The 113,924-nt window shown below is 73.5% G+C and carries 97 protein-coding genes, 1 tRNA gene and 2 pseudogenes (1 of these 100 running past the window's edge); 41 read left to right on the plus strand and 59 right to left on the minus strand.

Annotated elements, in window-relative coordinates:
- The 4 genes from ACZ63H_RS09545 to ACZ63H_RS09560 form a co-directional block, all read right to left on the minus strand.
- Positions 1–985 (minus strand): PTS sugar transporter subunit IIA (locus ACZ63H_RS09545; protein WP_469863243.1); only part of this gene is annotated, 985 nt, incomplete at its 3' end.
- 192 nt (positions 986–1,177) lie between these two features.
- Entirely contained in the window at positions 1,178–2,125 is a 948-nt protein-coding gene (gene pfkB, locus ACZ63H_RS09550; protein WP_469863244.1) for a 1-phosphofructokinase, read from the minus strand.
- Positions 2,122–2,883 carry a DeoR/GlpR family DNA-binding transcription regulator gene (locus tag ACZ63H_RS09555; RefSeq protein WP_469863245.1) on the minus strand — a complete coding sequence of 254 codons (762 nt, stop codon included), beginning with the start codon at positions 2,881–2,883 and terminating at the stop codon, positions 2,122–2,124. Before ACZ63H_RS09555 ends, pfkB begins: the two co-directional genes overlap by 4 nt.
- Before the next feature lie 198 nt (positions 2,884–3,081).
- Positions 3,082–4,593 carry an MFS transporter gene (locus tag ACZ63H_RS09560; RefSeq protein ID WP_469863246.1) on the minus strand — a complete coding sequence of 504 codons (1,512 nt, stop codon included), beginning with the start codon at positions 4,591–4,593 and terminating at the stop codon, positions 3,082–3,084.
- A gap of 62 nt (positions 4,594–4,655) precedes the next feature.
- Between ACZ63H_RS09560 and ACZ63H_RS09565 the strand changes: the two genes are divergently transcribed.
- Complete coding sequence (locus ACZ63H_RS09565) at positions 4,656–5,654, plus strand: helix-turn-helix transcriptional regulator (RefSeq protein ID WP_469863247.1); 999 nt, start codon at positions 4,656–4,658, stop codon at positions 5,652–5,654.
- 222 nt (positions 5,655–5,876) lie between these two features.
- On the opposite strand, the gene ACZ63H_RS09570 is transcribed toward ACZ63H_RS09565, so the two are convergent.
- Together ACZ63H_RS09570 and ACZ63H_RS09575 are read right to left on the minus strand one after the other, a co-directional pair.
- Positions 5,877–6,587: a TetR/AcrR family transcriptional regulator gene (locus tag ACZ63H_RS09570; protein WP_469863248.1), complete on the minus strand. Its 711-nt coding sequence runs from the start codon at positions 6,585–6,587 to the stop codon at positions 5,877–5,879.
- A gap of 431 nt (positions 6,588–7,018) precedes the next feature.
- Positions 7,019–8,017 carry a sigma-70 family RNA polymerase sigma factor gene (locus ACZ63H_RS09575; protein WP_469863249.1) on the minus strand — a complete coding sequence of 333 codons (999 nt, stop codon included), beginning with the start codon at positions 8,015–8,017 and terminating at the stop codon, positions 7,019–7,021.
- Between the two features lie 194 nt (positions 8,018–8,211).
- Between ACZ63H_RS09575 and ACZ63H_RS09580 the strand changes: the two genes are divergently transcribed.
- Positions 8,212–8,730, plus strand: a complete 519-nt coding sequence (locus ACZ63H_RS09580; RefSeq protein ID WP_469863250.1) for a GNAT family N-acetyltransferase — start codon at positions 8,212–8,214, stop codon at positions 8,728–8,730.
- A gap of 9 nt (positions 8,731–8,739) precedes the next feature.
- Here the strand turns inward: ACZ63H_RS09580 and ACZ63H_RS09585 are convergent, their stop codons facing one another.
- Positions 8,740–9,531 carry a dioxygenase family protein gene (locus tag ACZ63H_RS09585; RefSeq protein WP_469863251.1) on the minus strand — a complete coding sequence of 264 codons (792 nt, stop codon included), beginning with the start codon at positions 9,529–9,531 and terminating at the stop codon, positions 8,740–8,742.
- A 106-nt stretch (positions 9,532–9,637) separates the two neighbouring features.
- Here ACZ63H_RS09585 and ACZ63H_RS09590 point away from each other — a divergent pair, with 106 nt between their 5' ends.
- Complete coding sequence (locus ACZ63H_RS09590; protein ID WP_469863252.1) at positions 9,638–10,147, plus strand: MarR family winged helix-turn-helix transcriptional regulator; 510 nt, start codon at positions 9,638–9,640, stop codon at positions 10,145–10,147.
- 37 nt (positions 10,148–10,184) lie between these two features.
- Here the strand turns inward: ACZ63H_RS09590 and ACZ63H_RS09595 are convergent, their stop codons facing one another.
- Both ACZ63H_RS09595 and ACZ63H_RS09600 read right to left on the minus strand, forming a co-directional pair.
- The gene (locus tag ACZ63H_RS09595; RefSeq protein ID WP_469863253.1) at positions 10,185–11,723 is read right to left on the minus strand and encodes an MFS transporter; all 1,539 of its coding nucleotides are present in this window, start codon (positions 11,721–11,723) and stop codon (positions 10,185–10,187) included.
- Positions 11,724–11,893: 170 nt separating this feature from the next.
- Entirely contained in the window at positions 11,894–12,541 is a 648-nt protein-coding gene (locus ACZ63H_RS09600) for a TetR/AcrR family transcriptional regulator (RefSeq protein ID WP_469863254.1), read from the minus strand.
- Positions 12,542–12,817: 276 nt separating this feature from the next.
- Between ACZ63H_RS09600 and ACZ63H_RS09605 the strand changes: the two genes are divergently transcribed.
- Both ACZ63H_RS09605 and ACZ63H_RS09610 read left to right on the plus strand, forming a co-directional pair.
- Positions 12,818–14,122, plus strand: a complete 1,305-nt coding sequence (locus ACZ63H_RS09605) for a M6 family metalloprotease domain-containing protein (protein WP_469863255.1) — start codon at positions 12,818–12,820, stop codon at positions 14,120–14,122.
- A 215-nt stretch (positions 14,123–14,337) separates the two neighbouring features.
- Positions 14,338–16,083: an IclR family transcriptional regulator domain-containing protein gene (locus tag ACZ63H_RS09610; protein WP_469863256.1), complete on the plus strand. Its 1,746-nt coding sequence runs from the start codon at positions 14,338–14,340 to the stop codon at positions 16,081–16,083.
- Positions 16,084–16,190: 107 nt separating this feature from the next.
- Here ACZ63H_RS09610 and ACZ63H_RS09615 read toward each other — a convergent pair whose 3' ends face one another.
- The gene (locus tag ACZ63H_RS09615; protein ID WP_469863257.1) at positions 16,191–16,664 is read right to left on the minus strand and encodes a MarR family winged helix-turn-helix transcriptional regulator; all 474 of its coding nucleotides are present in this window, start codon (positions 16,662–16,664) and stop codon (positions 16,191–16,193) included.
- A 132-nt stretch (positions 16,665–16,796) separates the two neighbouring features.
- On the opposite strand from ACZ63H_RS09615, the gene ACZ63H_RS09620 reads away from it, so the two are divergent.
- From ACZ63H_RS09620 to ACZ63H_RS09630, 3 genes are all read left to right on the plus strand, one after another.
- The gene (locus ACZ63H_RS09620) at positions 16,797–17,864 is read left to right on the plus strand and encodes an alkene reductase (RefSeq protein ID WP_469863258.1); all 1,068 of its coding nucleotides are present in this window, start codon (positions 16,797–16,799) and stop codon (positions 17,862–17,864) included.
- Between the two features lie 117 nt (positions 17,865–17,981).
- A tRNA-Arg gene (locus ACZ63H_RS09625) sits at positions 17,982–18,054 on the plus strand.
- A gap of 291 nt (positions 18,055–18,345) precedes the next feature.
- Complete coding sequence (locus ACZ63H_RS09630; RefSeq protein ID WP_030615846.1) at positions 18,346–18,567, plus strand: hypothetical protein; 222 nt, start codon at positions 18,346–18,348, stop codon at positions 18,565–18,567.
- Between the two features lie 219 nt (positions 18,568–18,786).
- Here ACZ63H_RS09630 and ACZ63H_RS09635 read toward each other — a convergent pair whose 3' ends face one another.
- The 4 genes from ACZ63H_RS09635 to ACZ63H_RS09650 are packed head-to-tail and all read right to left on the minus strand — an operon-like array spanning position 18,787 to position 20,313.
- A complete protein-coding gene (locus ACZ63H_RS09635; protein WP_469863259.1) occupies positions 18,787–19,302 on the minus strand; it encodes a hypothetical protein in 516 nt (171 codons plus the stop codon).
- Positions 19,299–19,640 carry a hypothetical protein gene (locus ACZ63H_RS09640; protein WP_469863260.1) on the minus strand — a complete coding sequence of 114 codons (342 nt, stop codon included), beginning with the start codon at positions 19,638–19,640 and terminating at the stop codon, positions 19,299–19,301. Before ACZ63H_RS09640 ends, ACZ63H_RS09635 begins: the two co-directional genes overlap by 4 nt.
- Positions 19,637–20,044, minus strand: a complete 408-nt coding sequence (locus ACZ63H_RS09645) for an ATP-binding protein (protein WP_469863261.1) — start codon at positions 20,042–20,044, stop codon at positions 19,637–19,639. Before ACZ63H_RS09645 ends, ACZ63H_RS09640 begins: the two co-directional genes overlap by 4 nt.
- Before the next feature lie 5 nt (positions 20,045–20,049).
- Positions 20,050–20,313 carry a hypothetical protein gene (locus ACZ63H_RS09650; RefSeq protein ID WP_469863262.1) on the minus strand — a complete coding sequence of 88 codons (264 nt, stop codon included), beginning with the start codon at positions 20,311–20,313 and terminating at the stop codon, positions 20,050–20,052.
- Between the two features lie 80 nt (positions 20,314–20,393).
- Between ACZ63H_RS09650 and ACZ63H_RS09655 the strand changes: the two genes are divergently transcribed.
- On the plus strand, positions 20,394–20,837 hold the full coding sequence (locus ACZ63H_RS09655) for a hypothetical protein (RefSeq protein ID WP_469863263.1): 444 nt from the start codon (positions 20,394–20,396) through the stop codon (positions 20,835–20,837).
- A gap of 25 nt (positions 20,838–20,862) precedes the next feature.
- Positions 20,863–22,206, plus strand: coding sequence for a hypothetical protein (locus ACZ63H_RS09660; RefSeq protein ID WP_469863264.1), 1,344 nt, complete (start codon positions 20,863–20,865; stop codon positions 22,204–22,206).
- A 459-nt stretch (positions 22,207–22,665) separates the two neighbouring features.
- Here ACZ63H_RS09660 and ACZ63H_RS09665 read toward each other — a convergent pair whose 3' ends face one another.
- Positions 22,666–23,925 carry an MFS transporter gene (locus tag ACZ63H_RS09665; RefSeq protein ID WP_469863265.1) on the minus strand — a complete coding sequence of 420 codons (1,260 nt, stop codon included), beginning with the start codon at positions 23,923–23,925 and terminating at the stop codon, positions 22,666–22,668.
- A gap of 119 nt (positions 23,926–24,044) precedes the next feature.
- Between ACZ63H_RS09665 and ACZ63H_RS09670 the strand changes: the two genes are divergently transcribed.
- Positions 24,045–25,088, plus strand: a complete 1,044-nt coding sequence (locus tag ACZ63H_RS09670) for an ArsR/SmtB family transcription factor (protein WP_469863266.1) — start codon at positions 24,045–24,047, stop codon at positions 25,086–25,088.
- A gap of 10 nt (positions 25,089–25,098) precedes the next feature.
- On the plus strand, positions 25,099–25,605 hold the full coding sequence (locus ACZ63H_RS09675) for a glutathione peroxidase (protein WP_469863267.1): 507 nt from the start codon (positions 25,099–25,101) through the stop codon (positions 25,603–25,605).
- A 162-nt stretch (positions 25,606–25,767) separates the two neighbouring features.
- On the opposite strand, the gene ACZ63H_RS09680 is transcribed toward ACZ63H_RS09675, so the two are convergent.
- From ACZ63H_RS09680 to ACZ63H_RS09690, 3 genes are all read right to left on the minus strand, one after another.
- Positions 25,768–25,959 (minus strand): DUF397 domain-containing protein, encoded by a 192-nt coding sequence (locus ACZ63H_RS09680; protein WP_469863268.1) that lies wholly within the window; start codon positions 25,957–25,959, stop codon positions 25,768–25,770.
- A gap of 180 nt (positions 25,960–26,139) precedes the next feature.
- Positions 26,140–26,997 (minus strand): helix-turn-helix domain-containing protein, encoded by an 858-nt coding sequence (locus tag ACZ63H_RS09685; protein ID WP_469863269.1) that lies wholly within the window; start codon positions 26,995–26,997, stop codon positions 26,140–26,142.
- A gap of 258 nt (positions 26,998–27,255) precedes the next feature.
- A complete protein-coding gene (locus ACZ63H_RS09690) occupies positions 27,256–28,011 on the minus strand; it encodes a GOLPH3/VPS74 family protein (protein WP_469863270.1) in 756 nt (251 codons plus the stop codon).
- A 337-nt stretch (positions 28,012–28,348) separates the two neighbouring features.
- Here ACZ63H_RS09690 and ACZ63H_RS09695 point away from each other — a divergent pair, with 337 nt between their 5' ends.
- The 3 genes from ACZ63H_RS09695 (at position 28,349) to ACZ63H_RS09705 (ending at position 34,685) form a co-directional block, all read left to right on the plus strand.
- On the plus strand, positions 28,349–30,883 hold the full coding sequence (locus ACZ63H_RS09695; RefSeq protein WP_469863271.1) for a D-alanyl-D-alanine carboxypeptidase: 2,535 nt from the start codon (positions 28,349–28,351) through the stop codon (positions 30,881–30,883).
- 343 nt (positions 30,884–31,226) lie between these two features.
- Positions 31,227–32,924, plus strand: coding sequence for an MFS transporter (locus ACZ63H_RS09700; RefSeq protein WP_469863272.1), 1,698 nt, complete (start codon positions 31,227–31,229; stop codon positions 32,922–32,924).
- A gap of 201 nt (positions 32,925–33,125) precedes the next feature.
- The gene (locus ACZ63H_RS09705) at positions 33,126–34,685 is read left to right on the plus strand and encodes a sodium:solute symporter family protein (protein WP_469863273.1); all 1,560 of its coding nucleotides are present in this window, start codon (positions 33,126–33,128) and stop codon (positions 34,683–34,685) included.
- 6 nt (positions 34,686–34,691) lie between these two features.
- Here the strand turns inward: ACZ63H_RS09705 and ACZ63H_RS09710 are convergent, their stop codons facing one another.
- Entirely contained in the window at positions 34,692–35,807 is a 1,116-nt protein-coding gene (locus ACZ63H_RS09710; RefSeq protein WP_469863274.1) for an ADP-ribosylglycohydrolase family protein, read from the minus strand.
- A gap of 203 nt (positions 35,808–36,010) precedes the next feature.
- Between ACZ63H_RS09710 and ACZ63H_RS09715 the strand changes: the two genes are divergently transcribed.
- Positions 36,011–36,529: a DUF2165 domain-containing protein gene (locus tag ACZ63H_RS09715; protein ID WP_469863275.1), complete on the plus strand. Its 519-nt coding sequence runs from the start codon at positions 36,011–36,013 to the stop codon at positions 36,527–36,529.
- On the opposite strand, the gene ACZ63H_RS09720 is transcribed toward ACZ63H_RS09715, so the two are convergent.
- Both ACZ63H_RS09720 and ACZ63H_RS09725 read right to left on the minus strand, forming a co-directional pair.
- Positions 36,522–37,085 (minus strand): hypothetical protein, encoded by a 564-nt coding sequence (locus ACZ63H_RS09720; protein ID WP_469863276.1) that lies wholly within the window; start codon positions 37,083–37,085, stop codon positions 36,522–36,524. The two genes, ACZ63H_RS09715 and ACZ63H_RS09720, sit on opposite strands and share 8 nt — an antisense overlap.
- A gap of 58 nt (positions 37,086–37,143) precedes the next feature.
- Complete coding sequence (locus ACZ63H_RS09725; RefSeq protein ID WP_469863277.1) at positions 37,144–39,729, minus strand: bifunctional FO biosynthesis protein CofGH; 2,586 nt, start codon at positions 39,727–39,729, stop codon at positions 37,144–37,146.
- Between the two features lie 132 nt (positions 39,730–39,861).
- On the opposite strand from ACZ63H_RS09725, the gene ACZ63H_RS09730 reads away from it, so the two are divergent.
- From ACZ63H_RS09730 to afsS, 3 genes and pseudogenes are all read left to right on the plus strand, one after another.
- Entirely contained in the window at positions 39,862–41,280 is a 1,419-nt protein-coding gene (locus ACZ63H_RS09730) for a CehA/McbA family metallohydrolase (RefSeq protein WP_469863278.1), read from the plus strand.
- Positions 41,281–41,468: 188 nt separating this feature from the next.
- Positions 41,469–44,431, plus strand: a pseudogene (afsR, locus tag ACZ63H_RS09735) (SARP-family global regulator AfsR).
- 210 nt (positions 44,432–44,641) lie between these two features.
- Positions 44,642–44,833: a regulatory protein AfsS gene (gene afsS / locus ACZ63H_RS09740; protein ID WP_469863279.1), complete on the plus strand. Its 192-nt coding sequence runs from the start codon at positions 44,642–44,644 to the stop codon at positions 44,831–44,833.
- A gap of 188 nt (positions 44,834–45,021) precedes the next feature.
- On the opposite strand, the gene afsK is transcribed toward afsS, so the two are convergent.
- Positions 45,022–47,433: a protein serine/threonine kinase AfsK gene (afsK, locus tag ACZ63H_RS09745; protein WP_469863280.1), complete on the minus strand. Its 2,412-nt coding sequence runs from the start codon at positions 47,431–47,433 to the stop codon at positions 45,022–45,024.
- A gap of 178 nt (positions 47,434–47,611) precedes the next feature.
- Positions 47,612–48,346 carry an AfsK-binding protein KbpA gene (gene kbpA / locus ACZ63H_RS09750; protein WP_469863281.1) on the minus strand — a complete coding sequence of 245 codons (735 nt, stop codon included), beginning with the start codon at positions 48,344–48,346 and terminating at the stop codon, positions 47,612–47,614.
- Between the two features lie 134 nt (positions 48,347–48,480).
- Here kbpA and ACZ63H_RS09755 point away from each other — a divergent pair, with 134 nt between their 5' ends.
- Positions 48,481–49,116 (plus strand): TetR family transcriptional regulator, encoded by a 636-nt coding sequence (locus ACZ63H_RS09755; protein ID WP_469863475.1) that lies wholly within the window; start codon positions 48,481–48,483, stop codon positions 49,114–49,116.
- A gap of 75 nt (positions 49,117–49,191) precedes the next feature.
- Here the strand turns inward: ACZ63H_RS09755 and ACZ63H_RS09760 are convergent, their stop codons facing one another.
- On the minus strand, positions 49,192–49,644 hold the full coding sequence (locus tag ACZ63H_RS09760; RefSeq protein WP_467934421.1) for an Lrp/AsnC family transcriptional regulator: 453 nt from the start codon (positions 49,642–49,644) through the stop codon (positions 49,192–49,194).
- Positions 49,645–49,726: 82 nt separating this feature from the next.
- Between ACZ63H_RS09760 and ACZ63H_RS09765 the strand changes: the two genes are divergently transcribed.
- From ACZ63H_RS09765 to ACZ63H_RS09780, 4 genes are all read left to right on the plus strand, one after another.
- A complete protein-coding gene (locus ACZ63H_RS09765) occupies positions 49,727–50,392 on the plus strand; it encodes a LysE family translocator (RefSeq protein WP_469863282.1) in 666 nt (221 codons plus the stop codon).
- A gap of 606 nt (positions 50,393–50,998) precedes the next feature.
- The gene (locus ACZ63H_RS09770) at positions 50,999–51,667 is read left to right on the plus strand and encodes a pyridoxine/pyridoxamine 5'-phosphate oxidase (protein ID WP_469863283.1); all 669 of its coding nucleotides are present in this window, start codon (positions 50,999–51,001) and stop codon (positions 51,665–51,667) included.
- A gap of 85 nt (positions 51,668–51,752) precedes the next feature.
- A complete protein-coding gene (locus ACZ63H_RS09775) occupies positions 51,753–52,259 on the plus strand; it encodes a carboxymuconolactone decarboxylase family protein (protein WP_469863284.1) in 507 nt (168 codons plus the stop codon).
- 112 nt (positions 52,260–52,371) lie between these two features.
- On the plus strand, positions 52,372–53,622 hold the full coding sequence (locus ACZ63H_RS09780) for a flavin-containing monooxygenase (RefSeq protein WP_469863285.1): 1,251 nt from the start codon (positions 52,372–52,374) through the stop codon (positions 53,620–53,622).
- A gap of 37 nt (positions 53,623–53,659) precedes the next feature.
- Here ACZ63H_RS09780 and ACZ63H_RS09785 read toward each other — a convergent pair whose 3' ends face one another.
- On the minus strand, positions 53,660–54,967 hold the full coding sequence (locus tag ACZ63H_RS09785; RefSeq protein WP_469863286.1) for an MFS transporter: 1,308 nt from the start codon (positions 54,965–54,967) through the stop codon (positions 53,660–53,662).
- 71 nt (positions 54,968–55,038) lie between these two features.
- Here ACZ63H_RS09785 and ACZ63H_RS09790 point away from each other — a divergent pair, with 71 nt between their 5' ends.
- Positions 55,039–56,067 carry a GlxA family transcriptional regulator gene (locus ACZ63H_RS09790; RefSeq protein ID WP_469863287.1) on the plus strand — a complete coding sequence of 343 codons (1,029 nt, stop codon included), beginning with the start codon at positions 55,039–55,041 and terminating at the stop codon, positions 56,065–56,067.
- On the opposite strand, the gene ACZ63H_RS09795 is transcribed toward ACZ63H_RS09790, so the two are convergent.
- Both ACZ63H_RS09795 and ACZ63H_RS09800 read right to left on the minus strand, forming a co-directional pair.
- Positions 55,966–57,231 carry an MFS transporter gene (locus tag ACZ63H_RS09795; RefSeq protein WP_469863288.1) on the minus strand — a complete coding sequence of 422 codons (1,266 nt, stop codon included), beginning with the start codon at positions 57,229–57,231 and terminating at the stop codon, positions 55,966–55,968. The genes ACZ63H_RS09790 and ACZ63H_RS09795 overlap by 102 nt on opposite strands.
- Positions 57,232–57,725: 494 nt before the next feature.
- On the minus strand, positions 57,726–58,235 hold the full coding sequence (locus ACZ63H_RS09800; RefSeq protein ID WP_469863477.1) for an ATP-binding protein: 510 nt from the start codon (positions 58,233–58,235) through the stop codon (positions 57,726–57,728).
- Between the two features lie 741 nt (positions 58,236–58,976).
- Here ACZ63H_RS09800 and ACZ63H_RS09805 point away from each other — a divergent pair.
- Positions 58,977–60,560 (plus strand): alpha/beta hydrolase, encoded by a 1,584-nt coding sequence (locus ACZ63H_RS09805; protein WP_469863289.1) that lies wholly within the window; start codon positions 58,977–58,979, stop codon positions 60,558–60,560.
- A gap of 30 nt (positions 60,561–60,590) precedes the next feature.
- Here the strand turns inward: ACZ63H_RS09805 and ACZ63H_RS09810 are convergent, their stop codons facing one another.
- Together ACZ63H_RS09810 and ACZ63H_RS09815 are read right to left on the minus strand one after the other, a co-directional pair.
- Entirely contained in the window at positions 60,591–62,009 is a 1,419-nt protein-coding gene (locus ACZ63H_RS09810) for a zf-HC2 domain-containing protein (protein ID WP_469863290.1), read from the minus strand.
- Positions 62,006–62,524 carry a sigma-70 family RNA polymerase sigma factor gene (locus tag ACZ63H_RS09815; RefSeq protein WP_469863479.1) on the minus strand — a complete coding sequence of 173 codons (519 nt, stop codon included), beginning with the start codon at positions 62,522–62,524 and terminating at the stop codon, positions 62,006–62,008. Before ACZ63H_RS09815 ends, ACZ63H_RS09810 begins: the two co-directional genes overlap by 4 nt.
- 379 nt (positions 62,525–62,903) lie before the next feature.
- Here ACZ63H_RS09815 and ACZ63H_RS09820 point away from each other — a divergent pair, with 379 nt between their 5' ends.
- Both ACZ63H_RS09820 and ACZ63H_RS09825 read left to right on the plus strand, forming a co-directional pair.
- Complete coding sequence (locus ACZ63H_RS09820; protein ID WP_318202867.1) at positions 62,904–63,278, plus strand: STAS domain-containing protein; 375 nt, start codon at positions 62,904–62,906, stop codon at positions 63,276–63,278.
- A 198-nt stretch (positions 63,279–63,476) separates the two neighbouring features.
- Positions 63,477–63,995 (plus strand): EF-hand domain-containing protein, encoded by a 519-nt coding sequence (locus tag ACZ63H_RS09825; protein WP_469863291.1) that lies wholly within the window; start codon positions 63,477–63,479, stop codon positions 63,993–63,995.
- Positions 63,996–64,017: 22 nt separating this feature from the next.
- Here ACZ63H_RS09825 and purU read toward each other — a convergent pair whose 3' ends face one another.
- Both purU and ACZ63H_RS09835 read right to left on the minus strand, forming a co-directional pair.
- On the minus strand, positions 64,018–64,899 hold the full coding sequence (gene purU / locus ACZ63H_RS09830) for a formyltetrahydrofolate deformylase (RefSeq protein WP_469863292.1): 882 nt from the start codon (positions 64,897–64,899) through the stop codon (positions 64,018–64,020).
- Positions 64,900–64,945: 46 nt separating this feature from the next.
- Positions 64,946–65,446, minus strand: coding sequence for an SCO4402 family protein (locus ACZ63H_RS09835; protein WP_467934438.1), 501 nt, complete (start codon positions 65,444–65,446; stop codon positions 64,946–64,948).
- 117 nt (positions 65,447–65,563) lie between these two features.
- Here ACZ63H_RS09835 and ACZ63H_RS09840 point away from each other — a divergent pair, with 117 nt between their 5' ends.
- On the plus strand, positions 65,564–66,895 hold the full coding sequence (locus tag ACZ63H_RS09840; RefSeq protein ID WP_469863293.1) for an ABC transporter substrate-binding protein: 1,332 nt from the start codon (positions 65,564–65,566) through the stop codon (positions 66,893–66,895).
- Positions 66,896–66,926: 31 nt separating this feature from the next.
- Here ACZ63H_RS09840 and ACZ63H_RS09845 read toward each other — a convergent pair whose 3' ends face one another.
- Together ACZ63H_RS09845 and ACZ63H_RS09850 are read right to left on the minus strand one after the other, a co-directional pair.
- Complete coding sequence (locus ACZ63H_RS09845) at positions 66,927–68,675, minus strand: hypothetical protein (protein ID WP_469863294.1); 1,749 nt, start codon at positions 68,673–68,675, stop codon at positions 66,927–66,929.
- A gap of 153 nt (positions 68,676–68,828) precedes the next feature.
- A complete protein-coding gene (locus ACZ63H_RS09850; protein ID WP_469863295.1) occupies positions 68,829–70,214 on the minus strand; it encodes a transcriptional regulator in 1,386 nt (461 codons plus the stop codon).
- A gap of 305 nt (positions 70,215–70,519) precedes the next feature.
- Between ACZ63H_RS09850 and ACZ63H_RS09855 the strand changes: the two genes are divergently transcribed.
- Positions 70,520–71,185 carry a bifunctional DNA primase/polymerase gene (locus ACZ63H_RS09855; protein ID WP_469863296.1) on the plus strand — a complete coding sequence of 222 codons (666 nt, stop codon included), beginning with the start codon at positions 70,520–70,522 and terminating at the stop codon, positions 71,183–71,185.
- 251 nt (positions 71,186–71,436) lie between these two features.
- Here ACZ63H_RS09855 and ACZ63H_RS09860 read toward each other — a convergent pair whose 3' ends face one another.
- Positions 71,437–72,129 (minus strand): metal-dependent transcriptional regulator, encoded by a 693-nt coding sequence (locus ACZ63H_RS09860; protein WP_030611974.1) that lies wholly within the window; start codon positions 72,127–72,129, stop codon positions 71,437–71,439.
- 315 nt (positions 72,130–72,444) lie between these two features.
- Between ACZ63H_RS09860 and ACZ63H_RS09865 the strand changes: the two genes are divergently transcribed.
- Positions 72,445–73,200, plus strand: coding sequence for an SIS domain-containing protein (locus tag ACZ63H_RS09865; protein ID WP_467943967.1), 756 nt, complete (start codon positions 72,445–72,447; stop codon positions 73,198–73,200).
- 15 nt (positions 73,201–73,215) lie between these two features.
- Here ACZ63H_RS09865 and ACZ63H_RS09870 read toward each other — a convergent pair whose 3' ends face one another.
- Together ACZ63H_RS09870 and pdxH are read right to left on the minus strand one after the other, a co-directional pair.
- Positions 73,216–74,607, minus strand: coding sequence for a PAS domain-containing protein (locus ACZ63H_RS09870; RefSeq protein ID WP_469863297.1), 1,392 nt, complete (start codon positions 74,605–74,607; stop codon positions 73,216–73,218).
- 416 nt (positions 74,608–75,023) lie between these two features.
- On the minus strand, positions 75,024–75,710 hold the full coding sequence (pdxH, locus tag ACZ63H_RS09875) for a pyridoxamine 5'-phosphate oxidase (RefSeq protein WP_469863299.1): 687 nt from the start codon (positions 75,708–75,710) through the stop codon (positions 75,024–75,026).
- A gap of 175 nt (positions 75,711–75,885) precedes the next feature.
- On the opposite strand from pdxH, the gene ACZ63H_RS09880 reads away from it, so the two are divergent.
- Positions 75,886–76,986: a citrate synthase 2 gene (locus tag ACZ63H_RS09880; RefSeq protein ID WP_469863301.1), complete on the plus strand. Its 1,101-nt coding sequence runs from the start codon at positions 75,886–75,888 to the stop codon at positions 76,984–76,986.
- Between the two features lie 42 nt (positions 76,987–77,028).
- Here the strand turns inward: ACZ63H_RS09880 and ACZ63H_RS09885 are convergent, their stop codons facing one another.
- The 12 genes from ACZ63H_RS09885 to ACZ63H_RS09940 form a co-directional block, all read right to left on the minus strand.
- Positions 77,029–78,054: an isopenicillin N synthase family dioxygenase gene (locus tag ACZ63H_RS09885; protein ID WP_469863303.1), complete on the minus strand. Its 1,026-nt coding sequence runs from the start codon at positions 78,052–78,054 to the stop codon at positions 77,029–77,031.
- A 227-nt stretch (positions 78,055–78,281) separates the two neighbouring features.
- A complete protein-coding gene (locus ACZ63H_RS09890) occupies positions 78,282–78,887 on the minus strand; it encodes a TetR/AcrR family transcriptional regulator (protein ID WP_469863305.1) in 606 nt (201 codons plus the stop codon).
- Entirely contained in the window at positions 78,875–79,651 is a 777-nt protein-coding gene (locus ACZ63H_RS09895) for an enoyl-CoA hydratase family protein (protein WP_469863307.1), read from the minus strand. The genes ACZ63H_RS09890 and ACZ63H_RS09895 overlap by 13 nt, the downstream gene beginning before the upstream one ends.
- On the minus strand, positions 79,648–81,216 hold the full coding sequence (locus ACZ63H_RS09900) for a 4-coumarate--CoA ligase family protein (protein WP_469863309.1): 1,569 nt from the start codon (positions 81,214–81,216) through the stop codon (positions 79,648–79,650). The genes ACZ63H_RS09895 and ACZ63H_RS09900 overlap by 4 nt, the downstream gene beginning before the upstream one ends.
- Before the next feature lie 22 nt (positions 81,217–81,238).
- Positions 81,239–82,399 carry an acyl-CoA dehydrogenase family protein gene (locus ACZ63H_RS09905; RefSeq protein WP_469863311.1) on the minus strand — a complete coding sequence of 387 codons (1,161 nt, stop codon included), beginning with the start codon at positions 82,397–82,399 and terminating at the stop codon, positions 81,239–81,241.
- 7 nt (positions 82,400–82,406) lie between these two features.
- On the minus strand, positions 82,407–84,260 hold the full coding sequence (locus ACZ63H_RS09910) for an acetyl/propionyl/methylcrotonyl-CoA carboxylase subunit alpha (protein ID WP_469863313.1): 1,854 nt from the start codon (positions 84,258–84,260) through the stop codon (positions 82,407–82,409).
- 8 nt (positions 84,261–84,268) lie between these two features.
- Positions 84,269–85,867 (minus strand): acyl-CoA carboxylase subunit beta, encoded by a 1,599-nt coding sequence (locus tag ACZ63H_RS09915; protein ID WP_469863315.1) that lies wholly within the window; start codon positions 85,865–85,867, stop codon positions 84,269–84,271.
- Positions 85,864–87,540: an acyclic terpene utilization AtuA family protein gene (locus ACZ63H_RS09920; RefSeq protein WP_469863317.1), complete on the minus strand. Its 1,677-nt coding sequence runs from the start codon at positions 87,538–87,540 to the stop codon at positions 85,864–85,866. Before ACZ63H_RS09920 ends, ACZ63H_RS09915 begins: the two co-directional genes overlap by 4 nt.
- Complete coding sequence (locus ACZ63H_RS09925; protein ID WP_469863319.1) at positions 87,537–88,373, minus strand: TIGR03084 family metal-binding protein; 837 nt, start codon at positions 88,371–88,373, stop codon at positions 87,537–87,539. The genes ACZ63H_RS09920 and ACZ63H_RS09925 overlap by 4 nt, the downstream gene beginning before the upstream one ends.
- Before the next feature lie 59 nt (positions 88,374–88,432).
- Positions 88,433–90,112 (minus strand): NAD-dependent malic enzyme, encoded by a 1,680-nt coding sequence (locus ACZ63H_RS09930; RefSeq protein ID WP_469863321.1) that lies wholly within the window; start codon positions 90,110–90,112, stop codon positions 88,433–88,435.
- A gap of 80 nt (positions 90,113–90,192) precedes the next feature.
- Entirely contained in the window at positions 90,193–91,149 is a 957-nt protein-coding gene (locus tag ACZ63H_RS09935) for an EamA family transporter (protein ID WP_469863323.1), read from the minus strand.
- 206 nt (positions 91,150–91,355) lie between these two features.
- Positions 91,356–94,469 carry an FAD-binding and (Fe-S)-binding domain-containing protein gene (locus tag ACZ63H_RS09940; RefSeq protein WP_469863325.1) on the minus strand — a complete coding sequence of 1,038 codons (3,114 nt, stop codon included), beginning with the start codon at positions 94,467–94,469 and terminating at the stop codon, positions 91,356–91,358.
- A 156-nt stretch (positions 94,470–94,625) separates the two neighbouring features.
- Between ACZ63H_RS09940 and serC the strand changes: the two genes are divergently transcribed.
- Complete coding sequence (gene serC, locus ACZ63H_RS09945; RefSeq protein WP_469863327.1) at positions 94,626–95,744, plus strand: phosphoserine transaminase; 1,119 nt, start codon at positions 94,626–94,628, stop codon at positions 95,742–95,744.
- Positions 95,745–95,948: 204 nt separating this feature from the next.
- Here serC and ACZ63H_RS09950 read toward each other — a convergent pair whose 3' ends face one another.
- Both ACZ63H_RS09950 and ACZ63H_RS09955 read right to left on the minus strand, forming a co-directional pair.
- Positions 95,949–96,797 carry a helix-turn-helix domain-containing protein gene (locus ACZ63H_RS09950; RefSeq protein ID WP_469863329.1) on the minus strand — a complete coding sequence of 283 codons (849 nt, stop codon included), beginning with the start codon at positions 96,795–96,797 and terminating at the stop codon, positions 95,949–95,951.
- Positions 96,798–96,815: 18 nt separating this feature from the next.
- Positions 96,816–97,568, minus strand: coding sequence for a DUF6879 family protein (locus ACZ63H_RS09955; RefSeq protein ID WP_469863331.1), 753 nt, complete (start codon positions 97,566–97,568; stop codon positions 96,816–96,818).
- A 191-nt stretch (positions 97,569–97,759) separates the two neighbouring features.
- On the opposite strand from ACZ63H_RS09955, the gene ACZ63H_RS09960 reads away from it, so the two are divergent.
- Positions 97,760–97,993 (plus strand): DUF397 domain-containing protein, encoded by a 234-nt coding sequence (locus ACZ63H_RS09960; RefSeq protein ID WP_469863333.1) that lies wholly within the window; start codon positions 97,760–97,762, stop codon positions 97,991–97,993.
- A gap of 84 nt (positions 97,994–98,077) precedes the next feature.
- Positions 98,078–98,549, plus strand: a pseudogene (locus ACZ63H_RS09965) (hypothetical protein).
- A 36-nt stretch (positions 98,550–98,585) separates the two neighbouring features.
- Here ACZ63H_RS09965 and ACZ63H_RS09970 read toward each other — a convergent pair.
- Both ACZ63H_RS09970 and ACZ63H_RS09975 read right to left on the minus strand, forming a co-directional pair.
- Complete coding sequence (locus ACZ63H_RS09970) at positions 98,586–100,115, minus strand: cellulase family glycosylhydrolase (RefSeq protein ID WP_469863335.1); 1,530 nt, start codon at positions 100,113–100,115, stop codon at positions 98,586–98,588.
- Positions 100,116–100,329: 214 nt separating this feature from the next.
- Positions 100,330–101,307, minus strand: coding sequence for a YncE family protein (locus ACZ63H_RS09975; protein ID WP_469863337.1), 978 nt, complete (start codon positions 101,305–101,307; stop codon positions 100,330–100,332).
- A gap of 99 nt (positions 101,308–101,406) precedes the next feature.
- Between ACZ63H_RS09975 and ACZ63H_RS09980 the strand changes: the two genes are divergently transcribed.
- The 3 genes from ACZ63H_RS09980 to ACZ63H_RS09990 all read left to right on the plus strand — a co-directional run bounded on the left by ACZ63H_RS09980 (position 101,407) and on the right by ACZ63H_RS09990 (position 103,831).
- The gene (locus ACZ63H_RS09980) at positions 101,407–102,081 is read left to right on the plus strand and encodes an SGNH/GDSL hydrolase family protein (protein ID WP_469863339.1); all 675 of its coding nucleotides are present in this window, start codon (positions 101,407–101,409) and stop codon (positions 102,079–102,081) included.
- Positions 102,082–102,204: 123 nt separating this feature from the next.
- The gene (locus ACZ63H_RS09985; protein WP_469863341.1) at positions 102,205–102,765 is read left to right on the plus strand and encodes a Uma2 family endonuclease; all 561 of its coding nucleotides are present in this window, start codon (positions 102,205–102,207) and stop codon (positions 102,763–102,765) included.
- Positions 102,766–102,835: 70 nt separating this feature from the next.
- Positions 102,836–103,831 (plus strand): aldo/keto reductase, encoded by a 996-nt coding sequence (locus ACZ63H_RS09990; protein ID WP_469863343.1) that lies wholly within the window; start codon positions 102,836–102,838, stop codon positions 103,829–103,831.
- Positions 103,832–104,013: 182 nt separating this feature from the next.
- Here ACZ63H_RS09990 and thpR read toward each other — a convergent pair whose 3' ends face one another.
- Positions 104,014–104,586: an RNA 2',3'-cyclic phosphodiesterase gene (thpR, locus tag ACZ63H_RS09995; RefSeq protein WP_469863345.1), complete on the minus strand. Its 573-nt coding sequence runs from the start codon at positions 104,584–104,586 to the stop codon at positions 104,014–104,016.
- 40 nt (positions 104,587–104,626) lie between these two features.
- On the opposite strand from thpR, the gene ACZ63H_RS10000 reads away from it, so the two are divergent.
- Entirely contained in the window at positions 104,627–105,148 is a 522-nt protein-coding gene (locus ACZ63H_RS10000) for a GNAT family N-acetyltransferase (protein WP_469863347.1), read from the plus strand.
- A gap of 47 nt (positions 105,149–105,195) precedes the next feature.
- Here the strand turns inward: ACZ63H_RS10000 and ACZ63H_RS10005 are convergent, their stop codons facing one another.
- The 3 genes from ACZ63H_RS10005 to ACZ63H_RS10015 form a co-directional block, all read right to left on the minus strand.
- Entirely contained in the window at positions 105,196–106,545 is a 1,350-nt protein-coding gene (locus tag ACZ63H_RS10005) for an MFS transporter (RefSeq protein ID WP_469863349.1), read from the minus strand.
- A 45-nt stretch (positions 106,546–106,590) separates the two neighbouring features.
- On the minus strand, positions 106,591–107,028 hold the full coding sequence (locus ACZ63H_RS10010) for a MarR family winged helix-turn-helix transcriptional regulator (protein ID WP_362189498.1): 438 nt from the start codon (positions 107,026–107,028) through the stop codon (positions 106,591–106,593).
- Between the two features lie 146 nt (positions 107,029–107,174).
- The gene (locus ACZ63H_RS10015) at positions 107,175–108,626 is read right to left on the minus strand and encodes an NCS2 family permease (RefSeq protein ID WP_469863351.1); all 1,452 of its coding nucleotides are present in this window, start codon (positions 108,624–108,626) and stop codon (positions 107,175–107,177) included.
- 150 nt (positions 108,627–108,776) lie between these two features.
- Between ACZ63H_RS10015 and ACZ63H_RS10020 the strand changes: the two genes are divergently transcribed.
- A complete protein-coding gene (locus ACZ63H_RS10020) occupies positions 108,777–109,043 on the plus strand; it encodes a DUF2530 domain-containing protein (protein WP_469863353.1) in 267 nt (88 codons plus the stop codon).
- A 111-nt stretch (positions 109,044–109,154) separates the two neighbouring features.
- Positions 109,155–111,572: an HAD-IC family P-type ATPase gene (locus tag ACZ63H_RS10025; RefSeq protein WP_469863355.1), complete on the plus strand. Its 2,418-nt coding sequence runs from the start codon at positions 109,155–109,157 to the stop codon at positions 111,570–111,572.
- 42 nt (positions 111,573–111,614) lie between these two features.
- Here ACZ63H_RS10025 and ACZ63H_RS10030 read toward each other — a convergent pair whose 3' ends face one another.
- From ACZ63H_RS10030 to ACZ63H_RS10040, 3 genes are all read right to left on the minus strand, one after another.
- Complete coding sequence (locus tag ACZ63H_RS10030; protein ID WP_469863357.1) at positions 111,615–112,397, minus strand: hypothetical protein; 783 nt, start codon at positions 112,395–112,397, stop codon at positions 111,615–111,617.
- A gap of 215 nt (positions 112,398–112,612) precedes the next feature.
- Positions 112,613–113,494 carry a hypothetical protein gene (locus ACZ63H_RS10035; protein WP_469863359.1) on the minus strand — a complete coding sequence of 294 codons (882 nt, stop codon included), beginning with the start codon at positions 113,492–113,494 and terminating at the stop codon, positions 112,613–112,615.
- A gap of 39 nt (positions 113,495–113,533) precedes the next feature.
- Positions 113,534–113,924 carry the 3' portion of a calcium-binding protein gene (locus ACZ63H_RS10040; RefSeq protein WP_469863361.1) on the minus strand. The gene runs 371 nt beyond the window's last position, so the window shows 391 of its 762 coding nt (coding positions 372–762); its start codon lies off the right edge, out of view; its stop codon occupies positions 113,534–113,536.

Below are 113,924 nucleotides of genomic sequence, written 5' to 3' on the forward strand. Positions count from 1 at the left end.
TGGTCGGGGGGGGGAGGGAGTGGACGGCGACGACGAGGGGGTTCGGTTGGGGGGGGGGGGGGGGGGGAGAGGGGGCCCCCCCCCCTCCCCCCCCCCCCTCCCCCCCCCCCCCCCCCCCCCCCGCTGCGGCTCCGGCGGAGGCCGCCGCCGGAACCGCAGCGGTGTCTTCAGGGGCGCCCGGGGGGCTTCCGAGGGGACTCGTGGGGCCGTCGGGGCGGCTCCGGCCGCCTCCGGCGATGGCCGGGGCTTCCTCGGGGGCGCCCGCAGGGCCTTCGGGGGCGCGCGCGGCGCCCTCGGGGCCGTGCGAGGCGGCTCCGGGCAGCCTCCGGCCGCCCTCGGGACCGCCCGGGGCCGCTTCCGGGGCGCTCGGGCTCTCTTCGGGCGCGCTCGGGGCGTCTCCGGAGCGCCCCCGGGTTCCTTCGGGGGCGCCCGCGGTGGCCACGGGGGCGCCAGCGGTGACCCCAGGGGCGCCGGTGACGGCGTTCCGCTCCCCCGCCCACGTCTCCGTCCCCGCCCCCGCCCCCGTCTCCGTCTCTGTCGGCGTCGCGTCGCCGCGGATCAGGGCCGCCGCCGTCTCCGCGTCGCCCAGGGCCCGCAGCGCGGCCGTGAAGCCGGGGTCCATCAGGCGGCGGGCGAGGGAGGAGAGGATCGTGAGGTGGGCGTCGTCGGCGCCGGCCGGTGCGGCGATCAGGAAGATCAGGTCGGCCGGGCCGTCCGGGGCGCCGAAGTCGATGCCGGCGGCGCTGCGGCCGAACGCGAGGGTCGGCTCGGTGACATGGGCGCTGCGGCAGTGCGGGATGCCGATGCCGCCGTCGAGCCCGGTCGGCATCTGGGCCTCGCGCGCGGCCACGTCGGCGAGGAAGCCCTCCAGGTCGGTCACCCGGCCCCGGGCCGCCATGCGCTCGGCGAGGGCGCGGGCCGCCGCCTCCTTGGTGTCGGCGGACAGGTCGAGGTCGACCAGGTCCGCGCTGATCATGTCGCTCATCGCGGGCTCCTTCGCGCGCGGGCCGCCCGGGGGCTGGGGTGGGCGGGAGGGGGGACGGGGGTGCGGTGAGGGGGCGGGGCGGTACGGGGGCCGGGGCCGGCCTGGCCGCCCGGCCGGCGAAAGTCCGGGCGGATGCCGTGCCGGGCGAGCGGGGTCATGCGCCGGGCTCCGCCGGTGCGCGGTCGTGCGGGGTCACGAGACCGGCTCCGTCAGTGCGCGGTCGTGCGGGACGTCCGCCGTGACGGTCACCGCGGCCGGATCCAGGTCGGCGGGCGTCGGCATCACGCTGCCGGGGAGCCGGACGGCGGCGGCGCCATGGGCGACGGCGGAAGCGAGCGCCTCGGGGCCGGTGCCGCCGGCGATGAGGAAGCCGGCCAGGGAGGCGTCCCCGGCACCGACGTTGCTGCGGACGGCGGGCACCCGCGCGCCGCCGAACCAGGCACCGCCGTCCGCCACCAGGAGCTGTCCGTCGGCGCCCAGGCTCGCCAGGACGGCGCGCGCGCCCATCGCGCGCACCTCCTCGGCCGCCTTGAACGCGTCGCCCACGGTCGCCAGGGGCCGGCCGACGGCCTCCGCCAGCTCCTCGGCGTTGGGCTTCACCACGTCGGGCCGCGCGCGCAGCGCCTCCAGCAGGGCGCGCCCGGAGGCGTCCAGCGCGATCCGGGCGCCGGCGGCGTGCGCCCGCGTGACGAGGTCGGCGTACCAGGAGGGCGCGAGCCCCCGGGGCAGGCTGCCGCAGCACGCGATCCAGTCGGCGGCGCGGGAGTGCGACCGCACGGTGTCCAGGAGGAGTTCCTGTTCGGCCGCCGACAGTTCCGGGCCCGGGGCGTTGATCTTCGTGAGCACGCCGTCGGCTTCGGCGAGCGCGATGTTGGAGCGGGTGGCGCCGGCGACCGGGACCGGCGCGACCTCGATGCCCTGCGCGTCCAGCAGCTCGGCGACGAGCGCGCCCGGCGCGCCGCCCAGGGGCAGGACGGCGACCGTGCGCCGGCCGGCGGCGGCGACCGCCCGGGAGACGTTCACGCCCTTGCCGCCGGGGTCCACGCGCTCGCCGTCGGCGCGGATGACCTCGCCGCGCTCCAGGGCGGGGACCTCGTAGGTGCGGTCCAGGGACGGGTTGGGGGTGACGGTGAGGATCATGCGCGCACCACTTCCGTGCCGCCGCGCTCGAAGCCGGCGGCGTCGTCCGGGCTCAGCCCGCTGTCGGTGATCAGCAGGTCCACATCGCCCAGGCCGCCGAAGCGGGCGAAGTGCTCCTTGCCGTGCTTGCCGGAGTCGGCCAGCAGCACCACCCGCCGGGCGGCGCCGACCGCGGCCCGCTTGACCGCGGCCTCGGCGAGGTCCGGGGTGGTCAGGCCGTGCTCGGCGGAGAAGCCGTTGGCGGCGACGAACGCCACGTCGGCGCGGATCTCGCCGTACGCGCGCAGCGCCCAGGCGTCCACGGCGGCGCGCGTACGGTGCCGTACCCGGCCCCCGACCAGGTGGAGCTGGATGCCCGGGTGGTCGGCCAGCCGGGCGGCGATGGGCAGGCTGTGCGTGACGACGGTGAGGGACGCCTCCAGCGGGATCGCCGCGGCGAGGCGGGCCACCGTCGTGCCGGCGTCGAGGATCACCGTGCCCTCGGCCGGGAGTTCGGCGAGGGCCGCCTTGGCGATGCGGTCCTTCTGGCCGGCGGCGGTGGACTCGCGCTCGGCGAGGTCCGGCTCGAAGTCGAGGCGGCCGACCGGGATGGCACCGCCGTGCACCCGGCGGACGAGTCCGGCGCGGTCGAGGGCCTTCAGGTCGCGGCGGATCGTCTCCGCGGTGACCTGGAACTCCTCGGCCAGCGACAGCACGTCGACCCGGCCGCCGTCCCGGGCGAGCCGGAGGATCTCCTGCTGCCGCTCCGGTGCGTACATGTCCGTTCGCCTCCAACCTCGTGCCCGAACGTGTGGTTTCACGGGGAGGCTACGTCCGGATTCCCGGAAAGTAAACAGATCCAGACCTCACCCGGGCATGAACGGACTTCCGGCCGGGTTCCCCGGCCCGGTCCGGAGGGCCACACGACGCGGGGCCCGGCACCTGGACGGTGCCGGGCCCCGCGTCGTCGTACCGGGTCAGTGCACGAGCTGCGGCTCGGGCTCCGGTTCACCCGCCGGCGTCTCCTGCGCCGCGCCCTCCACGTGCTGGGCCGGGCGCTTCGGCAGGGCGGACATCAGCAGGAAGATCGCGCCCATGATCCCGGCGACGTACCACAGCGCGTGCTGGAAGGCGTCCACGAAGGCCGGCCCGATCCGGTCCGCGGCCAGCCGGTCGCCGATCCGCCCGAAGAAGACGACCGACACCAGCCCGAGCCCCAGCGCGTTGCCCATCTGCTGCACGGTGTTGATCAGCCCGGACGCGGAACCGGCGTGCTCGCGCGGCACCTCGGAGAGCACCGCGTCGGTCAGCGGGGCCACGATCAGCCCCATGCCGAGACCCATCACGACCAGCGGCAGGGCCATCTGCCAGGAGGCGATGGCGAGGCCGTAGTGGCCGGCCTCCCACAGGTAGAGCAGGACACCCGCGCCCATCACCAGCGCGCCGGCCTGGAGCACCTTGCGGCCGAACCGCGGGACCAGCTGCTGCACCGACAGCCCGGCCGCCGTGGACACCGCGAGCGAGAACGGCACCCCGGTCAGTCCGGCCCGAAGCGGGCTCCAGCCCAGGCCCAGCTGCATGTACAGCGTCCAGACCAGGAAGAAGATGCCGAGCGCGATCCCGAACACGGTCTGCACGGCGATACCGGCGGCGAAGCTCTTCACCCGGAACAGCGACAGCTCGACCAGCGGGGACCCGTCCCGCGCCGCCTTGCGCCGCTCGTACGCCACCAGCCCCGCGAAGACGACGAGGGCGCCGGCCATCGAGCCGTACCCCCACAGCGGCCAGCCCAGCTCGCGCCCGCGGATCAGCGGGTACAGCAGCATCAGCAGGCCCAGCGTGACCAGGGCGACCCCGACGAGGTCCAGCTTCAGCGCCTTGGGGGCGCGGGACTCGGTGATGAACCGGCGGCCCAGCAGCCAGGCGAGGACGCCGACGGGCAGGTTGATGAGGAAGATGGGCCGCCATTCGAGGCCGAACAGGTTTCCTTCCGTCAGCAGCGCGCCGAGCAGCGGGCCGGAGACCGCTCCGAGGCCGACGATCGCGCCGAACAGGCCGAAGACCTTGCCGCGTTCGTGGGCGGGGAAGGTGGCGTGCACGATCGACAGCACCTGCGGCACCATCAGCGCGGCCATGCCGCCCTGGAGGAAGCGGGAGGCGACGAGCATCTCCGGGTTGACCGCGAAGCCGCACAGGGCGGAGGCGACGGTGAAGCCGCCGATGCCGAGGAGGAACAGCCGCTTGCGGCCGTGGATGTCGCCGAGCCGGCCGCCGGTGATCAGGCCGGCGGCGAAGGCGAGGGCGTAGCCGGCGGTTATCCACTGGATCTGGCCGACCGAGGCGTGTTCGCTGCGCTGGATGGACGGGATGGCGATGTTGACGATCGTCACGTCCACGAGGTCCATGAAGGCCGCGGTCATGACGATGGCCAGGGCCAGCCAGCGGGATCGGTCGGGAGGAGCGGGAAGCGCCGTCGGAGTCGAGGTCATGAGGAGAACGTAGGTCGGCGATAGGTCAGGTCGTGGCCTATATCCACGGCATCCTCGTTTCCATGACGACCGACACGCCGGCCCGGCTGCTTCAGTTGCTGTCCTTGCTCCAGACGCCTCGCGAGTGGCCCGGGGGCGAGCTGGCCGACCGGCTGCGGGTGTCCCGGCGGACCGTGCGGCGGGACGTCGACCGGCTGCGCGAGCTGGGGTATCCGGTGCAGGCCACGCGGGGCGCGGACGGCGGGTACCGGCTGGTCGCGGGCAAGGCGATGCCGCCGCTGGTGCTGGACGACGAGGAGGCCGTGGCCATCGCGGTGGGGCTGCGGGCCGGTGCCGGGCACGCCGTCGAGGGGGTGGACGAGGCGTCCGTGCGGGCCCTGGCCAAGCTGGAGCAGGTGCTGCCGTCCCGGTTGCGGCACCGGGTCTCCACCCTCCAGGCCGCGACGACCCCGCTGACCCACGGCGACGGGCCGAGCATCGCGCCGGAGACGCTGACCGTGATGGCGTCGACGGTGGCGGGGCACGAACGGCTGCGGTTCGCCTACCGCGACAAGGACGGCAGCGCTTCGCGCCGGCTGACCGAGCCGCACCGGCTGGTGTCGACGGGACGGCGCTGGTACCTCGTCGCCTACGACGTCGACCGGGCGGACTGGCGGACGTTCCGGGTCGACCGGGTCAGCGAGCCGTTCGCGACCGGCGTCCGGTTCGCGCCGCGCGAGCTGCCGACGGGCAGCGCCGCCGAGTACCTGCGGCAGTCCATCCACCGGCGGCAGGAGACGTACGCCTTCGAGGTCCGCTTCGCCGCGCCGGCGGACCGTCTCGCCACGCGGATCCCGGCCTGGCTCGGCGAACCCGAGGACGACGGCGCGGGCGGCTGCGTCCTGCGGGGCACCACGGGCGACCCCGTGGAGTGGCTGGCGGTACGGCTGGCGATGGCGGGCACGGATTTCACGGTTCGCGGACCCGCGGAACTGGTGGAGTGCGCACGGCGCCTGGGAGACCGCCTGAGCCGAGCCGCGGGCCCCGGCACGGAGGAGGGGGCGGGCACCTCGGGCCCGTAGGGGACCTCGGGCCCGTAGGGGACCTCAGGCCCGTAAGGGACCTCAACCTCTAAGGGGCCTCGGACCCGTAAGGGGGCCTCGGACCCGTAAGGGGGCCTCGGGCTCGTAGGTGACCTCAAGCCCGTAAGGGACCTCGGACCCGCAGAAGACCTCCGACCCGCAGAAGACCTCCGACCCGCAGGTGACCTCCGACCCGCAGGCGCGGCGGACCCGTCGGGGGCCTCAGGCTCCTGCGGCGTCGCCCCATGCGAAGTCCCGTAGGGCGCGCAGGTTGCGCACGGCCAGGGACGCGGGGCCCTCGGGGCCGGTGGAGCGGGCGGTCGTGGCGGCCCAGGACTCCACGGCGACCCGTACGGCGGCCCCCGCCACGGCCGCCGCGAACCGCAGGTGCGGGCCGGGACGCGCCGGACCCGGGGTCTCGCGGGGCTCCGGTGCCGGCCGGCCGCCGCCCGCCCGGGCCGCGAGGATCTCCGCCAGCGCGCCCTCCGACGCCTGGCACACCTCCGCCCAGACCTTGCGCAGGGCGGGGCTGGTGTCGGCCAAGCGGACCAGGGTGCGCAGCCACTCCCAGGACGCGGCCGACACGCCGAGGCCGGGGGTGAGGGTGTGGCGGACGGCGTGTTCCAGTGCCTGCGGGACGGGCAGGTCGGCCGGGGCCGTGCGGACCGCCTCGATCCAGCGCTGGGCGCCGGCGGCGTAAAGCGGGGCGACCGCCTCTTCCTTGGTGGCGAAGTAGCGGTAGAACGTGCGCGGGGCGATGCCCGCGGCCTGGGCGATGTCCTCGGCGCGGGTCGCCCGCAGGCCCTGCCGGACGAAGAGGGCCGCCGCCGCCCGGGCGATCTCCATCCGTGTCTCGGCCTTTCGGCGTTCGGTGAGGGACACCGGCGCGGAGGCGGAAAACGGCTGGTGGGCGGCGCTGGGGGTGGTGCTCATGCCCGGCAGGCTATGCCCGTGTGGCAGAATCTGCCATCCGGCGGTCCACCCCGGGGTTCAGGTACGGGGTGGGCCGCCGTTCCAGCTTTCGCGCGCGTCCGCGCCTCCTCCCGCCCCTTCGAAGCTCCCCCGCGCACGACGAGGCCGGGCTCCGGCGCCTGGGGGGGTAGGCGCCGGAGCCCGGCTGGGAAGGTCCCGGCGCCGGGGGGGGATCGCGTCGGGACGTGGTTCGCGCGGGCCGGCCGGCTGGGTGGCCTGCCGGGTGGTGCGGTGTGGGGGTGGTGGGGAGTGCCGGCCCCGGGCCCTTTCGGGCCCGGAAGGGTTGTTCCCTGGGGCGCGGCGGTTGAAGCGATGGGACCGCGCCATGTTTGCGCCGTCTTTCGCCACCCGCGCCCCCGGCGTGCGCACCGCGCCGCGCGGTGCGCCGTACGTCACGCCGCCGCGTCGAAGCCGGTGTCGCGGGCCAGCTTCTTCAGCTCCAGCAGGGCGTGCTTCTCGATCTGCCGGATCCGCTCCCGGGTGAGGCCGTGCTCCTTGCCGACCTCGGTCAGGGTGCGCTCGCGGCCGTCCTCGATGCCGTAGCGCATCTTGATGATGGAGGCCGTGCGCTGGTCCAGGCGGCCGATCAGGTCGTCCAGCTCCTCGCTGCGCAGCAGGGTGAGGACCGACTGCTCCGGGGAGACCGCCGAGGTGTCCTCCAGCAGGTCGCCGAACTGGGTCTCGCCCTGGTCGTCCACCGACATGTTCAGCGAGACCGGGTCGCGGGCCCAGTCCAGGACGTCGGTGACGCGCTCCGGCGTCGAGCCCAGCTCCGCGGCGACCTCCGCGGGCTCCGGGTCGCGGCCGTGCTCGCGGTTGAACTCGCGCTGGACGCGGCGGATGCGGCCCAGCTCCTCCACCAGGTGGACGGGGAGCCGGATCGTGCGGGACTGGTCGGCGATGGAGCGGGTGATGGCCTGCCGGATCCACCAGGTGGCGTACGTCGAGAACTTGAAGCCCTTGCGGTAGTCGAACTTCTCCACGGCGCGCACCAGGCCGGCGTTGCCCTCCTGGATCAGGTCCAGCAGGGGCAGGCCGCTGCGCGGGTAGCGCCGGGCCACCGCGACGACCAGGCGGAGGTTGGAGCGGATGAAGACGTCCTTGGCGCGCTCACCGGCCTCGACCAGCGCCTGGAGCTCCTCGCGGCTGGCGTCCGACCGGGTCTCCTCCTCGCCGTCGAGTACCTGCTGCGCGAACACACCCGCCTCGATGGTCTGGGACAGCTCGACTTCCTTTGCGGCGTCCAGAAGCGGTGTGCGCGCTATCTCGTCGAGGTACATGCCGACCAGGTCGCGGTCTGCGATCTCGCCGCCATGAGCGCGAACACTGCTTGCCGAGTCGGCCGTCTCGCCGGTGGCGGACTGACGACGGGCGACGGCACGGGTTGCCATGCGTGCTCCCTTGCGATGGTGGGCTGGCGGGTGGTCCTGGTGAACGCGCGGGCACCGAAGGGGACTGTCTCCGGCACTCTCTCCGAGTGCCCTGCATCCGAGGGAAACAACGACTGGAATCCGGACAGAATTCCCAACCCGCCCCGCGAATTTTCTGATCATGCAGTACCCTGTCCGCCACACGGGGAGGCGAGATGCCGTCGGAGCGGGCCGAGGTGCAGGTCAGACCGGGGATCGAGGCAGACCTCGGCGCCCTCACGGCGATCTACAACCACTACGTCCGTGAGACGGCCATCACCTTCGACACCGCCGTCTTCACTCCCGAGGAGCGCCGTCCGTGGCTGCTCTCCCACCCGGAAGACGGCCCGCACCGGCTGATGGTTGCCACCGGGGCGGACACGCGGCGCGTCCTGGGATACGCCACCTCCGGCCCGCACCGGCCGAAGCCCGCGTACGGGACGTCCGTGGAGACCTCGGTGTACGTGGCCCCGGACGCCGGCCGGCGCGGCATCGGCACGCTGCTCTACGACGCCCTGTTCACGGCCCTGGCCGAGGAGGACGTCCACCGCGCCTACGCCGGGATCGCCCGCCCGAACGAGGCGTCCGAGCGGCTGCACGCCCGCTTCGGCTTCCGGCACGTCGGCACGTTCCACGAGGTCGGCCGCAAGTTCGACCGCTACTGGGACGTGGCGTGGTACGAGAAGGCGCTCTGACGGCGCCTCCTATCCGAACTGCACGGACCGCTTCGCCATTCCCATCCAGAACCCGTCGATCACGGACTTCTGCGCGTCCGTCCCGCCGCCGGCCTCCGCCGCACCCAGGGTGACGAAGAGCGGGGCGAAGTGCTCGGTGCGCGGGTGGGCGTAGCGGCCGGCCGGGGCCTTGTCGGCGAAGTCGAGCAGGGCGTCCCAGTCGCGGGCCTCCAGGGCGCGCCGCCCCCAGTCGTCGAACTCGGCCGACCAGCTCGGCACGCCCGGCCCGGTGTGCCGCAGGGCGGCCAGGTTGTGGGTGAAGAAGCCGGAGCCGACGATCAGCACGCCCTCGTCGCGCAGCGGGGCGAGCCTGCGGCCGAGGTCCATCAGACGGACCGGGTCGAGGGTGGGCAGGGAGATCTGCAGGACGGGGATGTCGGCGTCCGGGTACATCTCGACGAGCGGGACGTAGGCGCCGTGGTCGAGACCCCGGTCGGGGAAGTCCTGTACGGGGAGCCCGGGGGCGCGCAGCAGCTTGCGGACGGAGTCGGCGAGCGCGGGGGCGCCGGGAGCGGCGTAGCGGACCCGGTAGTAGTGCTCGGGGAAGCCCCAGAAGTCGTAGACGAGCGGGACGGTGTCGACGGCGCCGAGGGCGAGCGGGGCCTCCTCCCAGTGGGCGGAGACCATGAGGATCGCCCGGGGGCGGGGCAGGGCGGCGGACCAGGCGGCCAGCTGGCCGGGCCAGACCGGGTCGTCGGCGAGCGGCGGGGCGCCGTGGCTGAGGTACAGGGCGGGCATGCGCTCCTGGGTGGTGGCGGACATCGCGGCGGCTCCCGGTGCTCTGACAGGCGCTTTAATTCTCAACTTTCTAGTGGAACTCTACCAAGAGTGATTCAAGTTTCAAGAAGTCGCCTCGTAGACTGGACATATGAACAAGGCACCGGACCCCGCCGTACGGCCCCGCTGGCTGACCGACGAGGAACAGCACGTCTGGCGCGCCTATCTGCACGCCACCACCCTGCTGGAGGACCACCTCGACCGGCAGCTCCAGCGCGACGCGGGTATGCCTCACGTCTACTACGGCCTGCTCGTGGGCCTCGCCGAGGCCCCGCGCCGCCGGCTGCGGATGACCCAGCTGGCGATGCAGGCGAAGATCACCCGGTCCCGGCTCTCGCACGCCGTCGCCCGGCTGGAGAAGAACGGCTGGGTCCGCCGGGAGGACTGCCCCGCCGACAAGCGCGGCCAGTTCGCCGTGCTCACCGACGCGGGCTTCGAGGTGCTGCGGCGCACCGCGCCCGGCCATGTGGACGCCGTACGGCAGGCCCTCTTCGACCGGCTGAACCCGGAACAGCAGAAGGCCCTCGGCGAGATCATGGAGATCGTCGCCGAGGGCCTCCAGCCCAAGGAAGCGGGTGCGGACCTGCCCTGGCTCCGCTAGTCCGCCACGCCCACGCGGTGGCTCACCGTCCGGCCCGTCAGTGGGCCACCACCGGCACCGGCACCTCGTCCTCGACGCCGTCACCGGTCGTCACGGTGGCGGTGTCCGGACGGCCGGCGTTGACGAAGGTGAAGGCGATCAGCGAGGCGAGCGCCAGGATGCCGACGGCGACCCAGATCGCGGCGCTGTAGCCGTGCACCATGCCCTGGAGGCCGACCAGCTGCTGCTGCGGCTTGCCGGTGGCACCGGCGATGTGGTCCTTGACGTACGAGGTGGTCGCCGAGGAGGCGATGGTGTTCAGCAGGGCGGTGCCGATCGCGCCGCCCACCTGCTGCGAGGTGTTGACCATCGCGGAGGCGACACCGGCGTCCCGGGGCTCGACACCCTGGGTGGCCAGCGACATCGCCGGCATGAACGCCGTACCCATGCCGAGGCCGAGCAGCAGCATGGCGGGCAGCAGCAGCGCCGGGTACGAGGAGTCGATCTCCAGCTGGGTCAGCAGCAGCATGCCGACGCCCGCGACCAGGAAGCCGGGACCCATCAGCAGCCGGGCCGGCAGCCGGGTCATCAGCCGGGTGCCGATCTGGGTGGAGCCGGTGATCATGCCGACCACCATCGGCAGGAAGGCGAAACCGGTCTTGACCGGCGAGTAGCCCTTCACGATCTGCAGGTAGTAGGTCAGGAAGAGGAACAGGCCGAACATGCCGATGATCGCGAGGCCCAGCGAGAGGTAGATGCCGCCGCGGTTGCGGTCGGTCACCACACGCAGCGGCAGCAGCGGGGCCTTGACCTTGGCCTCGACCACCACGAACGCGAGCAGCAGCACGACGGACGCGACGAACATCGACACGGTCACCGTGTCGCCCCAGCCGTCGGACTCGGCGCGCGTGAAGCCGTAGACCAGCGCGACCAGGCCGAGGGTGGAGAGCAGGACGCCCGGGATGTCGAGCGGGTTGCGGTTGCGGCCGCCCTCCGGCTCGCGGATGACGAAGTAGGCGCCGGCCGCGGCGACCACGGCGAACGGGACGTTCACGAAGAAGGTCCAGCGCCAGTTCAGGTACTCGGTGAGGAAGCCGCCGAGGATCAGGCCGACGGCACCGCCGCCGCCCGCGATGGCGCCGTAGATGCCGAACGCCTTGGCGCGCTCCCTGGCGTCCGTGAACATGACGGCGAGCAGGGACAGCGCGGCCGGCGCGAGCAGCGCGCCGAAGACACCCTGGAGGGCGCGGGCGCCGAACATCAGGGTGCCGGTGGTGGCGGCACCGCCGAGCGCGGACGCGGCGGCGAAGCCGGCGAGGCCGAGCACGAAGGTGCGCTTGCGGCCCCACAGGTCGGCGACCCGGCCGCCGAACAGCAGCAGACCGCCGAAGGCGAGCGCGTAGGCCGTGATCACCCACTGCTTGTTGCCGTCGGATATGCCCAGGTCCTCCTGGGCGGCGGGCAGGGCGATGTTCACGATGGTGGCGTCGAGGACGACCATCAGCTGGGCGAGCGCGATGAAGACGAGCGCCTTCCAGCGGTTCTCGTCACCGTGCGGGACGGCGACGCCGGCAGCCTTGCGGGCTGTTTCGGACATGGGGATACCCACTTCGGGACTTCGGAGCTTGGGAACTCAGGGCTCGGTGACGGACTGCGTGGTGAAAAATGACGAGAAAACGGAGTAAGGCGGAACGGTGAACAGGAAGGGATCGGCCGTACGAACCGCCGTACTGTCGGTGGACTGGGCGCGGGAGCTGAACTGATCGGTCAGGAGGCGCGCAGCTCCCTGATGCTGATGGCCTCACCCGGCAGGGCGGAGCGGGCGGGCGCCCGCAGGCCGTCGAGGAACAACTGCAGCAGGCGGTGGACGAAGCGGTCGCCGCTCGGGCAGTCCGTACCGGCCGGGGGCCGGCTCAACTGGCCCATGGCTACGGTCAGATCACCCACGCCGACGTCCGGCCGGAGCTGCCCGGCCGCCTTGGCCCGGCCCATGACCTCCTCGATGAGCCGCTCGACGCGCTCACGGGAGGCCTCCAGGTCGGGGTGGTGCCGGTCGAACGTGCTGGACACCATGGGGCACAGCGCACCGATCCGCTCGTCGGCGGCGGCGTGCACGAAGTGCTCCAGGGCGGTGAAGGCGTCCCCGGTCTCCGCGAGGGCCAGCTCGGCCGCGCGGGCCGTGCGGTCCATGACGGAGCAGACGACCTCGCGGACGAGGGCGTCCCGGTCGGGGAAGTTGCGGTACACCGTGGCGTTGCCGACGCCGGCCCGGCGGGCGATCTCGTCGATCGGCACCTCGGGGCCGTGCTCGACGATCATCTCCCGGGCGGCGGCGACGATCCGCTCCCGGTTGCGCAGGGCGTCGGCGCGCGGCCGGGTCACCTTGCGCTCGGCGGGGGCGGTGGCGGCGGGCACGGCGTACTCCTCGGGTCGAGGGGGCGATCCGGGGACTGGCTCCCCGTTTCGCTCGGACACAGGGCTAAACGGGGAGAGCGTCCCCGGTTATTTCCGGCTTCCCGAAGAAACGCTGTGACCTGAGACACAATCGCCGTCCGTCGGGTTTCACCCGTCCGCCGACTCCGTTTCCCACCATCGGTCTCCTCCAGCGCGCGCCCACCGCACCGCCGCCCCAGGGTGAGCGCAAGGGTGCAGCCGGTGACCAGCGGCTGCCGTGGCGCGAAAGGTCCCTGCATGCAGCCGCAGCCCCGCCACCGCATACGCCCGCGCCGGGTGGCCGCCCTGACCGTGGTGACCGCGCTGACCCTCGCGGTCGGCACCTCGGCCGGGACCGGACACCTGACGGCGCCCACCACCGGCGGGCCCACGGGCCTGGCCCGCTCCTCCGCACTGCTCCCCTGCATGATCCGCAGCGGTCTGGACGTGCAGATGACCGAGGGTCTGCCCACCCCGGCCGGCTACTCCCGCTCCACGGGCACGGTCCACGCCCTGACCCTGATGGTCGACTTCCCCGACGCGCCCGGCGAGGGCGCCGCGATGGACCGCTTCCACGAGTTCTTCCCGCGCACCCAGGACTGGTTCCACACCTCCTCGTACGGCCGTCTCGACTACCGCCCCGAGACCCCCGTCACCGGCTGGCTGCGCATGCCGAAGCCGTTCCGGGAGTACGGCATAGAGCGCGGCGCTCCCTTCGACCCCGGCTACCGCAGCCTGGTGCAGGACCTCGTGGCCGCCGCCGACCCGACGGTGGACTTCCGCGCGTACGACCTGCTGAACGTGCTCGTCACCCCGAACGCCGGGCCGTCCGCGCTGGACACCGTGCTGTCCGTGACCTTCGCCGGCAACGACGACGCCCCGGTCGCCGACGGCGTGCGCGTCTCCAACGCCTCCTTCGTCTACTCCCGCCAGGACGACGGTTCGGGCACCTACGACCGCACCGGCTACCGGGTGCTGCCGCACGAGAACGGCCACACCTTCGGCCTGCCCGACCTGTACACGCAGGACGGCGGGGGCGCGGTCGGGCACTGGGACATCATGAGCGAGGACTGGGGGGCCAACAACGACCTGCTCGGCTGGCACAAGTGGAAGCTGGGCTGGCTGGACGGCGGCCAGGTCGGCTGCGCGGCGGGCCCCGGCAGCGTCGAGTTCACCCTCTCCCCGCTGTACCAGCAGGGCGGCGGCAAGCTGGTCCTCATACCGGTCACCGCACGCACCGCCTACGCGCTGGAGGTGCGCGCGCAGGGCGGCAACGACGAGGCGGTGTGCCGTCCCGGCGTCCTCGTCTACAAGATCGACGCGGCGGTCGACACCGGGCGCGGCCCGGTCACCGTCTTCGACAGCCACCGGGGCAGCGGCGGCTGCACCCGCAGCCCCAACGTCCACGCGGAACTCTCCGACGCCCCGTTCGCCGCCGGCGAGACCTTCAAGGACCCACGGCACGGGATCGACGTGCGGGTGCTGTCGACGGACGCGGACGGCAACTACCGGATCCGGGTGAGCCGGGGCGGAGGGGTGGTGCGGGTGGCGGACGAGTCCTGAGGGGGAGGGCACGAGGGCGGGGATGGCGGGGGTGACGGGGATGGCGGGGTTGCAGGATGACGGGATGGCGGGGATGCCCGCGGGACCGCTGGTCGCCGCGCGGCCCCGGGTCCGTAGGTCCGTAGGTCCGTAGGTCCGTAGGTCCGTAGGGGAAGGGTGGCCCGTCCCCTACAGGGTTACCGTAGGCGTGCCCCGATGCCGTACCGAAAGAGACGATGCCCGCGATGACCGCAGTGGATGCCGACACCCGCGCCGGGGACGGGGCCGGAGTGCCGGCGGAGGCGGTCGGGCCGTTGGTGCGCGGCGTCGCGGTGCTGCGCCGGCTGGCCGAGGCGGGCGGCACGCTGAGCCCGAGCGCGCTGGAACGGGCCACCGGTCTCGCCCGCTCCACGGTGGACCGGATCACCGCGACCCTGGCCCGCATGGGCTACGTACGCCTCGACGGCCGGGACGTCGTCCTCACCCCGGGCGTGATGGAGCTGGGCAACGCCTACCTCGCCGCCCTGCGCCTGCCCGCGCTGCTCGGTGAGCGCGCCGACGCCCTCGCCGACGCACTGGACGAGTCGGTGTCGCTGGCGGTCCCCGACCGCGACGGCATCCGCTTCATCCACCAGGCCACCCGCCGCCGCGCGCTGTCCGTCAGCTTCCGCATCGGCGACCTGCTGCCGGCCGAACGCACCGCTCCGGGCGCGCTGTTCGCCACGGAGTGGACGGAGCGGGACTGGAGCCGGTGGCGGGCGCGCCGCGCCGGGGATCCGCAGGACACCACGTTCCCGGCCGTGCCCCCGCGCCCGGAACGCTCCCTCGCCCCGGCCCGTGCCGAGACCGCTGCCGTCGCGGCGGACACCGCCGATGCCGCCGGCGCGTACACCGCCGATGCCGCCGGTGCCGTCGATGCCGTCGATGCCGTCGATGCCGTCGAGGCGGCCTTCGCGGACCGGGTGCGGGCGGCCCGCCGGGACGGCTGGGCGCTGGACGACCAGCTGATCGAGCCGGGCCTGGTCGCGGTGTCCGCCCCGGTGCACGACCCCCGCACCGGCCGCCTGGCCTGCGTGGCGAGCGTGGTCAGCCACACCAGCCGGCACCCGGCTCGCGAGCTGCCCGCCACCCTGCTGCCCCGGCTGCGTAGGGCGGTGGAGGCGATGGAGGCCGACCTGCGGACCGCGCCCCCGCCCGCGCCGGGACCCGCGCCCGCCGGCCTCGCGACCTGGACGACGGCGTCCAAGCAGGAACTGGGCCGGGACTTCGTGGAGTCGCTGGCCCGGGGGCTGACGGTGCTGACGGCCTTCGGCGAGGGCCGCCCGGCGCTGTCCCTGGCGGACGTGGCCCGGGCTACCGGCCTGTCCCGGGCGACCGCCCGCCGGGCGCTGCTCACCCACGAGCACCTGGGCCTGGTGGCCGCCGCCGCGCACGACGAACGCGCCTTCACGCTCACCCCGCGCGTCCTGGACCTCGGCTTCCCGCCGCTGTCCCGCACCTCGCTCCCCCGCCTGGCGCAACCGCTGCTGCGGGCGCTGGCGGACCGGGTGGGCGAGGCGGCGGCACTGGCGGTGCTGACGCCCGACGGCACGGAGGTCCAGTACACGGCGGGCGCGGGCACGGGCCGGGTCCTGACCGTGCGCATACCGGTGGGCGCGCGGCTGCCCGCCGCCGCGACCTCGCTGGGCCGGGTCCTCCTGGCGGACGCCGACGGCCCCCTGTCCCCGGAACTGGCCGGGATCAGGGCCCAGGGGTACGCCCTGGCCGACGAGGAACTGGAGTCCGGCCTGCGGTCGGTCGCCGTACCGGTACGGGACCGGTCGGGCCGCGCGGTCGCCGCCGTGAACGTGGCCACGCACACGGCCCGCCGCACCCTGGAGGACTGCGTCCGACACCTCCTCCCGGCACTCCGCGCGACGGCCGACGCCATCCAACGGGACCTCCACACGGCGTCCCGCTTCACCCACGTGCCCCTGTCCTGAGCCGGGGCGGCCACCGACGGCGGACCCGGGGGCGGTGACGGGGCGGCCCTGCCTCGCCGGGCGACAGGGCGGTCCTGCCGTCAGCCGGCGACAGGGCGGCCCCGCCGTCAGCCGGTGGCGAGGTTGCGCTCCAGGGCGGCGAGGAGCCGCGCCAGGTCCTCCCGCTCGCCTTCGCCGAGCCCCGCCAGCGTGCGTTCCTCCAACTCCTGCCACACCCGCCCGACACCCTGACGCAGCGCCTCGCCGGCCTCCGTGGTCGCGACGAGGACGGCCCGGCGGTCGTCGGGGTCGGTGCCGCGGCTGACGAACCCGGCCTGCTCCAGGCGCTGCACCATGCGGGTGACCGTGGACGGGTCGAGGTCCAGCTCCTTGATGAGGACCGACTGGCGCTGCGGTCCGGACTCCCACAGCCGCATCAACAGCAGCTCCTGCCCCGGGTACAGGCCCAGCCGGCGCAGCAGTTGACCGGCGGTGGCCCGGTGGGCGCGGGCGACGCGGGAGATCGTGTGGCTGATCTCGCCGCCCGCGTCGACGGGGCGGGGGGTGGTGTCGTCGGGGCTGCTCGACGGGGTGCGCGGCATGGGCGGAGACCTCCTGGGGGAATACGTACACCTCATTATGTTGGCCAACCAAACACATGCGCTACAGTGACTCACGGCAAAACAATTGGCCAGCCAAGTAATTAATCCGAGCAATCGCTTGAGGAGTTACCCGTGCCCACCGCGTTCGAGCCCGTCGTCATCGGCGGAACCCACCAGCTCGCCAACCGCATCGTGATGGCCCCCATGACCCGCAGCCGCGCCTACGGCGGCCTGGTCTCGGAACTGACCGCGGAGTACTACGCCCAGCGCGCCTCCGCGGGCCTGATCATCACCGAGGGCACGCAGCCCTCCGTCGTCGGCCAGGGCTACCCCTTCACCCCGGGCCTGCACAGCGCCGAGCAGGTGGCGGCCTGGCGCAAGGTCACCGACGCCGTGCACGCCAAGGGCGGGAAGATCTTCGCGCAGCTGATGCACACGGGCCGGATCGGCCACCCGGTACTGCTTCCGGACGGCCTGGTGCCGGTCGGCCCCTCGCCCGTCGCGGCGCAGGGCCAGTGCTTCACCCCGGACGGACCGAAGGACTTCGTCACGCCGCGGGAACTGACCGGGGACGAGATCGCGCAGACCATCGCCGACCATGTGGCGGCGGCCCGCAACGCGGTCGACGCCGGCTTCGACGGCGTGGAGCTGCACGGCGCCAACGGCTACCTGATCCAGCAGTTCCTGGCCCCCAACAGCAACCGGCGCACCGACGAGTGGGGCGGCTCCACCGAGGGCCGCGTCCGCTTCGCCGTCGAGGTGGTCTCCGCGGTGGCCACCGCGATCGGCGCGCACCGCACCGGCCTGCGCGTGTCCCCCGGCTCGTCGCTCAACGACATAGCCGAACCGGACCCGCGCCCCACCTACGAGGCACTCGTGCGGCACATCGCCCCGCTCGGCCTGGCCTACCTCCACGTCATGGAGGCCGGGGACCGCGAACTGACGCTCGCGCTGCGCCGCCTCTTCCCGGGCGCCCTCATCCTCAACCCGCAGACCGGAACGCGCCCCACCGGCCCCGGGGAACTGCCCCTGATCGAGGACGGCACCGCCGACCTGATCTCCTTCGGCCGGCTCTTCGTCGCCAACCCCGACCTCCCCCAGCGCCTCGCGACGGGCGGCCCCTTCACCCCCGCCGACCCGTCCACCTTCTACGGCGGCGACGCCACCGGCTACACGGACTACCCGCCCCTGCCGGCCTGACGCCCACCGGCACCACCCGGGCACCCCCACCCGCTACACTGTCGGCGGCGGCCCGCACCCACCAGTAGGCCACCACCCTTGTCGGCGACACACCGCACCACGTCCCGACAGATCCCGGCCTTCGTAGCTCAGGGGATAGAGCACCGCTCTCCTAAAGCGGGTGTCGCAGGTTCGAATCCTGCCGGGGGCACAACGCGTCACCACTCTGACCTGGGGCTTTCCTCCCAGGTCAGGGAGGCTCCCACTCGGCCTCGGACTCCTCGTCCGGGGCCGTTCGCGTGAGCTGACGGGAAGTCGATCTCCCGTATACCGCGCCCTGCGGATCAGCATCGGTCGCTGGTCAGTGATTGGGGGCCTACGGTGAAGTTTCGACCTCGCCAGATCTCGAAATCACAGGTCAGTGGCATGCAGCGGTCGTTCCCGTCCCGATCTGTGCCGATGGCCACAGCGAACCGGGACACACGTAGGCTCATACTGAGTCATGACAAAGCCTGCCGCGCCGAAGCGCCATCTGCCTACCAGTCCCTTCAAGGCTCCGGTCACACCGGCTCCCAAGCACTTCGCCGTGGGCGACCAGGTCACACACGACATGTACGGCCTCGGTCGAGTCATCGGCATCGAGGACGGAATCGCGGCGCTCGTGGATTTCGGCTCGGCGCAAATGCGGATCTTGAGCCCGTACGGCAAGATGACCAGACTGTAGGACCGCTGTGCCCGGTCACGGCACACCAGGCCCTTTCGGGGGCCTGTCACGAAAGAGAGTCCTCTCATCGATCTGACGTCGCTGTTCTCCGCCCTGGAAGGGCAACCCCGTCGCTCCGCTGCGGCATCGCCGCCTCCGGCGACGACCAACCTCTTCCAGGCCCCCGACTTCGGGGAAGACGAGACCTTTCCACTCGACGCACAGGAGCCCGCCCCGGGCCTACGCGCGGCGCGGCCCGAGGCAGCCTAGGTCCACGAACGACGGCGGCTCCGGCGCCTTTGCGGTCAGGCACCGGAGGTGCGCGTACCCGGCGTTGAAGCGGGTGGTGCCCTCCCAGCGCAGGGGTGCGACCGGTTGTGTCGGCAGCAGCGGGGCGGGGCAGGCGAGGCACTCGGGTGTCTTGCCGATGGCCTGTGCGGTCCGCTCGTGCAGGAGGCGGTGTCCGTGGCCGGCGTAGCAGGTCCGGGACTGTTGGCAGGCGGTGCAGGCCGTGAAGTGTGTGTGCCAGTCCGCCCAGGTGAGGTACCAGGCGAGCCGGGCCGTGTAGCAGCGCGGGCAGGCCAGGCGGGGACGGGTCGCTGAGGGGGCCAGTTCCACGGTGGTGGCGTCCCGAGGGCTGGTGCACCAGACGCATGCCTCGCCGGCCACGGCCGGCGCGGGCAATCGCCGGGGGACCTCGTACCAGGAGACGCACTCGTGCACGTCGTAGAGCACCTCTGGAATCTGCACGGTCATCGGGGCAGCTCCAGGACCAGGGTCCGCAGCGCCTGCATGACCGGGCAGGGCTTCAGGTCGTAGACGCACTGCCGGCAGGGGCCGGGGTGGGTGAGGTAGGCCCGGACCGCTGCCCGCAGGGTGCACGGGTGACAGCCCCGAGGGAACAGGGTGATGCCGCCCGGACCCGGGCGCTCACCGAGGTCCACGGCGGTCGCGACCGACAGCCGCTTCCCACACCAGGCGCACTCGGCCCCGCGCGCCTTGGCATCGGGCAGGCCGTCCAGGGATGGCAGGGAGAGCAGCGGGCGAAGGTCGGCGGGGATGCGGGACAGTGTCCTGGTCGAAGTGGCGGTCATACCCGGTCCTCCGTGGGAGCTTCCAGGTCGGCCCACACGCGCTTCTCCCAGGGCCAGCGGGTGCAGCCCCATCCCTTGGTGACGGCATCCACCAGCGCCAGGCCGCGCCCGCCGCTGTCGAGAGGGCTCGCGGACTGGAGAACGGCCCAGAGTTCAGGGCTCTTGTCGATGACGATGAGCCGTACGGCGTCCGGCGGCATCCGGCGCACGACGATCCGGACGGTCGGCGTCCGGGTGTGCCGGACCGCGTTGGTCACCAGCTCGGTCACGACCAGCGCGGCATCGTCCAGAACGCTGGTCAGGCCCCAGTCCGTGAGGACGCCGACCACGAAATGCCGCGCGGCGGGCGAGGAGCACAACTGCCGGGGCAGTACGCGGACCTGCGGCAGATGCCTGCCTTCCATCGCCATCACCACGATTGCTCGGGGATGCTCACGCAGGGCAGCCCAAGCGGATAAGCGACCCGGACGACGGTGGCCGGTTCGTCTCCGTGATCGCCGATCTTGTAGCCGCAATCAGCGAGGTATCGGCCACCGGGCGCCTTGAGTGCCGCACTGGCGCGGGGTTGCAGCGGGCCCGTCACGCTTACGGTGCCGTCGTCCCGGTTCGGCACGGCCGGCCCGCGCGCGGTGGGCTGGTCGACCAAAATGGCCGAGGAGGTCATCACATCCATGGCCCCGATCTCATCGCAGGGCGCGCGGCCAGGGGAGCTGACACCTTATGACACGGAGTTGATCAATGCCTCTAGCTGCGGTGATCACCGGCACGCGGGAAACCGGGCACCGGGAACTCACCTGGTTCAGCGACCTGTTTCTGACCTACCTCGCGCCATGGGCGGCCGACGGCGCGCACTTCTACATCGGTGGCGCGAAGGGGATCGACAGCCTCACCCTGCTGTGGCTTGCCGCGCATTCGCGGAGCCGGATCACGATCGTCGTGCCCGGCACGGTCGGACAGCAGCCGGCCGAGGCGCGGCAGGCGGTCGACCGGTGCCGCGACCGAGTCGCCGAGGTTGTCGAACTCGGCGCCGCCGAACTGCGCACCCCCGCGTATCACGCTCGGAACAGGTACATGGTCGACCGGGCGCAGATGGTGCTCGGGTTCCCGCTCGAAGGGCCCGCGGGCGCCTCGGGTACGTGGCAGACGATCGACTACGCGGCCTCACAGGGGAAACCACGACTGATCGTGCCCGTATGAGCGGCACAGCGTGCATCATGAGGGCATGAGCGCGCACGACAGCCTCGTCGGCGCCGCCGCACTCAAGCGGTTACGGCTCGCCCGCGGCTGGTCCCTCTCTGGCCTCGCCCGAGCACTTGTCGCCAAGGCTTCCGAGCTGGGGCAGCCACTGGACGCCGGCGTCGCGAGTGTGCAGCGGTCAGTCGCACGGTGGGAATCCAACAAGGCGCCCGTCCTGCCCGGGGAGCGGTATCAACTGCTGCTCGCGCACCTGTACGCCCACGGCGCCGACGGGCAGACCTCGCTCGGCGCCGGATCCGACTTCGGGGAGCTGCTGGACGCCCTCGCGCACCTCGGCGAGAGCGAGCGCCGCCTCGGCGAGCTGCGCGCGCTGCTCGTGCGCATCGCGACCGATGACGGCGGCGGGCTGCTCGCTCTGCTCGGCCCGTCGACGCGACTCGCACTGTCGTCGGCCCTCACCGACCCGTCGCGGTTCGACGCGGGGCTGCTCGCCGGTTTGCGCACGGCCGTCGGCAACGTGAACGGGCAAGTCGGCAGTGTGCCGTTCGTGCGGGTGCAGCTCTTGCTCGCGCCGGTCGTCGAGGCGTGCCGTCGGCTGCTCGACGCGGGGGTGCCCGAGCCACTGCTGCCGGGGTTGCGGGCGATCGCCGCGCAGGCTCTCACGCTCGCTGGCCGGGTGGCCTTCGAGACGCGCGACGACGCCTCGGCGCGGGCACTGTACGCCGAGGCGACCGCCGCGGCCGGCGGCACCGGCTCATCGTGGCGGCGTGCCGTCGTCCACATGAGTCACGCCCTGGTCACCTTGTACTCAACGCCGGGTATCGAGGCGGCGCGGCGGCTCGTCGACGCCGCAGTGCGCGACGCCCGCGCGGGTGAGAGCGTGACGGTCCGAGCGCGAGCACACGCCCTGCAGGCGGAGATCGCGGCGCGCGCGGGTGCCGAGCGACACGCGCGGGCGGCGCTCGCACTCGCCTGGTACGACATGGACAGTGACCGCGACGGCGACCCGGCGACGGCGTTGTTCTCGGCCGGACACCTGCGCGGGTTCGAGGGCGTCACCTCGCTGTACGTCGGCGACCCCGCCGAGGCGCACGACTACTTCGCGCGGTCCGTCGAGGCATTGCAGGCACCACGCGAGCAGGTGCAGCGGGCGATCGTCGCGACAGATCAGGCCCTCGCCCGTATTCGCCTGGACGAGCCCGCGTCGGCGGCCGAGTTGCTGCACGGCTGTATTGAGGCCGCTTCGTCAACCGGCGGTCGTGTCGCCTCCATCCGGCTGCGCCGCGCCCGAAGCCACCTGCGCCCGTGGCGGCGTGAGGACTGGTTCGCCGACCTCGACGATCACTTGATCGACTCACTCGGCGCGTAGCACCAGGACGCGCGAAAGCACCGCTGCCTGGCCGTGAGACCAGATCCTCCCCTCAGCTCCCCAAGCTGATGCCGGCCATGTGCGCCCGCGTGCACCCGGCAAATCGGCACGCGCCTTCCCTGTCCGGCGAGCGCTGAGCCACGGTTCCTGGAGCTTCACGTACCGCGTGACGAGACCGGAGGGAGAAGCACGTGGCAAAGTGTGGCGCCCCGACCAAGGCCGGGAGTCGGTGTCGGCGAGCTGTGGTGACCGGCACGTCCCGGTGCCCCGTCCATCAAGGGCCTTGGTCCGCGTACGGCGTTGCCCAGCGCAAGGAGAAGGAAGCCAAGGAGAAGAAGCGCAAGATTCGCAAGAAGCGCTAGCTCCGGCTGCCGTCCTCGGGTGACAGCAGCGAGGGACGCCGGCGCCCGTGCACGCGCGTCAGCTCGCCACCGCGGGAACGTTCACCAGCGCTCCCCGTCAGGCATCGTGTCCAGGAGCCGACCCTGACGACCCTGGGACCCGGTGATCAGACGATAGGGGGTTTCGGATCGAGGGGAGCGGGCTTTCCCGTTGCCGGTCCGCGGTGCGCCGGGCGGCCCCGGCCAGGGTCAGGGTGGTGCAGAGCGAGGCCGCCGCCATCGCCGTCATCGCCGCCGCGGGCGAGGTGAACTGGGCCAGCGTTCCCGCCGCCGCCGCGCCGACGCCCTGGAGGGTCAGCATGCCCGCCGAGTGCAGTCCCAGCGCCTGGCCGGCCAGGGTGTCGGGGGTCAGCCGCATCAGCTGCTCCTGCTGCACGAGGCCCGCGCCGAAACCGGCGGACGCCACGGTCACGCACGCCGCCGCCACCGGCACCGGCGGGTGCGCGCAGAAGATCAGGAACGGGGCCGCCAGCAGGAGCAGCAGCGGGGTGGCCAGGCGGGTGCGGACGGCGGCGGGGAGCAGCCGGCCGACCGTCACGTCCCCGGTGAGCATGCCGAGCGCCCCGCACGCGAAGAGGGTGCCGGCGGCGTGCGGGGCGTACGACACGTACAGCGACTCGCAGCCGACGACCATGCCGCCCGGCAGCCACAGGCCCAGGTACGTCAGGCGGCGCGGCCGGGACGACCACAGGGCGGCGTTCGCACGCCGGGTCGCCGACGCGGAGGGGCGGCCCGCGGCGCGGGGCGGGCGCGCGGACAGGCCGAGCCGCTGGACGAGCGCGGCCGTCAGGTACAGGGCCGCCGCCAGAAGCAGGCAGAGGCGCGGGGAGAGTACGGCGAGCAGGGCGCCGCCGGTGGCGAAGCCGGCGACCTGCGCCAGCCCGCTCACCATGTTGAACAGCGAACGCCCGATCACGTAACCGTCCTTGGGGAGGATCTCGTTCAGCAGGCCCCAGCGGACCCCGCCGCCGAGCGAGGCGACCAGGCCCAGCAGCAGGACGACGGTGAAGAGGGCGCCGACCGGCAGTCCGGGCAGCGCCTGGGCCGCCGTGCCGGCCGCGAAGACGAGGGTGATCGCCGACAGCGCCGTACGCGGGGGCAGCCGGTCGGCGCCGGACAGCAGGACGGTGGCGCCCAGCACCTGGGCCAGCGTGTGACCGAACATGCTCACCGCCGACAGCAGCGGGGAGCCGGTCGCCCGGAAGACCAGTGTGCCCAGGGCGAGGCCGCCGACGGTCTGGGCGGCGGTCTGCGCGGCCGTGCCGAGGAAGAGCGGGGTGAACTCCGGGGTGCGGAACAGGGATCGGTAGCCCGTCATGGTCCGGAGTCTCGAACGGGGCGACGAGGGCCCGTTATTGTTTCGCCCTCGCGCGAAAGCCCGTACGGCGCACAGCCCTGCGGGTCCTACGGCACGAGTCCTACGGGGAGGGGCGGCACATGGGGTGGTGGCAGCTCGACGCCGACACGTTGGCCCGGAGCCGGTTCGTCGTCTCTCCGCTCGCCGAGACCTTCGGCTGCCTGAAGCTGCTGCACGCCGGGCAGGGCACGCATCCCGGGGAGCATGCCTGGCTGGGCGCCCACCTGCCCGCCTACCGGGCCCGGCTCGCGGCCGACCCCGTGACGGCGCGGCTGGTGCGGGCGGGGCTGGGCCGGGAGTGGATCGCCGACTTCCTGACGCCCACGCCGCGCCCCGGGCAGGACTTCGCCACGGAGGTCGGCCGCGTGCGCGCGGTCGGGCCCGGTGCCGCCCGCGCCCATCTGCGGCGCTCGCTCGCCGGTCCGCTGCCCGCCTTGCTCGACCGGGACGACCTGCCCGAGCGGGCGGCCCGGCTGCTGGAGTGGGTGTGGGAGGAGACCGTACGGCCCTCCTGGGAGCGGCGCCGGCGGGTGCTGGAGGCGGACGTGCTGGCGCGGACCGCGCAGGCGGGCCGGGGCGGCTGGGCGGGTGTGCTGGACGGGCTGCGGCCGGGCGGGACGCGCTGGCTCGGGGAGAACCGGTTCCAGGTCAACCTGCACGAGTATCCGCCGCGCGAGATCTCCGGCGCGGAGCTGCTCTTCGTGCCGGTGACCCCGCAGCGGCTGGGCTGGGTGTCCTGGGTGGACGAGGAGCGGTACGCCGTGGTCTACCCCTGCGCCGGTGCGCTGGCCGGGGACGGCGGGCCCGCGGTGCCGGCGGGGCTGGGCGCCCTGCTGGGTCCGGCCCGGGCCCGGGTGCTCGTCCTGCTCGGCTCGCCGCTGAGCACGACCCAGCTGACCGCCGTGACCGGGCAGGCCCTCGGCTCGGTCGGACGCCATCTGAAGGTGCTGCGGGAGGCGGGGCTCGTGGAGCGGCGCAGGGCCGGGCGAACGGTGCTGTACGTGCGCACGGCGGCCGGGGACGTCCTGGCCGAGGCGAGCGGGGGTGGGACGTGGGGCGCAGGCCGAGGGGGGCGTGGGGCGGCGGGGCCCGTGGCGCGGGGGCGGGGTTGTGGTGGGGGCTAGCATCCGGTGCATGACGACTACTGAGCACAGCGGGTCTCCGCTGGACGTCGAGATCGGTGCCCTCCAGGGCGGCCCCGCGGAGCTGTCGCGGTTCGCGGGCAAGGCCGTCCTCATCGTGAACGTGGCCTCCAAGTGCGGCCTGACCCCGCAGTACGCGGGCCTGGAGGAGCTGCAGAAGCGGTACGCGGAGCGCGGCTTCACCGTGCTGGGCGTGCCCTGCAACCAGTTCCTCGGGCAGGAGCCGGGGTCCGCCGAGGAGATCGCGCAGTTCTGCTCGGCGACCTACGGCGTGACCTTCCCGCTGACCGAGAAGGTGGAGGTGAACGGCCCGGACCGGCACCCGCTGTACGAGCGGCTCGTCGGGTTCGCCGACGCCGAGGGGCACAGCGGGGACATCCGCTGGAACTTCGAGAAGTTCCTCGTCGGCCGGGACGGGAGCGTGGTCGCCCGGTTCTCGCCGCAGACCACGCCGGACTCGTCCGAGGTCGTCACCGCGATCGAGGGCCAGCTCGGCTGAGCCCGGTCGCCCGTACGGCGACGCGCTCGCCCCTCGGTCCGGACCGCGTGCGCGGAGCCGGGGCAAGGGGCGAGCCCCCTCGGCAAGGACGGCGACTCGTCGAGAGGGCTCTTCGGTGGTGCTGGTGCGGTTGTCGTGCCGGGTGGGGTCCGGAAGGACTCCTTACGCCTTGACGGAGGCCACGAAGGCGTTCCAGGCGTCGGCCGGGAAGGCCAGGACCGGGCCCTCGACGTCCTTGGAGTCGCGGACGGCGAGTTCGGCGCCGGTCGGCGACTTGACCTCGACGCAAGCGCCGTTGCCCCCGGAGTACGACGACTTCATCCACGTTTCCGAAGCGCCCTGAATCAGTGCCATGTCCACTCCTGTGCGGTAGTCCGGTTCGCGCCAACCGTGTCGACCGATCGGCTTGATCGACGCTAGCGGGCAACTTCGCCGGGTGGAGGGCCCGTTCACTCGACCGGATGGCTTATCCCGGGCGAGCCTTCCACTGGAGCGGACCGGCGGTGTACGATCCCGCGCCCCGAGCCTCTCCCCTCAGTCGGCGAACCTTTTCGCCGCCTCGGCGATGAACTGCCGGGACACGTCCACGTTGTGCGACTGCGCCCGCAGGTGCTCGTACATCACGGCGTACTTCTGCACGTCCTGCGCCTTCTCCAGGTACAGGTCGCTGGTGACGCCCTCCAGGTACACCACGCTGGAGTCGGCCGCGTCGGCGAACTCCAGGATGGCGTACTGGCCGTTGATGCCCGGGTGCGCGCCCACCTCGAACGGCAGCACCTGCACGGTGACGTGCGGCAGCTCGGACAGCTCGATGAGGTGCTCCAGCTGCTCCCGCATCACCAGCCTGCTGCCCACCACGCGGTGCAGCGCGGCCTCGTCCAGGACCACCCACAGCCGCAGCGGGTTGCGGTCGGTGGTGATGCGCTCCTGCCGCCGGATCCGCACCTCGACCCGCTTCTCGATCTCCTCCGCCGAGGTCTCCGGCAGCGCGCCGCGCACCAGCGCCTCGGCGTAGCGGCGGGTCTGCAACAGGCCCGTGACGATCTGGGGTTCGTACACCCGCAGCGACTCCGCGTCGGTCTCCAGGCCGATGTACACGCTGTACGGGATGTCCCCGAAGGTGTGCCACCAGCCCTGCTGCCGCGAGTCGCGGGCCATCTCCATCAGCGAGTCGACGATCCGCTTGTCCTCGACCTCGTACACCCCGCACAGGTCGCGCACATCGCGCTGGCTGATGCTCCTGCGGCCGTTCTCCAGCCTGCTGATCTTCGACTGCGACACCAGCAGCCGTTCCGCCACCTCTTCGGCCGTCATGCCCTTGAGCTCGCGAAGTCTGCGCAGCTCCTGGCCCAGCCGGCGCCGCCTGACGGTGGGATTGACATTGGACGCCACGGGACGTGCACCTCCGGCTGCCTGCCTGTGACTCGGCACTTTCCGTATCTGCTGTTGAGCAGACTGCCACCAAGGTGCTCGCCGCCGCTGGGAAACGGGGGATACGCGACGCCCTCGGGTGGACGCAGTCGAGCGGGACGGCGGGACCACGGCTGTGGTCCCACCGCCCCGCTGCGACCAGCGGCTCCCGAACCGGGTCCGTGCGGGCCGGGGCGCGCGGCCGTGTGCACGGCGGCGCCCCCGGCCCGGGTGTACGGCTCAGTGGGCCACGGCACGGGCCATGGACCCGCGGTGCGGCTGCATCGGAACCCCGCGTGCGGGTTCCGCCGCGACCCTGGCACCGGGCGCGGCCTGCCGGCCCGCGGGTGCCGAACCACGGCGCGGCTGGGCGGCCGCGCCGTTCTGCACGTCCATGACGGCGTGCGCGACGAGCCCGCCCATGGGGTCGTGCCGGATCAGGTCCCGCAGCCGGGAGCGGGACGAGCGTCCCTCGTTCCCCGGATACAGGTGCTTGCCGAGCCCGACGGCGTGCGCCAGGGCGGCGAGCGCCGCGGTCCGCGGGTCCGGTGGTACGCCGGTGCGGATCGCGGAGTCCAGCCGGGAACGGATCTCCCGGCTGATGGCGGTGTCGGTCGCCTGGTAACGCGTCGTCGGCAGCACCCCGCACATCTGGCCGGCTACGGCGGCGACCATGCCGCACCGCTCCAGATGCGAGAGGTAGGTCTGCCTGAGCCCCAGCCGGGGCCCGCCGATCCAATGGACGGCACGCACCGGAGCGCCACGCCTTCGCAGCAACTCCAACGCGCAGTCCAGAGTCGGATCTCCTGTCGGCCGTGGCACCACCACGGCGATACGATCCCCGTCTGGGGCTATCCGTCCGGCCAGCGCCAGCTCCACTAGCTGTGCACCGGCCAGACCGAGGTCGAGCGACTGCGGCTGCGCAGTGGTACCCGTGGCCGGGTCCAGTGCCAGCAGCAGAAGCTCCTCCGGAAGTGTTCTGCGGCTCCTGCCCATCCATGCCTCCCCGCGTGGATGAATGACAGGGTGACCCCTCTCACATTGGTCTGTCGAGAGCGCGTGACCGGTTCGTAAGGGAACCGGTAGGTATGTCGTTCTCGTCTACCGCAGGGGCCAAGCCCTCACACAGGACACTGGTACATGGTTCGGACAGGGCGCGCGCGTAGGCGTGCGGCGCATGGAGGAGGCATCGGTGGCGGGCGAGTCCCCCGACAGGTCGAAGCAGCGCGAGTCGTCGGCGGAACCGACGCCGCGGAGCGCGGATCCGGTTCCCGAGGCCGATCCGCGGCTGACGGCGGCCCGCGGGAAGGATTCCCCGGCCGGCGGTGGGGACATGGCGACCCGGGTCCTGACGGTACGGTCCGAAACCCCGGCCGGGTCCGGGCCGTCGGACGCGGAGGACTCCGGGCCGGGCGACGGGGAGACGGCCCTGCGCGCCGCCGTCTCGGCGTGGATCCGCGAGCCGGGAACCGACGCGACTGCAAAGCGGGCCGGTGCGGCGGGGAAGACTGCCGGGAAGTCGTCCGACGGGCAGGGCGAGGGTCCGGCCGACGGGAAGTCCGGGGCACGGGCCGGGAGTTCCTCCGGCGCGGCGGCCGGTGCCGGTGCCGAGGGCCCGTCCGACGGGAAGCCGAAGGACGGAGCGGCGTCCGACTCCGGCGCGGAGAAGGCGTCTGAGGGTGCGTCGGACACCGGCGCGGACAGCGCCGGGGAGGCCCCGCAGGAGGCTTCGGCGGAGGCGGCGGGAACCGGGGAGAAGGAAGAGGCGGAGGCCGGGGCCGAGGACCGCGTCGGCGCCCGGACCGGCGAGGACTCCGACACCGGCGCCCGGGCCGCCGGCGGCGCCGAGGACGGACCCGGGGGCGAGTCCGGCGCGGGCGCCGACGCCGAGGACCGGCCGGAGGCCGGCAACACCGCGAAGGGCGAGGCCACCGCCAAGACCGACGCCGACGGGAAGTCGGGCACCGATGCCGGCGCCCGGGCCGACGTCGACACCGACGCCGACGGGAAGTCGGGCACCGATGCCGACGCCGAGGACGAGCCCGAGGACGAGCCCGAGGCCGGGTCCGCGACGGACGGGGCCGGCGCGGAGTCCGGGACGGCCGCCAAGGCCGGCATAGACGCCGGCACGGACGCGGACGCAAAGTCCGACGCCGACACCGACGCCGACACCGACGCCGAGCCCGACGCCGAGCCCGACGCGAACGCGAAGAAAGACGCGGACGCCGACGCCGACCCCGAGCCCGACGCCACCCCCGAGCCCGGCACCGACCGCAAGCCCGGCGCCCCCGCCGCGGGTGTCGATCAGCCGACCACCGTCTTCAAGGCCGTCCAGCCCGGGAAGCCCGCCGTCGACCAGCCCACGACCATGCTCAAGGTCGGCGACACCGGCAAGCCCAAGCCCGGGCCCGTCGAGTCCGACGCCGAGCGCACGAGCAAGTTCGTCGCGCTGAAGGACGACATGCGCGCGGCCGGCAAGGCCACCGCGCCGAAGGACGACGCGCGCCCGGCCGGCAGGGCCGCCGTGGCGGACGCCACCGCCCCCGTCCCCCAGATCGGCCCCGAGCGCACCACCCAGCAGCCGCTGCCGCCCAAGCCGCCGCTGGACCTGCTGGCGGAGCTGACGAACACGCCGCCGCCCCCGGAGACCCCGGTCCGCACCCTCGTGCGCCGGGTCAAGATCTGGACGCCGCTGGTCCTGCTGCTGGCGATCGTCTTCGCGGTCGTGCAGACGTTCCGTCCGCTGCCGACGCCCACCCTCGCGCTCACCACGGAGGACACCCACACCTTCGACGGCGGCACGACCCGGCTGCCGTGGCCCGGCGAGGGCCAGGGCTGGGTGGACGTGGACGGCATCGGCACGATGGGCGACTTCGGGAAGCAGAAGCCCGCGGCCATCGGCTCGGTCGCCAAGACCATGACCGCGTACGTCATCCTGCGCGACCACCCGCTGAAGCCGGGCCAGGAGGGCCCGAAGATCAAGATCGACGAGAAGGCGGAGAAGGAGGCCGGCTACAACACCGCCGGCGAGTCCACGCTCACCACCGTCAAGGCCGGCCAGTACCTCACCGAGAAGCAGGCCCTGTCCGCCGTCATGATCCCCTCGGCCAACAACATCGCGCGGCTGCTCGCGCGCTGGGACGCGGGCTCGGAGGCGGCGTTCGTCAAGAAGATGAACGCCACCGCCAAGGAGCTGGGGATGTCCGGCACGACGTACACCGACCCCTCGGGCCTGAAGGAGACCACCGTCTCCACGGCCGAGGACCAGGTGAAGCTCGGCCGGGCGGTCGTGAAGGTCCCGGCGCTGGTCGCCATCACCAGCGTCGCCAGCTGGACGGACCCCTCCGGTCACTTCTGGCCGAACACGAACGAGCTGCCGTACCGCATCGGCGCGATCGGCATCAAGACCGGCAGCACCACCGCGGCCGGCGGCAATCTGCTCTTCGCCTCCCGCAAGAAGGTGGGCGGGCAGACGGTGACGGTCGTCGGCGCGATCCTCGGCCAGCACAAGCCGGACATCCTGGACACCGCCAACAAGGTCAGCAAGACCGCGCTGCTCGCCGCCGAGGACGCGCTGACCTCGTCGAAGGTCCTGAAGAAGGGTGACGTGGTCGGATATGTGGACGACCGGCTCGGCGGTCACACCCCGGTCGTGGTCACGCAGGACGTCACGGCGGTCGGCTGGGCCGGCCTGAAGGTGAAACTGACCTTCGCCTCGGGGACGGTCCCGCACACCGCGAAGGCCGGCACCCGGGTCGGCACGCTCACCGTGGGCGACGGTTCGGCCGCCGCGGTCAAGGTTCCGGTCGCCCTCCAGAAGGATCTGGCCGAACCCGGATTCGGCGCCAAGCTGACCCGTCTGGGCTGATCACCGGCCACCCCGGCCCGCACCCGCACCCCGTCGCCGGGGCCCCGCCCCGGAGCCCCGGCGGCGGGGTGCGTGCTAGCGTCACGAATCGGGGCAGGTCGCCGGTCGCGCGAGACAGGACCGCGAACTGGAAGAAAACGGAAAGCGGCCGGGTACACCGTGGAAGCGGCCGAGAACAGAAGACGGGACACGGGGAGTGCCTTCAGTGGCCACAGCGGAGCCGACACACGCCGACGACGCCGCACCGGACCCGGGAGCCGGTGCGCGAATACGTCCGACCACGACCGGCGCGGACGGCCGCGCCCGCGAGACGCCCTCCGCCGGGCCCGCGGAGCCGCTCACCGTGCCCGGAAGGCTCCGGAGACGGCTGCTGCGGCACCCCGTGCTGTCGGTCACGGCCCTCGCGGGCGTGCTGCACATCGTCTGGTTCTTCACCTTCGCGAACAGCGGTGGCGATCTCGCCGCGCAGGACGCGTGGGCGGAGTTCGTCGGCCGGCACCCGGACTCGGCGTACAACCTCGCCTGGTACGGGGGCATGCACCCGGTGTCGTACAGCGTGGTGTCGCCGTATCTGATGTCGGTGCTCGGCGTCCGCACGACGATGATGGTCGCCGGCACGGCGTCGGCGGGCCTGCTGACCCTGGTGCTGATCCGCAGCCGGGTGGTGCGGAACCCGCTGTGGGCCTCGCTCGCCGGCGTCTTCGCGCTCCTGTGCAACGCGATCTCCGGGCGGGTGACCTTCGGGCTCGGCACCATGTTCGCGCTCGGCGCGGTCGCGGCGGTGTTCTGCTGGCCGCACCGCTGGCGGACCAAGCGCTGGGCGAAGGCCCTGGTCACCGCCCCGCTGGCGGCGCTCGCCACGATGGCCTCGCCGGTCGCGGGGCTGTTCGTGGGCCTGGTCGCGGTCGCCCTGTTCCTCCAGAAGCGGCGGCCCGGCGCCTGGGCGCTGGGGCTCGCGCCGTCGGCGGTGGTCGCGGTGTCGGCCTGGCTGTTCCCGTTCTCCGGCACCCAGCCGATGGGGTTCGGCTCGGTGGTCATGCCGCTGCTGTACGGCCTGCTGTGCCTGTTCCTGGTGCCCAGGCGGTGGGTGACCGTCCGGCTGACGGCGGCCGTCTACAGCGTCGCCGTGGTGCTGGTGTGGCTGATCAGCTCGCAGATCGGGTCGAACATCTCGCGGCTGCCCATGATGTTCGCGGGCGCGGCCCTGATCGCGGCGCTGCCGTACACGGTGCCGAAGTCCCGCAAGTGGTACCTGACGGTGCTGGCCTTCCTCGGCTTCGTCGGCTGGCTCGGCTACAAGTCGGTGGACGACATCATCCACACCACCCCGGCCGCCTCCTGGGCGCGGGAGCTGGCCCCGCTGGTGAACGAGTTGCAGAAGGGCGGCGCCGAGAAGGGCCGCGTCGAGGTGGTCCCGGCCCGCTCGCACCGCGAGGCCTCCGCGCTCGCGCCGTACGTCAACCTGGCCCGCGGCTGGAACCGGCAGGCCGACATGGAGCGCAACCCGCTCTTCTACGACGACACGCTGAACTCGGCGAACTACCACGAGTGGCTGAAGCGCTGGGCCGTGCACTACGTGGTGCTGCCCAAGGACGACCTGGACGGGTCCGGCGGCCAGCGCGAGCGGGAGCTGCTGCGGCGCGGGATGCCGTACCTGAAGCAGGTGTGGGGCGACGCGAACTGGCAGCTGTTCAAGGTGACGGACCCGGCGCCGCTCGCCGAGCCGAACGCGGTGGTGGACCGCGCCGACCAGGTCGAGATGACCCTGCGGGTGCGCAAGTCCGGCCGGGTCCTGGTGCGGATCCCGTACTCGCCGTGGCTGAGCGTGGTCGACGAGCACGGCAAGAGCCTGAAGCCGCCGCAGGAGACCTCCGGTACGCCGAAGACCTACCGGAACGTCAACGGATGCCTCACGCAGACGCCGGAGGACGCGAACGGGGACCGGTGGACGGTGCTGGTGGCGCCGAGGCCCGGGACGTACCGGCTGGCCGCGCCGTACCAGCTGCCGCGCGGCACGCCGTGCCCCGACGAGCTGAAGTGACCGGGCCAAAGTGACGGCGGCGGCGGTCCGCCGCGCCGCTCGATGACGCAGGCGCCCGTGCCCGGGATCACCGGGCACGGGCGCCTGACACGTTCGCGTATTCAAGAGTGTGAACCAAGGTCATCACAACGAACGATTTTGCCGCGACTTGACTTTCCCGTTGCTTGTCGCGTTCATGTAGACGGACCCACGATCGGGCCCATGAACGCTCTCGACTGGGCCGTGCTCATCGGCTACTTCGGTGTGATGGTCGCGATCGGCGTCTGGTCGCACAAGCGCGTGGACAACGTCTCCGACTTCTTCACGGCCGGCGGCAAGATGCCCTGGTGGCTCTCCGGCATCTCGCACCACATGTCGGGCTACAGCGCCGTGATGTTCACCGGGTACGCGGGCATCGCCTACACCTACGGCGTCACCTCCTTCATCACCTGGTCCTTCCCCATCGCGCTCGGCATAGCCATCGGGTCGAAGCTGTTCGCGCCGCGCATCAACCGGCTGCGCTCACGGCTCAACGTGGCCTCCCCGCTGGAGTACCTGAAGAACCGCTACAACCTGCCGACCCAGCAGGCGCTGGCCTGGTCCGGCATGCTGCTGAAGATCGTGGACGTCGGCGCCAAGTGGGCCGCGATCGCCACGCTGCTGTCGGTGTTCACCGGCGTCTCGCTGAACCAGGGCATCCTCATCACCGGAGCGATCACCGCCGTCTACTGCACGATCGGCGGCCTGTGGGCGGACGCGCTGACCGAACTCGGCCAGTTCGTCATCCAGCTGCTGGCCGGGCTGTCCATGTTCGTCGCGGTCGTCATGAAGCTGAACGACAAGGGCATCGGCTTCCTCGGGGCCTGGGACGAGCCCGCGCTGCACGGCCACGGCAAGCCGCTGGTCGGCCCGTACAGCACGGTGTTCCTGCTGGCGTTCCTGTTCATCAAGCTCTTCGAGTACAACGGCGGCATGCTGAACCAGGCCCAGCGCTACATGGCCACCGGCAGCGCCCACCAGGCCGAGCGGTCGGCCCGCCTGTCGGCGATCCTGTGGCTCCTGTGGCCGGTCGTCCTGTTCTTCCCGATGTGGATGTCCCCGCTGCTGGTGCACGCGCAGAAGCCGGACGGCTCCGACTCCTACGCGCTGATGACCGAGCAGCTGCTGCCGCACGGGCTGCTGGGCCTGGTCATCGTCGGGTTCTTCTCCCACACCATGGCGATGTGCTCCTCCGACGCGAACGCGATCGCGGCGGTCTTCACCCGGGACCTCGCGCCGGTGCTGTCGGCCCGGGCGCGGGGCTGGGGCGAGCGTTCGGGGCTGATCGCGGCCCGGGTCACCACGGTGGTCTTCCTCGGCCTGTCCATGGCGGTCGCCACCCAGGTCAACTCCCCCGCGTTCAAGGACATCATCACGGTCGTCATCAAGTGGGTGGCCGGTCTGATGGGGCCGATCGCGATCCCGATGATGCTCGGCCTGCTGCGGTCCTTCCGCCGCTCCGGCCCGACGGCCGCGCTCACCAGCTGGGCGGCCGGGCTGCTGGCCTTCTGGCTGGTCAACTACCCCGTCAACTGGAACGTGGACGGCGGTGTACCGCTCCAGTACCAGGTCTCGGTGCCGCTCGCGGTGTCGCTGGTCCTGTACGTCCTGATCGGCTACCTGAAGCCGGAGGACACCCCGGAGCGGCTGGCCGTCATCGAGAAGGTCAACACCGACGGCGACGGGGCGGCGGCGGTTCCCGCGCCGGCCAGGGCGGGCGACGACGTGGTGGGGGCGCCGTAGCGGGCCTCATGCCCTCGGGTACCGCGCCAGCCACCCCGGTGACGCGCCGGCGGGGCCGTGCAGGGCGGGGCCCTGGGTCATCTCCATCGCGAAGTCGTCGGCGAGTTCGAGGAGCGTCGGACGGCCCTCCAGCTCGGCCAGCCAGGCCGGGGGCAGGGCCGTCTCGCCGTGCAGGGCGCCGAGGAGGCCGCCGGTGAGGGCGCCGGCCGCCGCCGACGGGCCGCCCTGGTTGACCGCGAGGCACAGCCCGTGCCGTACGTCCTCCCCCACCAGCGCGCAGTACACGGACGCGGCCAGCAGCCCGTCCGCCGTGCCGTCGCCGGCCAGCTCCTCCACCCGGGCCGGGGCCGGTATCCCCCGGCGCACCGCGTCGAGCGCGTGCCGCAGGGCGTCCGAGACCGGCTGGTGGCCGGGGCGGGCGGCGAGCAGGGCGAGCGCCCGCCGCACGGCGCCGTCGAGGCTGTCGCCCCGGGCCACGGCGTGCACGATCACGGCGTACGCGCCCGCCGAGAGGCAGGCGACGGGATGGCCGTGGGACTGGGCGGCGCATTCGACGGCCAGTTGCACGACGAGCTGCGGCTCCCAGCCGACGAGCAGCCCGAAGGGTGCCGAGCGGGCGACCGCCTCGGGGCCCGGCTCGTCGGGGTTCTTGGGGGACTCCAGCGTGCCCATGGTCCGGTCGCCGAACCCGATGAGCAGCGCGCGGGTGGGGTCGCGGCGGGCGTAGAGCCACTCCTCGCGGGCCAGCCAGCCGTCCTCCGCGCGGCGTTCGTCGGGGCCCCAGTCGCGCTGGGTCGCCGCCCAGCGCAGATAGGCCCGGTGCAGGTCGGTCGGCGGGTGCCAGACCCCGGTGTCCCGCCGCACCTGGGCGCGTATCAGCCCGTCGACGGTGAACAGGGTCAGCTGGGTGTGGTGGGTGACGCTGCCGCGCCGGCCGTGCCCGACGGCCAGGTCGACCAGCCCCTCGCCGCCGTACGCGGCCCGGATCTCCTCCAGGGACAGCGGGTCGGCGGGCGCGCCGAGCGCGTCGCCCACCGCGACCCCGAGCAGCGTGCCGCGCACCCTGCTGCGGTAGTCCTGCTGTTCGGCACGGCCCCAGACGGCACCGGTCGTCACCCCCACCAGACCTCCCCTGGCACCGCCCGCCTGTACGACGCGCAGCACTGTAATCGACCGGGAACGGCGCGTTCAGTGGGACAAAACCGCCCTCACGGGTCGTTGTCCGGCCGACCGGCCCCGTTCCCCCCGGCGAACCCCCGGGTTCACCGGGCCTCTGGCTCAATACCCCCGGGCCGGGCCGGTGTTGGCCGCGAGAGAATCCAGCCATGACCACCACTCCCACCCGCCCCAACAGCCTCCGGCTCGCCGCCGGGGTGCTCACCGGCATACTCGCCCTGTACATCGCCCTGGTCGCGCTCGGGAACATCACCGACTTCGGGACCAACCAGAGTTACGTCCGGCACGTGCTGTCGATGGACACGACGTTCAAGGACGACGAACTGATGTGGCGGGCGGTGACGAGCACGGCCCTGGAGGACACCGCCTACGTGCTGATCATCGCGTGGGAGAGCGTGGCCGCCGTGCTGCTCGTGCGGGGGACGTGGCTGTGGGCACGCGGCCGGGACGAGGCCGCGCGGCGCTGGTCCACCTACGGGCTGCTGATGCTGATGCTGCTGTTCGGCGGCGGGTTCATCGCCATCGGCGGCGAGTGGTTCGCCATGTGGCAGTCGAAGTCGTGGAACGGACTGGACGCGGCGACCCGGATCTTCCTCGTCAGCGGGGTCGCGCTGATCGTCAACCAGCTTCCCGCCCGGCAGCCGCGGACGGGGACGGACGCTAGTTGACGACCGCCACCCGGGTGCCCTGGTCGCCGAAGGACCACAGCGCGGCCCCGTCCTCCTTGTGCAGGCGGATGCCGCCCAGCTTCTGGCCGTTCGCGGGGGGCGGGGAGGAGCCGTCCAGCGCGTTGGAGAAGGCGACGTTCACGCCGTCCGCCTTGGTGAAGTACATGACGTGCTCGATCTCCACGCCGTCCGAGCCCTTGAGGGACTGGGTGCGCAGGGTGATCGAGTAGCGGCCGGGCCGCGGGTCGACCGTGCCCGGCCACACCGGGAACGTGTGGATCGGCTTGCCCGTCGCGTCGACCAGCCACACCCGCTTCGCGCCCAGCGAGTAGACGATCCGGCGGCCGTCGCCGGAGTCCTCCGGCAGCGCCGGATCCCGCGGGGCGGGCGCCGGCGCGGACGCGTGCGCGCTCGCGGACGCCGACGGGCCGGGCCGGGCCGCGGCGGCCCTGGGATGCGGCCCGGCGTCCGCCTGCACGGCGAGGGCGACGACGACCGCGGTCGCCCCCGCCGTCAGACCGGTGACCCAGGCCCACGAGGGCAGTCGGGCAGCCACGGCACGCATCTCCTCCGCTACGGGTCCCCGTCCAGCATCGGGGGTCGGATCATCGTACTCAGTCCAGGACCGGCAGCAGGTCCGGCAGGTGCCCGTCCGACGCCTCGGCGACCCGCCGCCGCTCCTCGGGGACCTCGCCGTAGAGGGTGGTGCGCGGCCGGGCCGGGCGGCCTGCCGCCTCGGCCACCGCGACCAGGTCGCGGATCGACTTGTACGAGCCGTAGGAGGAGCCCGCCATGCGGGAGATCGTCTCCTCCATCAGGGTGCCGCCGAGGTCGTTCGCCCCGGAGCGGAGCATCTCCGCCGCCCCCTCCGTGCCCAGTTTGACCCAGCTCGTCTGGATGTTGGGGATCCAGGGGTGGAGCAGCAGCCGGGCCATCGCCGTCACCGCGCGGTTGTCCCGCAGGGTCGGGCCCGGGCGGGCGATCCCCGCCAGGTACACCGGCGCGTTGGTGTGGATGAACGGCAGGGTCACGAACTCGGTGAAGCCGCCCGTCTCCCGCTGGATGCCGGCCAGCGTGCGCAGGTGGCCGAGCCAGTGCCGGGGCTGGTCCACGTGGCCGTACATCATCGTGGACGAGGAGCGGATGCCCAGCTCGTGCGCGGTCCGGATCACCTCGATCCAGGTGGCCGCCGGCAGCTTGCCCTTGGTGAGCACCCAGCGGACCTCGTCGTCCAGGATCTCCGCCGCCGTGCCGGGGACGGAGTCCAGGCCGGCCTCCTTCGCGGCGGTCAGCCACTCCCGGATCGACATCCCGGTGCGGGTCGCGCCGTTCACCACCTCCATCGGGGAGAAGGCGTGCACGTGCATCCCCGGCACGCGCTCCTTCACCGCGCGGGCGATGTCGAAGTACGCCGTCCCGGGCAGGTCCGGGTGGATGCCGCCCTGCATGCACACCTCGACCGCGCCGACCTCCCACGCCTGCTGGGCGCGGTCCGCCACCTGCCCCAGCGACAGCGTGTACGCGTCGGCGTCGGTGCGGCGCTGGGCGAAGGCGCAGAACCGGCAGCCCGTGTAGCAGACGTTGGTGAAGTTGATGTTGCGGGTGACGATGTAGGTGACGTCGTCGCCGACCGCCGACCTGCGCACGTCGTCGGCCACCCGGCACAGCGCGTCCAGCGCCGGGCCGTCCGCGTGCAGCAGGGCCAGGGCCTCGGCGTCGCTGAGCCGGGTCGGGTCGTCGGCGGCCGTGCGCAGCGCCTCGCGCACGTCGGCGTCGATGCGCTCCGGGACCATCCCGGGGGCCGCCGCCTCGCGCAGCGCCTCCCAGTCGCCGTAGACCTCGTCGAAGTCGGCGCGCCGGTCGCCGGTGCGGCCCTCGGTGTCGACGGCCGTGTGCAGGTCGGTGCGGCCGGTGGCGGTGAACACCTCCTCCGGCTCCTGCCAGGGCCGCCCCTCGACGACCGCGTCCGGCAGGGCGAGGCCGGTCTCCGGGTCGGCGAGGGCGAAGACGTGCGGGCGCAGCCGCGGGTCCAGCCAGGGCTCGCCCCGGCGGACGAACTCCGGGTAGACGCACAGGCGCTCGCGCAGCTCGAAGCCGGCCGCCCGGGACCGCTCGGCCAGCTCCTCGATCTGCGGCCAGGGGCGCTCGGGGTTGACGTGGTCGATGGTCAGCGGGGAGACGCCGCCCCAGTCGTCGATGCCGGCGCCGATCAGCCGCTCGTACTCGGCGTCGACCAGGTTCGGCGGGGCCTGGAGGCAGGCGCTCGGACCCATGATGAGCCGGGCGACGGCCACCGTGGCGACCAGGTCGTCCAGTTCGGCGTCCGGCATGCCGCGCATCGCCGTGTCCGGCTTGGCGCGGAAGTTCTGGATGATCAGTTCCTGGATGCCGTGGTAGGCGCGGGCGACCTTGCGCAGCGCGAACAGCGACTGCGCCCGCTCCTCGTACGTCTCGCCGATGCCGATCAGCAGGCCGGAGGTGAACGGCACGGAGGAGCGGCCGGCGTCCTCCAGGACCCGCAGCCGCACGGCCGGCTCCTTGTCCGGGGAGCCGTGGTGCGGGCCGCCGGGCTCGGACCACAGCCGGGTGGCGGTCGTCTCCAGCATCATGCCCATGCTCGGCGCGACCGGCTTCAGCCGCTGGAAGTCCGTCCACGTCATGACGCCCGGGTTGAGGTGGGGCAGCAGGCCGGTCTCCTCCAGGATGCGGACGGAGACGGCGCGGACGTAGGCGATGGTGTCGTCGTAGCCGTGCGCGTCGAGCCACTCGCGCGCCTCGGGCCAGCGGTCCTCCGGCTTGTCGCCGAGGGTGATCAGGGCTTCCTTGCAGCCGAGGGCGGCACCCTTGCGGGCGACGTCCAGCACCTCGTCGGGAGACATGAACATGCCGTGACCGGCGCGGCGGAGCCTGCCGGGGACGGTGGCGAAGGTGCAGTAGTGGCACTTGTCCCGGCACAGCCGGGTCAGGGGGATGAAGACGCTCTTGGAGTACGTGATGACGCCGGGCCGGCCCGCCGCCTCCAGGCCCGCGTCCCGCACCCGCGCGGCACAGGCGGCGAGGTCCGTCAGGTCCGCACCCCGCGCCTGGAGGAGGACCGCCGCCTCGGCGACGTCGAGGGCGACGCCGTCCCGGGCACGTTTGAGGGCGCGACGCAGGGAGTTCTCGGTGGGGCCGGTTCCGGAGGTCGCGGAAGTCGTCATTCTTCGAGCATACGGTCGCGGTGATCAACACCGGCGCTCACGGGGAGGGGCGCCCGTCGCGGCCACGCGCGGGCTCGTGCGTGGCTTGTCACGCCGTTCCCCGCGCCCCCCGGACCGGCTTACGTTGACGGTGTGACGACGTTGCGCGGCACCTTCGCACCCGGCTCCCCCGACTTCGCGTACCTGCCCTTCGAGGTCCCGCCCGGAACCGGCGAGTTGAGAGTCTCCTACACCTACGACAAGCCCGCCGTGCCGCCCGGCACCCCCGGCAACGCCCTCGACATCGGCCTGTTCGACCCGCGCGGGACCGAGGTGGGCGGGCGGGGCTTCAGGGGCTGGTCGGGCGGGGCGCGCAGCGAGTTCTTCGTGCGGGCCGACGCGGCGACCCCCGGCTACCTCCCGGGGCCGCTCACCCCCGGCACCTGGCACATCGCCCTCGGCCCCTACACCGTGGCCCCGCGGGGGCTGGCCTACGAGGTGACCGTCACGGCGGTTGCGGGCGCGGCCGGCGTCACCCCGGAGCCGGTGTACCCGCCCGGCCGGGCCCGGGGGCGGGGCCGGGACTGGTACCGGGGCGACTGCCACCTGCACTCCTGGCACTCCGACGGCCGCCGCACCCCCGCCGAGATCGCGGCGCTGGCCCGCGCCGCCGGGCTGGACTTCCTCAACAGCTCCGACCACAACACCAACGCCTCGCACCCGCACTGGGCCGACGCGGCCGGCGACGACCTGCTGGTGCTGCTCGGCGAGGAGGTCACCACCCGCAACGGGCACGTACTCGCGCTCGGCACCGACCCGGGCACCTTCGTGGACTGGCGCTACCGGGCCCGCGACGGCCGCTGGGCGCACTTCGCGCGGGCGATCCGGCGCCGCGGCGGCCTCGTCGTGCCGGCCCATCCGCACGGCGACTGCGTGGGCTGCTCCTGGCGGTTCGGGTTCGCGGAGGCGGACGCCGTGGAGGTGTGGAACGGGGTGTGGACGCCCGACGACGAGACGGCGCTGGCGGGCTGGGACGCGCGGCTGGTGGCGGCGGCGCGGGGCGAGCGGGCGTGGCTGCCCGCCATGGGCAACAGCGACGCCCACCGCGATCCGGACGTGGTCGGCCATCCCCAGACGGTCGTCCTCGCCGACGACCTGACCCGGGAGGCCGTCCAGGAGGGGCTGCGGACCGGACGCTCCTACGTGGCCGAGTCGAGCCAGGTCTCGCTGGCCTTCTCCGTCACGGCCGGGGACGGCCGGCGGGCCGGGATCGGGGAACGGCTGGCGGTGGCCGCGGACACCCCGGTGACCGTGCGGCTGGAGGTGTCCGGCGCGCCGCGCTGCGCGGTGCGGCTCCTCACCGACCAGGGCCTGGTGTTCACGGGCGAGCCGCTGCCGGTGTCCGGCACGGGTGCCGTGGAGTGGCACACCTCCCCCGCCCGCGCGGCCTACGTCCGGGCCGAGGTGCGGCACGAGACGGCACTGGGACCGGTGCCGGGCGCGATGGCCGCGCTGACCAACCCGGTCTTCCTCGGGCCGGCCGGCGGCGGGCCGCCCGGCGGGGCGCGGTGATCGCGGCGACCGCCTCGGCCGGCGCCCTCCCGGGAGCGCGCGAAGGGGGTGTGAGGACCCTGTGGAACGCGTGAGGGCCTTGTGTCCCGGGGGCGCCGCCTTGTGATCGGCGTCTCGCACGGCTGACGCAACCGCCCCGAACAAGGCAAACTGACGGGGTTGTTCGTGACGCCGAGGGGGACGAACGCATGGACGGTGGGCCGCGAGTACCCGAGCAGCGGCGCGCCGGCTCCGCGGCCACCGCGGAGACCGGCACGCTGCGCTTCGGCGTGCTCGGTCCGGTGCGGGCCTGGCGCGGCGAGGAGGCGCTCGGCACGGGCTCCCCGCAGCAGCGCGCCCTGCTGGCCGCACTGCTGCTGCGGGAGGGCCGCACGGCCACGGCGGCCGAGCTGATCGACGCGCTGTGGGGGTCCGAGCCGCCGCCCCAGGCGCTGGCGGCGGTGCGCACCTACGCGTCCCGGCTGCGCAAGATCCTGGACCCCGGGGTCCTGGTCAGCGAGTCCGGCGGGTACGCCGTGCGCGGGCTGCGCGAGGGCGCGCTGGACGTGTCGGTGGCGCAGGACCTGGCGGCGGAGGCGGAGAAGGCGCGGGGCGCCGGTGATCTGGGCCGGGCCCGCGGGCTGCTGAACCGGGTGCTGGCGCTGTGGGACGGCGAGCCGCTGGCCGGGGTGCCCGGGCCGTACGCCGAGGCGCAGCGGGCCCGCCTGGAGGAATGGCGGCTCGGCCTGCTGGAGGCCCGGCTGGACCTGGACCTGGAGCAGGGCTGCCACGCCGAGGCGGTCTCGGAACTGACCGCCCTGACGGCGGCGCACCCCCTGCGCGAGCGCCTGCGCGAACTCCTCATGCTCGCGCTGTACCGCAGCGGGCGGCAGGCGGAGGCGCTGGCGGTCTACGCGGACACGCGCCGCCTGCTCGCCGAGGAACTCGGCGTCGACCCGCGCCCCGGGCTCAGCGACCTCCAGCAGCGCATCCTGCGCGCCGACCCGGCGCTGGCCGAGCCCTCGGCACCGGCGTCCGAACCGGCGGCGACGCCCGTCCGCCCGGCCCAGCTGCCCGCGACGGTCCCCGACTTCACGGGCCGGGCGTCCTTCGTGGACGAACTCGGCTCCGTGCTCTCCTCCGCGTCGGAGACCGAGGGCCGGGTGATGGCGGTGTCCGCGCTGGCCGGCATCGGCGGGGTCGGCAAGACCACGCTGGCGGTGCACGTGGCCCACAGCGCGCGGGCCGCCTTCCCCGACGGGCAGCTGTACGTCGACCTCCAGGGCGCGGGCCGCGCCCGGCGGAGCCGGAGACGGTGCTCGGCTCCTTCCTGCGGGCCCTGGGCACGGCGGACACGGCGATCCCGGACTCCCTGGAGGAGCGCTCGGCCCTCTACCGCTCCGTCCTGGACGGCCGCCGGGTCCTCGTCCTGCTGGACAACGCCAAGGACGCGGCGCAGGTACGGCCGCTGCTGCCCGGCACCGAGGGCTGCGCGGCCCTGGTGACCTCCCGGGTCCGCATGCTGGACCTCGCGGGCGCCCATCTGGTCGACCTCGACGTGATGTCACCCGACGAGGCCCTGTGCCTCTTCACCAAGATCGTGGGCGAGGAGCGGGTGGCGGCGGAGCGGGAGGCCGCGCTCGACGTCGTGGCGGCCTGCGGCTTCCTCCCCCTGGCGATCCGCATCGCCGCGTCCCGTCTGGCGGCCCGCCGCACGTGGACGGTGTCGGTGCTGGCGGCCAAGCTCGCCGACGAACGGCGCCGCCTGGACGAACTCCAGGCGGGCGACCTCGCGGTCAAGGCCACCTTCGAACTCGGCTACGGCCAGCTGGAGCCGGCCCAGGCCCGCGCCTTCCGCCTCCTCGGCCTGGCCGACGGCCCCGACATCTCCCTGGCCGCGGCGTCGGCGGTCCTCGACCTGCCCCCGGAGGACACCGAGGAACTCCTGGAGTCCCTGGTCGACACCTCCCTCCTCGAATCCGCGGCCCCCAACCGCTACCGCTTCCACGACCTGGTCCGGCTCTACGCCCGCGCCTGCGCCGAACGCGACGAGGACTCCCCGAGCGAACGGGAGGCGGCGATGTCGCGGCTGCTGGACTTCTATCTGGCGACGACGGCGGGGGTCTACGCGATCGAGCAGCCCGGGGACCGGCTCATCGACAACCTGGAGACCACGCGGTATCCGGGGCTGCGGTTCAGCGAGGGCCCGGCGGCCCTCGACTGGCTGTACACGGAGGCGGCATCGCTGCTGGCCTGCGTGCGGCAGGCGGCGGGGACACCGAGGCTGCGGCGGGCCGTCGATCTGCTGTGGGTGGCCAAGGACCTGACGGAGTCGGGTGCCAGTTCCTACCAGTACGAGATGACGGCGAGGGCCGCCTGCGCGGCCACCCACGCCATGGGCGACGCGTGGGCCGAGGGCAGGGCGCGCACGGTGCTCAGCGACGTCCTCCTGGTCTCCGGCCGCATCCGGCAGTCGGAGGAGGAGGCCCGTGTCGCCATGGAGCTGGCCGAGAGCGTGCGGGACGCCACCACCGTCAGCTGGGTGGCCAACAACCGGGGACTCATCTGCCTGCACGAGGGCCGCTCCGCCGACGGCAAGGCCTTCTTCGACCAAGCGCTGGAGGGCCTGCGGGCCGCGGGGAACCGGCCGTTCGAAGCCACCGTTCTCGGCAACCTGTCACGGGCCTACCTGGGCATGGGCGAGACGCGGAAGGCCGTCGAGATCGCACGGCACGGCCTCGCCACGCACAGCGAGATCGGCCGGTCGGTACGCCTGGCCAACAGCCATTTCGCGCTGGGCGTCGCCCTGACCCAGGCAGGCCGCCACTCCGAGGCGCTCGACGAGTTCTCCCACGCCATGGGCATCTTCCACGACCACCGGCAACGGCTGTGGGAGGGAGTGACCAACTTCCGGATCGCCCAGGTGCACCTCGCCACGCACCACCCGACACAGGCCGCGCAACACGCGGAACAGGCACTCAACCTCGGGTGCATCGGCGGTGACCGGATGCGCGGGAACGTCCTGACCCTCCTGGGCCGGGCGCTGGGCCGGCTCGGGCAGGTGGACCGGGCCCAGGCATGCTGGCACGAGGCCCTGAACCTCTACGAACAAAGCGGCGCCCCCGAGGCCGACGACGTACGCGCGCTCGTCACGGCGGCGTCCGAGAGGTGATCGGCTCCCGTCCCGGGGCCCGTGCGCGTTCAGCGTTTGTTTATCGCTACCCGGCATGGTCTTAGTGGGCAGACCGTCGCGTCGGGGGGCAGACGGTTTGGCCGGGAGCCGGCCAGCTAGTGTGCGGCTCCGGACACCCGTCCGGCGGCAAACGGGGGAGCTACCGGACGGGTGTTCCCCACTCGTCACCAAGCAGAGGAACTCAGTCCCATGAGCGAGCAGAAGAAGGACGCGACCGTCACTGCGCAGAACAACGCGATGCCCGCGCCGCCTGCCACGGACGAGTCGATCACCACACTCAACAACGCCATGCCCGGCGAGCCGGTCGGCGAAGAGACGATCACGACCTTCAACAACGCCATGCCGTCACCGCCGCCCGCCCTGGACCTGAACCGCAAGTAGGGCCCCAGCACTTTCATTCCGACGGGGATCGGCCGCGGCGGCGCGGAGGGGGAGCCGCCGCGGCCGAGGCGTGTCCGGGAGCGGGTCAGGGGAAGCCCCGCTCCCGGACCCGCCGCCGCGCCGTGTCCGGGGTCCGCCGGCCGGGAGGCGGCGGGGGTTCCGGGCGCGCCGGCGGGCGCCCGGGGGCGTCACGCGGTCCGTGCCGTGCCCGTGCCCTTCTCCGCGTCCAGCGCGTACACGCACCGGTCCTTGCTGCACGCGTACACCACACCGTCCTTGACCACCGGGGAGCCGGTGATCTCGCCGCCGGTCGCGAGCTTCCAGCGCAGCCGGCCGTCGTCGGCCTTCAGGGTGTACAGGAGGTGGTCGGTGGAGCCGAAGTGGATGCGGCCCTCGGCCACGGCGGGCGCGCCCACCACGTCGCCGCCCGCCTGGAAGCGCCACTTGGGGGTGCCGGTGACCGCGTCCAGGGTGTACAGCCCCTTGCCGCTGCCGACGTGCACGTGCCCGGCGGCCACCAGCACCGGTTCGACGGAGGAGCGGGCCTCGGTGGCGATGCGCCAGCGGTCGCGGCCGTCGGTGGCGTCGAGGGCGTAGACCGTGCCGAGGTAGTCGGCGAGGTAGACCCCGCCGCCGGTGACGGCCGGACCGGGGGCGAAGGCCGGCGGGCACAGGAAGACCGCCGGGGCCTCGAAGTGCCAGCGGACCCGGCCGCTCACCGCCTCGACGGCGAGGACGCGGGTGCCGGCCGAAATGTAGACGTACCCGTCGGGCGCCGGGGTCAGGCGCACCGGGACCCCGCCGCAGGAGGCCGCGTCGCCGATGGGGTACGACCAGCGCTCCTCGCCGGTACGGGCGTGCAGCGCGCGCAGCCGGGCGTCCTGCCAGACGTAGACGGTGCCGTCGTGCACGACCGGGCCCGCCTCGGGGGACTCGAAGTCGGTCTGGCAGCCGGTGATCTCCCACAGCTTCTGCCCGCTCGACGCCTCCCACGCCTGGACGCCGCCGCCGCGGGTGCCGGTGACGACCGTGCCCCGGTCGGCCTTGAGGCAGTACACCCAGGCGTCCGTGGACAGCCGCCACAGGTCGGTGCCCTCGCGGGCGTCCAGCGCGTACAGGGTGGGGCCGTCGGAGGCGTGGATGCGGCCGTCCGCCACCGCCATGGACCAGGCGACGTCGCGCGTCTTGAAGCGGCGGCGGCCGGTGGCCACGTCCAGCGCGTGCACCTCGAAGGAGGTGACGTAGACCAGGTCGCCGGCCACGGCCGGGGTGCCCCACACGTCGTTCGACATGCGGAACCGCCAGGGCCGCCAGCCGCTCGCCGGCTCCGGGGGCACCGGCGGGACGGGCGGTACGGCCGGGTCGGCGACGGCCACGCCGGGGCGGGGCCGGGACCAGCTGGCCACCAGGCCGGCCTCGGGCGGCGGCGCCTTGACGGCGGCGGCGCGGGCGTCGGCGACCCGGGGGCCGGGACCGATGGGCACCGGGGCGCCGGCCAGCCGGACCGGACCGGTGTCCGGGGCACCGGCCGGGACCGGCCCGGCAGGCGGGGGCGTCACCGGCAGGGGCGCGGGGCCCGGCAGGGACAGGGGCGCCGAGGGCGGTACGGGCACCGGCGGGTCGTACGGCGGGGGCGGGGGCACCGTCTGCCGGACGGCGCCGCGCGGGCCACCGGTCGGGGCCGCGGCGGGCTGGGCGGCGAGGCGCCCGCCGCGGCGGGTCTCGATCAGGGCGACGGCCTTCTCCGGCAGCCAGGCGGAGGCGGTGCCGCTGTCGTCGGAGCCGGAGCCGAACAGGTGCGGGGCGAGCTGGGCCTGGAGGTCGGCGGGGGTGGGCCGGGCGGTGGCCTCCATCTGCATGCACGCCTCGATCAGCGGGCGCAGTTCGTCCGGCAGGCCGGTGAGGTCCGGGCCCTCGCGCAGCAGCATGAAGACGGTCTCGACCGGGTTGGCGCCGTGGAAGGGCGGATGGCCGGTGGCCGCGAAGACGAGGGTGGAGCCGAGGGAGAAGACATCGCTGGCGCCGGTGACGCTGCGGGAGTCCTTGGCCTGCTCCGGGGACATGTAGGCGGGGGTGCCGACGGCGACGTTCGTCATGGTCAGCCGGGTGTTGGAGACCCCGGAGGCGATGCCGAAGTCGATCACCCGGGGGCCGTCCTCGACCACGAGCACGTTGGAGGGCTTCAGGTCCCGGTGGACCAGCCCGGCGCCGTGGATGGACTGGAGTGCCTCGGCCACCCCCGCCGCGAGCCAGCGCACGGCCTGCGCCGGCAGCGGCCCGCACTCGTTCACTATCTCTTCCAGCGAGGGCGCGGGGACGTAGGCGGTGGCCAGCCAGGGCACGGCGGCGCGCGGATCGGCGTCGACCACGGCCGCGGTGTAGAAACCGGAGACCGCGCGGGCCGCCTCCACCTCACGGGTGAAGCGGACCCGGAAGAGCTGGTCCTCGGCCAGTTCGGTGCGCACCGTCTTGATCGCCACGCGCCGGCCGGACGCCGAGCGCGCGAGATAGACCAGCCCCATGCCGCCGGCCCCCAGCCGGCCCAGCACCTCGAACGGCCCGATCCGCCGCGGATCGTGCTGCGTCAGCTGATCCACCACTTGCCTGCCACCTCCCCGTACGAGCCGCGCCACCCCATATGTACGCGACCGAAGTGCAGCGTCTCACCACCGCACCGCCATGGCGGCACGCACCCCGATTCTTCCTGGCCGGGCGGCTGGTTGCGAACCCGGTGACAGTCGGGGTGTCTCACATCAATTCATCCCAAAAACGGATGGATCACCGCTGGAGCAGCGCGAAGGACGCCCCCTGATTGTCGGTGACGACGGCCACCCGGCCGTAGGACGTCCCGAAGGGCGGCGCCTGCACCCGGCCGCCGAGCCGCCGGACCGTTTCGAGGGCGTCGTCCAGGGCGGTGACCCGGAAGTGGGCGACGAAGTGCGGGGGCATCTCGGCCGGGAACACCTCGGTCACCTCGGCGCGGCCGAAGTCGGGCTCGGCGCCGGAGCCGAACAGGGCGTCGTGGAAGAGGTCGCCGTAGAAGGCGTTGGCGGCGGCCGTGTCCCGGGTGTACAGCTCCGCCCAGACGAAGGTGCCCGGCGCGCGCCGCCGCCCGAAGCCGCGGTGGGTGCCCGGCTGCCAGAGGCCGAACACGGCCCCCTCGGGGTCGGTGGCCAGGGCGGCGGTGCCGAGGCCGTCGGCCGGGTACGGATCGGTGATCATCCGTCCGCCGGCCGCCGTGATCCGCCGGGCGAGGGCGCCGGCGTCCGGGGTGGCGAAGGAGACCGTCCAGACGGTGGGCATACGGCCGTCCGTCTTGGGGGCCAGCGCCGCGACCCGGTCCTCGCCCAGCAGGGCCCACACCGAGGAGCCGTACGCCTCCTGGAAGGTCCATCCGAAAAGCTCACCGTAGAACCGCTTTCCCGCCTCGACGTCGGGGAGCTGCGCGTCGACCCAGCAGGGGACGCCCTCCCCGTATGTCTCTTCGTTCGCGGATGCCCTGTTTTCGGCCATGCCGCAAAAGTAACCGGGCGGCGCGCACCCCGCAGACCAGGCACACCTTCCCCGATCCCCCCGCGCACCCCATTTGCAGTCGGCCGAATCGCGCTCCCATCACCCCTCGGTAAGCTGACGACATGACAGGACAAGTGCGTACCGTCGACGGCCGCGTGGCCGGCCGGCGTGGGCAGGCGACCCGGCAGAAGCTGCTCGACTGCCTCAGCGAGATGCTCAGCTCCTCCCCCTACCGGGACGTCAAGGTCATCGATGTCGCGCGGAAGGCGGGAACGTCGCCCGCGACCTTCTACCAGTACTTCCCCGATGTCGAAGGCGCCGTCCTGGAGATCGCCGAGCGGATGGCGGCCGAGGGGGCCGGGCTGACCGAACTGCTCGAAGGGCGCACCTGGACCGGCAAGTCGGGCTGGCAGACCGCACAGGAACTCGTGGACGGGTTCCTGGACTTCTGGCGCCGCAACGACGCGATCCTGCGGGTGGTGGACCTCGGCGCGGCCGAGGGGGACAAACGGTTCTACAAGATCCGCATGAAGATCCTGAACTCGGTCAACAACTCCCTGGCGGACTCCATCGCGGAGCTCCAGTCGAAGGGCCGGGTGGACAAGGACGTGAACCCGGCGGCGGTGGCCGGTTCGCTGGTCGCGATGCTCGCGGCGGTGGCCGCCCACCAGAAGGGCTTCACCTCCTGGGGAGTGAAGCAGGCCGAACTGAAGCCGAACCTGGCGCTGTTGGTGCACCTGGGCGTGACCGGCAAGAAGCCGTCCAGGTAGGCGCCGCGTCTTTTACCAAGATCCAAGTCCTGTCTCGCGGGCGGTGGTTCAGCTACTGAACCACCGCCCGTTCGCCTATGCGGGCAGCGGCCGGTCCCGCACCACGTGCTTCATCACCAGCGTCGACGTCAGGCGCTGCACCCCCGGCAGGGTCGCCAGCCGCTCGTCGTACAGCCGCTGGAAGGCGGCCAGGTCGGCGGTGGCCACCCGGAGCAGGTAGTCCGGCTCCCCGAACAGCCGCTGGGCGTCCAGCACATGGTCCAGTTCGCCGACCGCCCGCTCGAACTCGGCGACCGTCTCCCGGTCCTCCTGGCGCATGGACACGAAGACCAGCGCCTCGAAGTTCAGCCCGAGCGAGCCCGGGTCCACCACCGCGCGGTAGCCCCGGATGGCACCGGCCCGCTCCAGCTCGCGCAGCCGCCGGTGGCAGGGGGAGACGCTGAGCCGCACCCGGGCGGCCAGCTCGGTCACGGTCAGCCGCCCGTCCTGCTGGAGCTCGGCAAGGATTTTCCGGTCCACGTCGTCCATGAAGAAGATATTTGCGCAGAAGTCGCGATCATGAGCAAACTTCGGAAACACTTTCGGGTAATTCGCGCCTAATGTGCCCCGCATGGACTCGGGACTCCTCTTCTCCTTCCTCGCCGTGGACCTGCTGCTGGTGTGCGTACCGGGCGCCGACTGGGCGTACGTCGTCACGACCGCCCTGCGCGGCGGCCGGGTACCACGCGCGGTGGCGGGCCTGGTCTGCGGCTACGCCCTCCACACCGCCCTGGCGACGGCGGGCCTGGCGGTCCTGGTGGCGGGCTCCCCCGGCCTGCTGACGGCCGTGACGGTGGCGGGCGCGGGGTACCTGCTGTGGCTGGGCTGGGGGGTGCTGCGCCGGCCGGCGGTGCCGGGGACGACGGGCACGGCGGTGCCGGGGGCCGCGGGCCCGGTGGCTTCGCGGGCGGATGCCGTGCCGGCGGACGGCGGCCGGCCCTTCCTCCGCGGGGCGACGATCAGCGGCCTGAACCCCAAGGGACTGCTCCTCTACCTCTCCGTGCTCCCGCAGTTCCTCACCCTGCGCGGCGCGCACCTCCCCGTGCCCGCGCAGACGGCGGTCCTCGGCCTCCTCCACATGGCGTGCTGCGCGGCCGTCTACCTCACCGTCGGCGTCCTCGCCCGCGCCCTGCTCGCGGCCCGCCCGGCGGCGGCCCGCGCGGTGACCCGCACCTCGGGCGCGGCGATGCTCGGCATCGGAGCGTTCCTCCTGGTGGAACGCCTGGCCACGCTCTAGGGTTCCCGCGCCCGGCCCCCGCCGGGCACGGCCGGAAGAGGCGGACCGTCACCGGGATGTCCCGCCCTGCCGGTCGGCCGCCGCCTCCGGGTGGGCGAGCGGGCCGGGGCCGGGCGGGAGGCCCGGTGCCGGACGCGGCCGGGAGCCGGGTACGGCCGTCCTCCGGCGGTGCCGGTGCGGCGGGATCCGGCGGGACGGCCGGGGAGCGGCGGGCACGGTCCCGAGCAGCGGCGGCTGGTTCCGCTCCCCAGGGGGCGGTGGTGCCGGGGAGGGAACGAGCACGGGCCCGGTCGTCACGGCGGCGCGCGGACGTGGCTGCTGTCGGGCCCCGGCAGCAGCCACGCCGGTTGGCCGCCGCGTCCGGGTGGGTGAGCGGGCCGGAGGGCCGGTGCCGGACGCGGCCGGGAGCCGGGTACGGCCGTCCTCCGGCGGTGCCGGTGCGGCGGGGTCCGGCGGGACGGCCGGGGAGCGGCGGGCACGGGCCCGGTCGCCCCGCCCCGGCCGGGCGCGGTCCCGGGCACCGGCGGCTGCTTCCGCTCCCCACAGCGGACGGCCCGACACGGGCGCGGCGGGAGTGAGCGCGGGCTCAGCGGTGATACTCGCCCCATGGCACAGGACGATCTTCACGAACTGCTCCGCTCGCTGCGGGTCTGGGACCCCGACGTCACCCGGCTGCCGCCCTTCGACCCGGACACCGCCCCGCCCACCCCGCTCGCCCTGTTCACGGGCTGGTTCGCGGAGGCGGTGGCGGCGGGGCAGCAGGAGCCGCACACCATGTCGCTGGCGACCGCCGACGAGGAGGGCCTGCCGGACGTGCGGATCGTGATGCTGCACGGCGCCGACGCGGACGGCTGGTCCTTCGCCACGCACGCCACGAGCCGCAAGGGCCGCGCGCTGGCCGCCCGGCCGCAGGCGGCCCTCGCCTTCTACTGGCCGGTGCTGGGCCGCCAGGTGCGGCTGCGGGGGCCGGTCGTTCCCGCGCCGCCCGAGGAGGGCCAGGCCGACCTGCACGCGCGGTCCACCGGCGCGCTGGCCGCCGCGCTGACCGGCCGGCAGAGCGAGGAGCTGGACTCCCTGGCGGAACTGCGCCGGGCCTCGGAGGCCGCCTGGGAGCGGGCCCGGGAGAACCCGGCGGAGCCGTCGCCGACCTGGACGCTGTACCGGCTGCGCCCCGAGACGGTGGAGTTCTTCCAGGGGGACCCGGCGCGGCGGCACGTGCGCCTGGAGTACCGCAGTACCGGATTCGGCTGGAGCAGGACGCTGTTGTGGCCGTGAGCGGTCCGTCCCCGCCGACCGTCACACTCGGGCGCCGCCGTCCGTCAGGGAGGTGACAGCGACGGAACGGCCCGAGGAGACGGCGATGGAGAAGCGTTCGATCACGGCGGAGGTCCCGATGGTGCCGCGCATGCCCGAGGACCCCGCGCGGCTCGTGCCCGAACTGGCGGAGGTGTCGGCGGCGTTGTGGCGGGTGACCGGCAACGGTTCGGTGCCGCGTGCCACCATCGGCCTGGTCCAGCTGCGCGCCGGCCAGATCGTCGGCAGCACCTACCTGACCGTGCTGCACACCGGTTTCCTGCGCAAGGCGGGGGAGCCGGAGGAGCGGATCGCCTCGGTGGCGTCCTGGTGGGACTCGCCGTACTTCTCCCCCGCCGAGCGCGCCGCGCTGGCCCTGGCGGAGGCGGTGCTCCGGCCGGCCGCGTCCGGCGAGCGGGTCGGCGACGAGCTGTACGCGCGGGCGGCGGAGCATTACGAGCCCAAGGCCCTCGCCACCCTGATGTTCGTGATCGGCCAGGTGAACTTCTTCATCCCGGTCGCGCTCATCGCCAAGCCGGTGCCCGGCCGGTCCTTCACGGACCCGTGGGACTGAGCCGGTTCCGTTCACGGCCCGCGCACCCTTCCCGTACACCCGTGATCAATCCGCAACCAATTCCGGTCTTGACCGAGACCCATCAAGCGGGTGGGTGATTACGCTCCCGCTCATGGCCGCCTCCCGCCCCGCCGATGTCCGCCGCCCGCCGGCCCCCGCCGACCCCCCGGTCTACGTGATCGGCGCCGGACCGGGCGGCCTGGCCGTCGCCCGGGCGCTGCGGGAGCGGGACGTGCGGGCGGTGGTCCTGGAGAAGGCCGACCGGGTCGGCGCCTCCTGGCGCGGCCACTACGACCGGCTGCGGCTGCACACCACCCGGCGGCTGTCCGCGCTGCCCGGCCTGCCCATGCCCCGCAGGTTCGGGCGCTGGGTGTCCCGGGACAACGTGGTGCGGTACCTGGAGAAGTACGCCGAGCACCACGACCTGGAGATCGTCACCGGGGTGGAGGTGCACCGCGTCGAACCGGCCGCGGACGGCACCGGGTGGCTGCTGCACGCCTCCGGGGGCCGGGAGCTGACCGGCAGCGCGGTGGTCGTCGCCACCGGCTACAACCACACCCCGCGGCTGCCCGACTGGCCGGGCCGCGAGGAGTACGGCGGCGAGCTGCTGCACGCCGCCGGCTACCGCGACGCCGGGCCGTACCGGGGCCGGGACGTGCTCGTCGTCGGCGTCGGCAACACGGGCGCGGAGATCGCCGTGGACCTGGTGGAGGGCGGGGCCGCGCGGGTGCGCCTCGCGGTGCGCACGCCGCCGCACATCCTGCGCCGCTCCACCCTCGGCTGGCCCGCCCAGTACACCGGGGTCCTCGTCCGGCGGCTGCCGGTGTGGCTGGTGGACCGGCTCGCGGGGCCGGTGGGGCGGCTGAGCACCCCCGACCTGTCCGCGCACGGGCTGCCGCGCCCGGACACCGGCCTGTACAGCCGGGTGCGGCAGGGCGCGATCCCGGTGCAGGACGCCGGTCTGATCGACGCCGTCCGCCGGGGCGCGGTGGAGGTCGTGGCCGCCGTGGAGGCGTTCGAGGACGGCACGGTGGTCCTCGCCGACGGCAGCCGGATCACACCGGACGCGGTGATCGCGGCCACCGGGTACGTCCGCGCGCTGGAGGGCCTGGTCGGGCATCTGGGCGTGCTGGACGGGCGCGGCCGGCCGGTGGTGCACGGCGGCCGCACCTCGCCGCGGGCGCCCGGCCTGTACTTCACCGGGTTCACCAATCCGATCAGCGGGATGCTGCGGGAGCTGGCGATCGACGCGGGGCGGATCGCGAAGGCGGTCGCGAAGCGGGTGGCGCGGCCGGCCCCGCGACGCCGGCGTTCCGGGCCGTTGCCTTCGCCCGGCTCGCCGACGGCCGAGCCGCGCCGGTAGGAGAGGCCGCCGCCCCGTTCCGAGCCCGGCCCCGGGTTCAGGACACGGCGGGGGCCGCGGCGGCCGGGGCGGTGCGGCGTATGACCAGGGACATCAGGGCCGCCGCCGCGCACAGCGTGCCGGCGGCGTACCAGACCGGGTCGTAGGAGCCGAAGACGTCCCGGGCGACGCCGCCGAGGTAGGCGACGAGGGCCGCGCCGACCTGGTGGGCGGCGAGCACCCAGCCGAAGACGATGGCGCTGTCCTCGCCGAACCGCTCGCGGCACAGGGCGAGGGTGGGCGGGACGGTGGCCACCCAGTCCAGTCCGTAGAAGACGATGAAGAAGATCATCGAGGGCTCTATCGCGGGGCCGAGCAGCATCGGCAGGAAGAGCAGGGACAGCCCGCGCAGGGCGTAGTAGACGGCGAGCAGGCGGCGCGGCTCGAACCGGTCGGTGAACCAGCCGGAGGCGATCGTGCCGGCGACGTCGAACACGCCGATGACCGCGAGCAGCGAGGCCGCCGTCGTCACGGGCATGCCGTGGTCGTGCTCGGCGGGCACGAAGTGGGTCTGCACCAGGCCGTTGGTGGAGGCGCCGCAGATCGCGAAGGTGCCGGCGAGCAGCCAGAAGGTGCCGGTGCGCACGGAGCGGGACAGCACGGTGAGCGTGCGGCGGGCGGCACCGGCGGCCGGCGGCGGCTTGGGCACGAACTCCGCGGCGCCGTACGGCCTGTCGCCCACGTCGGCCGGATGGTCGCGCAGCAGCAGCCAGACCAGGGGGACCACCGCCAGCGCGGTCAGCGCCACCGTGACGGCGGCGGGGCGCCAGCCGTGGTCCTCCACGACCCAGGACAGCAGCGGGAGGAAGACCAACTGGCCGGAGGCGGAGGCCGCGGTGAGGATGCCGCTGACCAGTCCGCGGCGTGTGGCGAACCAGCGGTTGGTGACCGTCGCGGCGAACGCCAGCGCCATGGAGCCGGTGCCCAGTCCCACCAGCAGGCCCCAGCACAGCAGCAGTTGCCAGGGCGCCGTCATCCACACGGTCAGGCCGGAGCCGAGTGCGATCACGGTGAGCGCGGCGGCGACCACCCGCCGGATGCCGAAACGATCCATCAGAGCGGCGGCGAAGGGCGCGGTCAGCCCGTACAGGGCCAGGTTGACGGAGACGGCCGCGCCGATCGTGCCACGCGACCAGCCGAACTCCCCGTGGAGCGGGTCGATGAGCAGGCTGGGCAGCGAGCGGAAGGCCGCCGCGCCGGTGATCGTGACGAACGTGACGGCGGCGACGAACCACGCGCGGTGCACACGGCGGCGGCGCCGGGCGGGCGGGGCCTGGACGGGGGCGGCTTGGGTTGTCTGAGTCACCTCCCGAGCCTCCGGTTTTCCCACCCGCCCCATCGAGTGGCCCGAAGGACATCCTTCGCTAGGATCGGGCCATGACCGACGAGGGGGAGTTCCGGCCGCACCGGGTCGCCGTGCTCGCCATGGACGGCCTGCTGCCCTTCGAACTGGGCATCCCCCACCGGATCTTCGGCCGCCCCCGTGACGCGCGCGGCCGGCGCCTGTACGAGGTCGTGACCTGCTCCGTCCGTCCGCCCGGCCCGGTCCGGACGGACGCCGACTTCTCCATCGACGTCCCGCACGGCCCACGGGAGCTGGCCACCGCCGACACGGTGATCATCCCGGCCTCCTACGAACTGGGCCCGGTCTACGAGGAGGGGCGGCTCACCGACGAACTCGCCGGCGCCCTCTCCCATGTACGCCCCGGCACCCGGCTCGCCTCCATCTGCACCGGCGCCTACGTCCTCGCCGCCGCCGGCCGGCTGGACGGCCGCCCGGCCACCACGCACTGGGCGGACGCCGAGCGGTTCCAGCGGCTGTTCCCCCGGGTCGAGGTGGACGCCAACGTGCTGTTCATCGACGACGGCGACGTGCTGACCTCGGCCGGGGTGGCCGCCGGGATCGATCTGTGCCTGCACCTGGTGCGCCGCGACTTCGGCACGGCGGTCGCCAACGAGGTCGCCCGGGTCACGGTCGTACCGCCCCACCGGGACGGCGGTCAGGCCCAGTACGTCCAGCGCCCGGTGCCCGATCCGCGGCGCGCGACGACGGCGACCGCCCGCGCCTGGGCCCTCGGCCGGCTCCACGAGCCGATCCAGCTGCGGGACATGGCCGCCCAGGAGGCGATGTCGGTACGCACCTTCACCCGCCGCTTCCGCGAGGAGACCGGCATCAGTCCCGGGCAGTGGCTCACCCGGCAGCGCGTGGAGCGGGCCCGGCAACTGCTGGAGTCCACCGCGCTGTCGATGGACCGGGTGGCCCGGGAGTCCGGCTTCGGCACGGCCCAGTCAATGCGCCAGCACCTACAGGCCGCGCTGGGCGTCACCCCCACCGCCTACCGGCGCACCTTCCGCACCGGCGGCGCCGAGCGGCACGACGGCACCGGCACCGGCACCCCGCGCTGACCGGCCGGCGCGCAGCTCGCCCCACCAGCCCACCGCCGTCAGCAGCAGGGTGAGCGCCACGCCCGCCAGGATCGCCGTCGAGGGCGTGGTGAGCGGCAGCAGGGCACCGGCGAGCGAGCCGGTGGCCGCGTATCCGGCGCCGACGGCGGCGTACATGACCGAGTACCCGGCCGCCAGGGCGTGCGGCGGCAGCGCCTCGCGCAGCGACAGGTTGCGGGTGAGCAGCGCGCCGGACTGGAGCAGCCCCGCGGCGGCCAGCGCCACCGCCATGCCCGGCACCGCGGGTATCAGGGCGACCAGGCACACCGCGGCCGACATCCCCGCCATCAGCACCACGCTGCGGGTGGCGAGCCGGCCCGGCCAGGAGCGCAGTCCGTACACGAAGGCGCCGACGGCGGAGGCCACCGACATCACCGTCAGCAGCGGGCCCGCCCAGCCGACGCCGATGCCGCGCTGTTCCAGCAGGGCGGGCAGGACCAGTTCGGCCAGCGACAGCAGGGACAGCCCGGCCGCGCCGGTGACGTACACCGGCCAGGCGCCGGCCAGTACGCGCAGCTTGGAGACGCCCCGCGCACCGGGTCCGTCCGGCTCCGCCGCCCAGCCGGCCGGCAGCAGCCACAGGCCCAGCGCGGAGGCCGCCATCAGGGCGGCCGCGAGCAGCAGCGGCAGACGTGGGCCGACGCCGAGGGCGAGCGCGGTGACGGCGGCCGGGGAGACGGCCCAGACGCCGAACGTGAGCATCGACTCGACGGAGAGCGCCTGGGCCGCCGCGTGCCGGGGGACCAGGGAGGTGAGCTGGGCCCGCAGCGCGCCGGGCGCCGCGGCGGGACCGGCTCCGGCGAGGAAGGCGAAGGCGGCGAGCGGCGCGGCGGGCGCGCCGGCGAACGCCCCGAGGCCGGCGAAGCCGGCGGCGCCCGCGGCCAGGCCGGCGGCCAGCTGCGGACGGGCCCGGGCGGGGTCCAGGCGCATGCCGAGGACGGGGGCGCCGACGATCTCGCCGAGGACGTAGGCGGCGGCCAGGGCCGCGCCCAGCGTGTAGCCGCCGGGGCGCTCGCGGACCAGGAAGACCAGGGCCAGCGGGGCCATGGCCACCGGCATCCGGGCGCCGACGGCCACCACGGCCCAGGTCAGGACCCGCCGGGAGAGGACATCGCGGTAGCTCATGCCCCGACGGTAGGGGCCGGCACCGACAACCGCCTCCCCCATTTCCGGAGCCTGTGGACAACTCCGCCCCGCCCCTTCGCCGTCGGCGGTGACCGGGGCCCGTACCCGCGCTTCTGACGTTCCGTCACCGCACGCGCCCTGACGGATGCCCGGAGCCGGGCGCCGGGGCGCCGCCCGGAGTGGGCCACGTGTGCGAGGGGGCGCGGTCGCGGACGACACGCTCGCTTTTGAGATCTTCCCGCCCGCGACCGAGAATCCGTGGGCCGCCCGCGCACGCCCCGCGCCTGATGGAGACGGGCATGCCGCGGCCCGGAGGCGGGATCCCGAAAGTTGTCCACAGCCTGTGGAGAAAGCGGCCGGTGCGCGTTCGGGCTGCCGGCGGCGGCCGGGCGCTTCGCCGGTGCGACGGGCACGCCGGTGGCACCGGCGGCGGTCCTGTGACCGGCGGCGCCGGTGCGCGCGGGACGGTTCGGTGAGGAGCGGCGGGCGCTCGGCTACACCGCTTCGAAGGCGAGCCCCTCGTACGCGGACAGTCCGCCTCCGTACGCCAGCGCCGCGCCCCGCCGGGGCGGTGAACACCGGTCCAGTTCGCACCAGATGCTCTTGCCGGCGCCCTCGGGGCTCCAGCCCCAGCGGTCGGCGAGACACTCCACGAGGGCGAGGCCCCGCCCACCGGTGGCGTCGTCGCCGGCGCACCGGGGTTGGGGCGCCCGGTCGCTGGTGTCGGCGACCTCCACCCGCACCGGGTCCGACGCGCCGCCCCCGGCCGCAGCGCCGGCCCCGGCCGCAGCGCCGCTCCCGGCGGCCGCGCACGGCAGACAGAGCCGCAGCACGGCCGGCCGGCCCGTGTGCACCACGGCGTTGGTCACCAGTTCGGAGACGAGCAGGATCAGGGTCTCGGCCAGCGGCTCGTCGGCCGTTATCCCCGACCCGGCCAGCCGCGAGCGGGCCCACCGCCTGGCCCTCCCCACCTCCGCGGGGTCGGGCCGGATCTCCAGCTGCACTCGAAGCACCTGCACCGCTCACACCATCCGAACCGGCGGACACATGACCCCACGCCATCCGCGCGCCACGGCGTCCGCCGCGGCGACGATCACGACGAGGGCCACGATCGTAGCCATTTTCTGCATGGCCAGGACAACGACCAGAGCCGAGAGTCACGGAATGTGACTCCCTTACTGCACAGCATGGTTGACTGACAGTCACGCCAACAAGCGCTTCGGGCATATTCCCGCGCGAAGGAGTACGTGTGAGGGATACTGTGCGACGCTCTTGACGCCGAGTCGAACAAACCCGGGGCCACGGCCCCAACCGCCGTGCGAGCAGCGGCGGGCGCCGCGCGGTCCGGCATCACCCCGGGGGCGGCTCCGGCCGGACCCGGGTGCGCGGACCCTCGCGCCCTCCCTCACGGTACCCGAGCGGCCGGGTGCTCGCGGACCGTGACGACTCCGGCGGACGGCACCCTCGGCTGTCGACGCTCCGTAACCAACGATTGCCACGATCCGTAACATCGTGGGCCAAGGCTTCGCCGCGCGACGGGCTCAAGCACCGGTCTCGGATGCTTTTTCCGACCTCCTGGACAAGACGGCGGGAAGCGCGACGCGGTTGTCCGACTCCGGGACCATTCGCCGGGCGCCGTCTCCGACCGAGGCGTCAGAAACCCCGCCGCCAGGGAGGATTCGTCCGGCTCGCGCGCGCGACAGGGTGGACGGGTTCCCTGTCCACCGACCGAAGGACCTCCACCCGTGCGAAGCAGCAGAACCGCCTCCCTGCTGGCGGCCGGTGCCGCCGCCGTCATGGTTCCCGTGCTCCTCCCGGCCACGGCCACGGCCACGGCCTACGCCGCCACCGACCCGCTCGGCCGGTACCTCACGCAGAAGCCGGCGTGGCACCGCTGCGCCCCGGACGCGCCGGCCGCCTTCCAGTGCGCCACGGTCAAGGTGCCGCTCGACTACAGCCGCCCGGGCGGCAAGAAGCTCGACCTCGCGATATCCAGGTGGAAGACGAGCACCAGGAAGGACCACCGGGGCGTGCTCCTGCTCAACCCGGGCGGGCCGGGCGGCAGCGGCCTCGACATGCCCCTGTTCCTGGGCGGCGAGCTGCCCAAGTCCGTGAAGAACACCTACGACCTCGTCGGCTTCGACCCCCGGGGCGTCGGCGAGAGCTCCCCGGTCGGCTGCGGCCTGACCGACAGCGAACGGAACTGGGAACGCCCCTACAAGGCGGCGACGTTCGCCAAGGACGTGGCGTGGGCCCGGACCGTCGCCGAGAAGTGCCACGCCCGGCAGGGCGGCAAGCTCCGCCACATCTCCACCCGCAACACCGCCCGCGACATGGACGTGATCCGCGCCGTGCTCGGCGAGAAGAGGATCTCCTACCTCGGGTACTCGTACGGCACCTACCTCGGCGCGGTCTACACGCAGATGTTCCCCGGGCGCACCGACCGCTTCGTGCTGGACAGCGCCGTCGACCCGGCCCGCGTCTGGCGCGGCATGATCCAGGTCTGGGCGGAGGGCGCCGAACCCGCCTTCGCCCGCTGGACCGAGTGGACCGCCCGCCACCACTCCGCCTACCGGCTGGGCGCGACGCCCGAGGCGGTCCGCAAGACCTTCTACGACCTGGTCGCCCAGGCCGACCGCAAGCCGATCGACCTCGACGGCATGCGGATGACCGGGGACGACATCCGCTCCTTCAGCCGTCCCACGTTCTTCAGCGTGCGGGACGGCGCCGAGTGGATCGTCTCGCTGAAGAAGGCCGCCGCGGGCAAGCCCGCCGGGCGGGGGCTCAGGACGCCCGCGCCCCTCCCGCCGTCGTTCGCCCGTGCCACGCCCGAGGACAACGGCGACGCCGCCTTCTGGTCCGTCCTGTGCGCCGACCAGCGCGACTGGCCGCGTGACCCCGGGCGGTACCGCACCGACGCGATCCGGGACAAGGAGAAGTACCCGCTGTACGGCGACTTCGGCTCCTCCATCAAGCCGTGCGCCTTCTGGAAGACCGGCGGCGAGCGCACCACCAAGGTGGACAACACCGTCCGCGCGCTGATCCTGCAGAACGAGTGGGACCCCCAGACGCCGCTGACCAGCGGCCAGGGCCTGCGCCGCGCCATGAAGGGCGCGAAGATGGTCACGGTCGCCGGGGGCGTCGGGCACGGCGTCTACGGCACCAAGTCGTGCGCCGACAAGACGGCCACGGCCTACCTGACCACCGGCAAGCTGCCGTCGGGGGACACCACCTGCAAGGCCGCGCCGGAGGCGGCCGGGCGCACCGGCCTGCTCCCGCTGCCCCTGCCGGGATCCCGGGACCTGCCGGGCCCGGGCAGCCGCTTCTGAGGCCGCTCGCCCCCGACCGGACCCCTCCGGTCACATCCGGCTGAGGCTCGCCGCCGCGTACAGCACGTCGCGGACCGCCCGGCGGTCGCCGTCCTGGCCCGCCGCGGCGTCCTCCGGGGACACGTGGCCCGCGGCGAGCCTGCAGAACTCCACGCCGTCGAGCACCACATGGGCCACCTCCAGTTCCGCGGAGCCCCGGGCCGCCGGCGAGTCCAGCGGGATCAGCCACTCGCCGCCGGCGTCGCCCTCGATCTCCAGCCGCAGACTGCGGCCGGGCGCGCCGGCCGGCACCAGGTGCGGGGTGCTGCGGCCCGGCTCGGACAGGCCCGCGCGGCGGCGCCCGGCGAGCACCGTCGGCAGCACGCGGGCCGCGAAGGCGATCATCCGGTGCAGATGCCGGGGCGTCGGCACCGGGTACGGGTAGTCCACCGCCTGGGCGATGTCCTCGGCGTGCACCCAGCACTCGAAGGCGCGGTCCAGCATCGCGTCGTGCAGCGGCAGCGTGAAGTCGCCGTAGGCAACCGGCAGTCCGCCGGTGTGGCCGCCGGTGAAGGACACCGTGCGCACCAGCGCGTGGCTCTGCTCCCGCCAGGGCCCGCGCACCGCGTGCGGGGGCGCCGGGTGCGCGGTCCGCCAGTACGCCTCCGTGCGGCCGGCCGGTCCCGGGGCGCCCTGGTCCGCCGCGCCGGGGAGCCCGGCCAGCGGGTCCGGGAGCCCGAGCGCGGCGGCGATCAGCCCGTCCACCGCGAGCAGGTGCGCCATCACCCCGGCGACGGTCGTACGACGGCTCGCCGGGGTGTCGTTCTCGAACCAGCGCAGTTCCACCCGCGCCTCCCACTCCGCCTTCCCGAAGTCTTGGAGCAGCGCGTCCAGCCGGGCGGTCTCGGCGTCGTACGGCGCGGCCCAGTCGGGCACCGGGATGCGCGGCGGCCGGCGCCGCAGACAGCTCTCCAGGACGCGGGTGCGCAGGCCGGGGTCCAGGTCGAGGCTCTCCGGCTGGTGCAGCAGGCCGACCGCCTCGCGCAGCCGGCGGGCCTCGTCGGCGCAGGAGCCGCAGCCGCCCAGGTGGTTCTCCACGGCCGCCGTCTCCGCGGCCGAGCAGGCGGCCAGCGCCCAGGCACCGAGCAGCGACTTCAGTACGTCGTGCGGCAGGTCGAGCGGTGGCACGGGTGCGAGGTCCCCCAGGTCGGCGAGGCCGGTCAGCGCGAGTCCGCTGTCCTCCACGGAGGCGCGGGGCGTGGGTATCCGCGGGCCGGGCACGGCCCCGGACCGTCCGGCGCTCCGGTCGGCACCGCCCGGCGGCCCGAAGCGGCCACCGGGACCGTCCGGGTCGCGGCGGCCACCGGAGCCGCTCTCCCGGTGCTCCCCCGGCTCCTCCCCGTCCCGGTGGTCGCCGGCGACGCCGTGGGCGTTCCCGCGCGTCGCCCCCAAGCGGTCCGGGCCGCTCACACCGCACCCCGGTATCCCGGCGGGGTGGCGGCGTCGTGGGCGGTGGCCAGGAGCTGGAGGCCGAGGCGGAGCCGGCGGCGGGCCTCGTCCTCGGTGACGCCGAGGTCCCGCGCCGTCTGGCGGTAGTCGCGGCGCTGGTTGTAGGCCAGGTCCAGGGCGGCGCGCAGCGGGGCGGGCATGGAGTGGACGATGTAGTCGGCGCGGGCGGCGACCGAGGCGCGGCGCACCGTGCTCTCCGGTTCCTCGTGCCGCGGCCGCTCCCGTTCCGCGCGGTCCCGCAGCCGTCGCACCGCGACCCGCTGGGTGACCTCGGCGAGCCAGGAGCGCAGCGGGCCCTCCTTGGGGTCGTAGCCCTCGGGGTGCTCCCAGACGTGGGCGAAGACCTCGCGGGTGACGGCGTCGGCGGCCGGTTCGTCGTCCAGCACGCGGTGGGCGAGGTGGTGCACCAGGGAGGCGAACCGGTCGTACATCTCGCCGAGGGCCGCCGCCTCGCCGCGGGCGAGCCGCTGCTGCATCTTGCGGTCCCACCGGGGCGACAGGTCGTTCCTGCCCACGCGGTCCCCTCCCCTCGCCGTGCCCGGCCACCGGGCCGGCCGGCCCCGTCCTCTCGAATGTAGTCGGGCACTCTGACAGGGCACGCTCCTTTGTGCCAATGTGCGCCCCTGGAGCCCCTTCTCGTGATAGTGCCCTCTTCACACAACCTTCACGCAGGGCTTGAGCCTGCTTGATCGAACTCGATCGTTGATGACTGAAACACGACCCTTATCGATCAACCCCCGTTTGCGGCCTCACGTTTCAGGGAACGGCCGGTGGGCAGCCGCGCGAAAGGAAACGTAGGAACTGCTTCCGTTTCCGGGCGGTTCCGGGACATCCGGCGAGCGGAGGAGCAGGGCCGTGGCATTCAAGGTGACCGGCGTCGAACAGGGCCAGTGGGCCGTGCTCCGGGTGTCCGGGGAACTGGACCTGATGACCTCGCCGGTGCTGCGCCAGCACGTGCACGACGCCGTCGCCGAGGGACACCACAGCCTCGTCGTGGACCTCTCCGACGTCTTCTTCTGCGATTCCAGCGGGGTCGGCGTCCTCATCGCCGCCCGCCGGCTGATCCGCTCCTGCCAGGGCCGGCTGCGGCTGATCCTGCCGGACCGGGGCGCCGTCGACGGCTCGCACGTCAACCGGGTGCTCGGCGCCCTCGGCGTCCGCCGCCTCTTCGACGTCCACCCCGACCTCGACTCCGCGACCACCGACGAGGCCGGGCCGCTGTCCGCCTGAGCGCCCGCCGGACGGGACGACGCCCCGGCGCGGCCACGGCGTTGTCGCGGAATTTCCCCGGTCTTGGTGCAGTCGTCGGTTTTCCGCCATCCGGCGGCCACCGGCGTCGTACGCTCCCAGCCAGGCCCCCGGACCCGCGCGGTCCCGCGGACCCCCCATGTACGACACGTACGACGCACACGTAAGGCGGCCCCCCACATGGTCAGCACCGAGTACGAACGCCGGATCGCCGCCCGCTTCGCCGGCTTCGACCAGGACGGCAACGGCTACATCGACCGCGCGGACTTCAACGCGGCGGCCAAGGCGCTGCTCGCCGAGTTCGCCGTGCCCGCCCGCTCCGCCGCGGGCCAGGCGCTGTACGCCGGCGCGGAGGCGTTCTGGCAGGGCATGGCCGGCATCGCCGACCGGGACGGCGACCAGCGCATCACCCGCCAGGAGTTCGTCACCGGCGCGGTCAAGCGGCTGCGCGACAACCCCGACCGGTTCGCCGAGATCGCCCGGCCCTTCCTGCACGCGGCCCTGGCGGTGGCCGACACGGACGCCGACGGCCGGATCACCGTCCCCGACGCCGCCCGCGTCCTGCGCGCCCTGCGCGTGCCGGCCGGGGCCGCCGAGACGGCCGCCGCCGCGCTCGACACCGACGGCGACGGCGGGATCGACGAGCGGGACGCCGTCCCCGCCTTCGCCCGCTACTTCACGGTGCCCGAGCAGCCGTGAGGGCCGCCCGGGGCGCCCGGGTTCAGGCGAACACCACGGTCCGGCGGCCGTTGAGCAGGATGCGCCGCTCGGCGTGCCACTTGACGGCCCGGGCGAGCGCCTGGCACTCCACGTCGCGGCCGATGGCCACCAGCTGGTCCGGCGTCACACCGTGCCCGACCCGCTCGACCTCCTGCTCGATGATCGGCCCCTCGTCCAGGTCCGCGGTGACGTAGTGCGCCGTCGCGCCGATCAGCTTCACGCCCCGCGCGTGCGCTTGGTGGTACGGCTTCGCGCCCTTGAAGCTCGGCAGGAACGAGTGGTGGATGTTGATGATCCGGCCGCTGAGCTGCTTGCACAGGTCGTCCGAGAGGACCTGCATGTAGCGGGCCAGCACGACCAGTTCGATCCGCTCCTCGCGCACCAGCTCCAGCAGCTTCGCCTCGGCCTCGGACTTGGTGTCCTTGGTGACCGGGATGTGGTGGAAGGGAATGTTGTACGAACCCACCAGCTCTGCAAAATCGGTGTGATTCGACACCACACCGACGATCTCCACCGGGAGCGCGCCGATCCGCGCCCGGAACAGCAGGTCGTTCAGGCAGTGCCCGAACTTGCTGACCATGAGCAGGATGCGCATCTTCTGGTCGGCCCGGTGGATCTGCCAGTCCATGTGGAAGGAGTCGCCGACCGCGGCGAAGCTCGCCCGCAGCTTCTCCACCGTCACCGGCGCCTCGGCCGAGAAGTGGACGCGCATGAAGAACAGTCCCGTGTCGTGGTCGCCGAACTGCTGGCTGTCCTCGATGTTGCAGCCGGTCATGAACAGATAGCTGGACACGGCGTGCACGATGCCCTGCTTGTCCGGGCAGGAAAGCGTCAGGACGTACTGGTCGGCCGGGGCGGCGGCGGAAGCGGACTGATCGGTCATGCAGTACAGGGTCCCATACCGGCCGCCCCGCCCGGGCCGCCGCCCGCTAAGCGGAACGCGTCAGGATCCGCAGGACCTCAAGGCTCTTCGGCGCCGTGTCCGGGTCCTCCCCGTCGCTCACCGACATCCGCACGTGCGCGTCCCGCGCCGCCCGCACCGCGTCCGGCCAGGAGGGGTGGTCCAGGTACGCGGCGACCGGCGCGTCCGGGCCGACCTCGTGCATGATCCGCAGCACCCGCAGCACGGCGGTGTCGACGAGCGCCGCCTCCTGCGAGTCCCGGAATATGGTGCCGACGTACTTCTCCGCCGACCAGTTGTCCAGCCAGGTGTCCTCCACCAGCCGGTACACGGCGTCCGTGACGTCGCCGTAGCCGTCCACGCCGGCCAGCCAGACCTCGCGCTGGAACACCGGGTCGGAGAGCATGTGCAGCGCCGAGCGCACATTGCTGCGCCACCGCCACCACGGCATGTCGTTCAGGGGCATGCCGCCCATGGTGGAGGAGCGGCGGCCGCGACGGGAAGAGTTCTCCGAACCTTGCACGGTCACCGATCGTACGTTCCGCGCCGCCCCGGGCCCAGCGGACCCCGTAATTCACCCCCGCGTCACCTTTCATTGACCGTGGGTCACTCCCGGGTTAGCGGTGTGAGGGAATCGTGCGGGTGCATGACCGGCAGGCGACGCACTCGCACCACCCTTCCCGCCTCTTCCCGCCTCCTCGGCCCCGCCCGGGCCGCCGCCCTCGCCGCGGGCGCCATGGCCCTGTGCGCGTCGTTCACCGCCGCGTGCGGACTCGTCCCCGGTGCCACGGGGGGCTCCGGGGACGACCCGGTCACGGTGATGACCTGGGCCCCGCAGGACACCGACGCGACCAACAAGCCCGGCATGCCCGCGATGGCCCTCGCCTACGCGAAGTGGGTCAACTCGCACGGCGGCATCAACGGCCGCGAGCTGAAGGTGCTGACCTGCAACGACCACAACGACAGCGTGGGCGCGGCACGGTGCGCGAAGCGGGCCGCGGCCGAGGACGCGGTCGCGGTGGTCGGCTCCTACAGCCAGTTCGGCGATTCCTACCTCGCCCCGCTGGAGGGCGCCGGCATCCCCTACATCGGCGGCTACGGCGTCACCAACGACGAGTTCACCGGCTCCATGTCCTACCCGGTCAACGGCGGCCAGCCCGCCCTGCTGGCCGGCCTCGGCAGAGCCCTCGCGGCGGGCTGCGGAAACGTCGCCCTGGTCCGCCCCGACAGCATCGCCGGCGACCAGTTGCCGGTGCTGCTCGACGCGGGCCTGAAGGCCGGCGGGCACGCGGACGCCGGCGACCAGCTCGCCGCCGAGGACGCCACCGAGTACGGCGGCCAGGCGGACCGGGCGCTGCGCCACGCGACCGGGGACCCGGCCCGCGAGGGCTGTGTGGTGCCCGCGCTCGGCGACCGCACGAACACCTTCATGGACTCCTTCCGACGGGCCCGCGCGAACCACCCGGACGTGCGCACGGCCACCGTGCTCGGCAGCGTCGACCAGACGGTGATCAACGCCACGGGCGGGGCGTCCGGGCCGTACGAGGGGGCGTACGTCACCGGCTGGTACCCGGCCGCCTCCGATCCGCGCTGGGGCCCGATGAAGAAGGTGATCAGCGAGGCGGCCTTCGACGACGACCGCATCGACCCCGCCGACGCCGGGGTGCAGACCACGTGGATCGCCTACACCGTGCTGCGGGCCGTCCTGGAGAGGATCGGCGACGGCGAGGTGAGCGCCGACACCGTGCGGCGCACCCTCAACGACGGCCTGCGGATCTCCACCAACGGCCTGACCCCGACCCTGAGCTGGCCCTACGCGGGCCGGCTCGCCTCGGTCGGCTTCCCGCGGCTGGTCAACGCGGACGTCACCCTCCAGGTGGTCCGGGACGGCCGGCTGGTCGCGGCCGGGCAGCGCATCGGCGACAGGAACGGCGTCGCCGACATGACCCCGGTGCTGGAGCGGGCCGACGTGGCGTGACGGGCCCCGGCGCCGGGACCCGTCACGCGGTTCACAGCTGGGTGGGCTGGCGCTCGGTCAGGCCGTACTGCCGGGCGATCGCGTTCCACAGCGGCGCGGCCTTGCCCTTCTGCTCGGTCGCGGTCTTGCTCTCCCGGTTGCCCGCCTGGGTCTCGCCGGTGGAGCGGGCCTGGCCCTTGTGGCAGCCCTTGCGCCCCTTGGCCTGGTCGGCCCAGGCCGCGTAGTGGTTGTCGGCCGCGGCGGACGCCTGCCAGGCCCTGGTCAGCGCGTCCCTGAGCGGGCCCTGCGCGGGCAGCTTGTCCGTGGGCAGCTTGTTCAGCCGGGTGACCAGCTCGCCGCGCTGCCGGGCCGCGTCCCGCAGATCGGCGGCGGCCCGGTCGAGGTTGTCGCACGTGCGGACGTCGGCGACCGCCTGGATCACCGCGGCCCGGCTGCTGCCGCTGTCCGCGAGCAGCTTGTCCAGCTCGACCGCCTGCTGCCGGGCGGGGTCGACGGTGGGCGAGGCGGGGGCCGAGGGGGTCGCCGACGCGGCGGTGACCGGCTTGTCGTCCCCGGCCGTGTCGCCGTCCGTGCCCCCGCCGCCGGCGCCGAGCAGGGCGCCGGCGCCCACGCCCACCACGATCAGGCCCACGGCGGCCGCGGCGATCAGCGGCACCCGCGACCGGCCGCCGCGCCGCCCGCCGCCCTCGGCCGGCCCGTCCTCGTCGTACGACGGCCGCGCCGCGCGGTACGGCGGCGGCGCCGCGCCGGGGTAGGCGTCCGGCTGCTCGACGCGCGGGAGCTGCTGGGTGGAGCCGGCCGGGCCGTCCCCGCCCGCGGGCCCGCCGCGGAAGAGGTTGTCGAACTCGGCGGGCGGCTGCCGGTCCGCGCCCTGCGCCGGCACCGGCGCCTGGATCTGGGTCTCGGCGGCGTAGGGCGGGATGTACTGCGTGGCCTCGGCGTCGGAGGGCGCGGGCCCCGGCTGCCGGGACGCCCGGCCGAGGTAGCGGGTCTCCTCGGCACCCGACTCCGGCGGCAGCGCGCTCGCGGCCACCGGCGGGATGTACTGGGTGGCCGCGTCGGCGCCGGGGCCGCCGGGCCCCGGGGTGACGGGCGGTATGTACTGCGTGGCGCCGTCGGCCGGTGCGGCCTGCACGGGCGGGATGTACTGGGTGGCGCCCTCGTCGCCGCCCTGGGCCGGAACCGGCGGGAGGTACTGCGTCGCGGCGTCGGCCGGCGGCGGCAGCGGGGCCCCCGCGGCGGGCGGCAGCGGCGCGGCGGGCGCCGCCGGATACGGCTGCCCCTGGTACGGCGGCTGGGGCTGCTGTTCCTGGTACGGCTGCTGGTTCTGCTGTCCCGGGTACGGCTGCTGGTTCTGCTGTCCCGGGTACGGCGGCTGGGGCTGCTGGTACGGGCCGGGCGCGCCGTAGGCGGGCTGCGCGGGCGCGCCGTAGGCGTCGGGGCCGGGCCGGCCGGCGTGGGGATAGCCGTACCCGGGCGCCTGGCCGCCGTACGACGGGGCCGGGGCGCCCTCCGGGGGCAGCGGGCCGGGGCCCGCGGACGGGGACTGCCCGGGGCCGGTCCACTGGGGGGCCGCCGCCGGGGGCAGGCCCTGGTCCTGCCCCGGCGCCTGCCGTCCCGGCCCCCAGGAGCCGTCCCAGCCCTGGCCGCCGGCCGGGGCGGCGGGCCCGGGCGGCGCGGTCGTGCCCGGCAGCAGGGGCTCGCCTCCGTCGGAGGGCAGCACGATGCCTTCGCGCGCGGGCCGCGCCGACGGCTCCTCGCCCTGTCCACTCTGCGTCACCGGGACTCCTACTAATGGGGGACCTTGTGAATCGTCGGCACACGCTACCGGGTCCCCCGAGGCAGGTGCCACGCAGCTCAGGGCGTGGCCTTTCCCGCCGTGACGGTGACGACGACACCGCCCCGCGACGCGGTGGGCGCGCGGGGCCGGTGTTCACGCGGCCTGCTGGAGTTCGAGGCGCGCCCCGAACTCCCGTACCACCGCCTCCTCCCGGAACGGCTCCAGGCGCTGCTGGAGGTCGTCCAGGTACTCGGCACCCCGGTTGGAGCGCAGCGTCTCCAGCAACTCCACCGCTTTCATGCCGGTGTTGCAGGCCTGTTCGACCTCGCGCTGCTGCACCTGGGCCGTGGCGAGCAGCACATAGCCGATGGCGCGGCGGCGGGCCCGGGCGGCGGGATGCCCGGCCAGCGACTGCTCGGCGTAGCGCGCCGCCTGCTCGGGCTGCCCGAGGTCGCGGTGGCAGTGCGCCAGCTCGTCGGCGAGATAGGCCTGGTCGAAGTGGGCGATCCACACCGGGTCGTCCCCGTCGGCGTCGTCCGCGCGGTCCAGCGCCGCCACCGCCCGCCCGCCGGCCGCCTGTGCCGCGCGCGCGTCGCCGAGCAGGGCGTGCCCGCGCGCCTCGGCGGCGTGGAACATCGCCTCCGCGCGCGGGGTGACGTGCCCGCGCGCTCCCTCCTGCGCCGCCCGCGCCAACTGGGCGATCTCGCGCGGGTTTCCGAGCTGCGCGGCGAGGTGACTCATGGAGGCGGCCAGGACGTACCCGCCGTATCCGCGGTCACCTGCGGCCTGTGCGAGGCGCAGCGACTGGATGTAGTACCGCTGGGCCAGGCCGGGCTGGCCCGTGTCGACGGCCATGTACCCGGCCAGTTCGGTCAGCCGGGCGACGGCGGCGAACAGATCGCGGCCGACCGCCTCGCGGTAGGACCCCGCGAGCAGCCCGGACACCACGCTGTTGAGGTAGTGCACGACGACCGGGCGGACGTGCCCGCTGCCGTACTGGTGGTCGAGTTCCACCAGCGCCTGGGTCATGGACCGTACGGCGGCCACGTCGGCCTGGCCCACGCGCGGGCCCGCCTGCCGGGCCACCTGGGTGTCCGGCGCCGAGATCAGCCAGTCCCGGCTGGGCTCGACCAGCGCGGAGGCGGCGACGGAGGAGCCGGACAGGAAGTCCCGGCGCCCCACGTCGCTGCGCCACAGCTCGCAGACCTGCTCGATGGCTCCCAGTACCGTCGGCGAGAACTGGAGGCCGACCCCCGAGGCGAGGTTCTTGCCGTTGGCCATGCCGATCTCGTCGATCGTGACCGTACGGCCCAGCTTGCGGCCGAGCGCCTCGGCGATGATCGCCGGGGCCCGGCCCCGTGGCTGCTGGCCGCGCAGCCAGCGGGCCACGGACGTCTTGTCGTAGCGCAGGTCGAGGCCGTGCTCGGCGCCGCACATGTTGACCCGCCGGGCCAGCCCGGCGTTCGAGCACCCCGCTTCCTGGATGAGTGCCTGCAGCCGTTCGTTCGGCTGCCTCGCGACGAGAGGCCTTGCGGCCATGTGCTTACCCCCTGCGTTGCGGTCCCCTGGAGTGTGTGGTGCGACCCTGCGGAGCCCGGGGCTCCGTCCCGGTCGACCCGGACGGGACGATCACTGCCCAGTAGACATACCGTCAATGCGCGACATATGCGGTTTGCCGGAAGTAATGGAGGACGCCGGCCCACTCCCTGGCTACCCCGCCCACGCCCCGCTTCCTCGCGCGCGCCCCCGACCGTGCCTCCATGCGCCCCGACCGCCGGACCGATGCTCCTCCCCGCGCGCGCCCTGGGCCGTAACTCCAGGTGGACACGGGAGTTGAGTGGGGCGTGGAAGAGACGATCGCGGGCGCCCAGGACACTCAGACGGCAGGCCGGATTCCGCGGCAGCGCGGGACATCGCTGCTGGAGACCGCCGTGCGCTACGCCGAGGAACGGCACTGGGACGTCGTGCCGGGCACCTGGCTGGAGACCGCCGACGGCACGCAGCGCTGCTCTTGTGGTGAGGCCGCCTGCCCTGCGCCGGGTGCGCACCCCGCGCGCCCCGACTGGGCGACCCTGGCGACCGGCAGCGCGACCGTCGCGCGCCGGATGTGGCAGCAGCAGCCGACGGCGTCGATCCTGCTGCCGACGGGCCGGACGTTCGAGGCGCTGTCCGTGCCGGAGAGCGCCGGGTTCCTCGCGCTCGCCCGGATGGAGCGGATGCGGCTGGCGCTCGGGCCGGTCGCGCTGTCCCCGGACCGGCGGATGCAGTTCCTCGTGCTGCCGGGGGCGTCGGCGAAGGCGGCGTCGCTGGTGCGGAAGCTGGGCTGGTCGCCGCCGTCACTGGACCTGGTGGCGCTGGGCGAGGGCGCGTACGTCGCGGCGCCGCCCACCCGGTTCGGGTCGCGGGGCGCCGTGCAGTGGGCCCGGCGGCCGACCCCGGCGAACCGCTGGCTGCCGGACGCGGAGGAGCTGATCCCGGCGCTGGCCTACGCGTGCGGACGGGACCGCTAGCCGGCCCGCCCTCTTCGTCGAACAGAGACTCGAAAGCTCTGTTTTCGCGAACAACACCCCTCATTTGAGTGACATGGCGTGATGAATGATCGCCGTGTGTGAGGGGATCTTTCTGTCAGGAGGCGGACCGCTCGGGGAAAAGCCGGTCCGTGGGGGATGACCCTGAGAGCTCGGGGCTCCGGGTCAGCACAGGGGAGGACGAGGCCCCGGCGCCGCACGGCGCCGGGGCCCCTGCCCGTCCCGTCCCCGCCTCAGCGCTTGGCCACGAACACATGGGAGGCGACGTCCGCCTCCAGCTCGGCCGCCTCGCCGCCGCTGCCCACCAGCACACCGCCGGGCGACTCCGTCACGCTCACCACCGAACCGGGCTGCACGCCCGCCCGGCGCAGGGTGTACATCAGCTGCGCGTCCGTCTGGATCGGCTCCCCGATCCGGCGGACGACGACCGTCTTGCCGTCCGTCCCCGCGTCCAGATCGGCCAGCGAGACCATGCCCTCGTCCAGGAACGGGTCCGCGCCGTCCTTCTCCCCCAGCTCCTCCAGGCCCGGGATGGGGTTGCCGTACGGCGACTCGGTGGGGTGCCGCAGCAGCTCCAGCACCCGCCGCTCCACGGCCTCGCTCATCACGTGCTCCCAGCGGCACGCCTCCGCGTGCACCTGCTCCCACTCCAGCCCGATCACGTCGACGAGCAGGCATTCGGCCAGGCGGTGCTTGCGCATCACGCGCGTCGCCAGCCGGCGCCCCTCCTCCGTGAGCTCCAGGTGCCGGTCGCTGGCCACAGACACCAGACCGTCGCGCTCCATCCGCGCCACCGTCTGGCTCACCGTCGGCCCGCTCTGGTCCAGCCGCTCCGCGATGCGGGCGCGCATGGGGACGACGCCTTCCTCTTCGAGTTCGAGGATGGTGCGGAGATACATCTCCGTGGTGTCGATCAGTCCGGACATACGTGCCCCTCGATTACCTCTGCCGGCAGCCCGGCGCGTGCGCGGCCCCCCTGGACATCAATTCTGCCGGATCCCGCTGACAAGCGTGCGGCACCGGGGAAACGGGGCCGTCACGAAGGGGCGTACGGACGGCCGCCGGGGCGGCCGTGCGGCACGGGCCGTGACGGGCGCCCGAGGCGGGTTCGGAAGGCCGGCCGCGCGAGTGCCGGGCGGTACGGCGCCGGGACCCGGCCGAACCTGCCCCGGCCGTATTGACACCGCGCTGGTCCAGACCGCACCGTGATCCGCGACACAGACGCTGCGAAGGGGCACCGCATGAGCGACGGCACGCCTGCCGACCTGTTCTTCGACGCCGCCATCGGCCTGCTGCAACGGGTCCGCGACGAGGAGGCCGACGCGATCGACGCGGCCGCCGCCCTGCTCGCCGACACGGTCGCGGCCGGCGGCCGCCTGTTCGCGTTCGGCGCGGGGCACTCCTCGCTGGCCGCCCAGGACGTCGTCTACCGCGCGGGCGGCCTCGCCCTGATGAACCTGCTCGCCGTCCCCGGCGTCGTCGGTGTCGACGTCACCCCGGCCACCCTCGGCTCCGCCCTCGAACGGGTCGACGGCCTGGCCGGCGCCGTCCTGGACACCTCACCGCTGCGCGCCGGGGACGCCCTGGTGATCGTCTCCCTCTCCGGGCGCAACGCCCTTCCCGTGGAGATGGCCCTGGGCGCCCGCGCCCGCGGCCTGAAGGTCATCGGCGTGACCTCGGTGGCGTACGCGGCCGAGACCACCTCCCGGCACTCCTCGGGCACCTTCCTGAAGGACCACTGCGACATCGTCCTGGACTCCAAGATCGCCGTAGGGGACGCGGAACTCACCCTGGACACCATCCCGGCGCCCTTCGCGCCCGCCTCCACGGTCGTCACCACCGCGCTGCTCCAGGCCGTCATGGCGACCACCGCCGCCGCGCTCGCCGACCGCGGCATCGAACCGCCGCTGCTGCGCTCCGGCAACGTCGACGGCGGGCACGAGTGGAACGGCCGGGTGATGACGCGGTACGGCGACCGGATCTTCTACCGCCGCTGACCGCGCCGCGGGCGCCTACCGCTCCCGCGCGGCGTCCGCCAGGTCCAGGGCCGCGGCGATCCGTACGGCGACGTCCTCGGCGTAGGCGATGTCGGCCCGCTCGAAGCGGCTGCGGCCGGCGCCGCGCAGGAAGGTCACCACGCCCAGCGTCCGCCCCCGGCTGCGCAGCACCGCGCACAGCGCGTGCACCGCGTCGCCGGGCCACTGGCGCTCCAGCGCCCATTCCCGGGCCCGCTCGGCCGGCAGCTCACCGGCGTCCGCGCGCACGGTCCCGGCCCGCCGCACGCACTGCTGCGCCGGGTGCCCCTCGGGGTAGCGCACGGGCAGCCCGGCCGCGCCCGTCAGCAGGCTCGGCCCCGGCGCGCCGGCGGGCGTGGCGGCGAGCCGGACCAGCCGGACCGGCTCCGGTTCCCCCTCGCCCTCCGCGCGCGGGCCGTCCGCGAGCCGGTCGACCAGGGCGTGGTCGGCGAACCCGGCGAGGGCGAAGTCCAGGTGGACGACGGCCGCCTCCGCCGGATCCTCGCACTCGGCGGCGGCCCGGGCCGCGCGGTGCAGCTGGTTCGACCGGAACCGCAGCAGGGCCGCCTCCTGCTGGTCCTGCCTGGCCTCGGTGACGTCCTGGAACAGCCAGCCGACGCCGAGCGGCACCGGCTCCTCGGCGAGCGGCGAGGCCAGCCGCAGGAACCCGTTGCGCCAGCAGCGCCGCCGCTCGCCGTCGGGGGTGCGCACGGCCACCCACATCTCGGCGGGGGCGGGCGGCGCGCCCTCGGCCAGGACGTGCGTCAGCGCGCCCTCCAGTTCCTGCGCGCCCTGGGTGAGCAGTTCGCCGAGCGGCCGGCCCAGCGCCGAGGTCCGCCCGACGCCCAGCGCCCGCGCCGCGTAGGCGTTGACCACGGCGGGCCGCAGATCGGCGTCGACGAGGACGACTCCCCAGGCGGCGTCCTCGAACAGGGCCTCGCTCAGCGCGATGGACCGCTCCAGGTCGATCTGCGCGTGCACCTCGCTGAACGCGCAGTACACGCCCGCCGGTTTCCCGTCGGGCCCGCGCACGGCGGCCGACTGGGTGCGCACGAGCACCCGCCCGCCGTCCTTGGTGACCAGCGCGAACTCGTGCACCTGGCGGCCCGGGGCGTGCATCGCCGACATCAGCCGGGCCTGCACCTCCTCGGCGTCGGCGCTGCGCACCGCCCAGCCGGTGAACCCGTGCCGCCCGACGGCCTCGGCGGCCGTCCAGCCGAGGATCCGCTCGGCCTCCCGGTTCCAGTGCGTGACGACCCCGTCGGCGTCGAACGCGCACAGGGCCGCGTCCATCCCGTCGAGCAGTGCGGCCAGCAGATCGGAGCCCGGCTCACCGGGCTCGTCCGGCCCCAGCTCGTCCGTGGCCCCACTCCGCCGCGAAGCACTCACCTCGACCCCCTGGAGACTGCGTCCGCGCCTGTACATACGGCGCCCGGTTCCCTCACTGGACCTCATTCAACTGGAACGTGACCCAGCCCACACCCTGTTCCCGCAAGAAAAAACAGTTGAGTGCGTCCCGGGTCCTTCTTAGGCTGTCGGTACACGAGAAGGGAGGTGGTTCGGCAGATGTATGAGAACCGGACGCGTGAGGTGGCTGCGGGCTAGCGGCCCGACACCACGGCATGTGCGGTGCCGGACCAGCGCGCGAGAGATGCGCGCAGCCGGCCCAATCCCAAGCAGTCACCCGACCCGCGGGCTGCCGGTACGTCCGGCCGGCTCCTCCTTGAGGAACCCAGCCCGCGGGTCGTCTGCGTTTTCGGGGTTTTCGGGCGCGTGTCCCACGCACCCCTTCCCGGGGCCCCGGGTCAGGGGCCGAGGCGTTCCACCGACCAGGTGCCGTCCGGCCGGGCGGTGTAGCGCAGGCGGTCGTGGAGGCGGTTGGCGCGGCCCTGCCAGAACTCGATCGTCTCGGGGGCGACCCGGAAGCCGCCCCAGTGCGGGGGCACCGGGACCCGTTCGCCCTCCGGATAACGGGCCTCCAGTTCGGCGTAGGCGGCGTCCAGTTCGGAGCGGGAGTCGATCACCGCGGACTGGGTGCTGGCCCAGGCGCCCAGCTGGGAGCCGTGCGGGCGGGTGCGGAAGTAGGCCGCCGTCTCGTCGCGGCCGGTGCGCCGGGCGGTGCCGGTGACGACGACCTGGCGGGCGAGCGGGTGCCACGGGAAGAGCAGCGCGACGTGCGGGTTGCCCGCGAGGTCGAGCGCCTTGCGGGAGCCGTAGTTGGTGTAGAAGACGAAGCCCTCGGTGTCGTACTGCTTCATCAGGACCGTGCGGGAGCTGGGGCGGCCGGCCGCGTCCACCGTGGAGACGACCATGGCGTTGGGCTCGTAGAGCGTGCCGTGCAGGGCGGCGCGGGCGGCGTCCTCGAACCAGCGGGCGAACTGGTCCATCGGATGGGTGGCGAGGTCCTCCTCGGCGAGGCCGTCCGCCCGGTACTGCTTGCGCATGGCAGCGGGGTCGAGAACGGGGTCCGGAAGCGGGTCGCGATCGGTCACGCGGTCATCTTGCCGTATAGAACGGGTATGGCACGGGGTGTCGCGTGGTCTCCCCAACCCTGGCACCGGGCGTTATCGTGCTGCTCCCTTGCGGTGGGATTCACCCCGCGTGACCGCCGGCGCATCGGGGCATCACCGGGGTGACCGCCGTCCACACTTCACGAGGAGCCGCCTGATGTCCGATTTCGTACCCGGGCTCGAAGGAGTCGTCGCGTTCGAGACGGAGATCGCCGAACCGGACAAGGAGGGCGGCGCCCTGCGCTACCGGGGCGTCGACATCGAGGACCTGGTCGGTCACGTCTCGTTCGGCAATGTGTGGGGGCTGCTGGTCGACGGCGCCTTCAACCCCGGTCTGCCGCCCGCCGAACCGTTCCCGATCCCGGTGCACTCCGGGGACATCCGGGTGGACGTGCAGTCGGCGCTCGCCATGCTCGCCCCCGTGTGGGGACTGCGTCCGCTGCTCGACATCGACGTGCGGCAGGCCCGCGAGGACCTCGCCCGGGCCGCGGTCATGGCCCTGTCCTACGTCGCCCAGTCCGCGCGCGGGCAGGGGCTGCCGATGGTGCCGCAGCGGGAGATCGACAAGGCCCACTCGGTGGTGGAGCGGTTCATGATCCGCTGGCGCGGTGAGCCGGACCCCCGGCACGTGGCGGCCGTGGACGCCTACTGGACGTCCGCCGCCGAGCACGGCATGAACGCCTCCACCTTCACCGCCCGGGTCATCGCCTCCACGGGCGCCGATGTCGCCGCCGCCCTGTCGGGCGCGGTGGGCGCCATGTCCGGTCCGCTGCACGGCGGGGCGCCCTCGCGGGTGCTCGGGATGATCGAGGAGATCGAGCGCACGGGTGACGCGGAGGCGTACGTCAAGGGGGCCCTGGACCGCGGCGAGCGGCTGATGGGCTTCGGGCACCGGGTCTACCGGGCCGAGGACCCGCGGGCCCGGGTGCTGCGGCGTACGGCGCGGGAGCTGGGCGCGCCGCGGTTCGAGGTGGCCGAGGCGCTGGAGAAGGCCGCGCTGGAGGAGCTGCACAACCGGCGGCCGGACCGGGTGCTGGCCACGAACGTGGAGTTCTGGGCCGCGATCGTGCTGGACTTCGCCGAGGTGCCGGCGCACATGTTCACGTCCATGTTCACGTGCGCCCGCACCGCGGGGTGGTCCGCGCACATCCTGGAGCAGAAGCGGACCGGGCGGCTGGTGCGGCCGTCGGCGCGGTACGTGGGGCCGGGGCCGCGCAGCCCCCGGGACATCGAGGGCTTCGGGGACATCGCCCACTGAGCCGGTGCCCCGCGCCCCGGGCCGCGCGTCCCGGGGCGCCGGTCAGGCGGGCACCAGCAGGTTCCCGTGGTGGCGCTCCGCGACCAGCGGGTGGGCCCTCAGCTTTCCCTTGAGTTCGTTGTAGCCGTACTCGGCGTACAGGGGGTTCGCCGGGTCGGTGGTGACGCCGGGGGCCGCGGTGGCGTACGGGAACGGCAGGGGGGCGATCCGCGCGTCCAGGCGGGGGTTGTAGAAGAACGGCACGGAGTAGCGCTCGGTGGCGCCGGGCGGGCTGACGACGCGGTGGTTGGTGGCCAGCAGATAGCCGTTGGTCGCCACCTCCAGCAGCTCGCCGAGGTTGACGACGAAGGCACCCTCCAAGGGCGGTACGTCGTGGAAGCGGCCGTCCTCGCGCCGGACCTGGAGGCCGCCGACCGTGTCCTGGAGGAGCAGGGTGAGGAAGCCGTAGTCCTTGTGGGCGCCGACGCCCTGGTCGGTGCCGTCGGCCGCGCTGCCGGGGTAGCGCACGAGCTTGAGGTGCGGGTGGGCGTGCTCGCCGAAGACCGGGTCGTAGAAGCCGGCCGGGGCGCCGATGGCGGTCAGCAGTTCGCGCAGCAGACGGTGGGCGACCGCGCTGAGCCGGTCGATCCAGGCGAGGGCCGCGGTGCGCAGCCCGGGCAGGGCGGCGGGCCACTGGTTGGGGCCCTGGAGCCACCAGTACGGCGGCTCGCCCGCTCCGGGGATCCGGGCGGGGCGTTCGGCGCCGATGTCGAGCTGGTCGCGCCAGTCGCGGGCGCCGCCGGTGCGCTCGTCACCGGTGCGGGTGTAGCCCCTGAAGTGCGGGGAGTTGACGTTGTCGAGGGCGAGCCGGTCGGCCTCGGGGAGGGCGAAGAAGGCGCGCATGGCGGTGAGCAGCGCGTCCGTCTCGGCCCGCGTCACGCCGTGCCCGACGAGCTGGAAGAAGCCGACGTCGTGGGCGGCGCTGTGCAGCTGGGCGTGGAGCAGGGCGCGGGCCTGGGGACCGCGGTCGGCGGCCGACAGGTCGATGATCGGAAGCTGGTCGTACGACGTCGCTGTGTGCGTGGTCATGGTGCGTCCGCGGGTGTACGGGGCACGGGTGGCCGCCGAGGGGTACGAGCGGCCCCCGGGTGCCGGAAAAGGGTGGAGAGGAGGAGATGCGGGGGCTGTCAGGCGCAGAGGCGCGGACAGCCCGTGCTCGTGACGCGCACGTAGTCCACGTGGCGGCGGCGGACGAGCATCGGAAGCATGGGCCAAGGGTAACGCGCTGCGCGAGCGGTCCCGTCGTGGCGGCCCGCTCAGCCCAGCGCGGTCTCCAGCAGCGCCGCCCACTGGGCGACGACCCGTTCGCGGCGGGCGGTGTCGTCGGTGAGGAGGTTGGCCAGACCCAGGCCGCGGGCCATGTCCAGCAGGCCCTGGACGGTCTCGCGGACGCCGGGGCGGGACTCGTCGGCGCCGAGGAGGTCGACGGCTATCCGGTGGGTCTCCCGGCCCACCCGGGCCTCCAGTTCGGTGACGCGCGGGCGCAGCTGTTCCTCGTCGCCGGCGGCGACCCACAGGTGCAGCGCGGCGCGGAAGAGCGGGCCGGTGTAGAGGTCGACGAGCGCGGCGACGACGGCCCGGCGGTCGGCGGGGCCGTCCGGGAACAGGGCCCGCAGCGCCAGCGAGCGTTCCTCGGAGACGTACTCGACGGCCGCGGTGAAGAGGTCTTCCCGGGTCGGGAAGTGGTGCTGGGCCGCGCCCCGGGAGACGCCGGCGCGCTCGGCGACGACGGCGACCGTGGAGCCCGCCCAGCCGTGCTCGGCCAGGCAGGCCACGGCGGCCTCCAGGAGCCGCTGCCGGGTGGCCCGGCTGCGGTCCTGCTTGGGCACGCGCTCGCGTTCGGTCGTCCTCACACCACCCATGCCGCCTCACGTCTTTCCAGGAAGGCCGTCATCCCCTCCCGGGCCTGGCCGGAGGAGAACAGCCGGGCCGTCAGCGCGGTCAGTTCGGCCGCGTCCCGGTCGAATGTCTCCAGCACCCTAGCCGTGAGCAGCCGCTTCGTCTCGGCCAGGGCCTCGGGGGAGGCGCGGCGCAGGCCGTCCAGGACGGGGGCGAGGGCGTCGTCCACGTCGTCGGCCGTCGCCGTCAGCAGGCCCAGGCGCACGGCCTCGGCCGGGCCGAAGCGTTCTCCGGTGAGGTAGTAGCGGGCGACGGCGCGGGGGTCGGCGCGCGGGAGCACCGGCAGGGAGATCACGGCGGGGGCGACGCCGATGCGCACCTCGGTGAAGGCGAAGGTGGCCGCGGCGGAGGCGGCGGCGATGTCGCAGGCGGCGAGCAGGCCGAGGCCGCCGGCGCGGACATGGCCGGTGACCCGGGCGACGACCGGTTTGGGCAGCTCCACGATCCGCCGCAGCAGCGCCACCAGGGCGTTGGGATCGGGCGGGTCGCCGAGGTCGGCGCCGGCGCAGAACGTCGTACCGGTGTGGGTGAGGACCACGGCCCGCACCTCCGGGTCCTCGCCGCAGTCGGCCAGGGCGTCGGCGAGCCGGGCGACGAGGGCCGCGGACAGCGCGTTGCGGGTCCCGGTGGCGTCGAGGCTGAGGGTTTCCACGGCTCGCGCGCGGCTGCGGCCGATCGGCGCGGTGGGCTCGGTCACGGGTGCTCCCTCGGTCCGCCGGCCGGTCATGCCTGCTCCCTGAGCCGGCGGCGCAGGATCTTGCCGGAGGCGGCACGGGGCACGGCGGTGGTGAAGGTGATCCGGCGGACGCGTTTGTACGGGGCCACGCGTGCGGCGACGAACCCGAGGACCTCGTCCTCGGTCGGGCCGTCGGCGCCGGGGCGGCGGACGACGAAGGCGTGCGGGATCTCGTTGCCCTCGCCGTCGCGGGCGCCGATCACGGCGGCGTCGGCGATGCCGGGGTGGGTGAGCAGCAGGGCCTCCAGTTCGGCGGGGGCCACTTGGTAGCCCTTGTACTTGATGAGTTCCTTCACCCGGTCCACGACGAACAGCCAGCCGTCCTCGTCGGTGTGGCCGACGTCCCCGGTGTGCAGCCAGCCGTCGGGGTCGATCAGGGCGGCGGTGGCGTCCGGGCGGCCGAGGTAGCCCTTCATCACCTGGGGGCCGCGGATGAGGATCTCGCCCTCCTCGCCGGGGCCGAGGTCCCGGCGGGGCTCGTCCAGGGAGACGATCCGCATCTCGGTGCCGGCCACCAGCCGGCCGACCGTGCCGGCGGGGGCCTCGCGCAGCCGGTCCAGGGGGACGACATGGGTGCCGGGTGACAGTTCCGTCATGCCGTAGGCCTGGCCGATCGGGGGCAGGCCGAGCCGATCGGAACAGGCCCGGGCGAGCCGGGCGTCCAGCGGGGCGGCGGCGCTGATGACGTACTCCAGCGAGGAGAGGTCGTAGCGGCCGACCGCGGGGTGCTTGGCGAGGGCGAGGACGATCGGCGGGGCCACGTACAGGCCGGTGATGCGGTGTTCCTCGATGGCGGCGAGGAAGGTCTCCAGCTCGAAGCGGGGCAGGACGACGACGGTGGCGCCCTTGCGCAGGGGCGCGTTCATCAGCGCGGTGAGGCCGTAGATGTGGAAGAACGGCAGGACGGCGAGGACGCGGTCGCCGGGGCCGGCCGGGACGGCGGACTCCAGCTGGGCGAGGTTGGTGGCGATCTGCCGGTGGGTGAGCATCACGCCCTTCGGGGTGCCGGTGGTGCCGGAGGAGTACGGCAGCACGGCGATGTCCTCGGCCGGGTCGACGGCGATCCGGGGTTCGGGGGCGGTGGTGGCGAGCAGGGCGGTCAGCGAGCGGTGGCCGGGCGCGCTGTCGCACACCAGGATCTCCCGTACACCGCCCGCGAGTTCGGCGGCCCGGCGGGCGGTGGGCAGCAGCGGGGAGACGGTGACGATCCAGCGGGCCGCGCTGTCGCGCAGTTGCCGGGCGAACTCCTCGGCGGTGGCGAGCGGGTGCGCGGTGGTGACGGTGGCGCCGGCGCGGGTGGCGGCGTAGAACGCGGGCGGGAAGGCGACGGTGTTGGGGCTGTGCAGGGCGAGGACGTCGCCCTTGCGCACGCCGCTGTCGGCGAGGGCGGCGGCGAGGCGCCGGTGGAACCGGTCCACCTGCTCGTACGTGAGGGTGGTGCCGTCCGTGCCGTCGATCAGGGCGGGCCGGTCGCCGAAGGCGGCGGCGTGGCCCAGGACGGCGTCGTGGATGGGGAGTTCTACGGGCGGGACGTCTGCGTACTCGCTGCGGAACACGGTTCCTCCTCACGCGGGGCGCTCAGTACGACTTGGGCAGCCCGAGGCTCTGGTGGGAGACGTAGTTGAGGATCATCTCCCGGCTCACCGGGGCGATGCGGGCCACGCGGGCGGCGGTGATCAGCGAGGCGAGCCCGAACTCCCGGGTGAGGCCGTTGCCGCCGAGGGTGTGCACGGCCTGGTCGACGGCCCGCACGCAGGCCTCGCCCGCCGCGTACTTGGCCATGTTGGCGGCCTCGCCCGCGCCGGCGTCGTCACCGGAGTCGTAGAGGTGTGCCGCTTTCTGCATCATCAGCCGGGCCAGCTCCAGGTCGATGTGGGCCTGCGCCAGGGGGTGGGCGATGGCCTGGTGGGCGCCGATGGGGGCCTTCCAGACCGTGCGCTCGCGGGCGTACTCGACGGCCCTGGCCAGGGCGTAGCGGCCCATGCCGATCGCGAACGCGGCCGTCATGATCCGCTCGGGGTTCAGTCCGGCGAACAGTTGCAGCAGCCCGGCGTCCTCGTCGCCGACCAGCGCGTCGGCGGGCAGCCGGACGTCGTCCAGGACCAGCTCGAACTGCTTCTCCGCCGCGTTGAGTTCCATGGGGATGGGGTGTTTGCGCAGGCCCTCGGCGTCCGTCGGGACGATGAACAGGCAGGGCTTGAGGGTGCCGGTGCGGGCGTCCTCGGTGCGGCCGACGACCAGCACGGCGTCGGCCATGTCGACACCGGAGATGAACACCTTGCGGCCGGTGAGCAGCCAGTCGGTGCCGTCGCGGCGGGCCGTGGTGGTGATGCGGTGGCTGTTGGACCCGGCGTCGGGCTCGGTGATGCCGAAGGCCATGAGGCGGGTGCCGTCGGCGAGCCCGGGCAGCCACCGCCGTTTCTGTTCCTCCGTGCCGAAACGGGAGATCACCGTGCCGCAGATGGCGGGCGACACCACGAGCATGAGCAGGGGGGAGCCGGCGGCGCCCAGCTCCTCCAGGACGATGGAGAGTTCGGCGATGCCGCCGCCCCCGCCGCCGTGCTCCTCGGGGAGGTTCACGCCGAGATAGCCGAGCCTGCCCGCGTCGGACCAGAGCGCGGCGGGGGGTTTGCCCTCGGCGATCGTGCGGGTGACGTAGTCGCGGCCGTAGCGCTTGCCGAGGGCGGCCACCGCGGCGCGCAGGGCCTTGTGTTCGTCGGACTCGATGACGGCGGTCATGGGTCTCCTAGGAAGGGGTTTCCTGCACTACGGCCAGGACCGTGCCCGGCTCGACCTGCTGTCCGGGCCTGGCGTGCAGGGCGGTGAGGGTTCCGGCGGCCGGCGCCGAGATCAGGTGCTGCATCTTCATCGCCTCCACCCATACGAGTCCCTGGCCGGCCCGGACCGTTGCCCCTTCCGCCAGGCCCTCGGCGATCCGGACGACCGTGCCCGGCATCGGGGCCACCAGGGAGCCGGGGGCGAGCTGGGCGGCGGGGTCGGGGAAGCGGGGCAGGGCGGTGAGGCGCGTGCTGCCGACGTGGATCTCGTCGCCGTAGCGGGCGACGGTGAACTTCCGCCGTACCCCGCCGATGTCGAGGACGACGAGCCGCGCGTCGGCGTGGACGACCCGGACCCCGTCCGCGGCGAGGCCGTCCCGGGTGTGGCGGTAGCGGACCTCGTGCTCCTCGCCGTCCCACGCGTACCGCTTCACCTGCGGCTGCGAGGGGACGTTGCGCCAGCCGCCGAACCGGGAGCGGCCGTGGGCGTCGGCGAGGGCGGCGGCCAGGGGGGCGTACGGGTCGTGGGCGGCCTCGGTGAGCGCGCCGAGGTGGCGGTCGTAGAACCCGGTGTCCATGCGGGCCGCCGTGAACTCCTCGTGGCGCAGCGAACGCACCAGCAGGTCCCGGTTGGTGCCCGGGCCGTGGAGCACGGCGGACTCCAGCGCGCCGGCGAGCCGGCGGATCGCCTCGGCCCGGGTGGGGGCGTGGGCGACGACCTTGGCGAGCATGGCGTCGTAGTGGACGCCGATGGTGTCGCCGTCGGCGTAGCCGGTGTCCAGGCGGACGCCGTCCGGCACGGCGAGCCGGTGCAGAGTGCCGGTCTGGGGGGCCCAGCCGCGGGCCGGGTCCTCGGCGTAGAGGCGGGCCTCCACGGCGTGGCCGCGCGCGCGTGGGGGCTCGTTCCCCAGGGCGTGGCCCTCGGCGATCCGGATCTGCTCCGCGACCAGGTCGAGACCGAACACCGCCTCCGTGACCGGGTGTTCGACCTGGAGGCGGGTGTTCATCTCCAGGAAGTGGGCGCGGCCGTCGGCGACCAGGAACTCGACCGTGCCGGCACCGGTGTACGACACGGCGCGGGCGGCGCGTACGGCCAGCGTCCGCAGCTCCTCGGCGAGCCCCTTGGTGAGCCCGGGCGCCGGCGCCTCCTCGACCACCTTCTGGTGGCGGCGCTGGAGGGAGCAGTCCCGGGTGCCGAGCGGCCAGACGGTGCCGTGGGTGTCGGCGAGGATCTGCACCTCCACGTGGCGGCCGTGCTCCAGGTAGGGCTCCACGAAGACCTCGCCGTCGCCGAAGGCGCTCGCGGCCTCGGCGCGCGCGCCCTCCAGCGCGGCCTCCAGTTCGTCCAGGCGGCGCACGATCCGCATGCCGCGCCCCCCGCCGCCCGCCGCCGCCTTCACGAGGACCGGCAGGTCGGCCCCGGTGACCTTCGCCGGGTCCAGCGGGTCGAGGCCCATCAGCCGCTTGGCGCGGGTCTTGGACGCCATCGCCTCGACGGCCTCCGGCGGCGGGCCGATCCAGACCAGGCCGGCGTCCAGCACCGCGCGGGCGAAGCCGGCGTTCTCGGAGAGGAAGCCGTAGCCCGGGTGCACGGCTTCGGCGCCGGCGGCCAGGGCCGCCCGCACGATCAGGTCGCCGCGCAGGTAGGTGTCGGCGGGCGCCGCGCCCGGCAGCCGTACCGCCGTGTCGGCCACGCGCGCGTGCAGCGCGCCGGCGTCGGCGTCGGAGTGCACCGCGACCGTCCGGATGCCCAGCTCGCGGCAGGTACGGAAGACGCGGCAGGCGATCTCGCCCCGATTGGCGACGAGCACACTGGAAATCACGTGGTCCCTCACATCCGGAAGACGCCGAAGCCACCGCGCGCGCCCTCGTAGGGCGCGGTGTGCAGGGCGGAGAGGCACAGGCCGAGGACGGTACGGGTGTCGCGCGGGTCGATGACGCCGTCGTCGTACAGCCGCCCGGACAGGAACATCGGCAGCGACTCGGCCTCGATCTGCTGCTCCACCATCGCGCGCAGGGCCGCGTCCGCGTCCTCGTCGTACGGCTGTCCCTTGGCCGCCGCCGACTGCCGGGCGACGATCGACAGCACACCGGCGAGCTGTTGCGGGCCCATGACGGCGGACTTGGCACTGGGCCAGGCGAACAGGAACCGGGGGTCGTAGGCCCGGCCGCACATGCCGTAGTGCCCGGCGCCGTACGACGCGCCCATGAGCACCGACAGGTGGGGCACCCGGCTGTTGGCGACCGCGTTGATCATCATCGAGCCGTGCTTGATGATCCCGCCCTGCTCGTACTCCTTGCCCACCATGTAGCCGGTGGTGTTGTGCAGGAACAGCAGCGGGATGTCGCGCTGGTTGGCGAGCTGGATGAACTGGGCCGCCTTCTGCGACTCGGCGCTGAACAGGACGCCCTGGGCGTTGGCCAGGATGCCGACGGGGTAGCCGTGCAGGGCGGCCCAGCCGGTGACCAGGCTCGTGCCGTACAGCGGCTTGAACTCGTCGAAGTCCGAGCCGTCCACGATCCGGGCGATCACCTCGCGCGGATCGAACGGGACCTTCAGGTCGTCCGGGACGATGCCGAGCAGTTCCTCGGGGTCGTACGCGGGCGGCTCGGCCGGGCCGGGGTCCGGGTGGGCCTTGCGGTGGTTGAGGCGGGCCACGACGCGGCGGGCCTGGCGCAGCGCGTCGTGCTCGTCCAGCGCGAAGTGGTCGGCGAGGCCGGACACGCGCGCGTGCATCTCGGCGCCGCCCAGCGACTCGTCGTCGCTCTCCTCGCCGGTGGCCATCCTCACCAGCGGCGGCCCGCCGAGGAACACCTTCGCCCGCTCCTTGACCATGATCACGTGGTCGGACATGCCGGGGATGTACGCGCCGCCGGCGGTGGAGTTGCCGAAGACGACGGCGATGGTCGGGATGCCGGCCGCGGACAGCCGGGTGAGGTCGCGGAAGATCGCCCCGCCGGGGATGAAGATCTCCTTCTGGGAGGGCAGGTCGGCGCCGCCGGACTCCACCAGGCTGACGCAGGGCAGCCGGTTGGCCAGGGCGATGTCGTTCGCGCGCAGGGCCTTGCGCAGGCTCCAGGGGTTGCTGGCGCCGCCGCGCACGGTCGGGTCGTTGGCGGTGATCAGGCATTCCACGCCCTCCACCACGCCGATCCCGGTGACGAGGGAGGCGCCGACGGGGTACTCGCTGCCCCAGGCGGCCAGCGGGGACAGTTCGAGGAACGGGGTGTCGGGGTCGAGCAGCAGCTCGATCCGCTCCCGGGCGAGCAGCTTGCCGCGCCCCCGGTGCCGGGCGACGTACTTCTCGCCGCCGCCCGCGAGCGCCTTGGCGTGCTCGGCCTCCAGGCCGGCGAGCTTGGCGAGCATCGCCTCGCGGTGGGCCCGGTGGTCGGGGGCGGTGGGGTCGACAGCGGTCGGCAGAACCGTCACAGCAGGGCCTCCGGGATGTCCAGGTGGCGGGAGCGCAGCCATTCGCCCAGGGCCTTGGCCTGCGGGTCGAACCGGGCTTGCGCGGCGACGCCGGCGCCGAGGATGCCCTCGACGACGAAGTTGAGGGCGCGCAGGTTCGGCAGCGGGTGCCGGGTGACGGGCAGGTCCCGGCACTCGGGCAGCAGCCGCCGGAAGGTGTCGGCCGTCAGCGTGTGGGCGAGCCACCGCCAGGCGTCCTCGGAGCGCGCCCACACCCCGACGTTGGCGTTGCCGCCCTTGTCCCCGCTGCGGGCCCCGGCGACCAGGCCGAGTGGCGCCCGCCGGGTCGGTCCGGGCGGAAGGGGCTCCGGGAGGGGTGGCTCCGGTACGGCGGCCAGGGGGCGCGTCTCCTGGGGCGGGGACACGGGGATGCGGCGGCCGTCATGGAGGACGGCCACATGTGTGGCGTCCACATGGGGCACATACACATCCTCGAAGACCCCATAAGGCGCGCCCTTTCCGGGTGGGGCCAGTACATGGAAGCCGGGGTAGCTGGCCAGGGCGAGTTCCACGGCGGCCCCGCTCAGCGCCCGCCCCACGACCCGCTGGTCCGGGTCCCGCACGACGAGCCGCAGCAGCGCGCTGGCCGTCTCCTCGGTGTCCGCGTCGGCCCGGTCGGTGCGCACCAGGTCCCAGCGCGCCTCCCGGGGCGGGGACTTGGCGAGCGCGCCGGTCAGCTGCTCCCGCACCAGGGCCGCCTTGGCCTCGATGTCGAGCCCGGTGAGGACGAAGACGACCTCGTTGCGGAAGCCGCCGAGCCGGTTGAGCCCCACCTTGAGCGTGGGCGGCGGCGCCTCCCCGCGCACCCCCTCGATCCGCACCCGGTCCGGCCCCTGCCGGACGAGCCGTACGGTGTCCAGCCGGGCGGTGACGTCGGGACCCGCGTACCGGGCGCCCCCCGTCTCGTACAGCAGCTGGGCGGTGACCGTGCCCACGTCCACGAAGCCGCCCGTGCCCGGGTGCTTGGTGATCACGCTGCTGCCGTCGGCGTGGATCTCGGCGAGCGGGAAACCGGGCCGGCGTACGTCCCCCTCGCCGAAGAAGGCGTAGTTCCCGCCGGTCGCCTGGGTGCCGCACTCCAGCACGTGTCCGGCGACGACGGCACCGGCGAGCCGGTCGAAGTCGTCCGGCCGCCAGCCGAAGTGGGCGGCGGCGGGCCCGGTGACCAGGGCCGCGTCGGTCACCCGGCCGGTGACCACCACGTCGGCGCCGGCCCGCAGGCACGCGGCGATGCCGAAGCCCCCGAGGTAGGCGTGGGCGGCGAGGGCGCCGGGGTGGGCGGCGGTCAGGTCGTCGCCCTCGACGTGCGCGACCCGCGCCGGGATGCCGAGCCGGTCCGCCAGCCGCCGTATCTCCCCGGCGAGTCCGGCCGGGTCGAGGCCGCCCGCGTTGGTGACGAGGCGCACACCGCGTTCGCGGGCGAGGCCGAGGCAGTCCTCCAGCTGGCGCGGGAAGGTGCGGGCGTAGCCGGCGGACGGGTCCTTCAGCCGGTCGCGGGCGAGGATGAGCATGGTGAGTTCGGCGAGGTAGTCACCGGTGAGGACGTCGGCCTCGCCGCCGGTGAGCATCTCGCGCAGGGCGTCGAAGCGGTCGCCGTAGAACCCCGAGAAGTTGCCGATGCGCAGCGGTTTCACCGGCCCGTCCCCTCCCCGGGACCGGCGGCCCGCGGTGCCGGCCGATCGGTCCTCCCGGGCGGGCGGCCGGTGCCGGGCGGGCCCGCGAAGGCCTGGGCGATGCCGAGCCAGCGGTCGGCGTCGGGGCCCACGGCCCTCAGGGCGAGGTCGGCGCGGTGGGCGCGCTGGGTGACCAGGAGGCAGAAGTCCAGGGCGGGTCCGGTGACGCGCTGCCGCGCGTCCTCGGGGCCGTACGCCCACACCTCGCCCGAGGGCGCGCGCAGTTCGACCCGGAACTCCTCGGCCGGCGGGGTCAGTCCGCGCACCCCGTAGGCGAAGTCGCGGGTGCGTACCCCGAGCCGGGCCACATGCCGGAGCCGGTCGGTGGGTGGGCGCGCCACGTCCAGGGCGTCGGCGACGTCCCGCCCGTGGGCCCAGGTCTCCATGAGCCGGGCCGTGGCCATGGAGGCGGCGGACATGGGCGGGCCGTACCAGGGGAAACGGGCGCCGGGCGGGGCGCCGCGCAGGGCCTCGTCGAGGGCGGTGCGCCCGGCGCGCCAGGTGGCCAGCAGGCCGCCGGGCGGGAGCGCGGCGCCCTCCTCGGCTCCCTCGTCCACGAACGAGCCGGGGGCGGCGACCGCCTTCCGCACCAGCGTCCGGAAGGCGTCGGGGTCGGTGACGGCGAGCAGGGCCGAGCGGTCGGTCCAGGCGAGGTGCGCGATCTGGTGGGCGACGGTCCAGCCGGCCGCGGGAGTCGGCAGCCGCCACCCCTCCGGGCTCAACTCGGCGACGAGCAGGTCGAGTTCACGGCTTTCGGCACGCAGGTCGTCGATGACGGGCGTCGGGTCGGCCATGTGGGGGAGCATGGCAGCGGCGCCAGAAACAATCAAGCGTGCTTGCATTAATTAGGCCGTCATACCGCTTCCAGGGGCGGATAGACCGGTTCCCAGCGGGCCGCCCGTACCGCCGCCTCGACGTCGTCCGGGACGGTCCGGGCCACGCCCCCGTCCACCGCGGCGCGGGCCACGGCCACCGCGACGGCCTCGGAGGTGGCGCGCAGCTCGCGGATCGGCGGGAGGACCGGCGCGTCCAGCCGGGCGACCCGCGCGTCCGCGGTCCGGCGGGCCACCGCGTCGGCCGCCGCGCGCAGCATCCGGTCGGTGACCCGCGAGGCGCGGACGACGATCGCGCCGAGCCCGAGGCCGGGGAAGACCAGCGCGTTGTTGGCCTGGCCGATCTCGTACGTCGTGCCGTCCAGCTCCACCGGGGCGAACGGGCTGCCGGTGGCCACCAGCGCCTTGCCGTCGGTCCACGCGAGCAGGTCGGCGGGGGTGGCCTCGGCCAGGTCGGTCGGGTTGGACATGGGCAGGATGATGGGACGCCCGGTGTGCCGGGCCATCTCGCGGACGATCTCCCGCGAGAACGCGCCGCCCTGGCCCGAGGTGCCGATGAGGACGGTCGGGTGGACCCGCCGGACCACCTCGGCCAGCGGGATGCCGGGCAGGCTGTCGTCCCGGCGCCAGCCGTCGGTCTCGGCGGCGGGGCGGGCGTACGGCCTCTGCACGTCGCGGAGCCGGTCGCCCTGGTCGTCGGTGAGCAGGCCGTACCGGTCGACGCACCAGAAGCGGGCGAGGGCCTCCGCCCGGGACAGGCCCTCGGCGATCAGGGCGTCGCGCAGCTGGTCGGCGACGCCGATCCCGGCGGTGCCCGCGCCGAAGACGACGATCCGGTGCTCGGGCAGGGGCACTCCGGCGGCGCGGACGCCGGACAGGACAGCGGCGAGGTTGACGGCTCCGGTGCCCTGGATGTCGTCGTTGAAGGTGCAGACCCGGTCGCGGTAGCGGTCGAGGACGCGGTGGGCGTTGGCGGTGCCGAAGTCCTCCCAGTGCAGCAGGGCGCCGGGGAAGAGCCGGGTGGCGGTGGTGACGTAGGCGTCGATGAAGGCGTCGTAGGCGGCGCGGTCGGCGCGGGGGTGGCGGTTGCCGAGGTAGAGGGGGTTGTCGAGGAGTTCGCGGCGGTTGGTGCCGACGTCGAGCATGACCGGCAGGGTGCGGCGCGGGTCGATGCCCGCTGCGGCGGTGTAGACGGCGAGCTTGCCGACCGCGATGTCGATGCCGCCGACGCCCCAGTCCCCGATGCCGAGGATGCCCTCGCCGTCGGTGGCCACGATCAGGTCGACGTCGTCGGCGCCCAGGCCGCTCGCGCGCAGGGAGCGTTCGATGTCGCCGGGGGCGTCCACGGAGAGGTAGACACCGCGCGGGCGGCGGTACTCGGTGCTGTAGTGGCGGATCGCCGTGCCCACGGTGGGGGTGTAGACGATGGGCAGCATCTCTTCGAGGTGGTCGCCGACGAGCCGGTAGAACAGCACCTCGTTGCGGTCGTGCAGTGCCGTCAGGTTGACGCTCCTGGCCAGGTCGTCCGGCTGCTCGCGGAACTGGCCGTAGGCGCGTTCGGCCTGCTGGTCCTGGGTGAGCACCCGGGGCGGGACCAGCCCGACGAGGTCCAGGGCCCGGCGCTCCGCCTCCGTGAACGCCGTACCGCGGTTGATCCGGGGGTCGCCGAGCACGGCACGCCCGCGGGCGGTGACCTTCATATGCCCCACTTTTCCACAAAGCGGGCACCGGTGCGCGGGCGGACGACTACCTACGGTGAGGAGCCGACGGTGCCACCGGCTTACCCGCCCTCGGCCGGCAGGGCGGCCTTGCCCCGGCCGATCTGGGTGCGCACCGCGCCGATGCTCGCCGCGATGACCAGGGCGATGGCCGCCGCCTGGGCGGGGGCGAGGGACTGGCCGAGGACGAGGAAGCCGGCCGTGGCGGCGATGGCGGGTTCCAGGCTCATGAGGATGGCGAAGGTGGAGGCCGGCAGGCGGCGCAGGGCCAGGAGTTCCAGCGTGTAGGGCAGGACCGAGGAGAGCACGGCCACCGCGGAGCCGAGGGCGATGGTGGTGGGGTTCAGCAGACGGGTGCCGGCCTCGGCGATGCCGAGGGGCAGGAAGAGCAGCGCCGCCACCGCCATGGCGAGGGCCAGGCCGTCGGCCTGGGGGAAACGGCGGCCCGTGCGAGCGCTGAAGACGATGTAGGCCGCCCACATGGCGCCGGCGCCCAGGGCGAAGGCGACGCCTGCGGGGTCCAGGTCGCCGAAGCCTCCCCCGCCGAGCAGGAACACGCCCGCGAGGGCGAGGCCGGCCCAGAGGGCGTTGATCGCGCGGCGGGAGGCCAGGACGGACAGGGCCAGCGGGCCGAGGACTTCGAGGGTGACCGCCGGGCCCAGCGGGATACGGTCGACCGCCTCGTAGAACAGGCCGTTCATCGCGCCCATCGTGATGCCGAAGACGAGCACCGTGCCCCAGTCGGCGCGCGAGTGGCCGCGCAGCCGGGGCCGGCAGACCAGGAGGAGGACGACCGCCGCCGCGAGGAGGCGCAGGGTCACCACGCCCAGCGCGCCCGCCCGGGGCATCAGGGTGACCGCGAGCGCGCCGCCGAACTGCACCGAGATGCCGCCGGCCAGCACCAGCCCGACCGGCCCGAACGAGGCGAGGCGGCCGGGGGCACCCGGGGACGGCGACGGCGCTCCCGGTGACGCGGGTGACGTCGAGTTCGCGCTGCTGGGGGTGTTGACGGTGCTCACGGCGGTCCCGGTGGCTCGGATCAGATCGTGTACATCTCCATGTACTACCGAGTCCAGGGTAATAGACTCCGTCAGGAGTGTGAACCCCTTATGGCACTGTCCTGGATGGTGAGATACGGCCCTCTCGGATACCGGGCTCCACGACGCGCCCGCCGTTCACGGGTTCCCCCGTGGCGCCGGGGGCGGCCCGATGGATCGGGCGGGCCTCACGCCTCCCGGGCCTCCCTCTCCTCCAGGGCCGCCGCCAGCACCTCCGCCAGGTGTCGGCCCCGGACGCCGGCGAGCTGGTCCAGCTGGGTGCGGCAGGAGAAGCCGTCGGCGAGGATCACCGTGTCCTCGGGGGCCTGCCGTACCGAGGGCAGGAGCTGGTCCTCCGCGCAGGCCCGGGAGACCTCGAAGTGGCCCTTCTCGAAGCCGAAGTTGCCCGCCAGGCCGCAGCAGCCTCCGCTCAGTTCACCGGTGAGGCCCGCGGCGGCGCGCACCCGGCGGTCGGGGGCGTCGCCGAGCACCGCGTGCTGGTGGCAGTGGGTCTGGCCGGCCACCGGACGGCCGACGGCGGGCGGGGTCCAGTGCGGGGCGTGCCGCTCCAGGGTCTCGGCGAAGGTGAGGACCGCGGCGGACAGCCGGGCGGCGCGCGGGTCGTCGGGCAGGAGTTCCGGCAGGTCGGTGCGGAGGGCGGCGGCGCAGCTCGGCTCCAGGACGACGACCGGCACCCCGGCCCGCAGCACCGGTTCCATCAGGTCCAGGGTGCGGCGCAGCACCGCGCGGGCGCGGTCGAGCTGACCGGTGGAGACGTAGGTCAGGCCGCAGCAGACCCGGGCCCGGCGGGCGGTGAGCAGCGCCGCCGCCGACCGGGTCCGGCCGTCGGCGATCGCTCCCTTGCGGGGCAGCAGCGTCGGCGGGAGGGCCACCCGCAGCCCGGCGGCCTCCAGCACGCGGACGGCGGCCTGTCCGACGGACGGCGAGAGGTGTTCGGTGAAGGTGTCGGGCCAGAGGACGACGAGGTCACCGGGGGCGGGAGTGGGGGCGGGGTGGTCGCCGGGCCCTGGGGCGGGGTGGTCACCGGACACGGGGGCGAGATGGTCGCCGGGTGCCGTGCTCCCGGCCGGCGGATCTCCGGCCCCCTCAGCCGGCCGGCCCATCCCGCCGCCGGCCGGCCGGTCCTCCGCGCCCCCGCTCGGCCGGCCCCCCGCGGCCGGTGCCGGCTTCCGCCCACGCCACCAGTCGGTGAACGTCCGGGGCGCCAGGGGCGGGATGTCCCGTTCCGGGGCTATCCCGGCCAGGTGTTTGCCGAGGGCGGCGAGGGGGCGGGCCGCCGCCAGGGCGTTGAGCAGCGGGGCCAGGTGGGTGCGGGACGCCCAGCGGAGCCATTCCGGGAGGCGGCCCATGCTGTGGTGGGCGGCGGGGCGGCGGCGGTGGGCGTAGTGGTGGTGGAGGAACTCGGCTTTGTAGGTGGCCATGTCGACGCCGGCCGGGCAGTCCGAGCGGCAGCCCTTGCAGGACAGGCAGAGGTCGAGGGCGTCCAGGACCTCCGGGGACCGCCAGCCGCCGGTGATCACATCGCCCGCGAGCATCTCGTGCAGCAGCCGGGCCCGGCCCCGGGTGGAGTGCTCCTCCTGGCCGGTCGCCCGGAAGGAGGGGCACATCACGGCCGGGCCGGTCGCGGTCGTCGTACGGCACTTGGCCACGCCGACGCAGCGGCGGACGGCCGCGCGGAAGTCCCCTCCGTCGGCCGGGTAGGCGAAGGCCACGTCGACCGGGTGGCGGGGCAGCACCGAGAAGCGCAGGTTCTCGTCCAGCCGCGCGGGGCGGACCAGCATGCCGGGGTTGAGGAGGTCGTCCGGGTCCCACACCGCCTTGGCCCGCTCGAACAGCCGCACCATCCCGGTGCCGTACATCCGCGGCAGCAGTTCCGCGCGGGCCTGGCCGTCGCCGTGCTCCCCGGACAGGGAGCCGCCGTGGGCCACGACCAGGTCGGCCAGTTCCTCGGAGAAGCGGCGGAAGCGGCCGACGCCCGCCTCGGTGAGCAGGTCGAAGTCGATGCGGACGTGGATGCAGCCGTCACCGAAGTGGCCGTACGGCGTGCCGCGCAGCCCGTGGGCGGCCAGCAGCGCGCGGAAGTCGCGGAGGTAGCCGCCGAGACGGGCGGGCGGGACGGCGCAGTCCTCCCAGCCGGGCCACGCCTCGGAACCGTCGGGCATCCGGGTGGCGGTGCCCGCCGCGTCCTCCCGGATGCGCCACAGGGTCCGCTGGGCGGCCGGGTCGGTGACCACCAGGGAGTCCACGACATCGGCGGCGCGCACGACCTCCTCCGCCCGCGCGCGTGCGGCGGCCGCCGTCTCCCCGCCGGTCTCCACGAACAGCCAGGCGCCGCCCCGGGGCAGCCCCGCACCGGCCGGGACGAGGTCGGCGGCCATGCCCTCCACCGTCAGCGGCCCGAGCGGCAGCAGGCCCGCGGCGGCCTCGGCGGCGGCGCCCTCGTCGGCGTACGCCAGCACGGCCAGCGCCCGCGCGCGGGGGTTCTCGACCAGGCGGACCACGGCCTCGGTGAGGATGCCGAGGGTGCCCTCGGAGCCGCAGAAGGAGCGGGCGACGTCCGCGCCCTTCTCGGGCAGCAGCGCGTCCAGCGCGTACCCGGAGATCCGGCGGGGCAGGTCCGGGAAGCCCGTCCGCAGCCGGGCGAGTTCGCCCTCGGCCAGCTCGCGCAGCCCGTCCGGGGCGCCCGCCCATCCCTGCCCGAGCCGGAGGCGCCGTCCGCGCGCGGTGATCACGGACAGCTCCCGCACGCTGTCCGCGGTCGTGCCCCAGGCGACCGAGTGGGAGCCGCACGAGTTGTTGCCGATCATTCCGCCGAGCGTGCACCTGCCGTGCGTGGAGGGATCGGGGCCGAACCGCAGGCCGTGCGGGGCGGCGGCCTCCTGGAGCCGGTCGAGGACGAGCCCCGGCTGCACGACCGCCGTGCGGCTGCCCGGATCCAGCTCCACCAGCGCGGTCATGTGCCGGGTGAAGTCCAGCACGACGCCGGTGCCGGTCGCCTGGCCCGCGATGGACGTGCCCCCGCCGCGCGCCACCACCGGCACCCCGCGCTCCCGGCACACCTCCAGCACGGCGGCCACGTCGTCGGCGTCCCTCGGGGCGACGACGCCCAGCGGGACCCGCCGATAGTTGGACGCGTCCATGGTGACCAGCGCCCGGGCGGTCACGTCGAACCCGACCTCGCCCCGGACCGCCTCGCGCAGCGCCCTCGCGAGCGCGGCGGCCTCCGTGACCCCGGTGTCCGTGACTCCGGTCTCCGCAGCAACATCCGCACGATCCGTCATGCGTCCAGGATGCATCCGGCCACGCACAGTCACCGAAAGTTTTCCACAGGCGTACATCAATCGTCGTACAACATCACAAGTCCACGACTTGGTGATCTCGTCTCATCGAACGGACAGATCTCCACCCGGGCTTCCCCCAGCGGCTAACCTCGCTGTGTGGCCGACATCCAGATTCCCGCTGACATCAAGCCCGCCGACGGACGTTTCGGCGCGGGCCCCTCCAAGGTGCGGACCGAGGCGCTGGACGCCCTCGCCGCCACCGGCACGTCCCTGCTGGGCACCTCGCACCGCCAGGCGCCGGTCAAGAACCTGGTCGGCAAGGTCCGCGAGGGCATCTCCGAGCTGTTCTCCCTGCCCGAGGGCTACGAGGTCGTCCTCGGCAACGGCGGCTCCACCGCCTTCTGGGACATCGCCACGCACGGCCTGATCGAGAACAAGTCGCAGCACCTGAACTTCGGCGAGTTCTCGTCCAAGTTCGCCAAGGCCGCGAAGCTCGCGCCCTGGCTCGCCGACCCGACCGTCATCGCCTCCGACCCCGGCACCCACCCCGACCCCCGGGCCGAGGCGGGCGTCGACGTCTACGCCCTCACCCACAACGAGACCTCCACCGGTGTCGCCATGCCGGTCAAGCGCGTGGCCGGCGCCGACGAGGACGCGCTCGTCCTCGTGGACGCCACCTCCGGCGCGGGCGGCCTGCCGGTCGACATCGCCGAGACCGACGTCTACTACTTCGCCCCGCAGAAGTCCTTCGCCTCCGACGGCGGCCTGTGGATCGGCGTCTTCTCCCCCGCCGCCGTCGAGCGCGCCGAACGCGTCCACGCGTCCGGCCGCCACATCCCGGAGTTCTTCTCGCTCCCCACGGCGATCGACAACTCCCGCAAGAACCAGACGTACAACACCCCGGCCCTCGCCACCCTCTTCCTGCTGGCCGAGCAGCTGGAGTGGATCAACGGCCAGGGCGGCCTCGCCTGGTCCACGGCCCGTACGAAGGACTCCTCGACCCGCCTGTACACCTGGGCGGACGACTCCAAGTACGCCACCCCGTTCGTCTCCGACCCGGCCAAGCGCTCCCAGGTCATCGGCACGATCGACTTCGCCGACGAGATCGACGCCGCCGCCGTCGCCAAGGTGCTGCGCGCCAACGGCATCGTGGACACCGAGCCGTACCGCAAGCTCGGCCGCAACCAGCTGCGCATCGCGATGTTCCCGGCGATCGACCCGGCGGACGTCGAGGCGCTCACGCAGTGCGTCGACTACGTGATCGAGAAGCTCTGACCTCTCGAACACGACGCGGAGGGCGCCCGGTGCTCACCGGGCGCCCTCCGCGTGTCCGCTGCGATGTCCTACGCGAACCGCTGAAGGCAGTACCTGCAAGGTGACTGGCACCGGTGGACGCGTTGGCCGACGCGTGGGGGCACCGGCAGGGGCCGTACACCAAGACCGTCCGGGCCCGCTTCACCCTCGTACGGCCGTACGTCCTCAGACCTTGATGCTCCGCCGCACCCGGGCGATCACCTGCTGCGCCTCGGCGCCGAACACCGCCGACTCCGCGAAGGCGTCCCACACGCGCCGGTAGAGAGCGATCGTTTCGGCATCGTCCAGCCAGAGTTCGGCGTGCCAGTCCTCGACGGTGACCAGCCGGTCGTCCAGAATCCAGAACGAGTTTCCCGGCGGCAGACGCAACGCCGCGTCGGATGGCACGACGCCCAAGTGGACGGTATCCATGCCTACTACGCCCAGCAGCCGATCCATTTGTGCGGCCAGCACCTCTGGCGGACACATCTGAGCCCGCAGCGCGGATTCCCACATGAGTACGTTCAACTGCCTGCCCGGCCGGTACAGCCATTCCTGCCGCTTCATGCGGGCTCGGACCGCGTCCTCCGTGTCCCGTGGGGAGCGGCGGAACTCTGCGAGACGCTCGAAGATGTTCCGGGCATAGTCGGCGGTCTGAAGCATGCCGTTCACGACATGGTCGTCCCATACATGCAGCGTCCGCGTCTCGCTGACGAGGGTGTTCCACGTCTCCTGCACAGGAGCATGCCCAACCGCCAGTAGCCGCCGCCAGGAACGGATGTGACTCTCAAACCCCTTGAGGCGACCGCTGAGTTCGGCGAACACGGCAGGCTGACCCACGGCCTCGACCCATGCCCGCAGGTCGTCGTCCGTGGGGGTCTGTCTACCGTTCTCCAGCTTGCTGACCTTCGACTGCGGCCACCCCAGCCGCTGTGCCAGTTCGGTACCGGTGAGCCGGCCACCAGGGCTCTCCACGCGCAATTCCCTGAGCCTACGACCCAGTTCCGCGCGTGCTCTCTGATAGTCCGTGCTCACCCGTACCCGCTCTTGTCCCTACGTGTCGCCGTGCATCTCCGCCGTGAACTGCTTCCACGGTACGGCGTGGTGCCAAGCAGCATCCCGCACCATGCAGCAGCGCACCACCTCGGCGGGCTCGGTGATCAGGTCCACGTGCGTGAGTTGGTCGCCGTCATCGAACCGCAGCAGCGCGATGAGGCGGCTGTCGAAGAGCCAGAAATCCTCGGCGGGGAGTCGGAGCCGCTCCGCGTCGGCACGCCACATGTTGCGGATGTCCTCACCCATGACGCTGTTCCGCTTGGCGTTGTCGAGCAGATAGAGCTGCCCAATGGTCGGTGGCTGGTCCAGAATGCGCACGCGTTCGACGCGCTTGCCCTGGTCGGTCTGCTTGCGGATCGCCTTGCAGTACGGGTTGTCGAACGTCCAGTCGGCGCGCCCCGTCTCCACGAACTGCTGCCAGTTTTCATTGGACTCGTCGCTGGCGTATCGGCGGCGCGTCTCCAGTCGCCACGCCGTGTGCTCGAACTTCTCGAACAGTCCGCCGAACTCGTCCAGATCGATCGTCCGCACCTGACGCGTCCACTCCTTCGGGGTCCAGTCGACCAGCAGGTCCCTCGGAACCACGATCGCAACCTCTCCCTCCGAGAGGCGCTGGAGCTGTGCGATGTCCTCCGGATCCGTGAGCGGAGGACCCTGCACAACCACCTCCCCGCTGTCCAAGTCCTCATGGACGGAGGGGCACCCACCACCACTGCTCCCCGTCCCGTTGAACCGCAACCTGCGTGCCATGCGCAACCACCCCTGGGTGTCGACGAAGCTCGGTGCGCACAGCATCTCGGTGCCTCTGAGTGAATGTCCATGCATCCAGAGTGACCACACGAGAATAACCGAGAATATTCACCTCCTTGCTTCCCATCCGCCCCCTACGGTCGTCCCCGCGGTCGGACACGGCCGTGACAGCGAAGCAGGAAGGTACAGCGATGGTGAACGGAAGCGACCTGTACGCGCTCGACCTCGGCGGCGCCTCGTTCCGCAGGGCGTGCGGCGGGAACACCCACCCGGACGGCGAGTCCTGCGTGACCCTCGCCCGCATCGGCGCGGACGCCTGGGCGCTCGGTGACAGCAAGCGGCCCGACAAGGAGCCGCTGCGGTTCAGCTCCACCGAGCTGAGCGCCGCCGGTATCGACCCGGCCCGCTTCGGCCTGGCTCTCTGAGCCCCACCCCGGCAGACCCAGCCGGTTCCGGACCGTCGGCGCACGGGCGGAACCGGCCCGCACCGCACGCGAAAGAGGACCCGGGTGCACCACCACGCCTACCTCTGGACCGGCCCCAAGCCCCGTTTCGACGAGGAGGCCCTCCGGCGACCGCCCCACCCCGAGCCGCCCCCGCCCACCGGCGGCCCGGAACTGATCCAGCGGTACCGGCTGGCCGCCGCCGAGTTCCCCACCTCCGACCTGCCCCCGCTGGAGACCGCGTACTGGCTGGTCAAGCCGCGTTCGATCGTCAAGGGGACCTGGTTCGAACCGTCGGCCGCCGCCGTCTGGCTCGGGGAGCGGCTGGCCGAGTACGCGCCCCGGTTCGCCGCCGGCGCGTACCGCGACCCCGGCCGCCTCGCCGCCCTCCTCGCCTCCGCCGGCGAGCGGCTGGCGTCGGGCGGCGACGTCTCGCTCGGGTTCTACCTCGAACGGCCCGCGTTCCTGTCCGTGGCCCTGGTGGGCTGCGCCCCCCCATCGCGCCCGGCCGGACCTGCCCTGCCCGCTCAGCGCGTGACGAGGGCGCCCGGTGTCGCGCCGGGCGCCCCCCTTCTCACGCCGCCGTGCAGGTCAGCGTGGGTGTCGCCGCCCCACCCGGCGTCGCGCCGAAGCCGAAGCCCGCCGAGCCCCCGGCCGCCAGCGTCCCGTTGTGGGCCGCGTTCACGGCCGTCACGCTCGCTCCGCTCTGGGTGTAACTCGCGTTCCACATGGACGAGATCTTCTGCGTCCCGCCCCACGTCCACGTGACCTTCCAGGACTTGAGGGCGACCGTGCCGGTGTTGGTGACCTTCACCTCGGCGTTGAAGCCGCCGCCCCAGTCGCTGCCGACGGTGTAGGCCGCGCTGCACACGGGGCTGCCGCCGCCTCCGCCGCCGTTGTCACCGCCGCCGCCTCCGCCGCCCGGGAACAGCGGCGCCTTGATGCCCGCCAGGTACCCGTCCTTCACCGTGTCGACGGTCGTCCAGTCGTCCTTCAGGATGCCGCCGGTGTCCCCGGAGTTGGGGTTCAGGGACCAGTACGTCCAGTGGAAGGAGTCGGCGCCGTACGTGGACGTCGGCCTCAGGTAGTCCGCCAGCGCGGCGAGCCACTTCTGGTCGACGGCCGACTGGAGCGTCGTGCCGAACTCGCCGACCCACACCGGGGCGATGTTCTGCTTGAAGATGTAACCCCAGTACTTGTCCCAGACGCCCGGCATGTTGGCCGGGAAGGACGGGTCGCCGAACCAGCTCTGCTGGGCCACGCTCGTGGCGTAGTCGTGGGCGGAGTAGACCACCCGGCCCGGCACGCTGAGCTGCACGGGGTACTGGCCGACGCCCATCAGGTTGCCGCCCCACCAGCCGGACACGCCGTTGTACGTCTGCACGCCCTCGACGAAGACGAGCAGGTCCGGGTTGACCGACAGCACCGCGTTCCCGGCGCGCTGGGCGGCCAGCCGCCAGTCGGTGGCCTGGTCGCCGCAGCCCCAGCACGCCGGGTCGTGCGGCTCGTTGTGCAGGTCGATGCCGATCACCGTGTCCTGGCCCTGGTAACGGGCGGCGAGGGCCTTGAGGTTGGCGATCCACGTCGATTCCGGGACGGACGCGGTGTACCAGAGCGCCGACTGCCCGGCGGAGTCGGGGCGGTGCCGGTCCAGGATGACCTTCAGCCCGTCCTGGCCGGCGTACGCGACGATCCGGTCCAGCACCTGGAGCGAGGTCAGGCCCTGGAGGTCGGCGTTCTTGCCGGCGGAGACGTCGATGCCGCTCGGCGTCGCGCCGGGCTTGAAGATGTCGTCGCTGTAGGGGATCCGGAGGGTGTTGTAGCCGAGCGACCTCACCTGGTCGATCATGCTCTTGTAGTCGCGGGACCACAGGCCGTGGACCACCAGGTTGCTGGTCTCGAAGCCGAACCAGTTGATCCCGGCGATGCGCACCGGCTGACCGGCCGCGTCCAGGATCTGCCGGCCGCTGGTGTGCCAGTACCCGGCGCCGGGGGCGGCGGCGGCCGTGGGCGCATCGGCCGCCTGTGCCGCGTAGGCCCCGGTCAGAGGCAGGAGGAGCGCCGCCGCAGCGGTGCACAGCGCTCTTCGGAGGGTGCGGAACATGTGTCGCTTCCTCTCGGGAGGCGCGGCGGCCGAACCTGAATGGGAGCGCTCCCAAGCGCCGCGCACCGCACAGGTAACCCAGATCAACATGAGCACGTCAATACTTGCGGCACACCTCGGTACACACCGCCCCCGGCCGTCGGCTGCCCGCTTCCCGGCCGTCGGCCGCCCGCCCTCGGCCGGCCGCCGCCGGTCCGGTCCGCCGCCCGCCCGGTCAGCTGCGCCGCAGCCGGCGCAGGCCCAGGAAGGCCGCCACCCCGACGGCCAGGATCACGATGCCCACCTTCAGGCTCGGGGTGCCGTCCTCGTCGTCGGAGGCCCGCGGACCACCGCTCGCCGAAGGGGAGTTCGCGGCCGGGCGTTCGGGCGCCTCGGCCGCCTCGACCGAGCTGTCCGCGCCCTCGCTGCCGTACATCAGTCTGGTGCCGTCGGCGGAGTACGACATGGACTCGCCCTGGCCCTGGAACGGCACGTCCAAGCGTCCCCGGCGCTTGATCCGGCCGTCGTTCCAGTCGTAGTAGACGCCCCCGAAGTAACCGCGCACGGCGAGTTGCCGGCCGTCCGGGGAGAAGGCGGCGTCGGTGGCCCACAAGCCGACCGGCGCGACCTGGCGGAAGACGTTCGTCCCGGACGTGGAGAGGGTCGCCGGGCCCTCGTACAGGTGCCCGCCCTCCTCGTTCTTGTCGATGATGTAGACGCGCCCGGTCTTCGGGTGGACGAGCAGCGACTCGGCGTCGCGCGGGCCGTCCGCGTACTTCACCACGTACTGCGTGGCCGTGATCGTCTGGTCCGTCAGCCGCTTCGGCTCGGGCAGCCGGTAGATCCACACGTACGGCCACTTCCCGCCGAAGTTGTCGCCGATGTCGCCGACGTAGATCTGGTTGTCCGGCCCGATGGAGACGGCCTCGACGTCGCGCGGGGAGCCGATGCCGCGCAGGGTGATCCGGGCGACGGTCCGGCCGGTGGCGCTGTCCACGGCGTACAGGTACGGCCCGTCGTCGCTGTCGTTGTGCGTCCAGTAGACGCCGGGGTGCTGCCGGGAGGCGGCGAGCCCGCTGGACTCGGTTATCCGGGGATCCTTGATGGTGAACCCCTTGTCCCCCGCGCCCTCGGCGGTCCCGATGGCGGAGGCGGGCAGCGCGCAGGCACCGGCGAGCAGGACACCGGCGAGTACGGCGAACGATCGACGCATGACCCAAGCCTGCCATTCCCCGAGGGGGTCCCGTGGACGTGGTCCGCCTCACAGGCCCCGGCGATCCCGCCGGATCCGGTCATCGTCCATGATGAGCCGATGCTTAGGTTCATGCCCGTGGGCGACTCCATGACGATCGGGAGCGCGGGCGAGCACACATGGCGTTACCGGCTGTGGCGGCACCTGTGCGAGACGTACGGCGGCCCCTTCACCTTCGTCGGCCCGCGCGAGACACTCCACGACCAGCAGGCCGGCGCCCCGACGTCCCTCGCCTACGCCGAACCCGACTTCCCCCGCGGGCACCTGGCGGGCTGGGGCGAGGGCTGGCTGCACATGGCGCCGCTGATCGGCGAGGCGGTGCGCGCCCACCGGGCCGACGTGCTGCTGGTCTCCCTCGGCCTGATCGACCTGGGCTTCTACACCGACGCCGAGCAGACGGCGGAGAACGTACGGGCGTTCGTCGCGGGCGCGCGGGAGGCCCGCCCCCGCATAGGGATGGTGCTGCTGCCCGTCATACCCAACGTCCGGGCCGCGTCGGACGCGCTCTTCGCCGGCCAGGTGGACCGGTTCAACCACCTGCTCGCCAAGACGGTCGCCGACCTGGACGAGCCCCGCTCGCCGCTGCTGCTGGCCTCGCGGCCCGAGGGGTGGGACATCCACACCGACACCTACGACGGCACGCATCCCAACGCGAACGGGGAGCACCGGATCGCGGGGGCGTTCGCGGGGGCCATGTGGGAGGCGTGGGAGATCGGACAGCCGTACGAGGAATGATCAGGACGGCTGGAATCCGGTGTGCCCCGGGCGCGGTGCCTATCGTTGTACTGCGCGGCCGCTCCTGTTCGTGGGGCGGCCGGGGAGGAGCGCCAAGCGACCGTCCTGGAAGACAGGATCGAGATGGCCGACGCCAACACCAAGCGCCTTGACGAGTGGTTCGAGCGGCTCGAGCACATGCCCGTCCCCGAGGGATACAGGGTCGAGATCGTCGGGGGCAACGTCCACAAGACGCCACAGCGGGGCACGCACTGGATCATCATCCGCCGGATCGTGCGGGCGCTGGAGGACAGGTTCGGCATGGACATCCGGGTGTTCTCCGACGTCCGCATCGATTTCCCGGGTCACGGGAACGGTTTCTGCCCGGACGTCGCCCTGCTCAAGAATTCGGCGCGCACGGACGACACGGACCACTGGCGGTACCAGGACGTCGAATTCGTCGCCGAGGTCATCTCCAAGGGCACCGCGGCGAACGACTACGGCCCGAAGAAGGCCGCCTACGCCACCGCCGAAGTCCCCCTGTACCTGATCGCGGATCCCTACAAGGGCATGTGCTACGTCTACAGCCGGCCCAAGGAGGGCGACTACATCACGCGGACGAAGGTCGCCTTCGGCGAGGACGTCGACCTGACCGGCACGGTGGTCGACCTCGTCCTCAAGACCGACGGCTTCCCCCGCGACTGACCTCGCCCCGGCCCGTGTCCCCACGGTGGCCCTTGCCTAGAGCGCACTCCAGGACGTTGGCTAGTGGACCATGGAGTACACGCAGCTCGGACGCACGGGACTCAAGGTCAGCCGGCTCGTCCTCGGGACGATGAACTTCGGCCCTCAGACGGACGAAGCGGACAGCCACGCGATCATGGACGCGGCGCTGGACGCGGGCATCAACTTCCTCGACACCGCCAACGTGTACGGCTGGGGCGAGAACAAGGGCCGCACCGAGTCCATCATCGGCAACTGGTTCGCCAAGGGCGGCGGACGGCGCGAGAAGACCGTCATCGCCACCAAGGTCTACGGCAACATGGACCCGGACGGCGACACGGTGTGGCCCAACCACGACAAGCTCTCCGCGCTGAACATCCGGCGCGCGGTGGACGCCAGCCTGAAGCGGCTCCAGACCGACCACATCGACCTCTACCAGTTCCACCACATCGACCGCAGCACACCGTTCGAGGAGATCTGGCAGGCGATCGACGTCCTCGTCCAGCAGGGCAAGATCCTCTACGTCGGCTCCAGCAACTTCCCCGGCTACAAGATCGCCCAGGCCAACGAGGCCGCCGCCCGCCGCGCCGGCACCATCGGGCTGGTCAGCGAGCAGTGCCTGTACAACCTGGCCGAGCGGCGCGCCGAGATGGAGGTCATCCCGGCCGCGCAGGACTACGGCCTCGGGGTCATCCCGTGGTCGCCGCTGCACGGCGGTCTGCTCGGCGGGGTCATCAAGAAGGAGGTCCAGGGCGGTCGCCGCGCCTCCGGCCGGGCCGCCGACACGCTCAAGGACCCGGCGGCCCGCGCGCAGATCCAGGCGTACGAGGACCTGCTCGACAAGCACGGGCTGGAGCCCGGCGAGGTGGCCCTGGCCTGGCTGCTCGCCCGCCCCGGCGTCACCGGCCCGATCGTCGGCCCACGCACCGCGCAGCAGCTGGAGTCCGCGCTGCGGGCCGTCGAGCTGGAGCTGAGCGAGGAACTCCTGACCGGCCTCGACGAGATCTTCCCGGGCCCGGGCCCGTCCCCGGAGGCCTTCGCCTGGTAGGTGCCGAGGGGGCGCGGGGAACTGCGCGACCGGCCGCACCCGGCCGGCGGCCGGAGAACGGCGAGCGGTTCCCCGGCGCCCTCGCCTACCGCACGGCCGACGCCACGGCCACCACCACGAACATCAACACAAGCGCACCGGCCATGATCCGGTTCCGGGTTTTCGGGTCCACGCAGTCGAGACTAACCGCCGCCGCCCAGCGCCCAGCGCCCGACCACCTCGTAGCGCGGCTGCTCCCCCGGCACCCCGGACGCCGGCAGGCGGCTGCGCACCAGCGCCAGGTCGGCCACGGTCCAGCCCGTGCCGGCGAACCGCGCGAGCGCGTCGACGTACGGCCGTGCGTCCAGCGCGTGCCGGCTGCGGGCCAGCGTGAGGTGGGCCTGGTACCGCCGGTGCTCGCCGCCCGGCAGCCCCGCCTTCCGCGCCGCCGCCTCCGCCCGCCCGGCCAGCAGCCGCAGTTCCGCCACGTCCCCCCGGGCGCCCGCCCACAGCGTGCGGCCCTGGCCGAAGTGGCCGCCGCCCGCGAGGGCGAGGGTGAGGGGCGCCGTCCGCCGGGCCGCGCCGGCCAGCCGGTCCGACAGCGCGGGTACGACGTCGTCGGCCACCTCGCCGTAGAAGGCGAGTGTGAAGTGCCAGCCGGGGCGGTCCGTCCAGCGCAGCCGCCCGGCGCCCGGCAGTTGCCGCAGCCGGGCCACCTCGGCGGCGAGTTCGTCCGCGATGTCCTCCGGGAGCAGTACGGCGGCGAAGAGTCTCATGGCACTCACGATCCCAGACCCCGGCGGGCATGATGGGGCGGTGACGATCACCATCCGCGAAGGCGGCCCCGACGACCTGCCCGCGATACTCCACATGCTCGACAGCAGCGTGGAGTGGCTGGCGGCACAGGGCCGCACCCGTCAGTGGGGCACCGAGCCGCTGTCGGGGACCGGGGCCGCCCGGGCCGTCGAGCGGGCCATGGCCGAGGGCACCACGTACATCGCCGAGATCGACGGGGTGCCGGCGGCCACCCTCACCCTCACCGACGGGCCCGGCGCCTATCTGTCCCATCTGCCGGCGCCCGGCGAGCCCGAGCGGTACATCCACTGGCTCGCCTCCGACCGCCGCTTCAAGGGCCGGGGCGTGGGCAGCGCGCTGCTCGCGCACGCCGCCGAGGCGACCCGGCGGGCGGGCGTGGGCCTGCTGCGGGTGGACTGCTACGCCGGTGACGACCGCAAGCTGGTCGCCTACTACGAGGCCAACGGCTTCACCCCGACGCACCCCTACACCCACGGCCCGGACGCCTGGCCCGGCCAGGTGCTGGCCCGGAGGGTCGGCTAGTCCCGGAGGGGCGGACGGCGCCCTCCGGGACCGAGCGGGCCGGGGGTTCAGGCGGCTGTGGCCAGTTGTTCCCGCTCGCGCGGGACGAAGCGGACGCTCGGGTGGCCGTGGTGCCAGCCCACCGCCAGCCGCAGGCCGCCGATGCGGGCCAGGACCAGGCCGATCGCGCCGGCCGCGACGGCCGACACGACGCCGCCGGCCGCGAAGCCCACCCGGGGGCCGTAGGTGTCGGTGATCCAGCCGACCACCGGCGCGCCGAGCGGCGTACCGCCCATGAACACCATCATGAACAGGGCCATCACCCGGCCGCGCATGGCCGGGTCGGTGGCCATCTGCACGGCCGTGTTCGCGGTGACGTTCACCGTCAGGCCGAACACGCCGATCGGCACCATGAGCAGCGCGAACAGCCAGTACGACGGCGCGACCGCGGCGACGGTCTCCAGCGTGCCGAAGGCCAGCGCGGCGGCGATCAGCACGCGCAGCCGGGCCGTGCCGCGCCGGGCGGCCAGCAGGGCGCCGACCAGGGAGCCGACGGCCATCAGGGTGTTGAAGAGGCTGTAGGCGCCGGCACCGGCGTGGAAGACGTCGTCCGCGTAGGCGGTCAGCCACACCGGGAAGTTGAAGCCGAAGGTGCCGATGAAGCCGACCAGGACGATGGGCCAGATCAGCTCCGGCCGCTTGGCCACGTAGTTCAGGCCCTCGCGCAGCTGGCCCTTGCCGCGCGGTGTGCGCTCGACCACGTGCAGTTCGCGGGCGCGCATCAGCAGCAGGCCGGTGATCGGCGCGGCGAAGGACAGGCCGTTGGCGAGGAACGCCCAGCCGGTGCCCACGCCGGTGATCATCAGACCGGCCACGGCGGGGCCGACGAGCCGGGCGGACTGGAAGTTCGCCGAGTTCAGGCTGACCGCGTTCTGCAGCTGGTCGGGGCCGACCATCTCGGAGACGAAGGACTGGCGGGCCGGGTTGTCCACCACCGTGGCGAGGCCGACGGCGAAGGCGGCGACGTAGACGTGCCAGACCTGGACCTGCCCGGAGAGGGTGAGCGCGGCGAGCGCGAGCCCGGTGACGGCCATCGCGGCCTGGGTGACCAGCAGGGTGGGCCGCTTGGGCAGGCGGTCCACGAGGACCCCGCCGTACAGGCCGAACAGCAGCATCGGCAGGAACTGCAGGGCGGTGGTGATGCCGACGGCGGCGGAGGATCCGGTGAGGCTGAGGACCAGCCAGTCCTGGGCGATGCGCTGCATCCACGTGCCCGTGTTGGACACGACCTGGCCGGCGAAGAAGAGGCGGTAGTTCCGGATCCTCAGCGAGCTGAACATCGAGGACTTGCGCGGGACGGACGTGGTGGTGGTAGGGGACGGTGCGGGGGCGGAAGGTGTTCCGGATCCCGTACTCAAAGGAGTTCGCCTCCTCCTTCTTCGGTGCGTTCGCCCACGGGGCGCTTACAGGTGTGCGAGTTTCTCCAGCACGGGGGCGGCGGCGCGCAGGGCGGCCCACTCGTCCTCGTCCAGGCCCTCGGCCAGGCCGGCCAGGAAGGCGTTGCGCTTGCGGCGGCTCTCTTCGAGCATCGCCTCGGCCTGCTCGGTCTGGGTGACGACCTTCTGGCGCCGGTCCTCGGGGTGCGGCTCCAGCCGGACCAGCCCCTTGGCCTCCAGCAGCGCGACGATGCGGGTCATCGACGGCGGCTGGACGTGCTCCTTGCGGGCCAGTTCGCCCGGGGTGGCGGAGCCGCAGCGGGCGAGGGTGCCGAGCACCGACATCTCGGTGGGGCTCAGCGACTCGTCCACCCGCTGGTGCTTGAGCCGACGGGACAGCCGCATCACGGCGGAACGGAGGGAGTTCACGGCGGCAGCATCGTCGCCATGGGTAAGGTCCGGCATGTTCTTTAGCGTAACTCATTACTCTGACTAAAGACCAACGGAGCGGCCCGTACCGCCCGTGATGCCCGCCACGCGGCGTGGTGGAAAGCGAAGGGGCGCCCGGACCGTGTGGTCCGGGCGCCCCTTCGGGGTGATGCGCTACGGGATCACGTGAGACCCAGGGCCGGCATCAGGTAGTAGAAGGCGAAGACGGCCGAGACGATGTACATCGCCACCGGGATCTCCCGGGCCCGCCCGGCGACCAGGCGCAGCACCGTGAAGGTGATGAAGCCCATGCCGATGCCGTTGGTGATCGAGTAGGTGAACGGCATCATCAGCATCGTCACGAACGCCGGCATGGCGATGGTGTAGTCCGCCCAGTCGATCTCCTTGACGGAGTTGGACAGGATCAGGAAGCCCACCGCGAGCAGCGCCGGGGTGGCCGCCTGGGAGGGGACCATCGTGGCGATCGGCGTGAGGAAGAGCGCGACGGCGAAGAGGCCGCCCGTGACGACGTTCGCCAGGCCGGTGCGGGCGCCCTCGCCGACGCCCGCCGTGGACTCCACGAAGGCGGTGGTGGCCGACGCGGAGCTGGCGCCGCCCGCCGCGACCGCGACGCCGTCCACGAAGAGGACCTTGTTGATGCCCGGCATGTAGCCCTGGGCGTCGGTCAGCTTCGCCTCGTCGCTGATGCCCATGATCGTGCCCATCGCGTCGAAGAAGCACGACAGCAGGACCGTGAAGACGAACAGGACGCCGGTGAGGATGCCGACCTTGTGGAAGCCGCCGAACAGGCTGACCTGGCCGACCAGCCCGAGATCGGGGGTGGAGACCGGGTTGCCCGGCCACTTCGGGACCGTCAGGCCCCAGGACGGCACGGTGGCCACGGCGTTGATGATCATCGCCACCACGGTCATGCCGACGATGGAGAGCAGGATCGCGCCCGGGACCTTGCGGACGATCAGCGCGAAGGTGAGCAGCGCGCCCAGCACGAAGACCAGCACCGGCCAGCCGGTGAGGTGACCGCCGACGCCCAGCTGGAGCGGGACGGTGGTCTGGGCGGCGTCCGGCATCCGGGTGACGAACCCGGAGTCCACCAGGCCGATCAGCATGATGAACAGGCCGATACCGATGGAGATCGCCTTGCGCAGGCCGTACGGCACGGCGTTCATCACGCGCTCGCGCAGACCCGTGGCGACCAGCAGCATGACCACGAAGCCGGCCAGGACGACCATGCCCATGGCGTCCGGCCAGGACATGCGCGGGGCGAGCTGGAGCGCGACGACCGAGTTCACGCCGAGGCCGGCGGCGAGCGCGATCGGCACGTTGCCGATGACGCCCATCAGGAGCGTGCTGAACGCGGCCGACAGCGTCGTCGCCGTCACCAGCTGGCCGTTGTCCAGGTGGTGCCCGTACATGTCCTTCGCGCTGCCGAGGATGATCGGGTTCAGCACGATGATGTACGCCATCGCGAAGAAGGTGGCGAGACCGCCCCGGACCTCGCGGGCGACGGAGCTGCCGCGCTCGGAGATCTTGAAGTAGCGGTCGAGGAAGCCGAAGGCGGGAGCGCCGCCCGGCCCCTCGGGGGTGGGGACCTTGGCGGGTGCCGAGGTGGACATGCGGGACCTCATCACCAGCGGGGTTCCCCCGAGCCCCGTTGGAGTTTCATACGAGCGGAAGCGGTCAAAGACAAACGGCTTCAGTATGAACGTATGAGTCATAGATCGCTATCTCCGCGCGTAGACCGGGGCGGCGCTTAAGCTGTGCGCATGGCTAAGTGGACCCCGAAGCACGAGGCGCCGGAGCCCCTGGAGGGGCCCGTGGTCGCCACCATCACCGGCGGCACGATCGTGTGGTTCGTCCTCTTCCTGGTCCAGCTGCCGTTCTACGGCTGGTTCGACGACCACGGCCGCACCTGGTGGCTGTGGACCTGCCTGGCCGGGGGCGGCCTCGGGCTGATCGGCGTCTGGTACGTCCGCAAGCGGGACGCGGCGATCAAGCGGGCCGCCGCACCGGACACGGCCGTCGGGCGCTGACCGGCGGGCGGTCCGCAGGGCGCGCGGGCGAAGCGGCCGGAAATCGCCGTCGGCACCGCCCGAGGGCGCGCCGGTGGGCGGGCGGCCGGGTCCGCACGTACCGTCGAATGCATGAGCCACATACGCGCGGGCGCGGAAGTCGATCCGGTGCGTCCGGTGCCGCCGCCGACCACCCGGCCGACCGGGCTCGGCCCCGCCGAGGTGGCGGAGCGCGTCGCGCGCGGGCAGGTCAACGACGTGCCGGTGCGCAGCAGCCGCTCGCTGGGGGAGATCGTCCGGGCGAACGTCCTCACCCGGTTCAACGCGATCATCGGCGTGCTCTGGCTGATCATGCTGGTCGTCGCCCCGATCCAGGACGGCCTCTTCGGCTTCGTGATCCTCGCCAACACCGCCATCGGCATCGTCCAGGAGTGGCGGGCCAAGCAGACCCTGGACTCGCTCGCGGTGATCGGGGAGTCCCGGCCGACGGTCCGGCGCGACGGCGTGGCTACCTCGGTGGCCACCCACGAGATCGTCCTGGACGACCTCCTGGAGATCGGCCCCGGCGACAAGATCGTGGTCGACGGGGTGTGCGCGGAGGCGGACGGCCTGGAGATCGACGAGTCGCTGCTCACCGGTGAGGCCGACCCCGTCGTCAAACGCCCAGGCGACCAGGTCATGTCCGGCAGCTTCGTGGTCGCGGGCGGCGGCGCCTTCCAGGCCACCAAGGTCGGCCGCGAGGCCTACGCCGCCCAGCTCGCCGAGGAGGCCTCCCGCTTCACGCTCGTGCACTCCGAGCTGCGCTCCGGCATCTCCACCATCCTCAAGTACGTCACCTGGATGATGGTCCCGGCCGCCGTCGGGCTCGTCGTCACCCAGCTCGTCGTCAAGAACAACGACCTCAAGGACGCCGTGGCCCGCACGGTCGGCGGAATCGTGCCGATGGTCCCCGAGGGGCTGGTGCTGCTCACCTCCGTGGCCTTCGCGATCGGCGTCATCCGGCTGGGCCGCAGACAGTGCCTGGTGCAGGAGCTGCCGGCGATCGAGGGCCTGGCCCGCGTCGACACCGTCTGCCTGGACAAGACCGGCACCCTCACCGAGGGCGGCATGGACGTCACCGGGCTGCGGCCGCTGAACGGGGCCGACGAGGGGTACGTGCGCAAGGTGCTCGGCGCGCTCGGCGAGTCCGACCCACGTCCCAACGCCTCCCTCCAGGCGATCATCGACGCCTTTCCGGACAGCGAGGAGTGGCGCTGCGTGGAGTCGCTGCCCTTCTCCTCCGCCCGCAAGTACAGCGGGGCCGCGTTCAGCGAGGGCGACGGCGAGACGAGCGCCTGGCTGCTGGGCGCCCCGGACGTGCTGCTCGCCCCCGGCGACCCCGCCCTGGCCGAGACCGACCGGCTCAACGAGCGGGGGCTGCGGGTGCTGCTGCTGGCCCGCGCGCACCGGGACCTGGACGACGCCGAGCCCGCCCGGGGCGCCCGGCCCACCGCCCTGGTCGTCCTCGAACAGCGGCTGCGGCCGGACGCCTCCGAGACCCTGCGCTACTTCGCCGAGCAGAACGTGCGCACCAAGGTCCTCTCCGGGGACAACGCGGTGTCGGTGGGGGCCGTCGCCGCGAAGCTCGGTCTCGAGGGCACGGCCGTGGACGCGCGGCGGCTGCCCGCCGACCTGCCGGCGATGGCCGAGGCCCTGGACTCGGGCACGGTGTTCGGGCGCGTCACCCCGCAGCAGAAGCGGGACATGGTGGACGCGTTGCAGTCACGTGGCCGTACGGTCGCGATGACCGGGGACGGCGTGAACGACGTGCTGGCCCTCAAGAGCGCGGACATCGGGGTCGCCATGGGCTCCGGCTCCGAGGCCACCCGGGCGGTGGCGCAGATCGTCCTGCTGGACAACAGCTTCACGAGCCTGCCCTCGGTGGTCGCCGAGGGCCGCCGGGTGATCGGGAACATCACGCGGGTGGCGACGCTGTTCCTGGTGAAGACCGTCTACTCGGTGCTGCTGGCGGTGCTGGTGGTGTGCCGGCAGGTGGAGTACCCCTTCCTGCCCCGGCACCTGACCCTGCTGTCCACGCTCACCATCGGCGTCCCGGCCTTCTTCCTGGCCCTCGCCCCCAACACCGAGCGCGCCAGACCGCACTTCGTGCGCCGGGTGATGCGGTACGCCGTCCCCGGCGGGGTGGTGGCGGGGGCGGCGACCTTCCTGACGTACCTGCTCGCCCGGCACCACTACTCCGGCGCCGGCGCGCTGGACGCGGAGACCAGCGCGGCCACCCTGACCCTGTTCCTGATCTCCATGTGGGTCCTGGCGATCGTCGCCCGCCCCTACACCTGGTGGCGGGTGGCCCTGGTGGCCGCGATGGGCGCGGCCTTCCTGCTGGTCCTCGCCGTCCCCGCGCTCCAGGACTTCTTCGCGCTGCGACTGGTCGGCGTGACCATGCCGTGGACGGCGGTCGGCGTGGCGGCGGTGGCCGGCGGGGTGCTGGAGTACCTGTGGAAGTGGGCCGGCCGGCGCTTCCCGGACCGGGGCCTGCCGGACCGGCCCTAGGGGAGCGACCGGTTCGCCGGCCGGGCGGGAGGGGGCTCGCGCCTACTGCACGTCGACGTAGTCGCCCGCGGCGCTGACGGCCGACGTGGTGGACGTACCGGCGAAGCTGTAGCGGTAGTAGCCGTCGGAGCCGGCCGTGACCGTCGTCCTCAGGTTGCCCGTGGAGTCCGTCTTGACGGTCTTCAGCGTGGTGTAGGTGCTGGTGCCCGCCTTGCGGAACTGGAGCTTCACGGACTGGCCGGTGTAGCCGTGGTACTTGCCGTCCTCCCAGTTGGCGCGGGACAGCTTGCCCGTGACGGTGAGGGTCTTGCCCTTCCGCACCGGCTCCGGGGTGGCGTCGGCGGTGAGCTTGGCGGCGCGGCGGACCGGGAGGGTGCCGAGGTCGTTCTGCCACTTCTCGGCGCCGGTCTTCTCGTCCACCGCGACCCCGCCCTGCTTCCAGGTGCCGGCGTCGGAGTTGTACAGCTCCTCGGCGGGGAGGGTGATCGTGGCCGAGCAGTTCACGGTGGTGGAGTTCACCGTGGTGCAGGTGCCGGGGTCGTCGCTGACGACCTGGGTGTCGGCGTCCTTCGCCGAGGTGCCGAGGTAGAGCACCGGACCGGTCATGATGCTGGACATCGCGACGGTGGTGGGGTGCGTCACGGTGTAGGTCGCCTTGACCTTGACCGTGGAGGTGGGACCGAGGGTGATCGCCTTGCCGCCCTTGACCTTCACGTTGGAGAAGGTGACGTTCGGCGCCGCGGCGGCCGCGTGGGCGGCGGGCACGGCGAAGGCGGAGAGGGCCAGGGCGCCGGAGACGGCGGCCACGGTGGCACGGATGCGCATGTGTTTCCCCTGGAGGGAGAAGTGGATCGTGGAGTCGGTCGACTCACGCGATCAGATCCGTGGAGCACCTCATTGGTTGTACGGCAAGACGCTTCCCGGACGGATTTGGCCTGTCGATTACCCTCGCGTGACCCGAACGGGGGAAACGGGGCGGGTCCGGGAACGGCGACGGCCGGACCGCGGGGCGATGCGCCGCGGTCCGGCCGGCCGGGGGCTTACTTCACGTCGACGAAGTCACCCGCGGCGGTGACCGCCGGGGTGGTCGAGGTGCCCGCGAAGGAGTAGCGGTAGTAGCCGTCCGCCGACGCCTTGACGGTCGTCTTCAGGTTGCCCGTGGAGTCCGACTTGACGGTCTTCAGCGTGGTGTAGGTGCTGGAGCCCTTCTTGCGGAACTGGAGCTTCACGGACTGGCCGGTGTAGCCGTGGTACTTGTGGTCCTCCCAGTTGGCGCGGGAGAGCTTGCCCGTGACGGTGAGGGTCTTGCCCTTCTTCACCGGCTCCGGGGCGGCGTTGACCGTCAGCTGGGAGTTGCGCTGGAGCAGGGTGGTGCCCAGGTCGAACTGGACGGAGGACGCCTCGTCGTCCAGCGCGACGGCCGCGCCGTGCCAGGTGCCGGCCTGCGAGTTGTACAGCTTGAACTCGGGGTCGGACTCGCGCGGGTCGATCTGGATCGAGCCCTTGCAGGAGGCCGTGGTGGCCGACTTCTCGACGCAGGTGGCCGGGTAGTCGCCGCCCCACGCGCTCTCCACCTCCTCGACGGAGCCGCGGTAGATCAGCGGGATGGTGACGAACGCGTCGCTGTTGACGTCCACGTCGGTGCCGTGCGTCAGCGTGTAGCTGACCGTGGCGGAGACCCTGTTGGTCGTGCCCACCTTGATCGCCTTGGCGATCTTGAAGTTGGAGAAGGACACGTCCAGGTCGCCGATCGGCGCCGAGCGCAGGGCGAAGCCCGCCTTGCCCGGGGCGTGCTGGGCGATGACGCGGGCCACGTCGGCGCGGTAGGACGGGCCGCCGTCCGCCGCGTGCGCGGCCGGCAGGGCGAGGGCGGAGAGGGCCAGGGCGCCGGAGACGGCGGCCACGGTGGTGCGAAGCTGCATGTGTTGTCCTCGAATGGTCGTGATGGCGGGCGGGGCCGGTTACTTCACGTCGATGAAGTCGCCCGCGGAGTTCACCGCGGCGGTGCCGGAGTTGCCCGCGAAGGAGTAGCGGTAGTAGCCGTCGGCCGACGCCTTGACCGTCGTCTTCAGGTTGCCCTTGGCGTCGGCCTTGACGGTCTTGACGGTGGTGTAGCCGGTGGCGCTCTTCTTGCGGAACTGGAGCTTCACGGACTGCGAGCCGTAGCCGCCGTACTTCAGCGACTGCCAGTCGGCGCGGGTGAGGGCACCGGTGACGGTGATCGTCTTGCCCTTCTTCACCGGCTCCGGGGCGGCGTCGGCGGTCAGCTTGGCGGCCCGCTGGAAGGAGAAGGAACCGGCCTTCTCCTTCCACAGGTAGTCCTCGTCGTTCGCGTTGATCCACGCGTCCACG

This window comes from Streptomyces sp. NPDC104831 (assembly GCF_055583025.1).

Coding starts and splice junctions, on each gene's coding strand:
- ACZ63H_RS09895 (WP_469863307.1), bottom strand. CDS start 79,651: ATGACCGGCCGGCGGACCGAGGGAGCACCCGTGACCGAGCCCACCGCG.
- ACZ63H_RS09890 (WP_469863305.1), bottom strand. CDS start 78,887: ATGGGTGGTGTGAGGACGACCGAACGCGAGCGCGTGCCCAAGCAGGAC.
- ACZ63H_RS09970 (WP_469863335.1), bottom strand. CDS start 100,115: ATGTTCCGCACCCTCCGAAGAGCGCTGTGCACCGCTGCGGCGGCGCTC.
- ACZ63H_RS09675 (WP_469863267.1), top strand. CDS start 25,099: ATGACGACTACTGAGCACAGCGGGTCTCCGCTGGACGTCGAGATCGGT.
- ACZ63H_RS09725 (WP_469863277.1), bottom strand. CDS start 39,729: ATGACGACTTCCGCGACCTCCGGAACCGGCCCCACCGAGAACTCCCTG.
- ACZ63H_RS09905 (WP_469863311.1), bottom strand. CDS start 82,399: ATGACCGCCGTCATCGAGTCCGACGAACACAAGGCCCTGCGCGCCGCG.
- ACZ63H_RS09705 (WP_469863273.1), top strand. CDS start 33,126: ATGAACGCTCTCGACTGGGCCGTGCTCATCGGCTACTTCGGTGTGATG.
- afsS (WP_469863279.1), top strand. CDS start 44,642: ATGAGCGAGCAGAAGAAGGACGCGACCGTCACTGCGCAGAACAACGCG.
- ACZ63H_RS10035 (WP_469863359.1), bottom strand. CDS start 113,494: ATGCAGCTTCGCACCACCGTGGCCGCCGTCTCCGGCGCCCTGGCCCTC.
- ACZ63H_RS09865 (WP_467943967.1), top strand. CDS start 72,445: ATGAGCGACGGCACGCCTGCCGACCTGTTCTTCGACGCCGCCATCGGC.
- ACZ63H_RS09660 (WP_469863264.1), top strand. CDS start 20,863: ATGAGCGCGCACGACAGCCTCGTCGGCGCCGCCGCACTCAAGCGGTTA.
- ACZ63H_RS09555 (WP_469863245.1), bottom strand. CDS start 2,883: ATGTACGCACCGGAGCGGCAGCAGGAGATCCTCCGGCTCGCCCGGGAC.
- ACZ63H_RS09715 (WP_469863275.1), top strand. CDS start 36,011: ATGACCACCACTCCCACCCGCCCCAACAGCCTCCGGCTCGCCGCCGGG.
- ACZ63H_RS10010 (WP_362189498.1), bottom strand. CDS start 107,028: ATGCCGGACCTTACCCATGGCGACGATGCTGCCGCCGTGAACTCCCTC.
- ACZ63H_RS09690 (WP_469863270.1), bottom strand. CDS start 28,011: ATGGGCAGGAGCCGCAGAACACTTCCGGAGGAGCTTCTGCTGCTGGCA.
- ACZ63H_RS09860 (WP_030611974.1), bottom strand. CDS start 72,129: ATGTCCGGACTGATCGACACCACGGAGATGTATCTCCGCACCATCCTC.
- ACZ63H_RS09645 (WP_469863261.1), bottom strand. CDS start 20,044: ATGGAAGGCAGGCATCTGCCGCAGGTCCGCGTACTGCCCCGGCAGTTG.
- ACZ63H_RS09985 (WP_469863341.1), top strand. CDS start 102,205: ATGGCCGACGCCAACACCAAGCGCCTTGACGAGTGGTTCGAGCGGCTC.
- ACZ63H_RS09880 (WP_469863301.1), top strand. CDS start 75,886: ATGTCCGATTTCGTACCCGGGCTCGAAGGAGTCGTCGCGTTCGAGACG.
- ACZ63H_RS09650 (WP_469863262.1), bottom strand. CDS start 20,313: ATGGATGTGATGACCTCCTCGGCCATTTTGGTCGACCAGCCCACCGCG.
- ACZ63H_RS09575 (WP_469863249.1), bottom strand. CDS start 8,017: ATGGCAACCCGTGCCGTCGCCCGTCGTCAGTCCGCCACCGGCGAGACG.
- ACZ63H_RS09615 (WP_469863257.1), bottom strand. CDS start 16,664: ATGCCGCGCACCCCGTCGAGCAGCCCCGACGACACCACCCCCCGCCCC.
- ACZ63H_RS09570 (WP_469863248.1), bottom strand. CDS start 6,587: ATGAGCACCACCCCCAGCGCCGCCCACCAGCCGTTTTCCGCCTCCGCG.
- ACZ63H_RS09765 (WP_469863282.1), top strand. CDS start 49,727: ATGGACTCGGGACTCCTCTTCTCCTTCCTCGCCGTGGACCTGCTGCTG.
- ACZ63H_RS09640 (WP_469863260.1), bottom strand. CDS start 19,640: ATGACCGCCACTTCGACCAGGACACTGTCCCGCATCCCCGCCGACCTT.
- ACZ63H_RS09775 (WP_469863284.1), top strand. CDS start 51,753: ATGGAGAAGCGTTCGATCACGGCGGAGGTCCCGATGGTGCCGCGCATG.
- ACZ63H_RS09590 (WP_469863252.1), top strand. CDS start 9,638: ATGAACAAGGCACCGGACCCCGCCGTACGGCCCCGCTGGCTGACCGAC.
- ACZ63H_RS09670 (WP_469863266.1), top strand. CDS start 24,045: ATGGGGTGGTGGCAGCTCGACGCCGACACGTTGGCCCGGAGCCGGTTC.
- ACZ63H_RS09585 (WP_469863251.1), bottom strand. CDS start 9,531: ATGTCCGCCACCACCCAGGAGCGCATGCCCGCCCTGTACCTCAGCCAC.
- ACZ63H_RS09605 (WP_469863255.1), top strand. CDS start 12,818: ATGCAGCCGCAGCCCCGCCACCGCATACGCCCGCGCCGGGTGGCCGCC.
- ACZ63H_RS09680 (WP_469863268.1), bottom strand. CDS start 25,959: ATGGCACTGATTCAGGGCGCTTCGGAAACGTGGATGAAGTCGTCGTAC.
- pfkB (WP_469863244.1), bottom strand. CDS start 2,125: ATGATCCTCACCGTCACCCCCAACCCGTCCCTGGACCGCACCTACGAG.
- ACZ63H_RS09560 (WP_469863246.1), bottom strand. CDS start 4,593: ATGACCTCGACTCCGACGGCGCTTCCCGCTCCTCCCGACCGATCCCGC.
- thpR (WP_469863345.1), bottom strand. CDS start 104,586: ATGAGACTCTTCGCCGCCGTACTGCTCCCGGAGGACATCGCGGACGAA.
- ACZ63H_RS09930 (WP_469863321.1), bottom strand. CDS start 90,112: ATGAAGGTCACCGCCCGCGGGCGTGCCGTGCTCGGCGACCCCCGGATC.
- ACZ63H_RS09630 (WP_030615846.1), top strand. CDS start 18,346: ATGACAAAGCCTGCCGCGCCGAAGCGCCATCTGCCTACCAGTCCCTTC.
- ACZ63H_RS09595 (WP_469863253.1), bottom strand. CDS start 11,723: ATGTCCGAAACAGCCCGCAAGGCTGCCGGCGTCGCCGTCCCGCACGGT.
- ACZ63H_RS09580 (WP_469863250.1), top strand. CDS start 8,212: ATGCCGTCGGAGCGGGCCGAGGTGCAGGTCAGACCGGGGATCGAGGCA.
- ACZ63H_RS09610 (WP_469863256.1), top strand. CDS start 14,338: ATGCCCGCGATGACCGCAGTGGATGCCGACACCCGCGCCGGGGACGGG.
- ACZ63H_RS09990 (WP_469863343.1), top strand. CDS start 102,836: ATGGAGTACACGCAGCTCGGACGCACGGGACTCAAGGTCAGCCGGCTC.
- ACZ63H_RS09760 (WP_467934421.1), bottom strand. CDS start 49,644: ATGGACGACGTGGACCGGAAAATCCTTGCCGAGCTCCAGCAGGACGGG.
- ACZ63H_RS09635 (WP_469863259.1), bottom strand. CDS start 19,302: ATGACCGTGCAGATTCCAGAGGTGCTCTACGACGTGCACGAGTGCGTC.
- ACZ63H_RS09665 (WP_469863265.1), bottom strand. CDS start 23,925: ATGACGGGCTACCGATCCCTGTTCCGCACCCCGGAGTTCACCCCGCTC.
- ACZ63H_RS09815 (WP_469863479.1), bottom strand. CDS start 62,524: ATGCAGCAGCGGCTCGCCCGCGGCGAGGCGGCGGCCCTCGGCGAGATG.
- ACZ63H_RS09565 (WP_469863247.1), top strand. CDS start 4,656: ATGACGACCGACACGCCGGCCCGGCTGCTTCAGTTGCTGTCCTTGCTC.
- ACZ63H_RS10030 (WP_469863357.1), bottom strand. CDS start 112,397: ATGCGCATCCGTGCCACCGTGGCCGCCGTCTCCGGCGCCCTGGCCCTC.
- ACZ63H_RS09840 (WP_469863293.1), top strand. CDS start 65,564: ATGACCGGCAGGCGACGCACTCGCACCACCCTTCCCGCCTCTTCCCGC.
- ACZ63H_RS09780 (WP_469863285.1), top strand. CDS start 52,372: ATGGCCGCCTCCCGCCCCGCCGATGTCCGCCGCCCGCCGGCCCCCGCC.
- ACZ63H_RS09790 (WP_469863287.1), top strand. CDS start 55,039: ATGACCGACGAGGGGGAGTTCCGGCCGCACCGGGTCGCCGTGCTCGCC.
- ACZ63H_RS10015 (WP_469863351.1), bottom strand. CDS start 108,626: ATGTCCACCTCGGCACCCGCCAAGGTCCCCACCCCCGAGGGGCCGGGC.
- ACZ63H_RS09770 (WP_469863283.1), top strand. CDS start 50,999: ATGGCACAGGACGATCTTCACGAACTGCTCCGCTCGCTGCGGGTCTGG.
- ACZ63H_RS09980 (WP_469863339.1), top strand. CDS start 101,407: ATGCTTAGGTTCATGCCCGTGGGCGACTCCATGACGATCGGGAGCGCG.
- ACZ63H_RS09825 (WP_469863291.1), top strand. CDS start 63,477: ATGGTCAGCACCGAGTACGAACGCCGGATCGCCGCCCGCTTCGCCGGC.
- ACZ63H_RS09925 (WP_469863319.1), bottom strand. CDS start 88,373: ATGGCCGACCCGACGCCCGTCATCGACGACCTGCGTGCCGAAAGCCGT.
- ACZ63H_RS09695 (WP_469863271.1), top strand. CDS start 28,349: ATGGCGACCCGGGTCCTGACGGTACGGTCCGAAACCCCGGCCGGGTCC.
- purU (WP_469863292.1), bottom strand. CDS start 64,899: ATGACCGATCAGTCCGCTTCCGCCGCCGCCCCGGCCGACCAGTACGTC.
- ACZ63H_RS09885 (WP_469863303.1), bottom strand. CDS start 78,054: ATGACCACGCACACAGCGACGTCGTACGACCAGCTTCCGATCATCGAC.
- ACZ63H_RS09975 (WP_469863337.1), bottom strand. CDS start 101,307: ATGCGTCGATCGTTCGCCGTACTCGCCGGTGTCCTGCTCGCCGGTGCC.
- ACZ63H_RS09960 (WP_469863333.1), top strand. CDS start 97,760: ATGGTGAACGGAAGCGACCTGTACGCGCTCGACCTCGGCGGCGCCTCG.
- ACZ63H_RS09940 (WP_469863325.1), bottom strand. CDS start 94,469: ATGACGGATCGTGCGGATGTTGCTGCGGAGACCGGAGTCACGGACACC.
- ACZ63H_RS09955 (WP_469863331.1), bottom strand. CDS start 97,568: ATGGCACGCAGGTTGCGGTTCAACGGGACGGGGAGCAGTGGTGGTGGG.
- kbpA (WP_469863281.1), bottom strand. CDS start 48,346: ATGGCCGAAAACAGGGCATCCGCGAACGAAGAGACATACGGGGAGGGC.
- ACZ63H_RS10020 (WP_469863353.1), top strand. CDS start 108,777: ATGGCTAAGTGGACCCCGAAGCACGAGGCGCCGGAGCCCCTGGAGGGG.
- ACZ63H_RS09850 (WP_469863295.1), bottom strand. CDS start 70,214: ATGGCCGCAAGGCCTCTCGTCGCGAGGCAGCCGAACGAACGGCTGCAG.
- ACZ63H_RS09795 (WP_469863288.1), bottom strand. CDS start 57,231: ATGAGCTACCGCGATGTCCTCTCCCGGCGGGTCCTGACCTGGGCCGTG.
- ACZ63H_RS10025 (WP_469863355.1), top strand. CDS start 109,155: ATGAGCCACATACGCGCGGGCGCGGAAGTCGATCCGGTGCGTCCGGTG.